This is a genomic window from Streptomyces sp. NPDC004732, assembly GCF_040609235.1.
Classification (GTDB): Bacteria; Actinomycetota; Actinomycetes; order Streptomycetales; family Streptomycetaceae; genus Streptomyces.
Map to the genome: position 1 here is coordinate 339,404 of NZ_JBEXJR010000003.1, position 112,949 is coordinate 452,352.

The 112,949-nt window shown below is 71.4% G+C and carries 102 protein-coding genes (1 of these 102 cut by a window edge); 38 read left to right on the forward strand and 64 right to left on the reverse strand.

Annotated elements, in window-relative coordinates; all coding sequences use genetic code 11:
• Window positions 1–272: 272 nt before the first annotated feature.
• Both ABZV77_RS10605 and ABZV77_RS10610 read right to left on the reverse strand, forming a co-directional pair.
• Window positions 273–1,097, reverse strand: coding sequence for a heparin lyase I family protein (locus tag ABZV77_RS10605; protein ID WP_356253253.1), 825 nt, complete (start codon window positions 1,095–1,097; stop codon window positions 273–275).
• A 110-nt stretch (window positions 1,098–1,207) separates the two neighbouring features.
• The gene (locus tag ABZV77_RS10610; protein ID WP_356253256.1) at window positions 1,208–1,777 is read right to left on the reverse strand and encodes a DoxX family protein; all 570 of its coding nucleotides are present in this window, start codon (window positions 1,775–1,777) and stop codon (window positions 1,208–1,210) included.
• A 122-nt stretch (window positions 1,778–1,899) separates the two neighbouring features.
• Between ABZV77_RS10610 and ABZV77_RS10615 the strand changes: the two genes are divergently transcribed.
• The 3 genes from ABZV77_RS10615 to ABZV77_RS10625 all read left to right on the forward strand — a co-directional run bounded on the left by ABZV77_RS10615 (window position 1,900) and on the right by ABZV77_RS10625 (window position 3,786).
• A complete protein-coding gene (locus ABZV77_RS10615; protein WP_356253259.1) occupies window positions 1,900–2,049 on the forward strand; it encodes a hypothetical protein in 150 nt (49 codons plus the stop codon).
• Between the two features lie 131 nt (window positions 2,050–2,180).
• On the forward strand, window positions 2,181–2,753 hold the full coding sequence (locus ABZV77_RS10620) for a dihydrofolate reductase family protein (protein WP_356253261.1): 573 nt from the start codon (window positions 2,181–2,183) through the stop codon (window positions 2,751–2,753).
• Between the two features lie 28 nt (window positions 2,754–2,781).
• On the forward strand, window positions 2,782–3,786 hold the full coding sequence (locus ABZV77_RS10625) for a YdcF family protein (protein ID WP_356253263.1): 1,005 nt from the start codon (window positions 2,782–2,784) through the stop codon (window positions 3,784–3,786).
• A 197-nt stretch (window positions 3,787–3,983) separates the two neighbouring features.
• On the opposite strand, the gene ABZV77_RS10630 is transcribed toward ABZV77_RS10625, so the two are convergent.
• The 3 genes from ABZV77_RS10630 to ABZV77_RS10640 all read right to left on the reverse strand — a co-directional run bounded on the left by ABZV77_RS10630 (window position 3,984) and on the right by ABZV77_RS10640 (window position 8,107).
• A complete protein-coding gene (locus ABZV77_RS10630; protein ID WP_356253265.1) occupies window positions 3,984–5,069 on the reverse strand; it encodes a LacI family DNA-binding transcriptional regulator in 1,086 nt (361 codons plus the stop codon).
• Window positions 5,070–5,151: 82 nt separating this feature from the next.
• A complete protein-coding gene (locus tag ABZV77_RS10635; RefSeq protein ID WP_356253267.1) occupies window positions 5,152–6,912 on the reverse strand; it encodes a discoidin domain-containing protein in 1,761 nt (586 codons plus the stop codon).
• Window positions 6,913–7,012: 100 nt separating this feature from the next.
• Window positions 7,013–8,107: a DUF1996 domain-containing protein gene (locus ABZV77_RS10640; RefSeq protein WP_356253269.1), complete on the reverse strand. Its 1,095-nt coding sequence runs from the start codon at window positions 8,105–8,107 to the stop codon at window positions 7,013–7,015.
• A gap of 363 nt (window positions 8,108–8,470) precedes the next feature.
• On the opposite strand from ABZV77_RS10640, the gene ABZV77_RS10645 reads away from it, so the two are divergent.
• Window positions 8,471–10,237: a coagulation factor 5/8 type domain-containing protein gene (locus ABZV77_RS10645; protein WP_356253271.1), complete on the forward strand. Its 1,767-nt coding sequence runs from the start codon at window positions 8,471–8,473 to the stop codon at window positions 10,235–10,237.
• Window positions 10,238–10,303: 66 nt separating this feature from the next.
• Here the strand turns inward: ABZV77_RS10645 and ABZV77_RS10650 are convergent, their stop codons facing one another.
• Both ABZV77_RS10650 and ABZV77_RS10655 read right to left on the reverse strand, forming a co-directional pair.
• Window positions 10,304–11,491, reverse strand: coding sequence for a 4-hydroxybenzoate 3-monooxygenase (locus ABZV77_RS10650; protein WP_356253272.1), 1,188 nt, complete (start codon window positions 11,489–11,491; stop codon window positions 10,304–10,306).
• 43 nt (window positions 11,492–11,534) lie between these two features.
• Window positions 11,535–12,086, reverse strand: a complete 552-nt coding sequence (locus tag ABZV77_RS10655; protein ID WP_356253274.1) for an AAA family ATPase — start codon at window positions 12,084–12,086, stop codon at window positions 11,535–11,537.
• A gap of 436 nt (window positions 12,087–12,522) precedes the next feature.
• Between ABZV77_RS10655 and ABZV77_RS10660 the strand changes: the two genes are divergently transcribed.
• The 6 genes from ABZV77_RS10660 (at window position 12,523) to ABZV77_RS10685 (ending at window position 18,390) form a co-directional block, all read left to right on the forward strand.
• Window positions 12,523–13,119: a carbonic anhydrase gene (locus ABZV77_RS10660; protein WP_356254269.1), complete on the forward strand. Its 597-nt coding sequence runs from the start codon at window positions 12,523–12,525 to the stop codon at window positions 13,117–13,119.
• 51 nt (window positions 13,120–13,170) lie between these two features.
• A complete protein-coding gene (locus ABZV77_RS10665) occupies window positions 13,171–14,688 on the forward strand; it encodes a SulP family inorganic anion transporter (protein WP_356253276.1) in 1,518 nt (505 codons plus the stop codon).
• Window positions 14,689–14,815: 127 nt separating this feature from the next.
• Window positions 14,816–14,977 carry a hypothetical protein gene (locus ABZV77_RS10670; protein ID WP_356253278.1) on the forward strand — a complete coding sequence of 54 codons (162 nt, stop codon included), beginning with the start codon at window positions 14,816–14,818 and terminating at the stop codon, window positions 14,975–14,977.
• Window positions 14,978–15,072: 95 nt separating this feature from the next.
• On the forward strand, window positions 15,073–16,290 hold the full coding sequence (locus tag ABZV77_RS10675) for a hypothetical protein (RefSeq protein ID WP_356253280.1): 1,218 nt from the start codon (window positions 15,073–15,075) through the stop codon (window positions 16,288–16,290).
• A 52-nt stretch (window positions 16,291–16,342) separates the two neighbouring features.
• Complete coding sequence (locus ABZV77_RS10680; protein ID WP_356253281.1) at window positions 16,343–16,876, forward strand: hypothetical protein; 534 nt, start codon at window positions 16,343–16,345, stop codon at window positions 16,874–16,876.
• Between the two features lie 137 nt (window positions 16,877–17,013).
• A complete protein-coding gene (locus ABZV77_RS10685) occupies window positions 17,014–18,390 on the forward strand; it encodes an aminopeptidase P family protein (RefSeq protein ID WP_356254272.1) in 1,377 nt (458 codons plus the stop codon).
• Here ABZV77_RS10685 and ABZV77_RS10690 read toward each other — a convergent pair.
• The 6 genes from ABZV77_RS10690 to ABZV77_RS10715 all read right to left on the reverse strand — a co-directional run bounded on the left by ABZV77_RS10690 (window position 18,378) and on the right by ABZV77_RS10715 (window position 25,048).
• Window positions 18,378–19,094, reverse strand: a complete 717-nt coding sequence (locus ABZV77_RS10690) for a C39 family peptidase (RefSeq protein WP_356253283.1) — start codon at window positions 19,092–19,094, stop codon at window positions 18,378–18,380. The genes ABZV77_RS10685 and ABZV77_RS10690 overlap by 13 nt on opposite strands.
• Before the next feature lie 86 nt (window positions 19,095–19,180).
• Complete coding sequence (locus ABZV77_RS10695; protein WP_356253285.1) at window positions 19,181–20,170, reverse strand: helix-turn-helix domain-containing protein; 990 nt, start codon at window positions 20,168–20,170, stop codon at window positions 19,181–19,183.
• Window positions 20,171–20,418: 248 nt separating this feature from the next.
• On the reverse strand, window positions 20,419–21,282 hold the full coding sequence (locus ABZV77_RS10700; RefSeq protein ID WP_356253287.1) for a calcium-binding protein: 864 nt from the start codon (window positions 21,280–21,282) through the stop codon (window positions 20,419–20,421).
• Between the two features lie 376 nt (window positions 21,283–21,658).
• Window positions 21,659–23,320: an FAD-dependent oxidoreductase gene (locus ABZV77_RS10705; protein ID WP_356253289.1), complete on the reverse strand. Its 1,662-nt coding sequence runs from the start codon at window positions 23,318–23,320 to the stop codon at window positions 21,659–21,661.
• A gap of 46 nt (window positions 23,321–23,366) precedes the next feature.
• Window positions 23,367–24,281 carry a diiron oxygenase gene (locus ABZV77_RS10710; protein ID WP_356253291.1) on the reverse strand — a complete coding sequence of 305 codons (915 nt, stop codon included), beginning with the start codon at window positions 24,279–24,281 and terminating at the stop codon, window positions 23,367–23,369.
• Window positions 24,282–24,478: 197 nt separating this feature from the next.
• Window positions 24,479–25,048: a hypothetical protein gene (locus tag ABZV77_RS10715; RefSeq protein ID WP_356253293.1), complete on the reverse strand. Its 570-nt coding sequence runs from the start codon at window positions 25,046–25,048 to the stop codon at window positions 24,479–24,481.
• A gap of 357 nt (window positions 25,049–25,405) precedes the next feature.
• On the opposite strand from ABZV77_RS10715, the gene ABZV77_RS10720 reads away from it, so the two are divergent.
• The gene (locus ABZV77_RS10720) at window positions 25,406–26,167 is read left to right on the forward strand and encodes a hypothetical protein (protein ID WP_356253295.1); all 762 of its coding nucleotides are present in this window, start codon (window positions 25,406–25,408) and stop codon (window positions 26,165–26,167) included.
• A 212-nt stretch (window positions 26,168–26,379) separates the two neighbouring features.
• Here ABZV77_RS10720 and ABZV77_RS10725 read toward each other — a convergent pair whose 3' ends face one another.
• The 11 genes from ABZV77_RS10725 to ABZV77_RS10775 form a co-directional block, all read right to left on the reverse strand.
• Complete coding sequence (locus ABZV77_RS10725) at window positions 26,380–27,576, reverse strand: MFS transporter (protein ID WP_356253298.1); 1,197 nt, start codon at window positions 27,574–27,576, stop codon at window positions 26,380–26,382.
• Window positions 27,554–28,159, reverse strand: coding sequence for a GNAT family N-acetyltransferase (locus ABZV77_RS10730; RefSeq protein WP_356253301.1), 606 nt, complete (start codon window positions 28,157–28,159; stop codon window positions 27,554–27,556). The genes ABZV77_RS10725 and ABZV77_RS10730 overlap by 23 nt, the downstream gene beginning before the upstream one ends.
• On the reverse strand, window positions 28,156–29,352 hold the full coding sequence (locus ABZV77_RS10735; protein WP_356253304.1) for a type III PLP-dependent enzyme: 1,197 nt from the start codon (window positions 29,350–29,352) through the stop codon (window positions 28,156–28,158). Before ABZV77_RS10735 ends, ABZV77_RS10730 begins: the two co-directional genes overlap by 4 nt.
• Window positions 29,349–30,668, reverse strand: a complete 1,320-nt coding sequence (locus tag ABZV77_RS10740; RefSeq protein ID WP_356253306.1) for a DUF6271 family protein — start codon at window positions 30,666–30,668, stop codon at window positions 29,349–29,351. The genes ABZV77_RS10735 and ABZV77_RS10740 overlap by 4 nt, the downstream gene beginning before the upstream one ends.
• Complete coding sequence (locus tag ABZV77_RS10745) at window positions 30,650–31,690, reverse strand: phytanoyl-CoA dioxygenase family protein (RefSeq protein ID WP_356253309.1); 1,041 nt, start codon at window positions 31,688–31,690, stop codon at window positions 30,650–30,652. Before ABZV77_RS10745 ends, ABZV77_RS10740 begins: the two co-directional genes overlap by 19 nt.
• A 414-nt stretch (window positions 31,691–32,104) precedes the next feature.
• Window positions 32,105–33,583 carry an esterase gene (locus tag ABZV77_RS10750; protein WP_356253312.1) on the reverse strand — a complete coding sequence of 493 codons (1,479 nt, stop codon included), beginning with the start codon at window positions 33,581–33,583 and terminating at the stop codon, window positions 32,105–32,107.
• A 263-nt stretch (window positions 33,584–33,846) separates the two neighbouring features.
• Entirely contained in the window at window positions 33,847–34,758 is a 912-nt protein-coding gene (locus ABZV77_RS10755; protein ID WP_356253315.1) for a glycoside hydrolase family 16 protein, read from the reverse strand.
• Window positions 34,759–34,824: 66 nt separating this feature from the next.
• Entirely contained in the window at window positions 34,825–36,483 is a 1,659-nt protein-coding gene (locus tag ABZV77_RS10760; RefSeq protein ID WP_356253318.1) for an ABC transporter ATP-binding protein, read from the reverse strand.
• Window positions 36,480–37,472, reverse strand: a complete 993-nt coding sequence (locus ABZV77_RS10765) for an ABC transporter permease (protein WP_356253321.1) — start codon at window positions 37,470–37,472, stop codon at window positions 36,480–36,482. Before ABZV77_RS10765 ends, ABZV77_RS10760 begins: the two co-directional genes overlap by 4 nt.
• Window positions 37,473–37,475: 3 nt before the next feature.
• Window positions 37,476–39,254, reverse strand: coding sequence for an ABC transporter substrate-binding protein (locus ABZV77_RS10770; protein ID WP_356253323.1), 1,779 nt, complete (start codon window positions 39,252–39,254; stop codon window positions 37,476–37,478).
• A gap of 54 nt (window positions 39,255–39,308) precedes the next feature.
• Entirely contained in the window at window positions 39,309–40,268 is a 960-nt protein-coding gene (locus ABZV77_RS10775; RefSeq protein ID WP_356253326.1) for an ABC transporter permease, read from the reverse strand.
• A gap of 397 nt (window positions 40,269–40,665) precedes the next feature.
• Between ABZV77_RS10775 and ABZV77_RS10780 the strand changes: the two genes are divergently transcribed.
• On the forward strand, window positions 40,666–42,777 hold the full coding sequence (locus tag ABZV77_RS10780; RefSeq protein WP_356253329.1) for a choice-of-anchor A family protein: 2,112 nt from the start codon (window positions 40,666–40,668) through the stop codon (window positions 42,775–42,777).
• 33 nt (window positions 42,778–42,810) lie between these two features.
• Here ABZV77_RS10780 and ABZV77_RS10785 read toward each other — a convergent pair whose 3' ends face one another.
• Complete coding sequence (locus ABZV77_RS10785) at window positions 42,811–43,491, reverse strand: L,D-transpeptidase (protein ID WP_356253332.1); 681 nt, start codon at window positions 43,489–43,491, stop codon at window positions 42,811–42,813.
• Window positions 43,492–43,630: 139 nt separating this feature from the next.
• On the opposite strand from ABZV77_RS10785, the gene ABZV77_RS10790 reads away from it, so the two are divergent.
• Both ABZV77_RS10790 and ABZV77_RS10795 read left to right on the forward strand, forming a co-directional pair.
• Window positions 43,631–44,035 (forward strand): DUF779 domain-containing protein, encoded by a 405-nt coding sequence (locus tag ABZV77_RS10790; RefSeq protein ID WP_356253335.1) that lies wholly within the window; start codon window positions 43,631–43,633, stop codon window positions 44,033–44,035.
• A 73-nt stretch (window positions 44,036–44,108) separates the two neighbouring features.
• The gene (locus ABZV77_RS10795; RefSeq protein ID WP_356253338.1) at window positions 44,109–45,383 is read left to right on the forward strand and encodes a phosphodiester glycosidase family protein; all 1,275 of its coding nucleotides are present in this window, start codon (window positions 44,109–44,111) and stop codon (window positions 45,381–45,383) included.
• A 10-nt stretch (window positions 45,384–45,393) separates the two neighbouring features.
• On the opposite strand, the gene ABZV77_RS10800 is transcribed toward ABZV77_RS10795, so the two are convergent.
• The 8 genes from ABZV77_RS10800 to ABZV77_RS10835 all read right to left on the reverse strand — a co-directional run bounded on the left by ABZV77_RS10800 (window position 45,394) and on the right by ABZV77_RS10835 (window position 54,479).
• On the reverse strand, window positions 45,394–46,962 hold the full coding sequence (locus tag ABZV77_RS10800; RefSeq protein WP_356253341.1) for a hypothetical protein: 1,569 nt from the start codon (window positions 46,960–46,962) through the stop codon (window positions 45,394–45,396).
• A gap of 88 nt (window positions 46,963–47,050) precedes the next feature.
• On the reverse strand, window positions 47,051–47,245 hold the full coding sequence (locus ABZV77_RS10805) for a hypothetical protein (RefSeq protein WP_356253344.1): 195 nt from the start codon (window positions 47,243–47,245) through the stop codon (window positions 47,051–47,053).
• 129 nt (window positions 47,246–47,374) lie between these two features.
• On the reverse strand, window positions 47,375–48,235 hold the full coding sequence (locus ABZV77_RS10810; RefSeq protein WP_356253347.1) for a phosphatidylinositol-specific phospholipase C/glycerophosphodiester phosphodiesterase family protein: 861 nt from the start codon (window positions 48,233–48,235) through the stop codon (window positions 47,375–47,377).
• Between the two features lie 131 nt (window positions 48,236–48,366).
• Window positions 48,367–49,419 carry a 2-hydroxyacid dehydrogenase gene (locus ABZV77_RS10815; RefSeq protein ID WP_356253350.1) on the reverse strand — a complete coding sequence of 351 codons (1,053 nt, stop codon included), beginning with the start codon at window positions 49,417–49,419 and terminating at the stop codon, window positions 48,367–48,369.
• Window positions 49,416–50,051: a histidine phosphatase family protein gene (locus ABZV77_RS10820; RefSeq protein ID WP_356253353.1), complete on the reverse strand. Its 636-nt coding sequence runs from the start codon at window positions 50,049–50,051 to the stop codon at window positions 49,416–49,418. The genes ABZV77_RS10815 and ABZV77_RS10820 overlap by 4 nt, the downstream gene beginning before the upstream one ends.
• Entirely contained in the window at window positions 50,048–51,604 is a 1,557-nt protein-coding gene (locus ABZV77_RS10825) for an FGGY family carbohydrate kinase (protein ID WP_356253356.1), read from the reverse strand. The genes ABZV77_RS10820 and ABZV77_RS10825 overlap by 4 nt, the downstream gene beginning before the upstream one ends.
• A complete protein-coding gene (locus ABZV77_RS10830; RefSeq protein ID WP_356253359.1) occupies window positions 51,597–53,138 on the reverse strand; it encodes an FGGY-family carbohydrate kinase in 1,542 nt (513 codons plus the stop codon). The genes ABZV77_RS10825 and ABZV77_RS10830 overlap by 8 nt, the downstream gene beginning before the upstream one ends.
• A gap of 3 nt (window positions 53,139–53,141) precedes the next feature.
• Window positions 53,142–54,479, reverse strand: a complete 1,338-nt coding sequence (locus tag ABZV77_RS10835; protein WP_356253362.1) for an MFS transporter — start codon at window positions 54,477–54,479, stop codon at window positions 53,142–53,144.
• 232 nt (window positions 54,480–54,711) lie between these two features.
• On the opposite strand from ABZV77_RS10835, the gene ABZV77_RS10840 reads away from it, so the two are divergent.
• Complete coding sequence (locus ABZV77_RS10840) at window positions 54,712–55,500, forward strand: DeoR/GlpR family DNA-binding transcription regulator (RefSeq protein WP_356253364.1); 789 nt, start codon at window positions 54,712–54,714, stop codon at window positions 55,498–55,500.
• Between the two features lie 4 nt (window positions 55,501–55,504).
• Here the strand turns inward: ABZV77_RS10840 and ABZV77_RS10845 are convergent, their stop codons facing one another.
• The 9 genes from ABZV77_RS10845 to ABZV77_RS10885 form a co-directional block, all read right to left on the reverse strand.
• On the reverse strand, window positions 55,505–56,182 hold the full coding sequence (locus ABZV77_RS10845; RefSeq protein WP_356253367.1) for an ATP-binding cassette domain-containing protein: 678 nt from the start codon (window positions 56,180–56,182) through the stop codon (window positions 55,505–55,507).
• Window positions 56,175–57,104, reverse strand: coding sequence for an ABC transporter ATP-binding protein (locus tag ABZV77_RS10850; protein WP_356254275.1), 930 nt, complete (start codon window positions 57,102–57,104; stop codon window positions 56,175–56,177). Before ABZV77_RS10850 ends, ABZV77_RS10845 begins: the two co-directional genes overlap by 8 nt.
• Before the next feature lie 44 nt (window positions 57,105–57,148).
• On the reverse strand, window positions 57,149–58,015 hold the full coding sequence (locus ABZV77_RS10855; RefSeq protein WP_356254278.1) for an ABC transporter permease: 867 nt from the start codon (window positions 58,013–58,015) through the stop codon (window positions 57,149–57,151).
• A gap of 19 nt (window positions 58,016–58,034) precedes the next feature.
• Entirely contained in the window at window positions 58,035–59,000 is a 966-nt protein-coding gene (locus ABZV77_RS10860) for an ABC transporter permease (protein WP_356254281.1), read from the reverse strand.
• A gap of 59 nt (window positions 59,001–59,059) precedes the next feature.
• Entirely contained in the window at window positions 59,060–60,649 is a 1,590-nt protein-coding gene (locus ABZV77_RS10865) for an ABC transporter substrate-binding protein (protein WP_356253370.1), read from the reverse strand.
• Window positions 60,650–60,790: 141 nt separating this feature from the next.
• Window positions 60,791–61,891, reverse strand: a complete 1,101-nt coding sequence (locus ABZV77_RS10870; RefSeq protein ID WP_356253373.1) for an acyl-CoA dehydrogenase family protein — start codon at window positions 61,889–61,891, stop codon at window positions 60,791–60,793.
• Window positions 61,888–63,075 (reverse strand): acyl-CoA dehydrogenase family protein, encoded by a 1,188-nt coding sequence (locus ABZV77_RS10875; RefSeq protein ID WP_356253375.1) that lies wholly within the window; start codon window positions 63,073–63,075, stop codon window positions 61,888–61,890. Before ABZV77_RS10875 ends, ABZV77_RS10870 begins: the two co-directional genes overlap by 4 nt.
• Complete coding sequence (locus tag ABZV77_RS10880; protein ID WP_356253376.1) at window positions 63,072–64,040, reverse strand: NADPH:quinone oxidoreductase family protein; 969 nt, start codon at window positions 64,038–64,040, stop codon at window positions 63,072–63,074. The genes ABZV77_RS10875 and ABZV77_RS10880 overlap by 4 nt, the downstream gene beginning before the upstream one ends.
• Before the next feature lie 97 nt (window positions 64,041–64,137).
• Window positions 64,138–64,770 carry an XRE family transcriptional regulator gene (locus ABZV77_RS10885; protein ID WP_356253379.1) on the reverse strand — a complete coding sequence of 211 codons (633 nt, stop codon included), beginning with the start codon at window positions 64,768–64,770 and terminating at the stop codon, window positions 64,138–64,140.
• A gap of 123 nt (window positions 64,771–64,893) precedes the next feature.
• Here ABZV77_RS10885 and ABZV77_RS10890 point away from each other — a divergent pair, with 123 nt between their 5' ends.
• The gene (locus ABZV77_RS10890; RefSeq protein WP_356253382.1) at window positions 64,894–65,928 is read left to right on the forward strand and encodes an NAD(P)/FAD-dependent oxidoreductase; all 1,035 of its coding nucleotides are present in this window, start codon (window positions 64,894–64,896) and stop codon (window positions 65,926–65,928) included.
• On the opposite strand, the gene ABZV77_RS10895 is transcribed toward ABZV77_RS10890, so the two are convergent.
• Both ABZV77_RS10895 and ABZV77_RS10900 read right to left on the reverse strand, forming a co-directional pair.
• On the reverse strand, window positions 65,925–66,449 hold the full coding sequence (locus ABZV77_RS10895; protein WP_356253385.1) for a GNAT family N-acetyltransferase: 525 nt from the start codon (window positions 66,447–66,449) through the stop codon (window positions 65,925–65,927). The two genes, ABZV77_RS10890 and ABZV77_RS10895, sit on opposite strands and share 4 nt — an antisense overlap.
• Before the next feature lie 37 nt (window positions 66,450–66,486).
• Entirely contained in the window at window positions 66,487–67,452 is a 966-nt protein-coding gene (locus ABZV77_RS10900; RefSeq protein ID WP_356253388.1) for a helix-turn-helix domain-containing protein, read from the reverse strand.
• A 103-nt stretch (window positions 67,453–67,555) separates the two neighbouring features.
• Between ABZV77_RS10900 and ABZV77_RS10905 the strand changes: the two genes are divergently transcribed.
• The 4 genes from ABZV77_RS10905 (at window position 67,556) to ABZV77_RS10920 (ending at window position 72,891) form a co-directional block, all read left to right on the forward strand.
• Window positions 67,556–68,149 carry an MBL fold metallo-hydrolase gene (locus tag ABZV77_RS10905; RefSeq protein WP_356253391.1) on the forward strand — a complete coding sequence of 198 codons (594 nt, stop codon included), beginning with the start codon at window positions 67,556–67,558 and terminating at the stop codon, window positions 68,147–68,149.
• 186 nt (window positions 68,150–68,335) lie between these two features.
• The gene (locus ABZV77_RS10910; RefSeq protein ID WP_356253393.1) at window positions 68,336–69,802 is read left to right on the forward strand and encodes an aldehyde dehydrogenase family protein; all 1,467 of its coding nucleotides are present in this window, start codon (window positions 68,336–68,338) and stop codon (window positions 69,800–69,802) included.
• 48 nt (window positions 69,803–69,850) lie between these two features.
• Window positions 69,851–71,419, forward strand: a complete 1,569-nt coding sequence (locus tag ABZV77_RS10915) for a GMC oxidoreductase (protein WP_356253396.1) — start codon at window positions 69,851–69,853, stop codon at window positions 71,417–71,419.
• On the forward strand, window positions 71,416–72,891 hold the full coding sequence (locus ABZV77_RS10920; RefSeq protein WP_356253399.1) for an APC family permease: 1,476 nt from the start codon (window positions 71,416–71,418) through the stop codon (window positions 72,889–72,891). Before ABZV77_RS10915 ends, ABZV77_RS10920 begins: the two co-directional genes overlap by 4 nt.
• Window positions 72,892–72,915: 24 nt before the next feature.
• Here ABZV77_RS10920 and ABZV77_RS10925 read toward each other — a convergent pair whose 3' ends face one another.
• Window positions 72,916–73,680 (reverse strand): NAD(P)-binding domain-containing protein, encoded by a 765-nt coding sequence (locus tag ABZV77_RS10925; protein ID WP_356253402.1) that lies wholly within the window; start codon window positions 73,678–73,680, stop codon window positions 72,916–72,918.
• 111 nt (window positions 73,681–73,791) lie between these two features.
• Between ABZV77_RS10925 and ABZV77_RS10930 the strand changes: the two genes are divergently transcribed.
• The gene (locus ABZV77_RS10930; RefSeq protein WP_356253405.1) at window positions 73,792–74,823 is read left to right on the forward strand and encodes an SDR family oxidoreductase; all 1,032 of its coding nucleotides are present in this window, start codon (window positions 73,792–73,794) and stop codon (window positions 74,821–74,823) included.
• On the opposite strand, the gene ABZV77_RS10935 is transcribed toward ABZV77_RS10930, so the two are convergent.
• The 8 genes from ABZV77_RS10935 to ABZV77_RS10970 form a co-directional block, all read right to left on the reverse strand.
• Window positions 74,750–75,583, reverse strand: a complete 834-nt coding sequence (locus ABZV77_RS10935) for an enoyl-CoA hydratase/isomerase family protein (protein ID WP_356253407.1) — start codon at window positions 75,581–75,583, stop codon at window positions 74,750–74,752. The two genes, ABZV77_RS10930 and ABZV77_RS10935, sit on opposite strands and share 74 nt — an antisense overlap.
• Before the next feature lie 55 nt (window positions 75,584–75,638).
• Window positions 75,639–76,400, reverse strand: coding sequence for a PIG-L deacetylase family protein (locus ABZV77_RS10940; protein ID WP_356253410.1), 762 nt, complete (start codon window positions 76,398–76,400; stop codon window positions 75,639–75,641).
• A gap of 75 nt (window positions 76,401–76,475) precedes the next feature.
• The gene (locus tag ABZV77_RS10945) at window positions 76,476–77,777 is read right to left on the reverse strand and encodes an alpha/beta fold hydrolase (RefSeq protein ID WP_356253413.1); all 1,302 of its coding nucleotides are present in this window, start codon (window positions 77,775–77,777) and stop codon (window positions 76,476–76,478) included.
• A 90-nt stretch (window positions 77,778–77,867) separates the two neighbouring features.
• Window positions 77,868–78,890 (reverse strand): LacI family DNA-binding transcriptional regulator, encoded by a 1,023-nt coding sequence (locus ABZV77_RS10950; RefSeq protein ID WP_356254284.1) that lies wholly within the window; start codon window positions 78,888–78,890, stop codon window positions 77,868–77,870.
• A 56-nt stretch (window positions 78,891–78,946) separates the two neighbouring features.
• A complete protein-coding gene (rhaS, locus tag ABZV77_RS10955; RefSeq protein ID WP_356253416.1) occupies window positions 78,947–80,053 on the reverse strand; it encodes a rhamnose ABC transporter substrate-binding protein in 1,107 nt (368 codons plus the stop codon).
• A gap of 66 nt (window positions 80,054–80,119) precedes the next feature.
• Window positions 80,120–81,109, reverse strand: a complete 990-nt coding sequence (locus ABZV77_RS10960) for an ABC transporter permease (RefSeq protein ID WP_356253418.1) — start codon at window positions 81,107–81,109, stop codon at window positions 80,120–80,122.
• Window positions 81,102–82,187: an ABC transporter permease gene (locus tag ABZV77_RS10965; RefSeq protein ID WP_356253421.1), complete on the reverse strand. Its 1,086-nt coding sequence runs from the start codon at window positions 82,185–82,187 to the stop codon at window positions 81,102–81,104. Before ABZV77_RS10965 ends, ABZV77_RS10960 begins: the two co-directional genes overlap by 8 nt.
• Window positions 82,184–83,680 carry a sugar ABC transporter ATP-binding protein gene (locus tag ABZV77_RS10970; RefSeq protein WP_356253424.1) on the reverse strand — a complete coding sequence of 499 codons (1,497 nt, stop codon included), beginning with the start codon at window positions 83,678–83,680 and terminating at the stop codon, window positions 82,184–82,186. The genes ABZV77_RS10965 and ABZV77_RS10970 overlap by 4 nt, the downstream gene beginning before the upstream one ends.
• 240 nt (window positions 83,681–83,920) lie before the next feature.
• On the opposite strand from ABZV77_RS10970, the gene ABZV77_RS10975 reads away from it, so the two are divergent.
• The 8 genes from ABZV77_RS10975 to ABZV77_RS11010 all read left to right on the forward strand — a co-directional run bounded on the left by ABZV77_RS10975 (window position 83,921) and on the right by ABZV77_RS11010 (window position 96,094).
• Entirely contained in the window at window positions 83,921–87,127 is a 3,207-nt protein-coding gene (locus ABZV77_RS10975) for an alpha-L-rhamnosidase (RefSeq protein ID WP_356253427.1), read from the forward strand.
• A gap of 33 nt (window positions 87,128–87,160) precedes the next feature.
• On the forward strand, window positions 87,161–88,357 hold the full coding sequence (gene rhaI, locus ABZV77_RS10980; protein WP_356253430.1) for an L-rhamnose isomerase: 1,197 nt from the start codon (window positions 87,161–87,163) through the stop codon (window positions 88,355–88,357).
• Between the two features lie 5 nt (window positions 88,358–88,362).
• Window positions 88,363–90,402, forward strand: a complete 2,040-nt coding sequence (locus tag ABZV77_RS10985) for a bifunctional aldolase/short-chain dehydrogenase (RefSeq protein ID WP_356254286.1) — start codon at window positions 88,363–88,365, stop codon at window positions 90,400–90,402.
• A gap of 76 nt (window positions 90,403–90,478) precedes the next feature.
• On the forward strand, window positions 90,479–91,939 hold the full coding sequence (locus ABZV77_RS10990; protein WP_356253433.1) for a rhamnulokinase family protein: 1,461 nt from the start codon (window positions 90,479–90,481) through the stop codon (window positions 91,937–91,939).
• 67 nt (window positions 91,940–92,006) lie between these two features.
• Entirely contained in the window at window positions 92,007–92,768 is a 762-nt protein-coding gene (locus ABZV77_RS10995) for a (Fe-S)-binding protein (protein ID WP_356253436.1), read from the forward strand.
• Window positions 92,765–94,264, forward strand: coding sequence for a LutB/LldF family L-lactate oxidation iron-sulfur protein (locus ABZV77_RS11000; protein ID WP_356253439.1), 1,500 nt, complete (start codon window positions 92,765–92,767; stop codon window positions 94,262–94,264). The genes ABZV77_RS10995 and ABZV77_RS11000 overlap by 4 nt, the downstream gene beginning before the upstream one ends.
• Window positions 94,261–94,908 (forward strand): LUD domain-containing protein, encoded by a 648-nt coding sequence (locus tag ABZV77_RS11005; RefSeq protein WP_356253441.1) that lies wholly within the window; start codon window positions 94,261–94,263, stop codon window positions 94,906–94,908. The genes ABZV77_RS11000 and ABZV77_RS11005 overlap by 4 nt, the downstream gene beginning before the upstream one ends.
• 22 nt (window positions 94,909–94,930) lie before the next feature.
• A complete protein-coding gene (locus ABZV77_RS11010; protein WP_356253444.1) occupies window positions 94,931–96,094 on the forward strand; it encodes a betaine/proline/choline family ABC transporter ATP-binding protein in 1,164 nt (387 codons plus the stop codon).
• A gap of 79 nt (window positions 96,095–96,173) precedes the next feature.
• Here the strand turns inward: ABZV77_RS11010 and ABZV77_RS11015 are convergent, their stop codons facing one another.
• Genes ABZV77_RS11015 through ABZV77_RS11025 form a run of 3 tightly spaced genes read right to left on the reverse strand, consistent with a single transcriptional unit; the run spans window position 96,174 to window position 98,475 of the window.
• Window positions 96,174–97,112, reverse strand: coding sequence for an ABC transporter substrate-binding protein (locus tag ABZV77_RS11015; RefSeq protein ID WP_356253447.1), 939 nt, complete (start codon window positions 97,110–97,112; stop codon window positions 96,174–96,176).
• Window positions 97,109–97,789: an ABC transporter permease gene (locus ABZV77_RS11020; protein WP_356253450.1), complete on the reverse strand. Its 681-nt coding sequence runs from the start codon at window positions 97,787–97,789 to the stop codon at window positions 97,109–97,111. The genes ABZV77_RS11015 and ABZV77_RS11020 overlap by 4 nt, the downstream gene beginning before the upstream one ends.
• Window positions 97,786–98,475 (reverse strand): ABC transporter permease, encoded by a 690-nt coding sequence (locus ABZV77_RS11025; RefSeq protein WP_356253453.1) that lies wholly within the window; start codon window positions 98,473–98,475, stop codon window positions 97,786–97,788. Before ABZV77_RS11025 ends, ABZV77_RS11020 begins: the two co-directional genes overlap by 4 nt.
• A gap of 164 nt (window positions 98,476–98,639) precedes the next feature.
• Here ABZV77_RS11025 and ABZV77_RS11030 point away from each other — a divergent pair, with 164 nt between their 5' ends.
• Both ABZV77_RS11030 and ABZV77_RS11035 read left to right on the forward strand, forming a co-directional pair.
• Window positions 98,640–99,017, forward strand: a complete 378-nt coding sequence (locus ABZV77_RS11030) for a winged helix-turn-helix domain-containing protein (RefSeq protein ID WP_356253456.1) — start codon at window positions 98,640–98,642, stop codon at window positions 99,015–99,017.
• Window positions 99,014–99,325, forward strand: a complete 312-nt coding sequence (locus ABZV77_RS11035) for a hypothetical protein (RefSeq protein WP_356253459.1) — start codon at window positions 99,014–99,016, stop codon at window positions 99,323–99,325. The genes ABZV77_RS11030 and ABZV77_RS11035 overlap by 4 nt, the downstream gene beginning before the upstream one ends.
• Window positions 99,326–99,370: 45 nt before the next feature.
• Here the strand turns inward: ABZV77_RS11035 and ABZV77_RS11040 are convergent, their stop codons facing one another.
• Window positions 99,371–100,252, reverse strand: coding sequence for a serine hydrolase (locus ABZV77_RS11040; protein WP_356253461.1), 882 nt, complete (start codon window positions 100,250–100,252; stop codon window positions 99,371–99,373).
• Window positions 100,249–101,217: a LysR substrate-binding domain-containing protein gene (locus ABZV77_RS11045; RefSeq protein ID WP_356253464.1), complete on the reverse strand. Its 969-nt coding sequence runs from the start codon at window positions 101,215–101,217 to the stop codon at window positions 100,249–100,251. The genes ABZV77_RS11040 and ABZV77_RS11045 overlap by 4 nt, the downstream gene beginning before the upstream one ends.
• Before the next feature lie 85 nt (window positions 101,218–101,302).
• On the opposite strand from ABZV77_RS11045, the gene ABZV77_RS11050 reads away from it, so the two are divergent.
• From ABZV77_RS11050 to ABZV77_RS11060, 3 genes are all read left to right on the forward strand, one after another.
• Window positions 101,303–102,775 carry a penicillin-binding protein 2 gene (locus tag ABZV77_RS11050; RefSeq protein WP_356253466.1) on the forward strand — a complete coding sequence of 491 codons (1,473 nt, stop codon included), beginning with the start codon at window positions 101,303–101,305 and terminating at the stop codon, window positions 102,773–102,775.
• A 174-nt stretch (window positions 102,776–102,949) separates the two neighbouring features.
• Complete coding sequence (locus tag ABZV77_RS11055) at window positions 102,950–103,561, forward strand: hypothetical protein (protein WP_356253469.1); 612 nt, start codon at window positions 102,950–102,952, stop codon at window positions 103,559–103,561.
• Between the two features lie 153 nt (window positions 103,562–103,714).
• Window positions 103,715–104,911: an NAD(P)-binding domain-containing protein gene (locus tag ABZV77_RS11060; protein WP_356253471.1), complete on the forward strand. Its 1,197-nt coding sequence runs from the start codon at window positions 103,715–103,717 to the stop codon at window positions 104,909–104,911.
• Between the two features lie 28 nt (window positions 104,912–104,939).
• Here the strand turns inward: ABZV77_RS11060 and ABZV77_RS11065 are convergent, their stop codons facing one another.
• Window positions 104,940–105,527 carry a TetR/AcrR family transcriptional regulator gene (locus tag ABZV77_RS11065; RefSeq protein ID WP_356253473.1) on the reverse strand — a complete coding sequence of 196 codons (588 nt, stop codon included), beginning with the start codon at window positions 105,525–105,527 and terminating at the stop codon, window positions 104,940–104,942.
• A gap of 137 nt (window positions 105,528–105,664) precedes the next feature.
• On the opposite strand from ABZV77_RS11065, the gene ABZV77_RS11070 reads away from it, so the two are divergent.
• From ABZV77_RS11070 to ABZV77_RS11080, 3 genes are all read left to right on the forward strand, one after another.
• Complete coding sequence (locus ABZV77_RS11070; RefSeq protein WP_356253476.1) at window positions 105,665–106,516, forward strand: class I SAM-dependent methyltransferase; 852 nt, start codon at window positions 105,665–105,667, stop codon at window positions 106,514–106,516.
• Window positions 106,517–106,582: 66 nt separating this feature from the next.
• Entirely contained in the window at window positions 106,583–106,987 is a 405-nt protein-coding gene (locus tag ABZV77_RS11075) for a hypothetical protein (protein WP_356253479.1), read from the forward strand.
• Window positions 106,988–107,101: 114 nt separating this feature from the next.
• Window positions 107,102–107,782: a DUF3105 domain-containing protein gene (locus ABZV77_RS11080; protein WP_356253481.1), complete on the forward strand. Its 681-nt coding sequence runs from the start codon at window positions 107,102–107,104 to the stop codon at window positions 107,780–107,782.
• Window positions 107,783–107,845: 63 nt separating this feature from the next.
• Here ABZV77_RS11080 and ABZV77_RS11085 read toward each other — a convergent pair whose 3' ends face one another.
• The 5 genes from ABZV77_RS11085 to ABZV77_RS11105 form a co-directional block, all read right to left on the reverse strand.
• Window positions 107,846–109,147 carry an MFS transporter gene (locus ABZV77_RS11085; protein ID WP_356253484.1) on the reverse strand — a complete coding sequence of 434 codons (1,302 nt, stop codon included), beginning with the start codon at window positions 109,145–109,147 and terminating at the stop codon, window positions 107,846–107,848.
• Window positions 109,144–110,301, reverse strand: coding sequence for a PLP-dependent cysteine synthase family protein (locus ABZV77_RS11090; RefSeq protein WP_356253486.1), 1,158 nt, complete (start codon window positions 110,299–110,301; stop codon window positions 109,144–109,146). Before ABZV77_RS11090 ends, ABZV77_RS11085 begins: the two co-directional genes overlap by 4 nt.
• A gap of 59 nt (window positions 110,302–110,360) precedes the next feature.
• Window positions 110,361–110,714, reverse strand: a complete 354-nt coding sequence (locus ABZV77_RS11095) for a hypothetical protein (protein ID WP_356253489.1) — start codon at window positions 110,712–110,714, stop codon at window positions 110,361–110,363.
• Between the two features lie 115 nt (window positions 110,715–110,829).
• Complete coding sequence (locus ABZV77_RS11100) at window positions 110,830–111,108, reverse strand: hypothetical protein (RefSeq protein ID WP_356253492.1); 279 nt, start codon at window positions 111,106–111,108, stop codon at window positions 110,830–110,832.
• Between the two features lie 283 nt (window positions 111,109–111,391).
• Window positions 111,392–112,015, reverse strand: a complete 624-nt coding sequence (locus tag ABZV77_RS11105) for a TetR/AcrR family transcriptional regulator C-terminal domain-containing protein (RefSeq protein ID WP_356253495.1) — start codon at window positions 112,013–112,015, stop codon at window positions 111,392–111,394.
• A gap of 145 nt (window positions 112,016–112,160) precedes the next feature.
• On the opposite strand from ABZV77_RS11105, the gene ABZV77_RS11110 reads away from it, so the two are divergent.
• On the forward strand, window positions 112,161–112,949 hold the 5' portion of the coding sequence (locus tag ABZV77_RS11110) for an alpha/beta hydrolase (protein ID WP_356253498.1). It continues 195 nt past the right edge of the window; 789 of the gene's 984 nt are visible here — the first part of the coding sequence; it begins with the start codon at window positions 112,161–112,163; the stop codon falls past the right edge of the window.

Sequence of the window (112,949 nt, forward strand, 5' to 3'; positions counted from 1 at the left end):
GCGAATCCGATGTTCACGGGCAGCAGTTGGAGGCGGGCCAGGGCGGTCGGCCCGTGGGGCACGGCGGCGTCGCCGACCGCCCCGGTAGCCCGGAAGGCCAGGGCGGTGGGGCCCACGGCTTCCCGTTCCCAGGCAGCATGGACTCTCCTCCCCCCAGCGTTACTCAGGAAAGGCTAACCTAACTTAATCATGGTCATCGCGTGAAAACGGGAGGCCTCCTCGAAGGCCTCCCGTAGATTTCCGCGCCGCGCACCGGCGCCGCCGCCGCAGGGTCAGTCGACGTCGGCCCGGGACTCCCCCATGGCCAGGCGGTCGATCCAGTTGATGGATGCCGTGCTCGCGTCGGTGCCCCAATACGTGCCCCACCGCGGCTTGTTGCCGAGGTCGTCCCAGGTGCGGGCGCCCGAGCGGGAGGCGATCTCCTGACCGTCCATGTAGACCGAGAGCTTCCCGGAGCTGCCGGAACTCGTGGTGATGCCGAGCTGGACCGAGTGCCAGGCGCCGGACGACCACGCGGCCGAGCCGATGGGTATCCACTCCTCGCCGGGAGCGACGTACCAGACCTTCAGCTTGCCGTCCTCCACCTTCATGATCACGGGGTAGTTCTGGCTGTGCTGGTCGTTGGTGCCGTTCGACTTCCACTGGAAGACGGTCTGCGCGTCGCCCGTCTTGGTCATCGAGTCCCAGCCGAACCAGTACGTGCTGCCGTTGCGGAAGGCGTACTCACCGCTCCCGGTCCGCACGTTGTGCGCCTCGCAGCGCGGCACGCCGATGGGCTTGTTGAACTTGAAGAAGTCGCCGCGGGCCGTGCCCCAGTTGTCGACGGTGACGCTTCCCGGCGCGTCGCACAGCGTGGTCCCGAAGACGTCGAGGCCGTTCGACGCGTCTCCGTCCCACAGCACGCTCTTGGCGCTGTGGGCACCTTTGCCGCTCTCGGCACTCTTTGCGCTCTCGGCACTCTTTGCGCCCTTGGCGTCCGTCCGACCGGCCGGGGCCACCGAGACGCCGATGGATTCAGGGGCGGCGACGGCCCAGGCCGCAAGGACGGCCACGATGATGCCGCCTGCTGAGGTCAGGGTCTTCCCGGTCCGGTTCACGGCTTACTCCTGCGAGATGGGGGGCGGCTGGGGGGAGCCGCCACGAGGGTGCCACCGGCCCGCGACTACAGCAAGCGCTTGCACAACAGAGGTCTGAACCTTTCACGACCTCAACGCGTTCGCCGCCCCACGGCGTGCTGCGCACTGTCGGACATCGAGCGGACCGCCCCCGCCGCGTCCTGAGCCACTCCGTTCACAGCACGCGTGGCGTCGCGCCGGGTGCGCCGGGCCGCCCGTCGGCCGGACGCGGCCGCGGTACGGGTGCGGTAGGCGACGGACGGCTTGCCGTGCGTGTCGGCCGCCGCGATCAGGAGCCCGCCGAGCAGCGACAGGTTCTTGGTGAACTGCGTGCGCTGCGCCGCCCGCCGCTCCGGGTCCTTCTCCTTCCACCAGGCGTGCCCGGCAAGGGTCGTCGGCACCAGCGTCCCGGCGAGCGCGAGGGCGGCGACGCGCGGCACACGTCCGGTCGCCAGCATCAGACCCGCGCCGAGCTGCACCGCGCCGTTGATGCGCACCAGCCGCTCGGGGTCCTCCGTGAGCCAGGGGATCCGGGAGGCCACGGGAGCGACCAGGGACTCGGCGGCGGGCGCCACGCGCTGCGGGTCCCGAAGGGTCCCGAGCCCGCCGGTGACGAAAACGGAGGCGAGCATGGGGCGAGCACATTTCCTGAGAACAGCCATGCCCTTCGGCTGCCCGTAAAGTACGAGGTCAGTCAAGCCGCATCACGGGGGCCGCGCCGGGTACGGGAACAGCAACGGACAGCTCACCCGCCGCGACGGCGGTGCGACCTCAGGAGGAACCCATGGCCGGACTGCTCTCACGCATCAGGGCCTACAGCCGCACACCACAGGGCCGAAGGACCGTCGAGTCGGTGCGCCGGGCCGCGGCCGACCCGCGCAAGCGCGCGCAGGCCCGCTCGCTCCTCTCCCGGCTGCGCGGCGGCCGCCGCTGAATCCGACAGCCGTACGACCGATGAGTTCTGCCGCATCGTCCGGTCTTCAGTGGTGCGGGCTGCGGTGACGCAGTCTTCAGCGATAGTTGCCGCAGTCACGCACGCCCAGGAAGACCTTCGGGAGAACTCAGATGCGCACCCTGATCAGCACCGCCTTCGTGTCGCTCGACGGAGTCGTGGAAGCCCCGGGCGGTGAACCCGGCTACCGGAACTCCGGGTGGACCTTCAAGGACATCGAGTTCCTTCCGGAGGCGTTCGAGATCAAGGGCCGGGAGCAGCAGGAGGCCGCCGCGCTGATGATGGGCCGCATCAGTTACGAGGCGTTCAGCCCCGTCTGGCCGGACATGGAGGACTTCGCGGAGTACAAGGTGATGCCGAAGTACGTCGTCTCCACCACCCTCGGCGAGGGCGACCTCGTCGACAACTGGGGCGAGACCACGATCCTGCGCTCGCTCGACGACGTCGCCGCGCTGAAGGAGACCGAGGGCGGCCCGATCATCGTCCACGGCAGCGCCTCCCTCAACCGGAGCCTCTCGGACGCCGGGCTGATCGACCGCTACCACCTGCTCGTCTTCCCCCTCCTTCTCGGCGCGGGCAAGCGTCTGTTCAGCGACACCGACAAGGACATGCAGAAGCTGCGGCTCGTCGAACACGAGGCCTACGCCAACGGCCTGCAGAAGAACGTGTTCGACGTCGTCCGCTGAGTCCTGAGCCGCCCCCTAATCTGGGCGGATGTTGCTCTACGCCCCGGCGGCCCTCCTCTTCCTCGTCTTCTGTTGGCGGATGGTGCGCGAGCGCCGCCGGTTCGGCAACGCGGTCATCCTCGGCCTCGCCGCGCTCTGCGGCCTCGCGGCCTGGATGTACCAACTGATCTCGTCCGGCTCCACGACCGGGCTCGTCATCGCCGCCACGCTGCTCGCGCTGGGAGCCGTGGGCATCCTCGTCCTCGTGGGGCTGCTCTTCCTCAACGGACTGCAGATGGTGCGCAAGGAGGGCAGAAGCCCCTCCAACCTGCTGTCCCTGATGGGCGCGTTGTGCATCATCGGCGTCGTGGCCCTGGCCGTCACGGCGGCCGTGCTGCGGACGCCGGTGCTGATCGGAGTGGGCACGGCGGCGCTCGGCCTCGCCTGTTACCTCTCGTTCCTGTTCCTGAGCTTCGTCGTGTACGCGTTCCTCTACGGCCGTATGCGCATTCGCCGCAAGGCCGACTACGTGGTCGTACTGGGCTCCGGTCTCCTCGGCGGTTCCACGGTGCCGCCGCTGCTTGCCAGCCGCCTCGAACGGGCCCGGGAGGTGCACGCGCAGCTCAGCAGGAACGGCGGCTCTCCGCTGCTCATCGCCTCCGGTGGCCAGGGGCCGGACGAGGACGTGCCGGAATCCCACGCGATGGCCGACTACCTGGTGGAGCGGGGCTTCCCCGCGGATCTGATCGAGCGGGAGGACCGGTCGACGACGACCGACGAGAACCTGCGGTTCAGCAAGGCGATCATGGAGAAGACCGGCTCCGGCTACCGGTGCGTCGTCGTCACGAACAACTACCACGCCTTCCGCGCGGCGCTCATGGCCCGCCGGGCCGGGGTCAAGGGGCAGGTGGTCGGCTCGACCACGGCGGCGTACTTCTGGCCCAACGCGACGATCCGCGAGTTCGTGGCCGTCCTCGTCGCCTACAAGCGGACCAACATCGCCATGTGTCTGCTGTTCGTCCTGGGCGGCGTCCTGGCGTGGGCGACTCGTTGAGTCCCGACCGGCCCGCTCACGCGTTCCGCCCGCACCGCGAGCGGAACGCGTGAGCGGCCGCGCATCCCTGTCCCACGAAGGTGCGCGGCCGCTCAGCTCGGAGGTGGAGCCGCCCACTGACCGGTCAGCGACTCCCGCAGGATGTCACCCCTGCACTGATCGCCTGCCCACCTCCAAGAGGGATACACACCCGGGATTCATGTCGAATCCCGCACCACCAGCTCCGGCTCGAAGATCAGCGACGTCGGCTCCGTCCGGACGCCCTGGACGTGTTCCTGGAGCAGCCTCGCCATGGCCGCCGCCATCTCCTCCACCGGCTGGCGGACGGTGGTGAGCGGCGGACGACAGGTGAGCGCCACGCTGGAGTCGTCGAAGCCGACCACCGCCACCTGCTGCGGGACCTGTCCGCCCCGCTCGCGCAGCAGCTCGCACACGCCCTGCGCCATGAGGTCGTTGGCCACGAACACTCCGTCCAGTCCGGGGTGCTCGGCCAGCAGCCCGGCCATCGCAGCGGCGCCGCTCTCCCGGGTGAAGGAACCCTCCGCCATCGGCACGTACGCCGTCCCGGCACGCTCCAGCGCCTCCCGGAAACCGGCGAGCCGCTCCTGTCCGGCGGGCAGGTCCAGTGGTCCCGTGACGGTCGCAAGGCGCCGTCGGCCGCGCGCGAGGAGATGCTCCGCGGCCAGCCGTCCGCCCTCGCGGTGGGCCAGGTCGACGTAACTGACCGGGACGGGCAGCGCGGGCCGTGCGAAGCACACGGCGGGCAGCCCCTCGGCGACGAGCTGCGACGGCAGCGGATCCTCCGCGTGCGTGGAGACCACGAGGGCCCCGTCGGCGCTGCCCTGCCGGAGGAACTCCGTCACCTGTTTCCTGGCCGCGGCGCTCTCGGCGACCATCAGGACCGGGTGCATCGACCGCGGCCGCAGGAATCCGACCACGCCGCTGATCACCCGGCCGAAGAACGGATCGGCGAACACCCGGGCCGCGAAGGCGTTCTGCACGCCGTCGCCGGGACGGCCGTCGTCATCGCGGCCACCGGTTCGGCCGTCGTCGTTCTCCTCGCCCGCGCCCGAGATGACCAAGGCGATGGTTTCCGTGCGCCGGGTGACCAGGGAGCGTGCCGCCCGGTTGGGCGCGTATCCGGTGCGCTCGATCGCCTCACGCACCACGTCCCGGATGGCCGGGTCGACGTTGCGCACTCCGTTGATCACCCGGGACACCGTGGCACGGGAGACTCCCGCCTCCCGTGCCACGTCCTCGAGCGTCAGCGACTGTCTCTCCATGCGTGCACTCTAACTTCCCTGCACAGCAAGGTGATAGAGCGCTCTCCCAGCGTGCGGCCGCCGTCGGCGGTGGACACCGGATTCACCGGTAGACGCCGAACTCGTAGAGCGAGTAGCCCCATCCGGTGCCGCGGGCGGTCCCGTGCACGCGGACGTAGCGGCCGGTGCCGTTGACGTCGAAGTCGTCGATGCCGCCGTTGCCGTCCTTCACCTCGTGGACGGTCCGCCAGTTCTGTCCGTCGTCGGAGGTCTGGATCGTGTAGGCCTTCGCGTACGACGTCTCCCAGTTGAGCTGGACGTGCTTGAACGACTGGCCGGAGCCGAGGTCGACCTGCAGCCACTGGGGGTCGCTCCAGTCACTGGCCCAGCGGGTGGTGGCCTTTCCGTCGACGGCGCCCGCGGCGGTGCAGGGGCAGTCGCCGCCCCCGGCCTGCTGCGAGGAGGCCTTCGCCGTCTTGCCGAGGGCGATGTTCGTGCCGTCGACCGGCGGGGCCACCACACGCACCGAGCGCGTCTCGACGCCCACGTTGCCCTTGCCGTCGGTGACCTTGACGTAGATCTTCCACACGCCCGTCCGGTCCGGCGCGGTGACCTTCAGACGGCCGTTGCCCTCGTCGGTGTGGCGCAGGGGCGTCAGGTTCTTGTCCTTGTCGATGTACGTGCTGTTGGCGAGGACTTCATAGCTCAGGGCGTCCCCGTCGGGGTCGGTCGCCTTCGTGGTCAGGGTGAGCGCGCCGCCCGCCGGAACCTTGGACGCGTCGCCCTCGACGGTCATCCCGGAGATGACGGGCGGGGTGTTGTCCCGGGAGGTGTCCGCACCGTACGCCTTCTTCACCGCGTGGTACGCGAGCCGCTTCTGGCCCGCGGGCAGGAGGTTGAACCAGATGCCGCCGAAGTCGTACTCGGTCCCGTAGTGGAACATCGTGGCGCCCAGCGCGACGCCCTTGTGGCCGGTGACGCAGTTCCAGGCCTTGGTGTAACCCTCGGCCTTGGCCCGGTCGGTGGGCTCTTCCGGTACTCCGTTGGCGTCGTCCGGCACCTCCCACTCGCCCGCGGGGCCGGTCTCGGTGACGATGTACGGCTTGGTGTAACCGCCCTGCTCCCAGGTGGACTTGATGTCGCACACCGCGTTGTAGGAGTTCACGGCGTACAGGTCGAGGTCGGGGGCGTTCTTCTTGTAGTAGGGCCAGGCGCCGGTCCATGCGTCGGTGGAGGTGACGGGGTGGTCGGGGTCGACGGCGTGGATCTTCTTGGTGATGTCGTTGACGAAGGTGGTGTAGGCGTCGCGCTGGCGCTCGAGCTCCGCGCCGGTGTAGCAGTTCTGCAGCCCGAGCACCGACTCGTTGCCGACGTTCCACATCAGGACGCCGGGGTGGTCCTTGTAGGTCTGCACCCACTTGGGGAACTCGTTGAGCATCTGGTTCTTGTACGTGCTGTCGGTCAGGTAGTTCACGCAGCCGCCGCTGCCGGGGCCGCCGCCCGGCTGCAGCCAGAAGCCCGCGACGACCTTGACTCCGTGGGCGGCGGCCGAGTCGAAAAGGGGCTTGCTGGAGGCGTCGGTGCCCCAGGTCCGGATGGTGTTGACGCCCATGGACTTGACGTCGGGCATGTACTTCTCGGCGTCGGCGACGCTCGGCCCCCAGGTCAGGCCCTTGATCTGGTAGGGGGAACCGTTCACCGACAGCTGCCAGTTCCCCTGCGAGCCGGTCACCTTCACCACGTTCCCGGCGGCGCCGGCCTGCTGGGCGGGCAGGGCGAGGGCGCCGGAGGCGAGCAGGGCGACCGTGAGCGGTACGGCCAGGCGCCGTCTTGTCGGCGGACGGGGTGTGCGGACTGTGGGCATGCGGGATCTCCTGGGGGGTCTGGGGGGGGTGGGGTCGTGCTGGAGGGGGATGGCCCGACGCTCACCGCGCCGGGCCGGATGCCTCGGAGGAGCGGGGCGGTCAGGGCAGTTCGTAGTTCTCGTCGAGCGCGGCGCCCGCTTCGGGGTGGGTCTCGTCGTATCCGCGGGCGTTGCACTGCAGCCCGCCGACGACACAGTGGTCGACCAGGGCCTTGAGGGTCGCGGGGTCCCAGGCGTTGAAGAAGTCGTAGTGGAACGAGTGGCCCTCGCCGCTCGCCAGTTTCACCTTCGACAGGTCACCGTTGACGGGGAACGCCATCTTGAACTCGATCATCGGCAGCGCCACCGGGTGGGACGTCGGGCAGACGTTGTCGTTCGTCCCCGCCTTCACCGTCGGGTACGACATGTGGCTCTGGTGGTCCGGCGTGTCGAGGTTCTTGCCGTCCCAGCAACTGGGCGCCTGGAAGCGGATGTTGAGCTGGGTGTCCGCCGAGGTCGGGCAGTTCTTGGGGATGTCGACGTTGAAGTAGCTCTCGCCGCACTCCCAGCCCTCGACGAAGCCCGGGTGGCGCCGGAACTCGTCGGCGCTCTGCATCGGGCTGCCGACGACGTAGCGCAGCCCCTCCGGGAACGGGCGGACGCTGGTGTAGTCGGTGACGCCCGACTTGTAGTAGATGACCTGCGGGCCCACCGGAAGGACCGGCTCACCGTTCTTCAGGAGAGTGGGCATCCAGTACGCCGACTTGTCACCGGGAGCCTTGCACGCGGTGTTCCCCCGCTTCAGGGAGTCCGTGGTGCTGTGCGCGTCCGTCGTCCTGTTGCCCATGAACGTGTGGTCGTGGGACTTGCCCGGCTGGCCCGGATAGACGATCGGGTCGTCCGGCCTGGTGTGCGTCACCGAGCAGTTGGCCTGGAACTCGTGGAAGTAGCGGTGGGGCGGCGCCTTCACCGACGGCCGCGACCCGGTGACCGGCGACGTCGCCGGGATGGTGCCGTCACCGTCGCGGTCCTCCGCCGCGGCGACCGTGGACGGCGCCATCGTGTGCCCCTGGTGGTGCGCGGAGACGGGGGCCGGGGCGGAGACGGAGGCTGAGGCGGAGTCCGCGCCCGCCGCCATGCCGCCAACCCCCAGCGAGGTCACCAGGAGCGCGCCGGATATCAGTAACCCTGAAACGATCTTCGATCTCCGTGCCATGGAGACCTCCTGCCGAGTCGGTCGGGAATGGATCGGGAGAGATTGAGAGAGAGCGGGAGCGAGAGCGGGAGAGCGCTCTCCCGATTCGGAGTGTTGCGGTCCTGGCGCGAGCGTGTCAATAGAAAGTGAACGCTTCCGAGCCACCCCCGCACCACGGCGCCACCCACCCCTCGGGGGCGCCGCACCCCGTGGAACCCCTGCGACAACTGGGTCTGTACAGCAGTTTTTTGATGTGCCATCAGGGACAACACCGGCAACTACAGAGCTACCTCTTGACGCGCCCCTCACTCGGATGAACTATTCCCGGTCAAGAGAGCGCTCCCTCGGCCCCTGATCGTTCACTTCCTGAAACAGGAGAGCCCCATGCCAACCACCCCCACACGCCGCACCGTTCTGGGCGCCATCGCCGCGTCGGCCGCCGGCGCAGGCCTCGCCGCCACCGCCACCCCGGCAACGGCAACGGCACGGACTCCCGCCGCCGCCCTGCCCGGCGGCGGCGACCTCGGGCCCAACGTGATCGTCTTCTCGCCCTCCACATCCGGCATCCAGGCCAGACTCGACGAGATCTTCAAGCAGCAGGAGAGCGCCCAGTTCGGCACCGGGCGCTACGCGCTGCTGTTCAAGCCGGGCACGTACAACGGGCTCAACGCCCAACTCGGCTTCTACACCTCGATCGCGGGCCTCGGCCTCTCCCCAGACGACACGTCGATCAACGGTGACGTGACCGTCGACGCGGGCTGGTTCAACGGCAACGCCACGCAGAACTTCTGGCGTTCGGCGGAGAACCTCGCCCTCACCCCGGTCAACGGCACCAACCGGTGGGCCGTGGCGCAGGCGGCCCCCTTCCGCCGGATGCACATCAGGGGCGGGCTCAACCTGGCGCCCAACGGCTACGGCTGGGCCAGCGGCGGCTACATCGCGGACAGCAGGATCGACGGCAGCGTCGGCCCGTACTCGCAGCAGCAGTGGTACACCCGTGACAGCTCCGTGGGCGGCTGGCTCAACGCCGTCTGGAACATGGTGTTCTCCGGAGTCCAGGGCGCGCCGGGGCAGAGCTTCCCGAACCCCCCGTACACCACACTGGAGACCACACCGATCTCACGCGAGAAGCCCTTCCTGTACCTCGACGGCGCGGACTACCGGGTGTTCCTGCCGGAGAAGCGGACCAACGCGCGCGGCACGACCTGGGGCAACGGCACTCCCCGCGGTACGTCGCTGCCGCTCACCCAGTTCTACGTCGCCAAGCCCGGCACCAGTGCCGCCACGATGAACGAGGCCCTCGCCCAGGGCCTCCACCTCCTGCTGACGCCCGGCATCTACCACGTCGACCGCGCCATCGAGGTGAACCGCGCCAACACCGTCGTGCTCGGGCTCGGCTACGCGACGATCGTGCCCGACGGCGGCGCGTCCGCCATGAAGGTCGCCGACGTGGACGGGGTGCGGCTCGCCGGTTTCCTCATCGACGCCGGGCCGGTCAACTCCCCCGTGCTGCTCCAGGTCGGGCCGCAGGGGTCCAACAGGGACCACTCCGCCAACCCGATCACCGTCCAGGACGTCTTCATCAGGATCGGCGGCGCGGGACCCGGCAAGGCCACGCTCAGCATGGAGGTCAACAGCCGCCACACGATCATCGACCACACCTGGGTGTGGCGCGCCGACCACGGTGCCGGAGTGGGCTGGGAGACCAACCGCGCGGACATCGGCGTGCATGTCCGCGGTGACGACGTCCTGGCGACCGGCCTCTTCGTGGAGCACTTCAACAAGTACGACGTGCGGTGGTCCGGCCAGCGGGGGCGCACGATCTTCTACCAGAACGAGAAGGCGTACGACGCGCCCAACCAGGCGGCGATCCAGGACGGGAACGTCAAGGGCTTCGCCGCCTACAAGGTCGACAGCTCCGTGACGTCCCACGAGGGCTGGGGCATGGGCAGCTACTGCAACTACACCTCGGACCCCTCGATCCGCCAGGACCACGGCTTCGCCGCCCCGAAGACGTCCGGCGTCAAGTTCCACAACCTCCTGGTCGTGTCACTCGGGGGCAAGGGGCAGTACGAGCACGTCATCAACGACACCGGCGCCGCCACGTCGGGCAGCTCGACCGTGCCCTCGACGGTGGTCTCCTACCCCTGATCCGCATCGCAGCAGGGCCGGGCATGGGCCGGGAAGGACGGAACCGCTAGTTCCCGATTTCCCGGGTCACCCGGGCCATCCCGTGTAGGCCTCGGCGAGGTACGTCGATCCGGCGGCGGAGTCCACCACGGCGTTCAGCTCGCCGAGCTGGCGGCGCACGTCGAAGTCGGTGGTGTCGGGCAGCCGGTGCAGCATCGACGTCATCCAGTACGAGAAGTGCTGGGCCCGCCATATGCGGCGCAGCGCCCGGGGACCGTACGTGTCGAGGGCGGTGCGGTCACGCCCGCGGACGGCGCTCTCCACCGCTTCGGCGAGCACCCGCACGTCGGCCAGTGCGAGGTTGAGCCCTTTCGCCCCGGTGGGCGGGACGGTGTGGGCGGCGTCCCCGGCCAGCAGCATGCTGCCGTACCGCATCGGCTCGCACACCAGGCTGCGGAACCGCAGCACCGAGCGGTCCGTGACAGGCCCCTCCTTGAGGGAGAAGCCGTCCGGGCCGTCCACCCTGGCCTGGAGTTCCGCCCAGATCCGGTCGTCGGACCAGTCCGCCGGATCCTCGTCCGGGTCGCACTGGAAGTACATGCGCTGCACGGACTCGGTGCGTTGGCTGATGAGCGCGAAGCCCCGCGGGGAGTGGGTGTAGACGAGTTCGGCGGCGCTGGGCGGCGCCTGGACGAGGACGCCGAACCAGGCGAACGGGTACGCGCGGAAGTAGTGCGTACGGGATGCCTCGGGCACCGCGGACCGGCACACTCCGTGCGCCCCGTCGGCGCCGACCAGGATGTCGCACCGCACCTCGTGGGGCCGCCCGTCGGCGTCGTCGAACAGGATGCCGGGGTGCTCCGTCGTCAGGTCGACGACCCGGGTTCCCGTGATGCCGAAGCGGACGTCCGCACCGTCGCGCTCGCGGGCGTCGGCGAGGTCGGTGAACACGTCGGTCTGCGGATAGAGCCAGACGCTCTCGCCGACCAGCCCCTGGAAGTCGATCCGGTGACTGGCGCCCTCGAAGCGCAGCTCGATCCCCTCGTGCCGTTGCCCGTCGTGCAGCACGCGGTCGGAGACTCCGGTGTCGGTCAGCAGCCGGACGCTGTCGGCCTCCAGGATTCCCGCCCGGCCGGTGCCCTCGATCCGCGCCCGGGTGCGGTGGTCGACCACGACCGATTCGATGCCGCCGCGCGCCAGCAGGTGGGAGAGCATGAGGCCCGCCGGGCCCGCGCCGACGATGCCGACCGTGGTGCGCGTGAGCTCTGGGGCCATGGCTCATCCCTTCGGGGATCGCGTCCGCCGCCGGACGGATGCGTCAGCCGTTCGCCAGGATGGCGTCGACCGTCTCGTCCAGGGACAGCCCGGAGCTGTCGAACCACTCGCCCTCTCCCTTGAGTTCGCCGCGCATCGCCTCGTCGAGGAACGACCAGTCGTCGGCGAGGACCTTGTCCCGTGCGGTGAGCCGCCGCGCGACGACGTCCATCGACGGGGCAAGGACGATCAGGCGCAGCGGCAGGTCCTTCAGCTGCTCCCGGTAGAACTCCAGGTGTGCGCGCCGGACGACCACGTCGTCGATGACCGGGACGACCCCGGCGGCGTGGAAGCTGCGGGCGAGGACGGCTCCGTTGCGCGCGCGCAGGAGGAGTTGGCGGTCCGCCTCGACGTCTTCCTCGGGCTTGGGCAGGTGGTTTCCCGAGACGATCAGGTCCTGGAGGTGGTCGCCTTCGATGTGCGCGCCGAGGGGGAACCTGCGGGCGAGGCCGTCCGACACGGAACTCTTCCCTGAGCCCGGAATGCCGACGACGAGGAACACGTGCGGCGCCGGTTCCGTGTCGACGACCTGACCCTGGAACGAAGTGTCCGGCATGCTTCCCCACTCTCCGACCGCTCACGACTCGTCTGCGTCGCCAGCCTAGGTGGGGCGGTGGACCGCCCGCTGCCGGATAGATGCAATTGCAACGCATCATGATCAAAACTGCTTCACATCACGCACACAATCTGCACCGCGATCTTTACCCAACGGTTGATCGCTGGACCAATTCCCAGCTCAGGGGCTGTAATTACTCATTCTTTGGCAAGATTTTGCTCTGTCATCAATCAGTAATGCGATGGCAAAGTGATGGTCACGACGGCCCTCCAGGCTGTCACCGGGGCGACAGGCGCCCACCGTCACGGCGGGCCAGTGCCGTCCCGCTGTCACCATCGACCCGACCACACCGCGTCCCGGCCCGCCGGAGCGACGCAGGAGGCAGGCCACCTTGAAATCACTGATCGACAACGCCCGTTCGTTCGCCACGACACACGTGGCGGACCCCCGGAACGCAGCGGCCTTCCAGGCCCTTGAAGCCGGGCAGTCACCCGAAGCCCTGTTCGTCACGTGTTCCGACTCGCGCGTCGTCCCGGCCCTGATCACCGGAGCACGCCCCGGCGAGCTCTTCGAACTCCGCACGGCGGGCAATGTCGTCCCGCCCTACCCCGCGGCCGGACTCGGCGGCCGCGTGGACGGCCCCATGAGCGAGGCGGCCACCATCGAGTACGCCGTGTGCGTGCTGGGAGTCCGCGACATCGTCGTCTGCGGACACTCGCACTGCGGCGCGGTGGGCGCGCTGGTCCGGCGCGAAGACCTGTCGGCGGTCCCGGCCGTGCGCGACTGGCTCGAGCACTCCGTCGCCCCGGACGACGCCCTGCGCTCACTGGCTGCGACCTCGCCCGACGTGTCGGAGGCCGTGCAGACACACGTGCTTGCGCAGGTCGAGAGGTTGCGGGCGTACCCCTGTGTGCGCGAGCGGGTCGCCGACGGCTCCCTCACCCTGCACGCCTGGTACTACGAAGTACACACGGGCACCGTCTCCGCCCACCGGCCGCAGGACACCGGCCGCCCCTCGTTCAGTCCCCTGTGAACGCCGCCGCGCTCCTCTGACCGGCCCGTTCCCACGACAGGACCCCCCCTCATGTCCATTCCCTCCCCTCTCTCCCCCCTCCGCGAGCCCTTCCGCGCCCTGCGCGAACCGGGCGTGCTGCGCCGGGACATCCTCGCCTCGCTCGTCGTCTTCCTCGTCGCCCTGCCGCTCTGCGTCGGTGTGGCCGTCGCCTCCGGCGTACCGGCCGAACTGGGCCTGGTCACCGGCATCGTCGGCGGCCTGGTCGTCGGCTGTCTGCCGGGCAGCGCCCTGCAGGTGAGCGGTCCCGCCGCCGGGCTGACCGTGCTCGTCTTCGAGGCCGTGCGCGAGTTCGGGCTCAGCATGCTCGGCGCGATCGTGCTGCTCACCGGCGCGCTCCAGATCGCCCTCGGCCTCCTCCGCTGCGGCCGTTGGTTCCGTGCGATATCGGTCTCCGTCGTCCAGGGCATGCTGGCGGGCATCGGCCTCGTGCTGATCTTCGGCCAGCTCTACACCATGGCAGGGGCGAAGCAGCCGCTCTCCGGCGTCGACAAGATCACCGGCCTGCCAGGGCTGCTCGCCGACACCGTCGGGGACACCACGTCGCTGACCGCCGCGGCCGTCGGACTCGGCACGATCGCCGTCCTCGTGCTGTGGCCGAAGCTGCCGTCCGCGGCTCGTGTCGTGCCCGCCCCGCTGGCCGCCGTGGCCCTCGCGACGGCCGTGACCGCCGGTTTCGGCCTCGACGTGGCGAACGTCTCGGTGCGCGGCATGGTGGACGCCATCCAGCCGCCGGGACTGGGCGATCTCGCGGACCTCGGCAGCGTGGCCGTGCTCGGCACCGTGCTGGCCTTCACGCTGATCGCGTCGGCCGAGTCGCTGTTCAGCGCGGCAGCCGTGGACCGCATGCACGACGGGCCCCGCACGCACTACGACAAGGAGCTCGTCGCCCAGGGCGTCGGCAACACGGTGTGCGGTGTGCTCGGTGCCCTGCCGATGACCGCGGTCATCGTCCGCAGCTCCGCCAACGTCCAGGCCGGTGCGCGCACCCCGCTCTCCCGGATCCTGCACGGCGTGTGGCTGCTGCTGTTCGCGGTGCTCCTGCCCGCCGCGCTCGGCATCATCCCGCTCGCGGCGCTCGCCGGTGTCCTGGTGCACGCGGGCTGCAAACTGATCCCCTTCAAGGAGATCGTCCCGCTGGCCCGCGCCCACCGCGGCGAGGCGATCGTCCTCGCCGTCACGGCGATCGCCATCGTGGTGACCAACATGTTCGAGGGCGTGGTCCTCGGCCTGGTGCTCGCGGTGGCCAAGTCCGCCTGGGACACCTCCCATGTCCAGCTGGACGTACGGGAGTTGACCGACGGCAGGATGGTGGTGACCCTCACCGGGAACGCCACGTTCCTGCGGCTCCCCCGCATCCTGGAGACGCTGGAAGCCATGCCTCAGAACCGGCCCATCGAGCTGGACCTGACGGAGGTCCGCCACCTGGACCACGCCTGCCGCACGACGCTGGAGAACTGGGCGCTGCGGCACAACGACAGCGGCACGGAAGCCGTACGGATGAAAACGCTTCCGGTGGCCAAGGCCTGACGGCCCTCTCACGCCACCAGCCGCTTACCGTTTCCCCCCCTGCTCCGGGGGCCGGGCATCGACGCCCGGCCCCCGGTGTCCCCACCCCCCTCGGCACAGCGTGCCGACCAACCATGGAGGTTTCACCGTGGAGAAGCTCATCAAGCGCATGACGCAGGAGTCCGTGTGGCAGAAGTGGGTCGCCGTCAACTCGGCCCAGGGCGGCGCGGGCGCGAAGGACGGCTGCATCAGCGCCACGCCGAAGAGCGGCTGCATCAGCGCCACCGGCAAGACCGGCTGTATCTCCTGACCCGTTGACCCGGCGGGCGGTGGCGGCGGCAGCAGCCGCGGCCACCGCCCGCCCGGCCCCCGCCCCGTCCCGCCCAGCCCAGCCCCGGAGCCCCCTTGAACCGCCTGCCGAGCGCCGACGTCCTGGACCAGGTCCGGGACATCCCCCTCTACCGCGCCTCCGTCGAACGCGGCGACTTCCCGATCCTGGAGAAGCCCGAGATCGCCGAGGGCTTCCCCGCCAACTGGATGACGCCCGGCCTGGAAAAGGCCCTGGAGACGGGCGATGCCGAGTTCGTCCTGTCCACCGGGACCAACCACGCCCGTATGCAGATCATCCGGCCGCCGTACTTCCTGCTCCGCTCCTACTACCGCCTGTGGAGCGAACACCCCGAGCTCGGCGCGCTCTGGCACGCGGGAGCACGGCGGGTCTCACTGACCACCGTCCTCGCCACCGAGCACGTCGCCCGCGTCAACGCCCGCAAGCCGGACGCCACGCCCGGTGAGCGCTGGCTGGACGACCGGACCCTGTACCTCAACCGTCGGCTGGACCCGGACGACTGGGACCGTGCCGAGGTCGGGCGGATGCTCGCCGAGATCCGTGAGGTGAGCGCCGCGCACCCCACGGGCTCGTACCTCCTGGACTGCTCCGGATACCACCTGGCGCACCTGGCCAGGAAGGTCACCGAGTGGGACCTGTGGGACCGCTTCCCGCGCCCGGCAGGGATCATCCACGCCTACGAGTACACGCCGCTGAACGTCCGCGCGTATCTGCGCACCCACTTCGACTGCCCCATCGTCGACCTCTTCGGCAGCACGGAACTGGGCTATCTCTTCTACAGCGAAGAGGACGGCCGCTACCGCCCCTATCTGCACGACATGAGCGTGGAACTGATTCCGGTGGAACCGGGCAGCGGCATCCACAGCCTCATCGTCACCAGCATCCGCAACCCGTACATGCCGCTGGTCCGCTACCGGTCCGGCGACTGCGTCCGCACCGCCGACGGCAGCCCCGACCCGGAGCGGATCGTCTCCTTCTGCGGTCGTGAGAAGGAGCTGCTCGCCACGCCCGGGGGGCCCGTCGCCCAGGCCGACCTCGACGCCCGGGTCACCGCCGCCGCGCCCCGTGTCTTCCTGCACCAGCTGCGCCTCACCGGCGAGGGCCGGTGCGCGCTGTGGTGCACGACCTTCGACGGGCAGCCGCTCACGACCGCGGAGACGTCCGAACTGGCCGCGGCGGTGGGGACGTTGACCGGGCGCACCTGCCTCGTGGAGCACCGCACCCACGTACCGATCGGGCGCTCCGGCAAGTACGCCTGGCTGACCACGCCCTGACGACAGCAACGACAGCAACGCCAGCGACGACCACCACCCGACAGGAACCGCCATGCAGACCTCCGCAGCGCACCCGCCCGCCACGACAGGACCGGCCCCCACCGCCGAGGAGCTGCTCGGCACCGACCTGCACGCCGAGGTGGTACGGCACTTCGCGGCGAAGCCCGGCGCCCCGGACCTCCCGTACATCACCCACCAGGTCCGCGAGTGTCTCCGCTACCTCTACCTGGTCTCCCGCCACCCGGACCGCCTCGCCGGGCTCTTCCTCCCCGTCGAGCAGGACATCGACGAGGTCTGGCACTACCTCATCCTGCAGACCCGGGAGTACCGGGAACTGTGCGAACAGCGTCTGCCCGGCGGCCACTTCATCCACCACAGGAGTGTTTCGTACGACGCGTACCAGCAGGAGCCGGGGCGCGAGACGGCCGCGGAGGAGGCGCTGCGGTGGATCCCCCTGTACACCGCCGCGTTCGGCCCGTACGACGAGGACGCCCTGCCGCACTGGACGGTCGTGCGGTTCCTCCACGAGGTGCTCGAGCTGTCCCTGACGGAGATCGCTTCGCTGGCCGACGGTTCGGAGGACTGAAGGCTCCGTCCAACTCGCCTCATGTGAGCGGCATTTGCCGCCGGTCGACCGACCCCGAACAGGCTGCGCCATAGTAATGTGACATTTTACTGTCCCGTTCGCGTCGCCTCCAGGGAGTCCTCGTGACCGCATCCGGCATGCACCCCGCCACTCCGCTCCACACCGGCAGCCACGACCTGGCCGCCTCCGCGGAACTGTCCCGCTTCATGGCGGAGTCCTGGGCCCCTTCCGCCCTCCCCGACTCCGTCCGCGTCCCCGCGCACGCCGTCACCCCGGCGCGCCGGGCCCGGCTGTCCGCCCGCTTCCCCGGGGAGCGGCTGATCGTCCCCGCGGGCGAGCTCACCGTCCGCTCGAACGACTGCGACCACCGCTTCCGTCCGCACAGCGCATACGCCTGGCTGACCGGACTGACCGGCGAGGACCAGGCAGGCGGCGCGCTGGTCATGGAGCCCTCGGGAGCGCACGGGCACGAGGCGGTGCTTCATCTGCGGCCGCGTTCCCCGCGGGTCGACGGGGACGAGGAGTTCTACCGGGACCGGCGCTACGGCGAGTTCTGGGTCGGCCGCCGCCCCGACCTCGCCGAGGCGGAACGGCTCACCGGCCTGCGCTGCGCCCACCTGGACTCCCTCGGGTCCCCGCCGGGGCGCAATGCCGCCACCGACCCCGAACTGGCCGCCGCCCTGTCGGAGTTGCGCCTCGTCAAGGACGCCTGGGAGGTCGAGCAGCTGCAGCTCGCCGTCGACCACACCACCGCGGGGTTCGAGGACGTGGTCCGCGCCCTGCCGCGCGCGCTCGCGCACCCGCGCGGCGAGCGCTGGATCGAGGGGGTGTTCGGCCTGCGCGCCCGCGCCGAGGGCAACGGCACCGGCTACGAGACCATCGCGGCCTCCGGAGCCCACGCCTGCGTCCTCCACTGGATCCGCAACGACGGGCGCCTGAACCGCGACGACCTCCTGCTCCTGGACGCGGGCGTGGAGACGGACAGCCTCTACACCGCCGACATCACCCGCACCCTGCCGCTCTCCGGCCGCTTCTCCCCCGTCCAGCGCCAGGTGTACGAGCTGGTGCTCGCCGCCCAGGACGCGGGCATCGCGGCCCTGCGCCCCGGGGCCCGCTTCCGGGACTTCCACCGGGCCGCCATGCGGGTCATCGCGGAGGGTCTTGCCGAATGGGGCGTGCTCAAGGACCCGCAGGGCGACCTGCACCGCCGCTACACCCTCTGCGGCAGCGGCCACATGCTCGGGCTCGACGTGCACGACTGCGCCAAGGCGCGGGCCGGGACGTACCTGGACGGCGTGCTGGAGGAGGGGCAGGTCCTCACCGTGGAGCCCGGTCTCTACCTCCAGCCCGACGACGAGACGCTCCCCGCCGAACTGCGCGGCATCGGCGTCCGGATCGAGGACGACCTGGTCGTCACGGCGGAGGGCGCCCGCCTGATGTCGGGCGCCCTGCCGCGCACGGCCGAGGGCATCGAGGAGTGGATGGGCACGCTGCTGGACGGTCAGGCGGCGTAGCCCTTCGGCGGGATCAGGCTGGCGAGTTGATCGAAGGAGAGCCAGTAGATCTGGTTCCCGCCGAAGGAGGCGGGGTCGGCGATGAGGACCGTGCCGTTCGCGTCGTCGTACCCGATGACCGTGAAGTAGTGGTAGATCGTCTGGTCCGACGGGTAGCCGGGCGGCTGGTTGCCGGGCGGGGCGACGATGTTGGCCACCAGCGGGTAGTTGTTGTCGATGTCCAGCACGATGTCGCGCCACAGCAGGTCCTTCTGGGCCTGGGTGGGCGGGTCGTTCGGCATCTCCTTGGTCTCGTACCAGCCGGTGCCGAGGTTGGCGTTGAGCACGCGCGTCACCTGGCCGATGTGGTCGGTGCCCGCCTCGGTGGTGCCGAGCTGTCCGGCCAGGTCGCCCTGGCTGGGCGGTGCGACGCGGGCGGACAGGGCGATGCGTGTCGCGGCGGGGCCGCACCAGTAGCCGGTCTCCTGGACCTGGTAGTCGACCGGGAGCGTGTGCGCGCTCGCGGTCCGCGCGCCTGCGACGCTCAGTCGCGTGCCCGGCTCGTTCCGGCCGCTGACGACGGCGGTCCCGGCCTCCGAGCCGTGCGCGAGGACGGAGATGCCCGGGGCGGGCGCCGGTTCCGGCGAGGCGGCGGCCGAGGCCGGTGCGACGAGGGCACCGACGGCGGCCACGGCGATCGCTGTGGCGACAAGTCTCTTGCGCATGCGGGCTCCTGGGTGGGTGTGGGGGACGCCGGCCCGGCCAGCTTGCGGGCATGCCCATGACATCCGCAACGAATGAAAGCCCAGACTTACGGCATCCCGCGCTCGGCGCCGCGCAGCAGCGCACGCCCCTCCGCGGTCGCCACGTGGAAGGAGCGTCCTGCCCTGCGGACCGTGGTCACCAGCCCCGCCGCGCGCAGCACCTTCACGTGCTGGCTGACGGCCGGGTGGGTGACCGCGAGGAGACGGGCGAGCTCTACGGTGGACGCTCCGGTGCGGGCCGCCCGCAGGACCGCGGCGCGCGTGTGCCCCAACAGCGGTCCCAGGGCGCCGCCTTCCGTACGGGCGGGCGGCGTGGCGCCGGTCCAGTCGGGCGCGTGGTCGATGGGATACACCAGGACGGGAGGCAGCGTGCTGTCGGCGAGTGTGATGGGCGTGGGCCAGCAGAAGAACGAGGGCTGCAGGATCAGTCCGCGGCCGTCGAGCCGCAGCGTGTGGTCCACCGGATAGTCGGCCTCAAGGACCGGCGCCCGCCAGCGGAACCGGGGCCCGAGCCCGCCGAGCAGCCCCTCGGTGCCGCCCTCGAGGAGGCTGTGCAGCCGCACGATCCGGTCGGCGTCGACGTGCGCGCGGATGCGCTGCCAGAAGGGGGCGAGCACCTCCACGTGGTACGCGTGGAGGGCTCGCCCCAGCTCCCGGAGGGCGGTGCCGTCACCGACCGCCAACGACCGCGTCCAGGACGGAAGTTGCCGTACCGCGGCGACCCTTGTCAGGTCGGTGTGCAGACGCGGCCGGGGCGTGCGGACGAGGGTGTCGACCGCCGCCTGCAGCGTGTCGCAGTCACCGTGGGTGGGCGTGAGGAAGTCCGGGGAGTCCCCCCGGGGCGGCAGCAGAGGCGGCAGGATCCGGCAGCTGTCAGGCAGCCGCGGTCCCGCCCAACGCCGCCAGGCGCCGAACTCCCGCTCACCGTCACGGCGTTGCAGGGTCTGGACACTGTTGCTGATCTCCCACAGATAGTCCGGCCCCGGCGCGACACGCACCCGCGCCAGGTCCTCCGGTGTGAAATGCACCCGCAACATGGCCTGCCCCTCCCCCGCGTCCAGGACCCGCCGGCTGGGGCCCTAGGGCCTGTGTCGGAAGTCCCGCCTGCCCCGCGACGCCCGGCACGCCCTCCCCCACGCCTGAAGGGCGCGGGGGGACCCCCAGCCGCGTTGTCGGGACACCCCGATACAACCAGTATCGGGGCGACCCTCCGCCTTGCGATCGCACGCACCGGACGCCGCGGGGCCCGCCCTCCGGGCGAACGACGGGACTTCCGACACAGGCCCTAGTCCTGGTACACCCGGTCGGTCCCGGGACCACCGGACAAGGTGTCGTTGCCCGCGCCGCCGTGCAGCAAATCGTCGCCGCTGTTGCCGTAGATGGCGTCGTTGCCCGCGTTGCCGTACAGCTTGTCGTTGCCGCGGCCGCCCAGGATCTTGTCCCCGTCCCCGGAGCCGTACACGGTGTCGTTGCCGTCGCCGCCGGTCAAGGTGTAGTCGCCGCTGCCGCGGACCCCGCGCACGGTGTCGTTGCCGGTGCCGCCGTCGCAGTCGGAATTGCAGTCGGTCAGCGTGTCGTTGCCCGCACCACCGAAGAGGCCCTCGCCGTACACGCCGCCGCCGTGCTGCATGCGGTCGTCGCCGTCCTCGCCGTACAGGGCCGTCGAGTCGTCGCCCTTGAGGGTGTCGTTGCCCGCGCCGCCGTGGAACTGCAGGTAGGCGTTGTTCCCGGGGGCCACCGTGATGCTGTCGTCCTTGTCCCCGAGGTACGCGCCAAGGGTGAACAAGTCGGACGCCCTGTCGCCGGGCGTGGAGATCGAGCACAGCACGACCGTGCGGTCGGCGGCGTCCGGGTGGCTGCAGCCCGAGTCGCGGGCGGCGGTGATGGCGACGCGGTCGTCGATGGTCACGTCGTAGATTCCGTCGTTCTCGCCGTCGGGGCGGTAACGGACCGACACGGTCACGTCGTTGGCCTGGCCCGCGGCGGCCTCGTACTGCAGCCGCGACCCGGAGACGGCCTCCACGGTCGCGGCGGGGGCGGCGGCCGAGGACGGCGTGCCGGTGAGGCCGACGACCGCGGCGGAGCAGGCCAGCGCGGCGGCGACGCCGATCGGACGGAGGCGACGGGACCCTAACGGTTGAGCGAACATGCGTGTGTCTCCATGGAGTTCAGTGGTGCGGTCGGCACGTCGTGTGCCGTCGGTGGCGTTCCCACCTCACCCGGGTCAGACGGTCCGTCGGCGCCGCCGTTGTGCGCGGGCACCACTTGTTCACCGGGGGTTCATTGCCGTACGAAAGCGCGCCATACGGCGGCAACCGCGCATTTCACTCCCGGCGGGTCCATGGGGTACTGTCGATCATGTGCTCGACGCCGGAACGACGGTACAGGGCCCGGCGTTGGTGGTCCAAGGAAAGGCGCCCCACTTCCTGTGGGGAGATGCAGGTGCAAGGCCTGCCCAGCGCTCGTGAGTGAAGGCCCCGGTCTCCGTGATGGAGACCGGGGCCTTCTGCTGTGCCCGGAGCCGGTCAGCGCAGCAGGCCACCCCGGCCCGCCCGCGCCGTGGAGACGAGTTCGGCGACGGTGGCGAGTTTGACGCGCGGACGGCCCGCGCTCGCGCCCCGGTTCACCTCGGCCCGCTCGATGGCGGCAAGACCGCGCGCGTCGACCACCTGGCGGTTCCGGCGGCGCACCAGCCGGTGGAAGGCCTTCGTGGCGTGCCGCGGGGCGGGCAGCGCACCCGCGACCGCGTCGGCCAGGAGGGTGGAGACCGTCTCGGCGGCGCAGGTGCGGTTGGCGCCGATGCCACCGCTGGGGCCGCGCTTGATCCAGCCCACGACGTAGGTGCCCGGCCGTCCTTCGACCCGGCCGCCCGCGTGGGGCACGGTGCCGCCGGTCTCGTCGAAGGGCAGTCCGGCGACGGGCACACCGCGGTAGCCGATGGCGCGCAGGAGCAGGCCCGCCGGTACCGTCCGCTCCCCCGCGTCCGCCGCCACGCGCACCGCGTCGACCCGCTCCGCGCCGAGGACTTCGACGGGTTCGCAGTGGAAGCGCAGCACGATCCTGCGGCCGGGCTCCGGCGTCCCGTCCCAGTCCTGCCGGGCGCGCGTGACGCCTTGCAGGACCGCGGCCTTGTCCTGCGCACCGGCTGCGTCCACGGCGGCAGCGATCCGCGGGTCGTGGTCGTCGACGACCAGGTCGACCCCTGGCAGGTGCTTGAGAGCCAGGAGTTCGGACTTCGTGTACGCGGCGTGCTCGGGGCCGCGCCGGGCGAGCAGGACCACTTCGCGGACCTTGCTGTCGCGCAGGGCGCGCAGCGCGTGGTCGGCGATGTCGGTGCGGGCGAGGGTGTCGGGGTCGGCGAGCAGGATCCGGGCGACGTCCAGGGCCACGTTGCCGTTGCCGACGACGATCGCGCGCTCCGCCGACAGGTCGACGCCGTCGGGCGCCGCGTCCGGGTGGGCGTTGTACCAGGCGACGAACGCGGTCGCGGAGATACTGCCGGGCAGCTCCTCCCCCGGGATCGACAAGCGCCGGTCGGCCGAGGCGCCCACGGCGTAGATGACCGCGTCGTGATGGGCCGCGATCTCCTCCGGGGTGACGTCGGTGCCCACGTCGAGGCCGAGGTGCATCCGCACCCGCGGGTGCGCGTGGAAGCGGGCGAAGGTCTCGCCGACCTTCTTGGTCGCGGGGTGGTCGGGGGCGACACCGTAGCGCACGAGTCCGCCCGCCACCGGGAGCCGGTCGATCAGTGTGACCTCGGCGCTGGTGTGCAGGAGCAGGTCCTGCACGGCGTACATCCCGGCGGGTCCGGTGCCGACGACGGCGACCTTCAGCGGTGCGAAGTCCGCGGGCAGGACACGGGGGAAGGTCGGCTCGCCCCAGGCGTGGAAATTGGGCCCTTCCGGGTCCGGATCCGCCGCCTCGTCCGCCGCCGCGCCCTCGAAGTATGCGGCGTTGATCGCGGCGTACTCCTGCTGCGCGACGGGGAGGCTGTCCGCCGGGAAGATCGCGTCGACGGGGCATGCGTCGGCGCAGGCGCCGCAGGCGATGCACGTCCTGGGGTCGATGTGCAGCATCTCCGTGCTGCCGAACGCCCGTTCCTCCGGCGTGGGGTGGATGCAGTTGACCGGGCACACGGCGACACAGGTGGCGTCGTTGCAGCAGGTCTGGGTGATGGCGTAGGTCATGTTCGTCGGCTCAGCTCGCGTCGGATCGGCTCGGGTCGGCTCAGGCTCAGATGAGGTGGGCGCGCTTGTAGAAGACCAGGGCGGGCTTGGTGAGCAGGCCGCACGAGGCGAGGAACTCCATGAGGCCCGAACAGCTGGACCGCATCATGGACTTGTGGTGCTCGTTCGCCTTCGCCTCGGCGAGCGCGCGCTCCTCGTCGAGTCCGGCGTTCGCGTACACCTTGCGGTTCACCATGCTGGTGACGATGACGTACGACGCGATGGCGATGACCAGGGAGTTGAGCTCGCGGCGCATCCGGCCCGCGCCCGCGAGCTGCTTGCGCGTCTGGTCGCGGGCGAACTTCATGTGCCGCGACTCCTCGACGACATGAATGTTGTTGATGGTGCGGACGAAGGGCACGACGCGCTCGTCGCGCATCCAGTCGCGCTGCATCACGTCGAGGACTTCCTCGGCCACCAGGATCGCGGCGTACGCGGCCTCGCCGAAGGCGACGGACTTGAAGACCCTGCCCAGTTCGGTCGCCCAGCGGCGCGGCCGGTAGGCGGGAGCGCCGAGCTTCTCGGCGCCGCGGGCGAACATGATGGAGTGGCGGCACTCCTCGGCGATCTCGGTGAGCGCCCACTGGACCTCGGTGCTCGTCGGGTCCTTGGCGTAGACGTCGCGCAGCACCATCTGCTGCAGGATCATCTCGAACCAGATGCCCGTACTGGCCACCGAGGCGGCCTCCTGCCGGGTCAGCGCCTTGCGCTGCGCCTCGGTCATCTCGCGCCAGTAGGCGGTGCCATAGAGCGTGCTCCACTCCGGGCTTGCGCCGTGACAGTCCAGGTCGAGCGGCGTCTCCCAGTCGACCTCGGTCGCCGGGTCGTACGCCAGGACGGCGGCGGAGTCCAGCAGCCGCCGCGCGACATCGCCCTCCGGGGAACTGCCCTGTGTGCTCGGCCGAACAGTGCTGCTTGCCATGGTGCGGCTCCTTGGCTCAATGACTCGTCGACTCGGACGATGTCCAGGCAGCGGGCGCGGCGTCTCGTCACACGGCAGGCCGCGACCTCCTTGTTAGACAGAACGTATAACAAGGAGGTCGGGTGCGCCTACCCTCGAGTAAGTAAGAGATGGGGCGGAGCCGGTACGGCGGGAAACCCGCGCGACCCCGGGCTGGCTCAGAGCCCACCCCCTCCTGGGTCGTTCGAGGGGCGCCACGGTGGAGGCCATGGGACGTCGTGGGTGATCCGCGTCCCCCGGACGCCGAGATCACGGCGCACGGCAATCAGAAAGTCCTCGCGCGCCTTCCGGAACTCGAGGTACGCCTCAGGCCATGTGGTGATGCCGGTGGTCGGTATGCCGCGGGCCAGCCATTCGATATGCCAGAGCGCGTGGTTCAGTTTGACGGCGGCAGTATTGCTGTCCACATCGCCGAGGATCCAGAGGGCCTCTGCCAGCGCCGATCGGCGGGCCTCGGCTGCCGCGAGTTCCTTGAGCACCTCATCGGTCGGCTCCAGCGGTGTCGACCCGGTAATGAGGCCTCGAGCGATGGCCAGTCCTGTGTACCGGCTGCTGAGTTCCTTGACGGAGTGGGCGTAGTCCGCATAGGCGTTGAGACGCCGCTCGTCCCATCGGACGGATTGCTGACGCCGCCACCGAGCGCGCTCGTTCACGGCGGAGACAGCCAGGGACACCACCGCGCCGATGGCGACACCGACAAGAGGCAGTGCCTGACTAGCGAAACTCATCCTTCTCCCCCGTGGGCGGAAACGACCTGCTTCCCGAGTTCATGTCCCCCGGTCAGGGCAGCCACACGTGGGGCAGAGGTCATAGATGCTCCCGCCCCTGCCGTACTGCGCTCAAGATGAAACGGAGGGGATCAGCGTGGCCAACCGACGCACTCAAGGTCTGAGCCCTCTCCCACATCCGACGAAGACCGGTCTGAATCTCCGCTTGTGGAAGACACGGGCAGAGGAAAATAATTCGGCTTCACCACACGAGGGGGGCCAGTGGATCTCACTGACATCGCACAGCGTTCCGTAGCGATCACCGGAGAGGTGATCCTGGCGTCCGCCACGGGGGCGGGCGCACACGCGGGAGCGGCCGTGAGCAGCATGGTGCTCGACCGGCTCCGCCGGAACGGGGAGGGCGCTCCCGCCCTGGCGGCGCTGCAGGAGGACCCCCAAGACCCGGCCAGGCAGGCGGACACGGCCGCCGCACTGCGCCAAGTACTGCAGCACGAACGGGAGTTCGCGGCGAGGTTAGAGGCAGCCCTGCAGGAAGCGCAGAGGCAGGCGCAGCCGATCCATCAAGGGGCCGGAAGCACAGCGATGGCGGGCAATCAGGTCAGCATGACGGGGAAGGGACATACTCTCGCGGGCCGAGACATTACGACAAACCGCAACAAAACCATCAAGAGGGGTGGAGCCTTCTGGGGGGTGGTGGCAGCAGTGATCGTGGCACTCGGCGGCGGATCCACGATTCTCCTGACTCAGGACGACTCAGACCCCAGCCTGCAAGAACAGGCAGAGAAAACGGCAGTGGATTTCACCAATGCGTCATGGCGCGGCGACATCGACACGATGTGCGGACTTGTCAGCAAGGACACCCGCAGGGCCCAATTCAGCATGTGTGAGAGCGAAGCGACAAAGAAGGAAGCCCAGGAAGCGGCCGACAAGGACAGGCCGGAGATCGAGAAAGGGGGACGCGGCAAGGACTGGCGAGTCCGCTCCTCGAAACTGCCCAGCGATAACAATGCACTCGTCACTATGGTCCACGCCACCATGCCCGCCCCCGTGACCCTGCACATGACCCACGAGACCGGCGCCTGGCGCGTCTACAAGACGACCGACGCGGGTCAGCGATAGCGCCCAATCGGAGTGCCTGACAGCCGGACCGGCTGGGTCCATTTTCACACGCCTCGGTTGGATGAAGGCCCGCACGAGCGCGGCGGCCTCGGACCTCCGCACTGCATGTCTAAGACGGCAGGCCGGACACCACGGTGCCCGGCCTGCCGCTTCCGGGCGCCGACTATCAGGTCAGGTGTCCCCGCCAGGGCGGGATCCGGGTCTCGACGGGGTCAGCCGGTCGTTGCGGGCCAGCTGATGCGCGTACTGCACGCGGAGACGACCAGCGCCGAGGCGGCGACGGCGGCCAGGCCCCACACCAGACTGCTGGCGTTCGCGATGAAGCCGATGAGCGGCGGCCCGGCGAGCAGACCCGTCGTCCCCATGGCCGCCACCAGGGTCAGCGAGTCCGAGCCCTGCCCGGCCGCGGCCACATAGACGCAGGGGGTGACGGCCGCGATGCCGAGGCCGACACAGGCGAAGCCGAGCAGCGCGGGCACCAGACCCCCGCTGAGCAGGGCGAGCGCCAGACCGGCACCGGCCAGCACACTGCCGGTCAGCACGATGCGGCCGTCGCCCCAGCGGCTGCGCCAGCCGTCGGCGAAGAGGCGGGCGACGAGCATCATGCCGGAGACGACGGCGATGCCGAGCGGCGCGAGTTCGGCGGAGGCGTCGGCCACGTCCTCCAGATAGAGCGCCGACCAGTCGTTCATGGCACCTTCGGTGACGGTGCCGAACGCCATGGCGACGCACATCCACAGCGTGACGCGGGACGGCCGGGTCCACTTGGCGCTCTTCTTCTCAGCCTTCTCCGCCGCCTCCTCGTCAGCCGCTTCCGGCTTCTCCGCTGTCGCCGACTGCTCCGTCAGCAGACCCGTGCGCGCGAGCGCCACCAGCAGGAGCAGGAACAGCGCGGCCGCCGCGAAGTGCGCGGCGACCGTCGAGGTCACCGTGTGCATCCCGGAGGCGAGCAGCGCGGCGAGCAGCGAACCGCCGCTGAACGTCGCGTGCAGCCTGGCCATGGCATTGCGCTCGTACCGGCTCTCCAACTCGGCACCCTGCGCGTTCATGGCGACGTTCAGACAGCCCACGAGGACGCCGTCGACGCACATGACGAGCAGGGCCACGGGATAGTTGGGCGCCGCGGCCAGGGCCAGGAGCAGCAGGGCGAGACAGAGCGCCGACAGGAGCGCGAGGCGCTGCGAGCCCAGGCGCCGCATCAGCACGGCCACGAGCGGGAACGACACGGCCGCGCCGATGCCCGCGGCCATCAGGAGCACACCGACCTCGGCCGCGGTCAGGTCGAGGTCCGACTTGATGGCCGGGATGCGCGATGCCCAGGTCGCGTACTGGAAGCCGAGCGAGCAGAAGAGCGCCGCGATCGCCAACTGGCTCCGATGGAAAGGATCACGTACGCGGAGCACCCGCATCAGCCCACTTCTCTGTAGCGCTCGATAGTTCTGTTCCGCTGTGCGACGACACGAGTTCCGTCTCGATGTGCGGCAGCGGGCCGCCGGGCACCGCCCGGGACATGTAGACCGCGGTCGGGCCGTAGCCGACCGGCGGCGGGCCTCCTCGGCGGGCGGCGAATCCGCGGCCCGCCCAGAACGTGTCGCTCCCGCCGACGGCGACCAGGGAGATCTGCTCGTACCCGTGCGCGCGGGCCGTCGTCATGAGGTGGCGCAGCAGGTGCCGGCCAAGACCCCGGTGCCGCAGTTGCTCCGCGACGACGATGTCGTGCAGGTGGAGATTGCGCGAAGGGAGCGCCGCGCCCGGCTCGGTCCCGCTCAGCTCGGGGTACTGGGACTCCGGGTACGGCAGGGCCAGCAGGTAGCCCGCGAGCTGCTCTCCCAGGTCCAGCGCGAAGCAGGTCTCCGGCGCCGCACGCATCCGGGACTCCAGCGCGGCCCGCCCCTCGGAGAGGCCGAGGGGCGTGTAGGCGCGGGCCTCCAGCTCCACGATGCCGTCCCAGTCGCCGTCGGCGATGCGGCGTATGCGTATGGCCTCGGTCATGCCGCCTCGCCGTCGATCCAGGTGTACGGAAGCGGGCTGAAGCCGTTGAAGCCCTGCGTCATGTAGCTGGTCGCGTACGCGCCGCTGGACATCACCCAGACCGGGTCGCCCGAGGCGAGCCCCTTGGGCACCGGCACGAGACCGTCCTCGTGCGAGAAGGCGTCGTCGCTGTCGCAGGTGGGGCCCGCGACCACGGCGGGGACGGACTCGGCGCCGCGGTGCGAGGGGAAGACGAGCCGGTACTGCAGCTGGTCCATCTCGTACAGGCCGTTGAACTTGCCGCAGCTCAGGTACAGCCAGTACTGGCGCTCGCCGTCCGGCCGACGGCGCGCCGAAAGGCGCGAGACGTGTGCGCGGATCGCGCCGTGGTCCGCGATGAGGTAGCGCCCCGGCTCCACGATGAAGCCCAGGTCGTGCCCGGGCAGCGCGCTCAGGCGGGCCATGCCCTCCCGGATGACGGTGAAGATCTTCTCCATCGGCGGGTCGAGGGTCCTGCCGTGCTTGTCGCGGTAGCCGAGCGCGGGCAGGCCCCCGCCGAGGTTGACGTGGTCGAGGAAGATGCCCCGGCCACCGAGCGCGGTCAGCACGTCGGCGATCCGGTCGAAGGCGCCGTTCCAGGCGTCGGACGTCATCTGCTGCGAGCCGACGTGCACGGAGAGGCCCGCGGGCGTGAGCCCCAGGTCGCGTGCCGTCTCCATGATCAGGAGGGCGTCGTCGGGCGAACAGCCGTACTTGTTGCTCAGTCCCCAGAGCGCGCCCTCGCCGGTGGTGGCGAGCCTGCAGAACACGCGGCTGCCCGGGGCGTTCGCCGCGACCGCCCGCACGTCCTCCAGGCTGTCGGTGGCGAAGTCCCTGATGCCGAGCCGGAACGCGTCGGCGATGTTCCGGTCGGACTTGACGGTGTTGCCGTAGTGCACCCGGCCGAGCGGCACGCCCGCCCGCAGCGCCTGCTCCACCTCTATGGGGCTCGCCGCGTCCACGCCGGAGCCGCGCCGCGCGAGGAGGGCGAGGACCTCGTCGACCGGGCAGGCCTTCATGGCGAAGCGGACGGCCACACCGGGGAGCTCGCGCATGAGCGTGTCGTAGCCCTCCTCGATGCCGGGGAGGTCGAAGACGATCTGGTCCTCGGCCGCGGCCTCCAGCGCGTCCAGGAGCGAGGCGCTGTCGGGGCCGTGTGTCGTCGTGGTGCTCACGCGGGAGTCTCCGTTGCCAGGAGCGGTCCGATGGCCTTGCCCGCGCGCATCAGCGGCTGCCATGCCTCGGTCAGCAGGGCGAACTCCTCGATGTCGCTGCGCGCCTCGTCGAGCAGGCGTTCGCGGTGCGTGGCCAGGTGGTCGGCGCAGTCCGCGTACCGGCCGCCGAGCGTGCGGTAGGCGGCGTCCAGGCGGTCGAGCCGCCGGACGTTCTCCGCCTGGTCGAGCCCGGTGCTCTGGCGGGCGAACTCGGCGACGACGGACGCGCGCACGTGCCCCTGCTCGTCGAGGAGCTCTTCGCCCGCCTCTGCCATGCGGTCGTAGATGTGGTTGAAGTAGAGCATCGACAGGAAGAACTTGGCGAAGCGCGTCTGGTACGCCAGGAAACCGGCGTCGGTCCTGCGCTCCCCGGTGTAGTAGTTGACGATGTTGCGGTTGTGCAGGACGCCGGGCAGGGCGGCGTCGTGGACCAGGTGGATGAGGAAGTAGTCGCTGCCGATGGTGTCGGTCGCGGGCGGCAGCGGCACGCGCTCGTGCACGTCGTGGAAGCTGATGTTGCACATGTCGACGCGCATCGGGTCGACCAGGGCGAGCAGCGCGTGGTCGCGCTCGAAGGTGTCGGAGCCCGCTCCCCGGAAGGAGTCGTCGACGAGCGCCCGCTTCTCGGCGTCGGACCAGTGGTCGGGCGCCCAGAGGCTGACCACGTCGTAGTACACGTCCGGGTCGATGTGCTGGATCTCGCCGATGTCCACGGAGAGCTCCCCGACGAAGGAACTGCCCACCATCGCCACGCGCTTGTCGTCGTGGCGCGGGTCGAGAGCGCTCTCGGTGACGCCGTGCGCCGCCTCCCGCGCGGTCCTGCCGAGCGACATGAGCTCGTGGTGGACCGGGAAGACGGGCTCGCCCTCGGCGCTCTGGTAGCGGCTGTCGGAGTCCCTGCGGTGCACGGACTCGCAGCCCAGGGCCCCGGCGATGAGGAAGGCGCGGTTGGTGCAGGCGCCGTAGGAGAGGCGGTCGGGGAGCATCAGGTCGAGCATCAGCTCGGGCTTGGCGACCTCGGCCTCGGCGATCACCCGGCGCAGGAATTCGCGCTGGGCCTGCTCGTCGAGGTGGTGCACGACGACACGCGGCACGTCGGGCAGCGCGGCCACGGCCCGGGTGTGCTCGGCGAACGTGGCGGCGTCGGAGGAGTCGAGGATCAGCAGGTGCGCCTCGACGTCGAAGTGCGCGGTGGCGTACGCCGCCTCCTGCCCGATCGCGGCGATGGTCTCCGGGCAGGACCGGTTGGTGGGAAGCGTCAGGCAGATGCGTCGCATGCGGCTTCCCCGTTCCAGGACTTGAGGCCGAGGAGCTTGGCTCCCAGGTCGTTGAGCGCGGCGGTGCCGTAGCGCAGGGACTCGTGCTTGTCGGCGTCCCCGAGCAGCGTGGCGTTCCAGTCCGGCGTGCTGAGGTTGCTCCAGGAGTCGACGCGGGAGCGGCGGAGCTCGTCGTGGGACTCGAGGGCGGGCATCATCGAGAGGTACTGGACCGCCCGGACGCCGTCCTTCGAGGTGTTGGGAGCGACGCCGTGCGCCAGCAGGCCGTTCCAGATCAGCAGGTCACCGGCTTCCAGCTCGGGCCGGACGACGGGCATCTCGTCGCGGTCGATCGCCGGGCGTATGGGGTCGCGGCCGTCCGGCTGGAGGGCCTTCCACCGGTCGAACTGGCGGAACAGCTCGGGGCAGCACTGGAAGCCGCCGTGGTCCTCGCGGGTGTCGTCCAGGGCGATGATGCCCTGCACGCGCTGGGGCAGCACGCCGAGGGTGGTGTCGACGTCCCAGTGGAGGTTGATGTCGAAGCCGCGGTCCGTGGGCGCGATCAGGGAGCGGGAGCGGTTCTTGACGTTGGGCGGGTTGAGGTTGAGGCGGTCCAGGGTCACCCAGAGCTCTTCGCAGTCCCATACGTCGACGAACGCGTCGTAGACCCGCTGCGTCTGACGGCTGTCCCAGATCAGCTGGTGGTGGTAGGCCTCGACGAAGCCGTAGACGTGCAGCTCACGGTCCAGGTCGGAGCGGAACTCGCGGTCCTCGTACCAGGTCTCGGGGCGGCCGCGGTCCAGGCCCTGGAACTCCCAGGCGAAGTCGAGGAGGTCCTTGGCGGACTCCCTGGGGATCGCCTGCTTCACGACGATGTAGCCGTACGTCTGCCAGTGGGCGAAGTCCTCCTCGGAGAGGACGCGCAGGGGCCGGGTCTTCTCGAGGTCGCGCAGCTGGGTCTGGACCAGGTACGTGTCGGCGTCCGAGCTGAAGTACGGGACGTCGGAGGGGGCTCGATGGAGGTAGCGGTCATTCGCTGACATGTGGTGCTCCAAGGATCGGTATTTCGTCCGGCGGCAGGTCTCCACGCCGGATGGGCCGGGTCGTCCCGGCCCGCCGGGGCAGCACGTTCACACCCGCCCCCTGTCGAACTTGCGTCCCACCTAAAATGGACTAGACCAACTCCATGTGTCAACAATTGAATTGGGTGCCTTGAGACCCAAAAAGGCGACATTTACCCCCAGTTCACCTGCCCGCCATATGTGGATTCGGCAAAGATCCCGCAGCTCAACTCGGGTCTACTCGGGGGTAGTTGGTCCATACCAAAAACAAGAGGCGCCACCGCGTACGGTGGCGCCTCTTGGTACCCCCGCCGAGGGCGGGTTCAGAGCGTCGGAGCGCTGCGGCGGCCACTCCGGGGCCGGACCCCGGTGCCGCTGCCGCCGCAGGTGGTCATGCTACTCGTCGATCGCCGCGCCGAACGCCGCTCCCGTGGCGGGCGCCCCCAGCGAGCCCGCGCCGTACGTCCAGGACCCGGTGCCGGTGACACCGCCCGAGCCCGCGGACAGCACCCACACGACGCCGTCCCCGGCGTTCTCACCGGGCGCGGCCGCAAGGAGCCCGAAGCGGCCGTCCCGATTCGGGTCCGTGAGCCGGACCTGCGCGCCCCACTTGTCGCCCTTCTCCGCCTCGCCCGGAATGTTCGCGGAGTTCTGGTCGAAGGACTTCGCGCCGCTCGCCGTCATCCCGTTCTCGGAGCCGCGCAGCACCCAGACGGCGCCCGCGTCGGCGACCGTCCCGATGTCCTCGCCCGGAGCGCCGATCGCGACGTCGGCATAGCCGTCGCCGTTGGTGTCCGCGACCGACAGGTCGGCGCCCCAGCCGTCACCGCGCTCGGCGACGCCGGGCACGCCCTCGGCATCCTGCGTCCACCACTTCGCCTCGCTCACGAGGCCGTCCTCGGTTCCGTAGCGCACGCCGACCAGACCGCCGGTCATGGTCTCGCCGCCGTCGTCCGGAGAGGCGGGCTCGCCGGTCACCAGGTCGTCGTAGCCGTCGTTGTTGATGTCGCCGGAGGCCGCCGCCGGGCCGCCCCGCAGGTCGTTCTTGTACGTGAGGCCGTCGGCGCCGCCCGCGAACTGCACGGACCAGCCGTGACCGGGTTCGTCGCCCTCGGTCGTGCCGGAGGCGACGAGGTCGGCGTAACCGTTCTTGTCGTAGTCACCGGTGGTCAGCGACTTGGACACGATCGTGCTCGCGGCGGCCGACCTGCCGAGCCGCTCGGTGGCCTGGCGGCGCAGCGGCGCCTCGCCCCGGGCCTGCGGCGCGGGGTCGTACACGAACAGGTCCACGTTGTCCCGGTCGAGCACGGCGAGGAGGTCGCCGGGGGTGTCCGCGGTGAAGTGCGCCGCGGCGAGACCGAGGCCGAACTGCTGACCCGCGGCGGCCTGCTGGCTCTGCAGCCAGCTGCTCGCGGATCCGGTGAGTCCCGACTTCGAGCCCCAGAGGACGGCGACGCCACCGGCGTCCGCCCCTGCGTCGAGGTCCTCGCCGGGGATGCCGATGACCGCGTCGTCGTAGCCGTCGCCGTCCAGGTCGCCGGTGGCGACGGCCTTGCCGAAGCCGTCGCCCGCCTCCGCGGCGCCGGACACACCGGCCGTCGACTGGCTGAATCTGGCGACGTCGGACGTGCCGATGCCTCTGGTGGAGCCGTACTGGACTGTGACGAGGCCTGCTCCCTTGGCCCCGCTCACCGTGGCGCCGGGGGCGCCGACCAGGACGTCCTCGTATCCGTCGCCGTTGAAGTCACTGTTGCGGTCGTCGGCGCGGGTACCCCCAGGGGTGCCGGCGAAGGCGGAAGGGGCAGCGGCGATACCGGCCCCGGTGAGCAGAAGGAACGATGCCGCGGCGAGGGCGGCCGAACGGTTCTTGCGCACGAGCGGCTCCTGTGAAGGAAGGTGGCCGGGCAGGCGCGGGGGGTGTCCGGAAAGGGCCCGTTCCTTGTCCGGCGCCCTGTTCGACACGGGATGGGGCGCAAGGGTTGTACGAGGTTCTCACTCCGCTTCCCCGGCCCGAAGTCGCAGGTCCCGAGGGCCACTTCGGCCCGACCCCGGAAATCGCCCCCGACACGTGCCCGCGCGTGCCGCCCGAAGCCGCTACGCGCAGGCCCCGTGGCGTCACTTACCGCAGACCCCGTGCGTCACTTCCAGCCGTACGCGTACGCGGCCACCCAGGTGATCTCCAGCTGGGCGCTGCTGCCGGGCTCGGCACCCGGTCCTTCCAGGGCGCTCTCGTTCTGCAGGACCCAGGACAGCGGCCGGTCGGGCACTCCCCGCGTGTCGTGTCCCGTCTCGCGTCCGTCGACGAAGAACCGCACATGGCCGGGGGTCCACTCGGTGGAGACGGTGTGCCACTCGGTCCAGTCGTCCGCGCCGGGGTAGGAGCCCTGCTCGCCTCCGCCGCAGGGGTGGTGGAAGGCGGTCAGGGAGCCGGTCCACTCGCCTTCGGGGTGGTCCATCTCGCAGCCGCCGCCGTAGTGCAGCCACGCCGACTTGTAGCCGGGGGCCTGCTTAGTCACCTTGATGCGGGCGCTGTACTTGCCGTACTTCATCTGCATGACGGCGCGTGGTACGACCGCCGACGCGTGGACGGGCCCTCCGTCGGCGGGCCGCCACATGCGGATGCGCATGCGGCCGTCGCCGTCGGCCGCAGGTCCCACGCTCACGGTGTCCTCCGGGTGGTAGACGCCGACGACGTCGCGGTCCCTGTCGTTGGCCGTGTCGCGCCAACCGGTGGGGTACGCCCACCAGTTGTCGCGATAGGCGCCGTCGAGTCCCGCGCAGTACGCGGCGGACGTGTCGGCGTGGTGGTCGCAGTCGGCGAACGCGCCCAGCGGCACCCGGTCGCCGTTGAAGTCCTCGGCCAGGACCTGCCAGAACGGCCCGCAGTCCCCGAGCGGCAGCGTGCTGCCCGCGGTCCGGCAGGCGTCCGCCGAAAGCGGCGCTCCCCCGGCGCTGGGGATGCACAGCAGGGCCGCCGCCAGCGTCACCCCGAGCGCACCGGCCACGACCGGCCGCCCGCGCCGCCGTCCCGCCGCCGCATGTGATCCCATCGTGCCGCCTCCGCTCCACGGACGCCCCACAGGAAGGGCCATCCTCGTGGAACGCGCACCGCCCCGCTACAGCCGCGCCGCCAGCAGTTCCTTGGTGTACGGCTCCTGCGGCCCGTCGAAGATGTCCTCCCGCGTGCCGGTCTCGACGATCGCGCCGTGGTGCATCACCGCGATGCGGTCGCACAGGTGGCGGACGACGGCGAGATCGTGCGAGACGAACAGGAGGGAGAGGCCGAGCTCTGCCCTCAGGTCCATCAGCAGGTTCAGGACCTGGGCCTGCACCGAGACGTCCAGCGCGGAGACCGGTTCGTCGGCGATGATCAGGCGCGGCCGCGGTGCGAGGGCCCTGGCGATGCCGATGCGCTGGCGCTGGCCGCCCGAGAACTCGTGCGGGTACCGCGGGAGGTGGGCGGCATCGAGGCCGACCTGCGCCAGGAGTTCGGCGGCGCGGTCGCGGCGCTCCTGGCGGGTCATGCGGGTGTGGACCCGCAGCGGCGTGGTGACGATCTCCTCGACGGTGCGGCGCGGGTTGAGGGAGGCGTACGGGTCCTGGAAGACCAGTTGCACCTCGCTGCTGAGCGAGCGGCGCAGGGCGGTGTCCTCGGCGGCGCGCGCGATGTCGCGGCCGTCGAAGCGGACCGTGCCGCCGGACGGTCTCTGCAGCCCGGCCAGGACGCGGGCGGTCGTGGACTTGCCGGATCCGGACTCGCCGACCAGTCCGAGCGTCTCACCCTCGGCGAGGCTCAGGCTGATACCCCGCACGGCGTGCGTGGGCTCGCGACGCCTGCCGAGGAGCGTGCGCCCGCCGCCGAACTCCACCCGCAGATCGGTGACTTCAGCAAGGGTGGCGCCGCCTTGCGGCCGCGCCCGCGGGCCCGTTCGGACGGGTGGCTCCGGGACGTCCACGGTCGGCAGCCTGCTCCCCGGAACGGTGTCCAGGGAGGGCGCCGCGCCCACGAGCGCGCGGGTGTAGGGGTGGGACGGCGCACTGAGCACGCGGCGCGTCGGGCCCGTCTCCACCGTACGCCCGCCCCGCATGACGAGCATGCGGTCGGTCACCGCGGCGACCATGTCGACGTCGTGCGTCACCAGCAGGACGGCCGTGCCGAATTCATGCTGCAACTCGCCGAGCAGATCGAGTACTTGGCGCTGGACGCGCGCGTCGAGCGCAGTGGTCGGCTCGTCGGCGATCAGCACGTCGGGGCGGTTGATCAGCGCCATGGCGATCATCACGCGCTGGCGCATCCCGCCGGAGAACTGGTGCGGGTAGTCGCGGGCCCGGGAGGCCGCGATGCCGACCCGCTCCAGCATCTCCACGGCCCTGGACCGCGCCTGCTCCCGGCCCGCGTCCTTGTGGTGCAGCCGGTAGGCCTCGGCGAGCTGGGCGCCCACGCCGTGGAAGGGCGAGAGCGAGGCGAGTGCGTCCTGGAACACCATGGCGATGTGTCCGCCGCGCAGCGCCTTCAGCCGGTCCTCGCCCGCGGTCACCACGTCGGTGCCGCCGACCTCGACGGTGCCCCGCACGGTCGTCCGCGCGGGATCGTGCAGCCCCATCGCGGCGAGCCCGACCGTGGACTTCCCCGACCCCGACTCCCCCACCAGACCGAGGACTTCACCGCGTGCCAAGTCGAAGGAGACGTCCTCGGCCGCGGTGACGGTGCCGCGCGGTCCGGTGAACTCCACCGTCAGATCGCGTACGCGCAACACCGCTTCGCGTTCCGTCATGCCACCCTCACCCTCGGATCGAGCCAGGCCACGACCAGGTCGGCGACGGCCACGAACACCACCACGAAGAACGCGGCGATCAGTACGGTGCCGACGACGGTCGGCAGGTCGTTCTGGGTGACGGCGTCGACGGCGAGCTTGCCGACGCCGCTGAGCCCGAAGACCGTCTCGGTGATGAACGCGCCGCCGAGCAGCGCCCCCACCTCCAGGCCGAGGAGCTGCACGATCGGTGCGGCGGCCCCTCGCGCGGTGTACTTGAGATGGGTGCGCAGGGTGCCGAGCCCCTTGCCGCGCGCCGTGCGCACGTACCCCTCGTGCATCACCTCCAGGAGCTGGGCGCGGGACAGCCGGGCGAAGACCGCGGCGTTGACGAAGCCGAGTACCAGGCAGGGCAGCAGCAGCCCGGACACCCAGGCTGCGGGGTCCTCGCCCGGCGGCGTGTAGCCGGGCAGCGGCAGCCAGCCGGTGGAGTACACGAGCAGGTACTGCAGCGCGTAGCCGAGGAAATAGATCTGCACGCTGGCGCCGAGCAGGGTGAAGCCGGACAGCAGCCGGTCGCCGACGGAGCCGCGGCGCAGCGCGGAGACGAAGCCCGCGCCGATGCCCAGCACCACGATCACGGCGAGCGCCCCGCCCGCCAGCGAGAGGGTGACGGGGAAGCGGCCGGTGATCGCGGAGAGCACCGGTTCGTGCAGGGTGTACGAGTAGCCGAGGCAGGGCGCGGGGCAGGCGATGGCGGTGCCGTCGACGTCGCTGATGGTGCGGCCCGCGACCAGCCCGCGCAGGTAGTCGGCGTACTGGGTGAGGATCGGCTGGTCCAGGCCCATGCTGTGGCGGACGGCCGTGACCTGCGCGGCGTCGCACTTGGGGCCACAGGCGATGGTCGCGGGGTCGGAGGGTGCGGCGTAGAAGAGAGCGAAGGCGGTGGCGGAGATGGCGAGGAGCACCACCACCGCCTGCAGCCCCCGTCTGGTCAGATAGGTGAGCATGGGTCAGGACTTCTTCAGGTACAGCCAGGCGGGGCTGATGGTGCCGTAGATGGGGTGGATGAAGGCGCCGCCGACGTTCGCGCCGCGGGGCTGCTGGACGCGCTGGTGCAGGAACGGCACGAGCGGCACGTCCTTCATGATCGTGTTCTTCTCCAGGGCGACGAGCGCCTTCGCCTTCTCGGTCGCGTCGCCGAGCTTCGCGATGCGGTCGAGCTCCTTGTCGACGGCCGGGTTCTTGTAGCGCGGGTCGTTGTCGAGGCTGTCGCGGCGGCTGTCGAAGCGGTAGGGCACTCCGGTGGCGGGCGTCGGCCAGTCCACGGAGCTGCCGGACATCCACAGGTCGTACTTCGGATCGGCGCTGCGCAGGACTTCGTTGGTGTACGCGGGCAGCGGCATCGGCTTGGTGACCAAGGTGATGCCCGCCTTGCCGAAGGCCTCGACGAGGACCTGCGCGACCCGGTCGTTGGCGGCGTTGGACTCGTAGGCGTAGGTCAGGCTCTTGACCGGCTTCCCGGCCTTGGCGAGGTGCTCCTTGGCCTTCTTGATGTCGCCGGTCGGGGCGACCGGGTACGTGTCGTACTTCTGGTAGCCGACGATCGCGGGCGAGGAGTACGTGGTGGCGATGTCGCCGACGCGCGGGCCGCCGAGCGCCTGCCGTGCCTGCTGGCGCGGGAAGAGGTAGTGGACGGCCTTGCGGACCTCGGGGTCGGGGACCCGGTCGTTCCTGACCACCAGGTGGTACGTGAACGCGCCGCGCCGCCCGTCGACGACGAGCTGCTTCTTCGCCGGGTCGCGGGTGGCCTCGCCGTACAGCTCGGGCGGCAGTTCGTTCTTGGTGGTGACGGTGTCCGCGCCGTCGCCCCGCCCGTTGAGGATCTCCTGGGCGGTGTTGAGCTCCTTCTTCTCGAAGGTGAACTCGAACGTGTCGGCGTACTGGTGGCGTATCGGGTCGGTCGCCGCCTTCCAGTGCGGGTTCCGCTCCAGGGTCATGCTGCGGTTCTGCTGGTGCTCGACGATGCGGTACGGGCCGGTGGCGAAGGGCTTGACGTCGTACTTGGTGCCGGTGTCCTTGTCCGGGCGCACGGGCGAGGAGGACGACTGTGCTGCCATGAACGGCACGTCGGACTGCGGCTTGGCGAAGTGGAAGACGATGGTCTTGTCGTCCGGCGTCTCGATGCCCTTGAAGTCGCCGTCCTTCTTCGGGCCGCCGTAGATCTTCCGGGCCTCTGCGAGGTCCTGCTTGCCGGTGAGCCACTGCGGCCAGTAGGGCGGGCCGAGTTCGAAGCCGGGCGCGAAGGTGCGCTCGATGCCGTACTTGACGTGCTGCGCGGTGATCGGCTTCCCGTCCTCCCAGGCGATGCCGTCCTTCAGCCGGTACGTCCAGGTGCGGCTGCCGTCGGAGGGCTTGCCGGTGTCGGTGGCGAGGTCCCCGACGAGCTTCGCCTTGCCGTCGACGACCTGGTACTGCGTGAGCTGGCGGCCCCAGAGCAGCGAGGTGTTGTAGGCCTCGCCCGCGTAGATCTTCTGCGGGTCGAGGTGCGAGGCGTCACGGAGGTTGGCGACGCGGAGGGTGCCGCCGCGCCGCGCGCCCTCGACGGCGGGCGCCGGTCCCGCGCTGTCCTCGGCGGTCCCGATGCCCGCGACGAGCCGCGGCTCGTTCCCCACCGACGGCGCGCCGTCGCCCTTCGCCCCCGCGCCCGAGGAGCACGAGCAGAGCACGAGCATGGCGGAGACGGCGGCGACGGCAGGCACGGCGGTGCCGCGCGGGCTGATTCTGGGCATGACGAACTCCCTTGAGAGCGTGGAGGGTTGAGGCGAGATGGAAGAGCGGGTCGCTCAGCGGCGCGTACGGGGATCGAGCGCGTCCCGCACCGAGTCGCCGAGCAGGTTGAAGGCGACGACGAAGACGAGGATCGTGACGCCGGGGAAGAACATGTACGTCGGGTCGTCGTAGAAGACCTCGGCGCCGCGGGCGATCATCCGGCCCCAGTCGGGGATGGGTTCGCTGATGCCCACGCCGAGGAAGGAGAGCGCGGCCTCGGCGGTGACGATGCCCGGCAGCGCGATGGTGATGTGCACCAGGACGGGCGCCCACACGTTCGGCAGCAGCTCGCGGAACACGATGTGCCGTCGGCTCGCCCCCACTGCCCGTGCCGCGTCGATGAACTCCCTCTCGCGCAGGGACCGCACGGTGGTCCGCAGCATCATGGCGAGCGGCACCCAGCCGAAGGCGGCGAAGACGAGGACGAGGACGGTGAACTGCATCCACGCGGGCTCGTTCTCGCCGGGCGGGACGAAGCGCGTCTGGATGATCGGGCTGAGGGCGAGGAGGAGGAGCAGGGTCGGGAAGGCGAGGAGCACGTTGCAGACGAAGGTGAAGACGCGGTCGGCGAGTCCGCTCAGATAGCCGACGGTCACCCCGAGGACCACGCCGACGACGGCGATGAGGGCGATCGACGGGACGGCGACGAGCAGCGAGGTGCGGATCCCGTACAGCAGCTGGGTGAGGACGTCGCGGCCGAGTCCGGGCTCGACGCCGAACCAGAAGTCGCCTGACATCCCGCCGTTGGGCAGGACCGGCAGCCCTTCCTCGCTGAGCAGTCCCGGCTCGTTCTGGCCGTAGTGCTCGGTCGGGTTCTTGCCGTAGAGGACGGCGAGCAGCGGGGCGGCGAGCGCGAGCGCGGCGAACAGGAGGACGACGCCCAACGAGGCGAGGCCGAGCCGGTCCCTGCGGAAGGCCCCGACGGCCACGGCGAACGGTCCGTGCGGGGGTGAATACGTCTGTGCGTCGGCCATGCGGAGAATTACAACACCGCGGGAACTGGCCCCGTCACACACACGGATGGCCCTCACGGTGTTCGTGATCGGCACGTTTCAGGAGCTTTTCGGGACGTCGTGAATTGTTCATGCCGCCGCAACAGGAGCGGGAATTGTTCGTGACAGATCGGGACATTCTCATTCGAGCGATCGAACCACACGTTACCTTGTGAGCTCCCCCACAAACCTTCATTAGAAAGGTTAGTTAGAAAAACAATCATGGTTACGAAGGTCATGAGGCTCTGCAACACGGATGGCCCAACACTCATCCTTTGCAGTGCTCTTCTTATGAAGCGCGGATAGGTTCAATGGTCCGGGACGTCAATCGTGCGAGCCTCCTCCACGTCTCTTGACCCTGTGAGGAGCTGATGTGCGCGTGACCTTTCCTTCCCTCATCCAGACCGGAATGAGGTACCTCTGTCTCCTCGGCATCGTGGCGGGCACCAGCCTGTCGGCCCTGCCCGCCGAAGCCGCCGTCGCGAAGCCCCTGCCGGGCGGCCTCGGCCCGTGCGTGCCGGGCAACTGCCCGAGCGGTGGCTACCCGCCCATCAACAACGACGGGATCAAGTACCGCGACAACGGCATCAACGTCTACGTGGGCGGGGACTTCCTCGTCCGCGAGAAGGCCGCGGAGGCCGAAGGGCGGGTCGTCGTCCTCGGCGACTTCGACCAGGACAAGGCGGATGGCGTCAGCGGCATCTACAACGTCGGCGAGGCGGGCGTCGGCTCCCGGGTGGCTCCTCCCGTCGGTTCGGACTGGCTCACCACCGGCGGCGACGTCACGGTCGCCACCGGAGAGCGGCTCCTCGCCGAGGAGGGCGTGGTGCGGCACGCCGGGGACGCCACCGGCACGATCATCGGCACCAAGCGCAAGGACCCCGACGCCGCCAAGCCCTACATCCCGCTGCGCGACGAGCTGACCACCGCCAGCCAGTGCTACGCGCACCCCGAGGGCGGCACGAGCACGCGCCCGCCCACGGGAACGGCCACGCACGCGGGCGGCGAGACGCTGTTCCGCGGCGACAACACCTCCAAGCTGCAGGTCTTCAACGTCGACTTCGACCTGATGGGCGGCAGCGGCGGCCAGGAGGGTATCCGCTTCGAGGGCATCCCGGACGACGCCACGGTCCTGGTCAACATCCTCGGCACCAACCGCACCATCAACACGTACAGCGGCACCATCGACGACAGCAGCCAGCTCAACAAGATGCGCAGCCGCCTGCTGTGGAACTTCCCCGACGCCACCTCGGTGGAGGTCAAGGGCACCGGGCAGTTCCAGGGCAGCGTCCTGGTCGGCGACCAGGGCTCGATGACCACGGTCAGCGTGCCGGGCATGAACGGCCGCTTCTTCACCACGGGCTCGCTCACCCACACCAGCGCGGCCACGGGCGGCGGCGGCCAGGAGTTCCACAACTACCCCTTCGACGGCGATCTGCCGGACTGCGCCACCGCGCCCACCTCCGGCGAGGTCAAGGTCGTCAAGACCGACGAGGACGGCGGCAAGCCGCTCGCGGGCGCCGAGTTCGAGCTGTGGCAGGAGTCCAACGGCGTCGACGGACTGCAGACCTCGGGCGCGGACCCGGACACGAAGATCGGCAGCCCCTGCGTCACCGAGGCGCCGGGCGAGTGCGCGCAGACCGTGCCGCTCGGCACGTACTACTGGCGCGAGACCAAGGCGCCGAACGGCTACGACCTCCCGTCGCCGAACGTCTTCGGACCGCTGGAGCTGACCGCGGCCAACGCCGACGCGGGCGTGTCGGTCCCGGCGACCAACAAGAAGAAGGATGAGCCGACCGTCAAGGAGGGCCCTGTCACCGTCGTCAAGAAGGACGAGGACACGGGGAAGCCGCTGCCGGGCGCCGTCTTCCAGCTCTGGCACGAGACCAACGGCAGGCCCGGTCTGCAGCAGGACGGGGCGGACCCGGACACCGCCACGGGAACTCCCTGCACGACGAACAACTCCGGCGCCTGCCGCAGGACGGTGGCCTTCGGCACGTACTACTGGGTCGAGACGCAGGCTCCGCTCGGATACCAGCTCCCGGACCCGGCGGTCTTCGGGCCCCTGGTCCTCACCGAGTCCGACGTTCCGCAGGGTGTCTCCGTCGAGGCGCTCAACCGCGTGCACCGGCATCCCGGTGTCCTCGGCTCCCTCACGCTCGTCAAGAAGGACAAGAAGACGGGCAGGCCACTGGCCGGTGCCGTCTTCCAGCTGTGGCGCGAGAGCAACGGCAGGCCCGGCCTCCAGGCGGCGGGCACGGACCGGGACACCCTCGCCGACGGGGGCTGCGCGACGGACGTCCGCGGCCGGTGCGAGTTCCAGGACCTCCCGCTCGGGTCGTACTACCTCAGGGAGACCGCCGTGCCCGACGGTTACGTCCTGCCCGCGAAGAAGGTCAGCGGCCCGCACAAGGTGACCGGTCACAACCCCGGCAAGGACATCACGGTGACGCTCACCAACCAGCGCGGCGGAGGCAAGAAGGGGAAGTGACCCCGGTTGCTCCCGCTCCGGGCACGGGTGGCGTCAGCCGCCCGTGCCCGGCTTCGTGCCCCAGAGGTAGAGCCGGTCGCCCTTCTGCAGCAGGTCGTAGAGCCGTCTGGCGTCGTCCACGGCCAGGTTGACGCAGCCGCCCGAGCCGGACGAGAAGAGATCCGTGCGGGTGCCGTGCAGGGCCTGCCCGCCGTTGAAGAACTGCGCGTACGGCATGGGGACGTGGTAGATCGTCGAGTAGTGGTCGCGGTTCCTCAAGTAGATCCGCTGCCAGCCGCGGCGGGTCTCCAGACCGTCCCTGCCACTGCGGACCGGCACCGGGTCGAAGACCAGCCTGCCTCCGCTCTGCGCCCACAGGATCTGCCGGGTCAGGTCCACGCAGGTGACCCGGTACGGCTTCACAGGGCAGGCCCGTCGTTCCGCGGGGTTGCGCCGGATCTTGTCCGCGACGAGGAAGCGGTACGTCCGCAGGGTGGCGCTGCCGTCCGCGGGGCGGATGCCGAGCCGCTCCTGGAGCCGCCGGACGGCCGCGCAGTCGGCGGCGGACTGACGCCCGTCGACGGGCAGCCGCAGCTCACGCTCCAGTTCACGCTGGTAGGGAGCGGTACCCGCACGGCACGCCGGATCGGCGGCAGCGGGTCCGGGGGCCGCCGACGCGTGCGACACGGGAACGGCCAACGACAGTGCGGCGATCGCCGAGGGGAGCCAACGCATCGCACCAGCTTCACCCGCGCGCCGCCGCTCCCGGGGCGACACGACCCGACAATCCCACAATTGGTCCGAACGGGGGCCGTGCGGATTGAGGGCCTCCCTCGCAACCCTGTTGCAACGTGCCGAGGGGCAGAGTCCTGCCATGGACCGTCATGAGACGAAGGACGCCGATCCCGAGGTCACCGTCACCGGGAGCGAGGCCCCCCGGGTGGAGCTCACCCCCGCCGCGGCCCGGCTCCTGCGCCAGCTCAGCGAGACGCACGGGCCGCTGATGTTCCACCAGTCGGGCGGCTGCTGCGACGGCAGTGCCCCCATGTGCTACCCGGACGGCGAGTTCCGTACCGGCCAATCCGACGTCCACCTCGCGTCGCTGACGGTCGATGGGGTGGCCGAGCCCGTAGCGTTCTGGATGTCGAAGAGCCAGTACGAGCTGTGGAGCCACACCCGGCTGATCGTGGACGTCGTGCCGGGACGGGGCAGCGGCTTCTCGCTGGAGGCCCCGGAGGGCGTACGTTTCCTCATCCGTTCCCGCCTGGTCGGAACGTAGCCACCGGGATCTGGTGAACTCCTCTGGCTGCTGCGACAGTTTCTTCGCCGACCGGTCGACTCCTGGGGGATCTGTGACTCGCCAGAAACAACGCGGTGGACGGTTCAGAACGGCCCTGACCCTCGTCACGACGCTCGGCATGCTGGCCGGGGCGGCTCTCACCGGAGCGGCCCCGGCCAGTGCCGCTGCCGGGGGTGGTGCACGGGCCTCCGGCCCGGTGGCGCCGGGCGTGGAGTATCGGTACTTCGATGTGCAGGGCTCGCACGGCGCGGCCCGTGTGCACGTGCTCGACGTGGATCTGCGCGACCCGCGCACCAGCGTCGGCCTGCTGTATCCGGGCAAGGTCGCCGCGCGCTCGCCCGTCTCCGCGCTCGCGGACGGGGCCGGTGCCGTCGGCGGCATCAACGGCGACTTCTTCAACATCACCGAGACGCAGCACCCCGGCGTCGAGGCGACGGGCGCGCCCGTCGGACCGGCGATCGCGAGCGGCCGCGTGCTCAAGGGCGCCGTGCCGGACGGGCAGCGCTTCGGGCCCGCGATGCCGCCGGGCGTGACCACCGAGGCCGTCCTCGGCGTGGGGTACGACCGCAGGGCCCGCCTGGACAGCCTCGCCCTGGACGGAGAGATCCGCACGCAGGGCACCCGCCTCCCGCTGGGCGGCCTGAACCAGTACGCGCTGCCGGTGGGTTCCGTCGGCGCGTTCACCAGCGACTGGGGCTCCGTGTCGCGGCTGCGGTCGACCTGCGGCACCGACACGAGCCGCGGCGCGCCCTGCAGCACGGACACCCACGAGGTGACGGTCCGCGGCGGTCGCGTCGTGGCCTCGTCCGACACGCCGGGCGCGGGCCCGATCGCCCCGGGCAGCACGGTCCTGGTCGGACGTGAGGCGGGCGCGCAGGAGCTGCGGAAGCTGTCGGCGGGTGACTGGGTGTACGTCAAGCACCGCCTGGTGGCCGCCGAGTCGCGCATGCCGCTCCGCTTCGCCCTCGGCGGCTATCCGGTGCTCCGCCGCGGTGTGCCGCTGCCCGGCCTGGACGGCGTCACGTCGGCGGTGCGGACCGCCGCGGGGATCTCCGACGACGGGCGACGCCTGCTCCTGCTGTCGCTGGACGGGTCGCCGGAGTTCCGTGCGGGCCTGACGATCGCCGAAGTGGCGCGGACGCTGCAGGAGCTGGGCGCGCGGGACGGCTTCAGCCTGGACGGCGGCGGCTCCTCCACGCTGGTCTCGGCCACGTCCACGCTGGTCGCGCGGCCTCCGGGCGCCGATGCCGTGACCGTCCGCAACAACCCCAGCGGGGGGATCGAGCGGCCGGTGCCGAACGGCATCGGCGTGTTCTCCCGGTCCTGAGCCGGACCCCTCACTCCGTGTCGCGCACCGCCACGAGCCCGTTGAAGGCGCCCACGTAGGCCGTCCCGTCGGGTCCCAGCGTCACGGGCGCCCAGTTGTTGTCGTAGGCGATGCCCGTACCGGCGAGCCGCTTCCAGCGGGTGTCGCCGGTACGGAAGTCGACGGCGGTCAGGTACCACGCATCGATGCCGAGGCGGTTGGGCTCCTTCGTGTAGAAGTACAGCAGGCCGTTGGCGGTGGACAGTTTGGGCACGGTCGACGGGGAGCGCACCCCGCTCTCCCAGGCCGTGTCGCAGCCGGTGCCGTCCTTGCGCACGTCGATCCGGCTGACGCCGCCGACGACGCTGCGGCCGAGGGTCAGCGAGGTGATGTTCTCGTAGCCGTAGTTGTTCTCGACGACGAGGCTGTTGCCCCAGGTGATCAGGGAGTTGTCGGTGGTGGAGGCGCCGGAGCCGAAGACGGGGACCTTGCAGACGAGCCGCTCGTCGTCGGGCACGTCGGCGCCGCGCCGGTAGACGAGGACGTTCATGCGGTCGTCGGCGTTGTCGGTGATCGCCACATAGTCGTCGTGCTCGCCGAAGAGGTCCGGGGTGGTACCGGAACCCTGGTTCACCGAGCCGGGCTTGGTGCCGGTGCCGCGGTCGTACGTCTGGCGCCAGAGGGCCTTCGGGGTGCCGTCGGCGGTGGCCCGGAAGGTGTAGAGGGCGTGGTCGGAGACGATCGAGACGCCGTCGTCGGCGACGGAGAACGAGTTCTGGATCTCTTTGCCGTCGAGGCGGACGGAGCGGATGTCGCCGGACTTGGGGTCGACGGTGCCGATGCGGCCCTGCCGGGTCACCCACCAGATGCGCCCGTCCCAGTCCGGCATCACCGACGTGACCGGGTCGCACTCGCCGCTCGGGTAGAGGTTGGTCCAGCTCACGCAGTCGTGCGGGACGTGGTCCGTCAGGTCCCACTCCTTGTCGACGACGAAGCGCCAGCCGCCGTCCGCCGTCCGCTCGTGCGCGAGCCGCACGATGTGCTGGCGCGAGTCGGCGAGGACGAGCCGGTCCTCGTTGTCGAGGTACGAATAGGCCCCGCCCGACGTGTCCTTGAAGATCTTCGAGAAGTCGAGGCGCGTGATGGCCTCGACGGTCGAGGGCCGCTGCGGCAGCTTGTACTCGGCGAGCGTGTCCAGCGTCCCGGGATCCAGCAGCTTGACCAGGAACCCGGTGAACGTGCCGCACACGGTGACGATGCGCCCGTCGCGGTCGAAGGTGACGGTCGCGCACTCGCCGCCCAGCGCCGCCATCTTCTCGCTGTCGGCGGCGGGCCGTTTCCCGAGCGGTCCGCTCCAGGGGTAGGTCCCGCTGCCCGCCGCGTCGGCGTGCATGCCGCTGCGGCCGTTGGCGGCGAGGTAGGGGTGCTGGGGCGGTGGGGTGCCGGGCAGGGGGCGGGCCTCGGCGGGCGCGCCCTCGTACTGCTCGACGAGCCGGTGCCCGGGGGCGTTGGGTATCTCGTCGGCGTACGCGGGCACCGCCAGGGAGACGGTCAGGGCCACGACACCGGCGGGAACGATGCGGCGCAGTCTGCAAAACATGCGCCGAAGCTAGAGCGCACCTGTCCAACTGTCCATGACACAGCGTCAGTTGTTCATGAACTCGAAAGGATCAACCGGCGGGAAACAGTCACGGCCGGATGGAACTGACGATCTCCGCGGTGGCCGTGAGTCCGTCATGGATGGTCGGCGCCATGCTCGTGCTCGCCAGATAGAACCCGAGGAGCCCGCAGACGACGGCGTGCGACACCTTCAGCGCTCCGTTGCGCAGAAAGACCACCGCAAGGACCACGAGCAGCAGCACGACAGAGATCGAAACGGCCATGGGAAGTACCTCCTCCGCCACGTGGAACCGCGGCTTCCGGCCGTCAGTCTGGCGTAACGGAGGGGGCATCCGGGCGTCTGACCTGTGCTCCGAACGGGTGCTACTTCCGAGCGGGTTGATCGTCGAAGATCATCCGCGGTGCGCGTCGAGGAAGGCCTCGAGACCCGCGAGGTCATCGGTGTTGAGATGGTCGACACCGGCGGCGAGCAGCTCGCCCCAGACCGCGTCGCGCTGCGGTCCCGGCAGGTCGGGCGTGGCCCAGAACCGCACGCGCTGCCCCCGTGCATGGGCCGCGGACACGATGCCGCGCAGCTTCTCGCGCTCCGCCGCGGGGATCGGCCCCGTGCCCTGCCAGCTGAAGTTGAGGGACCAGTTGTCGCTGATCAGCGGGATCAGCGAGGCGGGCGCGGCGGTCCCCAGATCGGCCAGGCGCCCGTCATAGAAGGCGTACCGCACCCGCTGCGCCTCCATCGGCGCACGCGCCGCACGGTCACCGGAGACGACGGCCGTGACCGCGCCACGGCGCACCTTCCCGTAGGTGTACGACGTGAAGAGGCGCCGATAGGGCCGCAGATGCCGGTGCAGCTCGGCGTACGTGGACGCACCCTCGGTCTTGATGTCGATGAGCAGCTGGAAGGGGATGCGGTGGTAACCCCGGTACACGGAACCGTGGTTGGCGCGCACACGGTCGGCCAGGGGCTCCAGGTAGAGCGACTCCAGGGTGCGGGTGGGGTCGAGGTCCACCGGGTCGTGGGCGACGAGGAGCTGCCCGTCGACGAGATAGATGTCGGCCTCGACGCTGCCGAAGCGGTGGTCGAGCGCGTCGAAGAGGGGCCGGGGGTGTTCGTAGTCGTTGTGGGCGTGGGCGCGGACCAGGGGCCGGGGGTGGTGGCCGCCGCCGCTCGCATGCGCGTAGGCAGGTATCGCGACGCTGCCCGCGACGGCGGCTCCGAAGGTGGTGAGGGCTCTGCGACGGGTGGTGAGGGCCATGTCTGCCTCCCGGGGACGAGTGGAATCAGGGGGTGGGGTACTGCGACGGGCTGAGCCGAAATGAGTATGAGGCTCCGCCCGCGCCAGGAAACCTGCCCTGTCCGGGAGTTGGCGCTATCGCCGCCGCGCGTTCACGCCCGGTCCGCGAACACCTCCGGGTTGGCGCAGTGGGCGAGCGGCTCGCCGTGGAGGAAGCGGGCCACCTCCTTCGCCACGATGCGGGCCGCCTTGTGGGCGACCTGTTGGCTGCCGCCCGCGATGTGCGGGGTCATGACGATGCCGGGGGTCCTCAGGAGGCGTGAGTCGGCCGGGACGGGCTCCTTCGGGTAGACGTCGAAGGCGGCGCCGGAGAGTTGGCCCGCGTCCAGGGCGTCGCAGACCGCTTCGTAGTCGAGGAGCGCGCCGCGGGCGCAGTTGACGAGGACGGAGCCCCGGGGCATCCGCGCGATCTGCTCGGCGCCGATCATGCCCTTGGTCTCGTCGGTCACGCGTGCGTGCAGGGAAACGATGCGGGAGCGGGTGAGCAGGTCGTCGAGGGACACCTGCTCGGCGACTCCGACGAGCAGTTCCGGCTGTACGTAGGGGTCGTGGACCAGGACGTGTGCGCCCATCGCCACCAGGACCTTGGCGACGCGGCTGCCGATGGCGCCGTAGCCGATCAGGCCGACGGTTGCGCCGTCGATCTCGATGCCGCAGTTGTCGTAGTCGTAGTAGTCGCCGCGCCAGACGCCGCCGCGCAGGTCGGTGTGGGTGTCGCCGACGCCGCGGGCGGCGGCGAGGAGCAGGGTGAGGGTGTGTTCGGCGGTGGCGACGGCGTTGCGTCCGGGGGCGTAGCAGACGGCGACGCCGTGGCGGGTGGCCGCTTCCAGGTTGGCGTTGACCGGTCCGCCGCGGCTGATGCACATCAGCTTCAGGTCGGGGCAGTTGGCCAGGATGCGCTCGGTGAGGGGCGCCATCTGCGTGACGCAGACCTCGACTCCCTGGAGCGCCTCGATGAGCTCGTCCTCGGTGCCGGACGCCTCGACGACCTCGGCGACGGGGCCGAAGGGAGTGTGCGGCCAGGGCAGCGTGAGCTCCCGAACGGCGACGGCGTCCGCGTCGGAGGAGGTGGCCGCGCGGACCTCTTCGGTCAGCAGGCGCGGCAGGACGAAGTGGTCGCCTGCGGCGAGGACGGTGGTGCTCATGAGGGGGTTCCTTCGTATGTGGGGGCGACCGCGGTCGGTGCGTTGAGGCGCAGCAGTGACATCCGGCCGTCGCGCAGCCGCAGTTCGGTGAGGGCGCCGTTGTGGAGGGCGGGGAAGACGCGGCGGTAGTCGGCGAGTGGTATGCCCAGCTGGTGGCAGAGGAGGAGGCGTACGAGGGTGGAGTGGGCGACCACGAGGACGCGGCCTTCGGGGTGGGTGTCGGCTAGGTCGAAGAGGGCCGCGCTCGCCCGTTCGGCCGCCGCGCGCGGGTCCTCGCCGCCGGGCAGGTGGTGGGCGACCGGGTCGCGGAGGAACGCGGCGAGCTCCTCGGGGAACCGCTCGCGCATCTCGTCCCGGGTCAGCCCCTCGCCGCGCCCGAAGTCCACTTCCAGGAGCCGCTCTTCGACGTGCGGCGTCAGGCCGAGCGCCTCGGCCGCGGGCCGCGCGGTCAGCCGGGCGCGGCTCAGCGGGGAGCTGACCACGGCGTCGATCCGCTCCCCCGCGGCCCACGCGCCGAGTTCCGCGGCCTGGCGCAGGCCGCGCGCGGTGAGCTCGACGTCGGTGCGGCCCGCGTAGCGGTTGCCGTCGTGCCAGACGGTCTCCCCATGGCGTACGAGGATGAAGTCGGTCACTGGTCTTCCCTTTCACGTTCCTGGGTGCCGGGGGTCCGGCGGGCGCGTTCCCGCGCGTGTGCGGCGACGGCTCCGTCCAGCCAGCCCCGTGCGGCCAGCTCGTCGACGAAGGCGAGGTAGACGGGCGTCCAGCGGGCGGTGCGCGCCGGGTCGGGGAAGATCTCCTCGCCGGTGCCGACCATCGCCGCCGCGGCGTCCCGCACGCCGACGCCGCCCGAGGTCGCGGCGAGGACCGCCATGCCGACGGCGCCCTCCGCCTGTTCGGGGACCCACACCGGCCTGCCGAGGACGTCGGCGCGCAGCCCGCTCCAGTACCGGTTGCGGGCGCCGCCGCCGGTGAGGGTGAGCGGGCCGTCGACGGGGGCGCCGATCAGGTCGAGGTAGTCGAAGCAGAGCCGTTCGACGCAGGCCACGCCGAGGAGGTACGCGTGGAAGCGCTCGGCGTCGTCGGCGTCGTCGGCGAGATCACCGAGGACGAACGGCCGGGCGTCCGGGGCGCGGAAGGGGAAGCGTTCGCCGCCGGCGGAGACCAGGGGGTAGGCCACCGCGTCGGTGGCCGCCTCGCGTGCCAGGTCGGTCAGCCGGTCCAGGTCTGCTCCCGGGAACTCGCGGGCGAGGGCGCCCGCGCCGCTGCTCGACGCACCGCCGGGCAGCCAGGTGTCGCCGGGGCCCCGGTGGCAGTAGACGACGCCGCCCGGGTCGCGTACCAGGTGGGGGCTGGTGCCCTTGAAGACGAGGGTGGTGCCGAGCACGGAGTTCCAGGCGCCCGGGGTGAGGGCGCCCGCGCCGATCTGGGCGGCGCAGCCGTCGGTCATGCCCGCGACGATCGCGGTGCCCTCGGGGATGCCGGTCACGGCGGCGGCCGCCGCGCAGACCGTGCCGAGGAGGCTCCCGGGACGTACGACATCGGGCAACAGGGTCTGTGGGACGGCCAGTTCGGCGAGCTCCGGCTCCGGCCAGCGTTCTTCGGTGAGGTGGTAGCCGGTCTTCAGGGCATGGCTGGCGTCGCTCGCCACCTGGTGGCCCGCGAGCCGCCAGGTGATCAGGTCGGGCTGGTGCAGCAGCCGGACCCCCGTACCGGCCGCCGCGGGTTCGTGCTCCAGGAGCCAGAGCAGTTTGGGCAGCGCCCAGGACGGCTGCATGGAGCGGTAGCCGAGCTCGTGCCAGACGGCGGCGCCCGCCTCGTTGGCGCGCGCGGCCTGTCCTGCGGCGCGCCCGTCGTCGTACATGAGGCCCGGCGTGAGCGGTGCGCCCGCAGCGTCGGCCAGCAGGATCGTCCCTGAGGTGCCGTCGATGGCGAGGCCGCGGACCCGGTCGGCGTCGATGCCGGACAGGGCCTCACGGCAGGCGTCGGCGAGCGCGTCCCACCACTGTTCGGGGTCCTGTTCGTGACGGGCTCCCTCGCGGTGGCTGGTGAGCGGCCGGGACGCGGCGGCGAGCATCTGTCCGGTGGAGTCGACGGCGACGCAGCGGGCGCTCTGGGTGCCGAGGTCCAGGCCGAGCCAGACGGCGTCCGGGGGCAGCGCGGCGCCCTGGGGTGGTTGGTCAGGCACGGGGTGCTCCTTGCTGAGGTGCCGTTCGGGGGGCCGGTCGTGGTGGGGGGACGGGGGTGGCGGCCGGGGTCCAGCCCGCGTCGCGGGCCAGGGTGCGCCAGTTCAGGAACGACTCGTACAGGCCCGCGTAGTACGCGGACCGCTCCGGGTCGGGCTCCCAACTGGTGCGCATCCGTACGTACTTGGCGGCCGCGCTGTGCATGCTGGACTCGGCGCCGCTGAGCACGAGGCCGGTGAGGAAGGCGCCCTTGGCGCCGAGTTCGGTGTCCCCGGAGCGGGCCGTCGGCACGCCGGTGGCGTCCGCGATGAGCGCACACCACTCGGCACTGTTGGCGCCGCCGCCGCACAGCCGCAGCTCCGTGACCGAGGTGCGCGAGGCGACGAGGGAGTCGCGCAGGACGAGGGAGAGCCCGTCGAAGACGGCGCGGGCCAGGTCGGCGCGGGTGTGCTCGAGGGAGAGACCCCAGAACGAGCCGCGGGCGCGGGGGTCGAGGAAAGGCGCCCGCTCCCCCGCCGGGGAGAGGTAGGGCAGGAACATCAGCCCGCGGGCGCCGGGTTCCGACTCGGTGAAGGCCAGCGTGGCCAGCTCGGGCGGGCCTTCGAGGTGGAGGGTGCGGGCGGCCCAATTGAGGACCTCGGCGCCGTTGAGGGTGGGGAAGGCCCGCAGGATCCGCTCGCGGCCGCGGTAGGCGATGTTGATGCCGGACGGTTCGCCGCTCGTGTCGACGTCCTTGCGGACGATCTCGGTGCACAGCGTGGTGCCGAGGATGCTGCACGCCTGGCCCGGGTTGACGACGCCCGCGCCGCGGGCGGTGGAGGCGATGTCGTACGGCGCCATGACGACGGGCAGCCCGGCGGGCAGTCCGAGCTGGGCGGCCGCCTCGGAGGTGATCTCGCTGATGCGCTCCTGCTCGCCGAGGACCTTGGGCAGCAGGCGGGCGTAGGAGGTCAGGCCGAACAGGGCGACGATCTCGGGGTCGTAGTCGCCGGTGGCGTGGTCGAGGAAGGGCGCGGAGGCATCGGACTCGTCCGTGGCGGCGACCCCGGTCAGGCGCAGGAACAGCCAGCCCGCGGCGGTCAGTGAGGCGGCCGAGCGGGCCAGGCGCTGCGGGTCGCGGGAGCCCAGCCAGCTGAAGATGGCGTTGGGCATGCCGCTGCAGGTGAGGGAGCCGTTGCGGCGGAAGGCCTCGTCGAGGACGCCTTCGTGCTCCCAGCGGGTGAGGATGTCACCGGCGCGGCCGTCGGACCAGAGGATGGCGGGTCCGGTGGGGCGGCCCGCGGCATCCACGAGCCAGGCGCCGTCGCCCTGCGCGGTGAACGTCACGAGCCAGACGGGGTCGGTGATCTCCGACAGGGCGTTGCGGACGGTGTAGACGACGGCGTTCCACACCGTGTCCATGTCCTGCTCGGCCCAGCCGGGGTGGCGGCGCTGCACCTCGGTGGCGAGCCGGGAGACGGCGAGTTCGTTGCCCTGGTCGTCGAAGACCACGGACTTGATCATCGTGGTGCCGACGTCGATGGCGAGTACCGACATGCGTCACAGTCCCTTCGTGGCGGGTGCGCCGACGGGCCCAAGGGCGTCGGCGGGAAGCTGCTGTGGCAGGCGTACCGCGGAGTCGGTCGTGGGGGTAGGTGCCGCGTCCGGGGCCGTCGTCCGCAGCATGAGCGTCAGCAGCGCGCTGACCGCGTGGAACCCGGCGAAGATCCACACGACGCCGCCGACCCCGAGCGGTCCGAGGAAGAGGCCGACGACGAGGGGGCCGACAAAGGTGGAGGCACCCGCTCCGAGGTTCAGCGCCGCCATGGCCTGGCCCTTGTGGGTGGGGGCGATGGCGGTCATGAGCGCGGAGAGCGGGACGTACCCGGAGAGCGTGGCGCCGTACAGGACGGCGACCAGGACGCAGAGGGCGTACTGCGAGCCGACCGCGGACGGGACGTAGTACAGGACGAGCGTGGACAGGGTGCAGCCCACGCCGCCGAACCAGGCGACGGTGGTGCGCCAGCCGACCTTGTCGCCGACCATCCCGAAGACGAGGTTGGTGACGATGTTGGTGGCGAACATGAGGGCGAGCAGCCGCAGCCACTGGGCGTCGGAGAGCCCGATCTCCTTGACGAACCAGGTGGGGAGCATCACCAGGAAGCCGAACTGCGAGGCGGTGTTGAGCATGCGCACCGCCGCGCCCGCGCCCACCCGTGGGTTGCGGTAGAGGATCGTGAGGCTGCCGACGAGTCCGGCCACGGGGCTCTCACCGGCCGGTGAGAGGCGTGCGGAGCCGGTGGGTTCGCGGATCAGGAGGAGCGGGACGAGGCCGCCGACGACGACCACGCCGAGTGCGGCCCACAGGGTGCCGAGCTCCCCGATGTGCGGGATGAGCAGGCTGGCGGTGAGCGAGCCGAGTGTGGGGAGCCCGGCGGAGAACGCCGACCAGAACCACCCCATGGCGCTGCCCATCTGCCGCTGCGGGGCGACGGCCGCGATCCACACGAGGAAGGCGTAGGCGAAGAGCGGGAAGGCGAGGCCGCGCAGCCCGTAGCCGAGGAGCAGCAGCGGGTACGCCTTGCTGGGGATCGCGACCGTCAGGAAGAAGACGTGGGTGACGGCGAAGGCGGTCAGTCCGAGCCACATGACGCGGCGCGGGCCCCACAGGTCGGAGAGCGCTCCGGCGAACCAGGCGGCGACGGCGCCCGTGACGCCGTACACGGTGAAGACCATCGCGACCGAGGAGGCCGGGATGCCGAGGTCCTCCAGATACGGCGAGAGGTAACCGGCCTCGACGCCGACACCGGTCATGAAGATGAGGAGCCCCAGATACCCCCAGGAGAGGGCGGGCGGGATGCCGAGTCGTGTGAAGACGGAACTCGGGGTGTTCGTCATTGAAGCTCCCCTGCGGCAAGGACGGCGGCGAGTGCTGGCAGGTCCGAGCTAACAGTTGGCCGAAATCCGCCGTCAATCGCTCGTCGGCATCTCCCGCGACGAGGGTCTTTCGCCGTGTGAGGAGGACTTGAGTCCCCCGCCCCGGAGCTGCGCGGGGCCCGGTCGACCACCCTCACGGCCTGTGAAATCCATGAGATCATCACACTGGCATTTCACATGGCGGGAGAGCGGCATGGCGAAGGCGGACCGGGCGGACGAGCGCGAGGCGCGGCGCGGCCGCATCCGCGAGGCGGTGGTCGCGAACGGCTTCGTGCGCGCGGCCGACCTCGCCGACGAGTTCGGCGTCAGCCTGATGACGATCCACCGCGACCTGGATTTCCTGCAGTCGCAGGGGTGGCTGCGCAAGGTGCGCGGCGGGGCGACGGGGCTGCCGTCCGCGCAGTTCCACGGCAGTGTCGCCGAGCGCATGTCGACCATGGCGCAGACGAAGCAGCAGCTGGCGCGCGCGGCCGCGCGGGAGCTGGTGCCGGGGCAGACGGTGCTGCTCGACGACAGCACGACCTGTCTGCACCTGACGCGGCTGCTCACCGAGCGCACGCCGCTGACGGTCATCACCAACTCGCTGCCCGCGATCACTGCGCTCGCCAAGGAGCCCGGTGTCTCGCTGATCGCGCTCGGCGGCAGCTATTTCCCGGCGTACGACGCCTTCATGGGCCTGCACACCGCGGACAGCGTGGAGGCGTTCCGCGCGGACGTCCTCTTCATGTCGACGACGGCCGTGACGCGCGGCCGCTGCTATCACACATCACCAGAGACGGTGCAGGTCAAGCGGGCGATGATGGCGGCGGCCACGCGCCGGGTGCTGCTCGCCGACCACACCAAGTTCACCCGCGACGGCCTCTACGCGCTGGCGCCGCTCGCGGACTTCGACCTGCTGGTGGTGGACGACGGTCTCGCGCAGGACGAGGTGCGCGAGATCCGTCGGGGCGGCACTGACGTGCGGGTGGTGCCGCGGGGCTGAGGCCTCAGCGGGGAACCTCAGGAGCCAGGCCCGCCAGTTCGTCCCAGTGCACCGTCCGGTCGCACCACCGCTCCAGGAGTACGCGGTCGTGGCCGACGGCGAGGAGTCCTGCGCCGCGCTCGGCCCGGTACTCCTCTACGACCTGCACGAGCGCCGCCGTCGTCGAGGCGTCGAGCATCGCCGTCATCTCGTCGCAGATCAGCCAGCGGGGGCGGAGCACCAGGGCGCGGGCCAGGCAGGCCCGTTGCAGCTGGCCGTCGCTGACCTCGTGCGGGCGGCGGCCCAGGAGGTCCGCGCCGAGGCCGACCCGGGCGGCCAGCTCAGGGACCGTGGCGGCCGCTTCGGCGCCGCGCCCGACGGCCCGCAGCGGTTCCGCGATCAGCGCGGTGAGGGTCAGGCGGGGGTCCGCGGAGAGCCGTGGCTGCTGGAAGACGACGCCGAAGGCGGTGCGCAGTTCGCGGGGCGCCCGGTGCCGCCAGCCGCGTGCGGTCTCGCCGTCGATGACGACGTGCCCCGCGTCGGGCCGGTGCAGGAGCGCGGCGACCCGCGCCAGGGTGGACTTGCCGCAGCCGCTGGGGCCGAGCAGCCCCACGGACTCGCCGGGCGCGAGGGTGAGGCCGACGTCCTTGACGACGGGGGCGCGGCGGTCGTACCCGGCGGTGATGGAGCGCAGTTCAAGCACGGGGCGCCTCCAGCACGTCCGCGTGGGGGTGGTGGCAGGCCGTGCCGTCGGTGAGCGCGGGCAGCGCGCCGCACGCCTCGTCCGCACGGTCGCAGCGTGCTGCGAACGCACACCCCGCGGGAAGCGCGGACAGTTCGGGCGGCATGCCGGGGACCGGTGTGAAGGCGCGCTCCGGAAGGGCGTTCAGGAGCCCGCGGGCATAGGGGTGCCGGGGTCCCGGCGTGCCGAAGAAGGCGTCCGCGTCGGTGAGTTCGACGATGCGGCTCGCGTACATCACGGCGACCCGGTCGGCGATGCGTTCGGCGGCGGCGAGGTCGTGGGTGATCAGGAGCAGCGCGCGGTCCTCGCCGACGTGCCTGCGCAGCTCGTCGACGGTGCGGTCCACCAGGTCCCGGTCGAGGCCGGTGGTGGGCTCGTCGGCGAGGAGCAGCGGCGCGTCGCCGATCAGGGCGAGCGCGGTGGCGGCGCGCTGGGCGAGGCCGCCGGACAGCTCGTGGGGGTAGCGGTCGAGGTGTCCCATGGGGAACGCGGCACGCTCGGCGGCCGCTTCGGCCGCGGCCCTGAGCTGCGGCTTCCGTACGCCCGCCAGCTCGCGCAGGGTCTCCTCCAGCTGGGAGCGGACGGTGCGGACCGGCGTCAGATGGGCGGCGGGGCTCTGCGGTACGAGGCCGACGCGGCGCCCTCGTACGGTGCGGGCCAGCGTGCGCTCGTCGGCGGTGAGCAGGTCGACGCGGCCCGTGCCTCCGGCGTCGCCGATCAGCGCGGATCCGGCGGTCTCCGCGTTCTGCGGGAGCAGCCCGAGCAGCGCGGAGGCGAGCACGGACTTGCCGCAGCCGCTCTCGCCGACCAGGGCGAGGCACTCCCCCGCCGCGAGGTCGAAGGTGGCGTCGGTGACGGCGGACACGTGGGTGCCGCCGCGCATGCGGAACCGTACGGAGAGTCCGTTGACGGAGAGGACGGGGACCGTCACAGCATGAGCTCCGATCGGCGCCGGGGATTGATCCGTTCCCGCCAGGCGCCCGCGAGGCCCGCGATCGCCAGAGTGGGCACGATGATGAACAGGCCGGGGAACAGCGTGGGCCACCAGTCGCCCGCGAGGAGGGAGCCGCGCGCGCTCTGCACGAGCGTGCCGAGGCTGGCCTGGTGGGAGGGGAGTCCGAGGCCGAGGAAGGACAGCGCGGACTCGTGCCAGATGGCGTGCGGCACCATCAGGACGGCGGCGAGTCCGGCCTGCGGCAGGACGCCGGGCAGCAGGTGCCGCACCGCGACGCGCGTCCGCGAGGCACCGCAGGAGATCGCCGCGTCGACGTAGGGCCGTGAGCGCAGCGAGAGGACCTCGGCGCGCACGATGCGGGCGGTGGACAGCCAGTGCGTGAGCGCCACGGAGACGACGACCGGCCAGACACCGGGCCGGAACATCGCGACGATGAAGATGCCGAGCAGCAGGTGCGGCACGGAGGCGAAGACGTCCACGAGGCGCATCACGAGCCGGTCCACCCAGCCGCCCGACGCGGCGGCGAGAGCGCCCACCGCCGTGCCGATGACGGTGGCGACGACGGCCGCGACGACACCCACCAACAACGAGACCCGCAGCCCGTACACACAGCGCAGCAGCAGGTCGCGGCCGACGTCGTCGGTGCCGAAGGGGTGGGCGAGCGACGGCGGCTGGAGCTTCGCCGCCAGGTCGACGGCCTGCTCGTCGAGGTGGACGAGGGGCGGTACGAGGAGGACGGCGAGGACGACCGCGGCGACGAGCACCGCGGAGGTGCGCACCCGCCACGCGCGCGTGGAGCGGCGCAGGCCGCCCCGCCCGCGCCACACGATGTCAGCCATCTCAGCCATCTCGGCCTTCTCAGCCATCGAATCCCACCCTCGGGTCGGCGAGGCCGTACAGGAGGTCGGCCACGAGGTTGCCGAGCAGCACCGCGACCGTGGCGAGCGCGGTCAGCGCGGCGAGCAGCGGGAAGTCCACGGAGGTGGCGGCCTGCACGGTGGCCGCGGCGATGCCCGGCCAGCTGAAGACGGTCTCCACCAGGAGCGCTCCGGTGATCAGTTCGGGCACGCGCGAGCCGATGAGCGTCAGGACGGGCAGCATGCCGGAGCGCAGCGCGTGGCCGAGGAGCACGGTCCGCTCGGCGAGGCCACGCGCGCGTGCCCCGCGCACGGGGTCGTCGCCCAGGGCGTCGCCGACCCCCTGACGCACGTACAGCACGAACCAGGGCAGCTGGGAGACGGCGAGCACACCGGCGGGCAGCACCAGGTGGCTCGCGACCTGTCCGGCCGTCACGGTCGAGCTGGCCGTGTCGGTGAGTCCGCCGGAGGGCAGCACGCCGAGCTTCAGCGCGAAGAACCAGACGGCGAGGAGGCCGAGCCAGAACGGCGGCGCGGCTTCGAGGGTGTACGCGAGGGACGTGACGGCACGGTCGAGCCAGCCGCCGGGCCTGCGGGCGGCGAGCACGCCGAGCGCGGTGCCGAGGAGGATGGCGACGACGAACGCGGTCGCGGCGAGCAGCACGGACCAGCCGATGCGTTCGCCGATGGCGTCCGCGACAGGCTGCCTGAGCGTGCTGGAGTCCCCGAAGTCGCCGGAGAGCGCCGAGGTCAGCCAGTCCCACCAGCGGGCGGTCAGCGGCCGGTCGACGCCGAGGTTGGCGCGCAGCTGGTCGAGGTTCTCCTGCGAGGCGGTGAGTCCGGCCGTGCCCGCGTACGCCTTGACGGGGTCGAAGGGCGACGCGGCGGCGATGGCGAAGACCCCGAAGGTGACGAGCAGCAGCACGGGTACGGCGAACAGCGCCCGCCGGGCCACGAGCCGGGCCATCGGCCCCCAGGGGAGGCGACGGCGCGTCGCCTCCCCCGGGGCCTTGGATATCGCAGACGTCACTTCTTCGGCTGCCAGTCCTCGACGTTCCACCAGGGACCGGAGGCCAGGCCGTGGTCGTGCGGCTCGACCTGGGTGCTCAGGTCGCCGAACTTCTTGTCGACCACGTAGAGGTGGTCGATGTGCGTGAGGAACGTGTAGCCCGGGTTCTTCACGAGCTCGCGCTGGATCGTGTCGTAGGCGGCCTGGCGCTCGGCGTGGTCGCCGCTCTTGCGTGCGTCCTCCAGGGCCTTGTCGACCTTGGAGTTGTCGTAGTGCGCCATGTTGTTGAAGCCGTCACCGGCGAGGGAGGACTTCAGGAGCGTGTACTGGTCGAAGTCCGGGTCGGCCGGGGAGCCGCCGCCCGCGAGGACCGCGTCCTTGGGCATGCGGGGCTCGATGACCTCCCACGTGCCGGACTGCACCTCCACCTTGACGCCGATCTTCTTGGCGTCGGAGGCGTAGGCGAGGGCGTGGTCCTGGCGGAGCTTGTCGCCGGAGAGGTACCAGAGCGGGAACTTCGCCTGGACGCCGTCCTTCTCGCGGATGCCGTCCTTGCCCTGCTTCCACCCGGCGTCGTCGAGGATCTTCTTCGCCTTGGCGGCGTCGAACTTGCGCTCGGTGCCCTTGGTGAACCACGGGCTGTCGGTCGGGACGGGCCCGTAGGCCTCCTTGCCCTCGCCGTACAGGATCGAGTCGACCATGGCCTTGCGGTTCACGCCGACGTCGAGGGCGCGCCGGATGTCGGTGTCACCGGCGACCTTGTTGCCGGTGGGCAGGGTCACGACGCGGTAGTCGAAGGTCTTGGCGGCATAGGTGTTCTTGCCGCTGTCGCTCTTGTACTTCTTGGCGAGGTTGGGCGGCAGGATCGCGCCGTCGAGCTCACCGGCGTCGAGCCGGGTGGCGCGGATGTCGTCGTCCTTGATGATCGCCATGGTGAAGTTCTTGACCTTCGGCGCGCCGCCCCAGTAGCCGGGGTTGGCCTTGAAGGTCAGCTTCTCGCCCTTGGACCACTTGACCAGCTCGTACGGTCCCGTGCCGACCGGCTTGGTGGTGAAGGTGCCGGTGTTCACGTCCTGCTTGCCCGCGACGTGCTCGGGCGCGATGGGCAGGACGGTGCGCTCGGCGAACGGCGCGTAGGGGTACTTGAGGTGGAAGACGACGGTGTCCTCACCCTTCGCCTCGACGCTCTTGACGGCGTCCAGCTCGGTCTTGGACGCGTTGTTGGTCTTCTTGTCGAGGATCGTCTCGTACGTGAAGACGACGTCCTTGGCCGAGAAGGGCTTGCCGTCGCTGAACTTGACGCCCTTGCGGAGCTTGTACGTGTAGGTCTTGCCGTCGTCGGCGACCTTGGGCAGCTCGGCCGCGAGCGCGGGCTTGAGCTTCATGTCGGCGTCGTGCGTGAGCAGCCCGTCGAATATCTTCGAGTTGCCGTCCTTGCCGTAGCCGAGGAGCGGGCTGAGGGTCTCGGGCTCGTACGCGATGCCGACGACCGCGGAGTCCTTCGCGCCGCTGTCGCCGTCGCCCGGCGCCGAGCAGGCGGAGGCGGCGACAGCTGTCGCGGCCGCCATCGCCACCGCGCCTGCGCCCCGTATCGATCGGGCCCTCATACTCCACACCCCTATTGAAGATCAGTTGTTATTGCGAACAGGTCGCAATTATGCCGTACGTAATGGTGGCGTAAAACGCGCAGCCCACACCTGGTAGGTGTGGGCTGCAGGAAAATACCGGGGTGGGGTGTCGGGCCGGGGTCAGGGGGCCTGGAGGTCGACCAGCCCTGCCAGCGCCTCGCGGTGCCGGCCCGCCGTGCCGTAGGCGATCGAGTCCGCCTTGGCGCGCTTCAGATAGAGGTGGACGGGGTGCTCCCAGGTCATGCCGATGCCGCCGTGCAGCTGCAGTGCCTCCTCGGCGGCGTGCACCGTCACGGAGGCGGCGTAGGCCTGGGCGAGGGCTGCTGCCACGTCCACGTCGGCGCTGTCCGTCGCGAGGGCGTCGGCCGCGTTGCGCGCCGCGGCGCGGGTGTTCACGACCTCCAGCCACAGCTGCGCGAGCCGGTGCTTGAGCGCCTGGAAGGACCCCACGGGCCGGTTGAACTGGTGCCGCTCCTTGGTGTACCGGACGGTCTCCGTCAGGCACCACTCGGCGACACCGAGCTGCTCCGACGCCAGCAGTGCGGCACCGGCCCGCAGGCCCCGCCGTACCGCCGCGTCGGCGTCCCGCGTGAGCTCGCGCGCGGCGGCCGCGTCGAAGGTCACCGTGGCGAGCGGCCGGGTGAGGTCGAGAGAGGTCTGCGGGGTGACGGTGACGCCGTCCTGCGCCGTGTGGACCGCGAACAGCCCGCCGTCGGCGGGGACGAGCAGCACATCGGCGCCTGCCGCGTCCGCGATGCCGGTCAACTCGCCGTGCAGCGCGCCCGCTTCATGGCGTACGCCCTGGAAGGGAGCTCCGGGGGCAACGGCGAGACCCACCGCGAGCGCCCCCACCGTGCGCCCGGCGGCGAGCGCGCTCAGCAACTCGGACGCCTCGCCTCCCCCACAGCCCAGCAGCGTCTCCGTGGCGACGACGGCGCTGGTGAGATAGGGCACGGGCGCGACCGAGCGGCCCAACTCCTCCAGGACGACGGCCGCTTCACGGTGCGTGGCACCCTGCCCGCCCAGGTCCTCGGGCACGAGGAGCCCGGCGAGACCCATGCCTTCGGTGAGCGCCTTCCACAGTTCGCGGTCGTGCGGCCCGTCGGTCCCGGGGGATTCGGCGCGGGCGAGGACGGTGGCGGCATCGCACCGGTCGGCGAGCAGGCCCCGCACGGCCGAGCGCAGCGCCTCTTCCTCTTCGAAGTAGAGCAGGTCACTCATCGCGCGAGGTCCTTCCAGGCGACGTCCTTGTCGGTGCGCGGCTCGGCGGGCAGGCCGAGGACGCGCTCGGCGACGATGTTCAGCAGGACCTCACTGGTCCCGCCCTCGATGCTGTTGCCCTTGGACCGCAGATAGCGGTAGCCCGCGTCACGGCCCACGAAGTCGACAAGCTCGGGCCTGCGCATCGTCCAGTCGTCGTACAACAGGCCCTCCTCGCCGAGGAGTTCCACCTCCAGGCCACTGATCTCCTGGTTGAGGCGGGCGAAGCCGAGCTTCATGCCGGAGCCCTCGGGGCCCGGTTGTCCCGCGACGAGCTGCTGGCGCAGCCGCTCCCCGGTGAGCCGGGCCACCTCCGCCTCGACCCAGAGCTTCAGCAGGCGCTGGTGGAGGTCGTGGGTGCGCAGGCCGGGGCGGTCGCGCCAGGCCGCGGCGACCGGGCCGATCATGCCGCCCTCGCGCGGGATGCGCATGCCGCCGATGGAGACGCGCTCGTTCATGAGCGTGGTCTGGGCGACCTTCCAGCCGTCGCCGACCTCGCCGAGACGGTGCGCGTCGGGGATGCGCACATCGGTCAGGAACACCTCGTTGAACTCGGCCTCGCCGGTGATCTGGCGCAGCGGCCGCACCTCGACGCCGGGGTCGGTCATGTCGCACACGAAGTACGTGATGCCCCGGTGCTTGGGCGCGTCCGGGTCGGTGCGGGCGATGAGGATGGCCCAGCGCGCGTTGTGGGCGCTGGACGTCCACACCTTCTGGCCGTTCACCACCCAGTCGCCGCTCTCGCCGTCGCGGACGGCGCGCGTGCCGAGCGCCGCGAGGTCGGAGCCCGCGCCCGGCTCGCTGAAGAGCTGGCACCACACCTCGTCGCCGGTCCACAGCGGGCGCAGGAAGCGGCGCTTCTGCTCCTCGGTGCCGAAGCCGAGGACGGTGGGCGCCGCCATGCCGAGGCCGATGCCGATGCGGCGCGGGTCGTTGTCCGGCGCGCCCGCGGCCTCGAGCTCGGCGTCCACGACGGCCTGCAGGGAGCGCGGCGCGCCCAGGCCGCCGAGGCCCTCGGGGTAGTGCACCCAGGCGAGACCGGCGTCGAAGCGGGCCTGGAGGAAGGCTCCGCGGTCCGCCGTGGCGGGCGGGTGCTCGGCGAGCAACGCGCGGGTGCGGGTGCGCAGTTCGTCGGCGTCGGTCATGCGGCACCTCCGTGCGGCAGGACGACCACGCGGCCGGTCGTGACACCGTCGGCGACGCGCTGCACGGCGGAAGCGGCACCGGCCAGCGGCACGCGCTCGCTCACCAGCGGCTTGATGGCGCCCTTGGCGGCGAGCTCGGTCAGCTCCTCGTGGCAGCGCAGGATGGAGCGCGGGTCCTTGGTCTTGTAGAGACCCCAGTGCAGACCCATGATCGTGTAGTTCTTCACGAGCGCGTGGTTGAGCGCGGGGGTGGGGATGACGCCACTGGCGAAGCCGATGACGATGATCCGGCCCTCGAAGGCCACGCACTTCGCGGACTTGGCGTACGCGTCACCGCCCACGGAGTCGTAGATCACGTCGGCACCGCGTCCGCCGGTCGCCTCCTTGACGGCGCCGATCACGTCGTCCGAGCGCCGGTCGAGGACCAGGTCGCAGCCGAGCTCGCGCGCGACCCGCACCTTGTCCTCGCCACCGACGACGCCGATGACCTTGGCGCCCGCCGCCTTGCCGAGCTGCACCGCGGCGCTGCCCACCCCACCGGCGGCCGCGTGCACCAGGAGCGTCTCGCCCGCCTGGAGGTGCGCGCGGCGGTGCAGGGCGAACCAGCCGGTCTGATAGCCGATGTGGAGCGCGGCGGCCTCCGCGTCGTCGAGCGCTTCGGGCGCGGGCAGCAGCCCGGCGGTGTCCGCGACGGCGTACTCGGCGAGACCTCCGTGCGGCAGCACGGAGTTGGCGATCACGCGCCGCCCGTCCGCCGTCTCGCCGCAGATCTCCACGCCAGGCGTGAACGGCAGCGGGGGCCTCACCTGGTACTGCCCGCGGCAGAGCAGCGCGTCCGGGAAGTTGATGTTCGCGGCACGGACCTTCAGCAGCACCTGCCCCTCGTCGAGCTCGGGGCGCGCCACCTCCGCGAGGCGCATCACCTCGCCCGGCTCGCCGTTCTCGTGCACTTGCCATGCCTGCATGCGGGGCCTCCACGGGGCTGTCGTAGACCGTGCTCACCCGCATACTAAGCGGTCGCTTGCCCCTAAGGGAACAGTCCCGGGAGCTTCCCGGGAGCCGTCAGCCCCCATCACCCCTGCGGGTGGGCCGCGCCCGCACATGCATGCGCTCCCCCTGCGGCCCGAAGAGGCTGATGAACTCCGCGCCGCCCTCACTCGTGGTCCCGAACCAGTGCGGAACCCGGGTGTCGAACTCCGCGGCCTCCCCCGGGCCGAGCACCACGTCGTGGTCGCCGAGGATCAGGCGCAGCCTGCCGGAGAGCACGTACAGCCACTCGTACCCCTCGTGCGTCTGCGGGTCGGGGGCGGGCGACGTGCGGGCGGGCTCGACGACCTTGTACGCCTGGAGGCCGCCGGGCTGGCGGGTGAGCGGCAGCATGGTGCGCCCGTGCCGGACGATGGGCTTGGCCCGGACCCGCGGATCGCCCACCGGTGGAGCGCCGACCAGCTCGTCCAGGGGGACCTGGTGGGCGCGGGCGATCGGCAGGAGCAGCTCCAGGCTGGGCTTGCGGTGCCCGGACTCCAGGCGGGACAGGGTGCTGACCGAGATGCCGGTCGCCGCGGAGAGGCCCGCCAGGGTGGCGCCGCGCTCCTTGCGGATGCGGCGCAGCCGGGGCCCGACCTCGGTGAGGACCTGATCCATCTCCTCCGGCTCCGCGCCGCCGCCTTCTCTTCCGGCCGTCTCTTCGCTCATTCCTCCATCATGCCAGTTGTTGCGGTATCGGCAAAGGAGCTTGTCGATACCGCATCGTCGGGGGCATGGTGCGAGTGGAGGTGATCCCCCATGAGCGGGAGCGCGAACGAGAGGCGGAACGTGATGAGCAACGGGACGGGCAACGAGATGGCGTACGACGTGGTGGTCGTCGGCGGAGGCACGGCGGGGCTGAGCGCGGCGCTCGTGCTCGGCCGCTCACGCCGACGGGTCCTCGTCGTCGACGCGGGCGAGCCGCGCAACGCGCCCGCCGCACACATGCAGGGCTATCTGTCGCGGGACGGCATGCCGCCCGCCGAGTTCCTCGCCGAGGGACGGCGGGAGCTGGAGCGGTACGGGGTGGAGGTCGTACGCGACCGCGTGTCGGCCGTGACGCCGGACGGTGCCGGGGAGTTCGGGGTCACGCTGGCGGACGGCGGGGAGGTGCACGCGCGCCGGATCGTCATGGCGACGGGCCTCGTGGACGAGCTCCCCGCCGTGCCGGGCCTCGCCGAGCGCTGGGGCCATGACGTGCTGCACTGCCCGTACTGCCACGGCTGGGAGGTGCGGGACGAGCCCTTCGGTGTGCTCGCGAGTGAGCCCTTCAACAGTCACCAGGCGCTGCTCGTCACCCAGTGGTCGAAGGACGTGACCCTGTTCCTGCACACCGTGCGGGACCTGCCGGACGCGGAGTGGGAGCGCCTGGCGGCCGCCGGGGTCCAGGTCGTGGAGGGCGAGGTCGCGGGTCTGTCGGTCGAGGACGACCGGCTGGCGGGCGTACGGCTCGCCGACGGCCGGATCTTCCCCCGCTCGGTGCTGTTCGTCGCCGCGAAGATGGTGCCCCGCGACGGTCTCCTGACCGGGCTCGGCGCCGAGTTCAGGGACACCCCGGTCGGGGCGTACCCGAAGGTGGACGAGACGGGCCGCACCAGCGTCCCGGGCGTCTGGGCCGTGGGCAACGCGGCGAGCCCCATGGAGCAGGTGATCAACGCGGCGAGCATGGGCTACCGGGCCGGTTCGATGATCAACGCCGAGCTCGTCATGGCGGACATCGAGGCGGAGGTGGCCCGGCGCCGGGCCGGGGTGTTCACGCCCTTGGCAGAGGCCGAGGTGGCACGCGTGGCGGCGGGCCCCCGCACCCACGAACTCGTTGCGGACTAGGGCCTGTCCGTATTCAGCAGGATCCACTGGTCGTCCGGCGCGTCCACGGGGGCCTGAGCGGGGACCGGGCGCGACTCCTCGCGCCAGTCGGAGCCCACGGCCGCCGTGGCGACCCCGCGCCAGAACCGGGCGGCCCCCGCGTTGGCGGGCTGGAACGCGATCCCCCAGGCGCCGGGCCGGGAGCGCAGCAACTGCAGGGCGGCCTGGTGGCCGACGCCGCGTCTGCGCAGCGCCCGTACGACGAAGAAGGCGGAGATCGAGGTCGCACCCTCGGGCATCGGGCGGGTCAGCACGAAGCCGACGGGCGCCGAACCGTGCTGGATCAGCAGGGCCGTCCGCCCCGGCTCGTCGAAGAACAGCGGCAGCTTGCTGAACGCGTACGTCCCGTCGGCCGCCGGAAGGTGACCGAGGAACTCCGACATGTCGTGGCGGTACAGCTGCGCCAACCGCTCCACCACGGGACGCTGTTCGGGGCCGACGGGGAGCAGGGCGGTCCGTGCGGGTTCTGCTGTGCGTACCATCCGGGGATTCTCGCACCGCCCGTCAACCATCCGCCGGTCAGGGCGCGTTCGTGAAGGAGCGGCGGTACGAGCGCGGCGGCACCCCACGGCGGCGCACGAACTGTTCGCGCAGGACGGCCGCGCTCCCGTAGCCGACGCGGCGGGCGATCTCCTCGACCGGCAGGTCCGTGGTCTCCAGGAGTTCCTCCGCGCCGCTCAGCCGCAGGCTCCGCAGCCAGGCGTGCGGCGTGGTGCCGGTCGCGGCGGCGAAGCGGCGGGCGAAGGAGCGTTTGCTCATCATGGCGCGCCGGGCCAGTTCCGCGACGGGCAGCCGCTCGTGGAGGTTCTCGCGGGCCCAGGCGAGCACGTCGGAAAGACGGTCGTCGTGGCAGTCCTCGGGCACGGGGGCGGCCAGGTACTGCGCCTGCCCGCCGTCGCGGTGCGAGGGCAGCACGACGTCCCGGGCGACGGCGTTGGCCAGCGCGGCACCGTGTTCTCGCCGCAGCAGATGCAGACAGAGGTCGAAGCCCGCCGCGGCGCCCGCGCCCGTGATGACGCGCCCTTCGTCGATGTAGAGGGCGTCGGGTTCGACGGTGACGTCCGGGTGGCGGTCGGCGAGCAGTTCGGCGAACCGCCAGTGGGTGGTGGCCCGCCTGCCGTCGAGCAGTCCGGCGGCGGCGAGCGCGAAGGCGCCCACGCAGTGGGCCGCGACGAGGGCGCCGCGCTCGTGCGCCGCCGACAGCGCGTCGAGCACGGCGGGGGCGGGCGGCGTGCGGAAGTCGGCCCAGGGCAGGGCGATCACCAGATCGGCGCGGGCCAGCCGGTCCAGGCCGTGGGTGATGGTGATCGGCACTCCGACGTCGGTGGGGACCGGCCCCGGCCGGTCGGTGCACAGGGCGAAGTCGAAGCCGGGCACCGCGTCGCCGTGCGGCCCGAAGACCTCGGTGACGATGCCGACGGCGAGCATGCCGACCCCCGGCGGGGTGTAGGCGGCGACTGTCGAGAAGGGAGGCACGCGTGTCATGGAGGGAGGCACGCGCGCAGTGTGGCACGGGTGGCAGCAATCCTGCGATCAGCGGCAGTCGTGCCACTCGTGGGCGGTCCGCCCGCCCGGAAGGATTACGGCCATGACGAACGCACCGCTCGGCCGCAGCGCCGCATACACGATTCTGACCACCGGTTACGTCGGCTCCACCGGCCCCGGAGTCGCCGCCACCGTCTCCTACGTCGCCGACGGCGACCGGCACGTGATCTTCGACCCGGGCATGGTGGCGAGCCGCGACCGCATCCTCGCGCCGCTCGCGGAGTTGGGGCTCGGCCCCGACGACATCACCGATGTGGTGCTCAGCCACCACCACCCGGACAACACCATGAACGTGGGCCTGTTCGGGCAGGCCACGGTGCACGACCACAAGGTGGAGTACCGCGGCAACCAGTGGCGGAACCGGGATGCGGAAGGGCACGAACTGACCCCGTCGCTGCGGCTGATCCGGACCCCGGGCCACAGCACGGAGGACATCACCCTGCTCGCGGGCACGGACTCGGGCGTCGTCGCCTTCGCCGGTGACCTGTGGTGGCACGCGAACGGCCCCGCGGACGACCCGGTGGCCCCCGACCGCGCGGTGCTGCGCGACTCCCGGCTCCGGGTGATAGCAGCAGCAGACCTGATCGTCCCTGGCCACGGCGCCCCCTTCAGGCCGGACGCGACCACTCCGCGCTGAAGCCCCGGCGGCCCGGCCCGGCACCCCTGCCGCTCCCTAGCCCAACCAGGTCACATCTGCGCCCAACCCTCCCCCCGTCGGTGCGTCCCCATGACCGGCGCGCGCCGCTCGGACGATGTTGGTGCCGGTGTGCGTGCCGGTGGCGGTTCCGGCACCTGACAGGGAGTCGGAGCGAGGGAGCCCACGATGCCGGAACTGTTCGTCGACGGGCAGTGGACAGGGGCCGTCGAAGGCGCGCGGCGGGATGTGGTCAATCCGTTCGACGCGTCCGTCGTGCAACAGGTCGACGATGCCTCAGCGGCGGACGTCGACCTCGCCGTGCGGGCCGCCCGGCGCGCCTTCGACCGCGGCGACTGGTCGGCGGCGCCCACCCGGGAGCGGGCCGACGTGCTGCTGAGGGTGGCACGGTTCCTGCTGCGGGACCAGGAGGACATCGCCCACGTCGAATCGCTCGACACGGGCAAGACGCTCGCCGAGGCGCGGATCGACGTCGAGGACGTCTCGAACGCGTTCCGCTACTTCGCCGAGATCGCCGACAAGGACGGCGGCCGGGTCGTGGACGTCGGCCCCGACGTGCTCAGCCGGGTCACCTACCACCCCATCGGGGTCTGCGCGCTCATCGCCCCCTGGAACTACCCGCTCCTGCAAGCTTCCTGGAAGGTCGCCCCCGCCCTGGCCGCGGGCAACACCTTCGTGCTCAAGCCCAGTGAGGTCACTCCGCTCTCCACCCTCCACATGATCCGGCTGATCGCCGAGGCGGGCGCTCCTGCCGGGGTCGCGAACCTGGTGCTCGGCCCCGGCAGCACCGTGGGCGCGGCGATGTCCTCGCACCCCGACGTGGACCTGGTCTCCTTCACCGGCGGTCTGGCCACCGGGCGGCGGATCATGGAGGCGTGCGCGCCGGGCGTGAAGAACCTCGCCCTGGAGCTCGGCGGCAAGAACCCCAACGTGGTGTTCGCCGACTGCGACTTCGACGCGGCCGTCGACCATGCCCTGGAAGCATCGTTCCTGCACTCGGGGCAGGTCTGCTCGGCGGGTTCCCGGCTCCTCGTGGAGGACTCCCTGCACGACCGGTTTGTGGAGCGGCTCGCCGCCCGCGCCGGAGCCATCCGCCTCGGCAACGGTCTCGACCCGGAGACCGAGAGCGGACCGCTGAGCTCGGCGGAGCACCGGGAGAAGGTCGAGGGCTATCTGGAGGTCGCCCGGCAGGAGGGCGCCCGCCTGGTGTGCGGCGGCCGCCGGCCGGACGATCCCGAGCTGTCGCGCGGCTTCTTCCTGCTGCCGACGGTCTACGCGGACTGCGACCGCTCCATGCGAATCGTGCAGGAGGAGGTCTTCGGCCCGGTCGTCACGGTGGAGCGCTTCCGCTCCGAGGACGAGGCCGTGGAGCTGGCCAACGACACGCACTACGGCCTGGCGGGCGGCATCTGGACGAACGACGCGAGCCGCGCCCAGCGGGTCGCCGCACGGCTGCGGCACGGCACGGTCTGGATCAACGACTTCCACCCCTATGTGCCGCAGGCGGAGTGGGGCGGCTTCGGCCTCTCCGGTTTCGGCAGGGAACTCGGGCCGACCGGGCTGCGCGAGTACCAGGAGGCCAAGCACATCTACCAGAACCTCAGGCCGGGACCCTCCGGCTGGTTCAAGGGCTGAACGGACAGAACTCGGCAGGCGAGGCAGGGCGCGACGGAAGGCGGCGGCATGGCCGACGAGACGACGACTTACGACTACCTGATCATCGGCGGCGGTACGGCGGGGTCCGTACTGGCCGCCCGGCTGAGCGAGGACCCGGCGTGCCGGGTCTGTGTGGTGGAGGGCGGGCCCAGCGACGTCGGCGACGACCGGATCCTGAAGCTCCGCAACTGGATCAATCTGCTCGGCTCCGAGTTCGACTACGGCTACACCACCGAGGAACAGCCGCGCGGCAACTCCCACATCCTGCACTCCCGGGCCCGCGTGCTCGGCGGCTGCTCCTCGCACAACACGCTGATCAGCTTCCTGCCGTTCCCGCAGGACCTCGACGAGTGGGTGGCGAGCGGCTGCGAGGGCTGGGGTCCCGAGACGATCCTGCCGTACCGGTCACGGCTGCAGAACACGATCGTTCCCGTCGGCGCCGCCGACCGAAACGCCATCGCCGAGGACTTCGTCACGGCGGCGACCACCCGGCTCGGCGTCCCGGTCGTCGAGGACTTCAACGCCCGCCCCTTCACCGACGGCGCCGGATTCTTCTCCCTCGCCTACGACCCGGCGACCAACAACCGCTCCTCCGCGTCGGTCGCGTATCTGCACCCCGTCATGGACCGCCCCAACCTGACGCTCCGTCTGGAGACCTGGGCGTACCGGCTGCTGCCCGACGACGAGGGCCGCTTCACCCGCGTACAGGTCCGCAACCCCGACGGCTCGGTGTCGACGCTGGAGGCCGAGGCGGAGGTCCTGCTGTGCGCCGGGGCCATCGACACGCCCCGGCTCCTCATGCTCTCCGGGATCGGGCCCGCCGACCAGCTGCGCGACCTGGGCATCGAGGTCCGGGCGGATCTGCCGGGGATCGGGGAGAACCTCCTCGACCACCCGGAGTCGGTGATGGTGTGGGAGACGAGCGGGCCGCTGCCGCCCAACTCTGCGATGGACTCCGACGCCGGTCTCTTCCTGCGCCGCGACGCGGCGGGCGGCCCGCGCCCCGACCTGATGTTCCACTTCTACCAAGTGCCGTTCACCGTCAACACGGAACGCCTCGGCTATCCCGTCCCCGAGCACGGGGTCTGCATGACCCCGAACGTGCCGCGGGCGCGGTCCGTCGGCCGCATGTGGCTGCGCAGCGCCGACCCGTCCGTCAAACCGGCCCTGGACTTCCGCTACTTCACCGATCCGGAAGGCCACGACGAGCGCACCATCGTCGACGGCCTGCGCATCGCCCGTGAGGTCGCCGCCACCGCCCCGCTCAGCGACTGGCTGCTGCGCGAGGTCGCCCCGGGTCCTGACGTGCAGTCGGACGCGGATCTCTCGGAGTACGGGCGCCGCGCCGCCCACACCGTCTACCACCCGGCGGGAACCTGCCGGATGGGCGCCGAGGACGATCCGATGGCCGTGGTCGATCCGCAGCTGCGGCTGCGCGGGCACGACGGTCTGCGCATCGTGGACGCGTCCATCTTCCCGACCATGCCGACCATCAACCCGATGGTCACGGTGCTGCTCGCCGCCGAACGCGCGGCCGACCTCATCATGGCCAGGCCCGCCCCCGGGGCCGCGGATGCGCAAGGGGTAGACCAGTGACCACTCCCGGCACACCGGACAGCACCGCCGACGCGGTCCCCGGGGAAGAGAAGTCGGAGTTCCGCAAGGAGATGGGACCGTGGGCGAACTTCGCCCTCGGGTTCACCTATCTCTCCCCCGTGGTGAGCACGTACACCCTCTTCGGCACCGCCCTCGCCGACGGCGGGCCCCCGATGATCTGGGCGTTCGTCATGGCGGGGTGCGGGCAGTTCCTCGTCGCGCTGGTCTTCGGCGAGGTCGTCGCGCAGTACCCGGTCGCGGGCGGCGTCTATCCGTGGGCGCGGCGCCTGTGGGGCAAGCGCTGGGCGTGGATGACCGGCTGGATCTACATGTGGGCGCTGCTCGTCACCATCACCAGCGTCGCGTACGGCGCGGGGCCCTACATCGCGATCCTGCTCGGTTTCCGCCCCACCGTGCACACCACCGTGCTGTGCACGATCGCGCTGATCATCATCTCCGTGCTCATCAACTACGCGGGCACGAAGGCACTTTCGATGGCGGCGCTGATCGGCTTCAGCGCGGAGCTGCTCGGCGCGCTGGTCGTCGGCATCATCCTGCTGACCACGCACCGCTTCCACGGCCTCGGCGTCCTCTTCGACGACTTCGGCGCGTCCGGTGACGGCTCCTATCTGCCCGTCTTCCTCGGCGCCGCGATCATCGGCTTCTACCAGTACTACGGGTTCGAGGCCTGTGGGGACGTCGCCGAAGAGGTCAAGCACCCCGGCAAGGTCATCCCCAAGGCGATGCGCCGCACCATCTACGTCGGCGGGGCGGCGGCGACGTTCACCTGTCTGACGCTGCTCCTCGCGGTCGTCGACTACCGGGACGTGATTTCAGGGAAGGACAGCGACCCGGTGGTCAGGGTCCTCTTCGACGCCCTCGGCGAGGCGGGCGCACGGACGGTGATGGCCGTCGTGCTCATCTCCTTCCTGTCCTGCACGATCAGTCTGCAGGCCGCAGCCGGGCGGCTGATCTACTCCTACGCCCGCGACGAGATGATCATCGGGCACCGGCTGCTGCGGCAGTTCTCGTCGGCGCGCGCCGTCCCGCCGTACGCGCTGCTCGTCTCGGCGGTCCTGCCCGCGCTGATCGCCGTCGGTTCGCTCATCTCCGAGGACGCCCTGACGAAGATCGTGTCCTTCGCGATCCTCGGCATCTACGCCTCGTTCCAGATGGTCGTCCTGGCCGCGCTGCGGGCCCGCCTCAAGGGGTGGAAGCCGAGCGGCGAGTACAAGCTCGGCCGTTGGGGGCTGCTGGTCAACCTCGGGGCGCTCGCGTACGGGATCTTCGCCATCGTCAACATCGCCTGGCCCCGCACTCCCGAAGTCCCCTGGTACGACAACTGGATCGTGCTGCTGAGCGGCGGCGTCGTGGTGGGCGTGGGCCTGGTGTACATGTTCACGACGCACCACTACGGACGCGGCGACGCACCCTCGGGGAACGCGGTGCCCGAGGAGGCGGACACCGCGTGACTCCGTGGGCGGGCGGGCGCGCGGCTAGGTGAGGTCGGCGAGGAGCGCGTCGAGCGCCTTGGTGAGGGATGCGGCGTTGGGCGCGTCGAACCACGTGGTGCGGATGCGTTCGTTGCTCCCGCCGGGTGTCTCGTGGTCGCCCGCGAGCTGTGCGGGCGACCGTGTCCCGTCGCCGAGCGCCCGCCCGACGGCCTGGAAGAGGCTGCGTACATAACGGTCCGCTTCCTCGGCGGGGATGCCCTGCCGGGCGGCCCAGTCGGTGAGCGTCGCCAGGTACGCGTAGTGGGCGCTCAGCGTCCCCGTCAGGGTGGAGAAGACGCCGAAGGACGCCTCGTCCGCGACGGGGAGCGAGCCGCCGAGTCCGTCGAAGAAGGCGTCGACCACCGGGTGGGCCGGGTACGTCACGGTGACGCACCGGCGCTCCCGCACGGCGGGCAGCGGGATGGCACGCACCACAGGGGCAGTGGTGCCGAGCATGTCGCGCAGCTCGCCGATGCCGACCCCGGCCATGACGCTGAGCACGACCTTGTCGCCGCCGACCCGCAGCCCGTCGAGGGCCTCGGCGCGGTCCTGCGGGCGGACGGCGAGGATCACCAGCTCGGAGCGGTCCGCGACCTCCTGGTTGTCCGCGCACACCCGCACGTTCGGATGGTGCTCGGACAGCTCGGCGGCCGTGCGGGCTCCTCGTGGCGAGAGGTGGATCTCCGGTGGCTCCTGCGTTCCGTCGCACAAGCCGTCCACCATGGCCCGGCCGATCTCGCCCACGCCTATGATCCCGATGCGGTTCACCACTGTTCGCCCCTGTCGTGTCGGCAGCTGTGCCCGAAGCATCTCGTGTCGTCCCGTGCCGACGCGCACGGGGCATGGAGGTTTCGTCCCGCACGGGGTATCGATGCGCGCATGACGAACCACGACACGGAGAACGGGGCACTCCCCGGGCTGCCCGCGCCGCCCCCGCTGGGCGCCACCGCACTGCCACCGGGCACGTACGACGGCACGGTCGTCCTCGTCACGGGTGGCGGCACGGGTCTCGGCAAGGCCGTCGCCGCCGAGTTCGCGCGGCTCGGCGCCGACCTGGTGATCGCGAGCCGCAAGGAGGACCGTCTCGGGGCGGCGCGGGACGAACTGGCAGCGTTGGGCGGGCGTGTGACCGCGGCGGTCTGCGACATCCGGGACGCCGAGCGCGTCGCCGAGGTCTTCGACGCGGCGCAGGAGGCGTACGGACTGCCCGGGGTCCTGGTGAACAACGCGGCTGCCAACTTCCCCGTGCCCGCCGAGGACATGTCCCCCAACGCCTGGCGCTCGGTCGTGGACATCACGCTGACCGGCACGTTCCTGATGACGCGCGAGTTCGGCCGCCGCCACCTGGCCGCGGGCACCCCCGGCTCGGTCATCGACATCGGCGCCTCGTACGCCTGGACGGGCGGCCCCGGCTTCGCGCACAGCGCGGCGGCGAAGGCGGGGGTGAAAAGCCTGGTGGAGACCCTCGCGGTGGAGTGGGGGCCGTACGGCATCCAGGTCAACGGTCTGGTGCCGGGGCTGATGCCGCACGACGACATGACCGCCGACATCCGCGGCAACCTGGACCCGGCCCGGGACAAGGACTCCCGCCAGCCTGCCCTCCGCGTCGGCCTGCCCCGCGAACTGGGCTGGGCCGCCACGTTCCTGGCCTCCCCGTACGCCCGCTTCATCACGGGGCACACGCTGGTCGTCGACGGCGCGAACTGGCAGCGCAGGGGGCTGGTGAGCCCGCCGGTGGTGACGGTGCGGGAGCAGATGGGGAGAGCGGCGTTCGACGGCCGCTCCACCGCGGACCAGCACCCCGCCTCCGACCGGCGTCCCGGCTCCGAGGAGCGCCCTACTTCCCCTCGAACACCGCCGCCCGGCCCGCCGCCTTCGCCCCGTACCCCTCCCGGGAGTCCTCCGAGGTGAGCGTGATCGCCGCGTTCATGGCGACGCGGTCGAGCGCCTCCGCCATCCCCGAGTCCGCGTACGCGTCGATGCCGCGCTTGATGCCCTGCACCGCGAGCGGCCCGTTCGCCGCGATCTCGGCCGCCAGGGCCCGGGAAACCTTGCCCAGCTCCGCCACCGGCACCACCTGTTGGAGGAGGCGGAGGCGCTCCGCCGTGGGCGCGTCGATCCGGCGGCCGGTGAGCGCGAGCAGCTTGGCCCAGCCCGCACCGGCCTCGCGCGCGATGCGCAGATCACCGCCCGCGTCCACGGCGACGCCGAGCTGCGCCTCGGGCAGCGCGAAGACCGCGTCGTCCGCCGCGATCCGTACGTCCGCCATGAGCGCCAGTTCGAAGCCGAAGCCCAGGCAGTACCCCTGCACGGCCGCGACGACCGGCTGCGGGAGCCGCGCGAAGGCGCCGAAGCGCTCATGGGCCCAGCGCAACCCCTCGTAGTAGCCCCTGGTGCGCTCGGCGCCGGAGCGGCCCGTGATCGCGCCACCCGGCGCCGTGATGTCGATGCCCGCGCAGAAGGCCCGGCCCTCGGCGCGCAGCAGCACCGCCCTGATGGAGTCGTCGAAGCGGATCCGGTCGGCGAACAGGCCCAGCTGCCGGGTGGCTTCCCAGCTCCATGCGTTGAGCTTGCGCGGGCGGCAGAGGGTGAGGATGCCGAGGCCGTCCTCGACATCGAGGCGCAGCCGCTCCTCACCCTCCGGGATGTCCGTGCCGATGGTGTCGATCATCCTCGGGCCAGCCTTCCTGATGGACCGTCAGGTCCAGCAGGTTACGGGCATTGGCTCACCGGCTGAAGACCTCGAACGCCACCGCCGGCTTGCCGCCGAAGCGCGACGCCAGCGATTGCGCGTTGCCCGTCAGGAACGTACGGCAGTACTTCTCGGGGTCCTCGTCCGTCAACGCCTCGATGTACGTGCGGTGTTCGAGGAGCGAGGCCACCGAGCGCTCCAGGCCCGCCGAGGCGTCCGCGGCATGGGTGGGCGTCGACGAACCGGCGACGGCGACCCACCGCACGCCGTTCCAGGGCTCCAGGCCCTGCTCCTCGATCAGCTCCGGGAAGATCCAGCGATTGCCCGCGTCCGCCGCGGCGTCCAGCGTGGCACGGCCGACGGCCACGTGGTCGGGCGTGTTCCAGGCGACGCCGCCCCATGTGTCGCGGTGGTTGAGCGTGATGACCAGCTCGGGGCGGTGTCTGCGGATCGCGGCGGCGATGTCGCGGCGCAGCGCCGTGCCGTACTCGACGACGCCGTCCTTGTGGTCGAGGAACTCCACGGCCTCGACGCCGACGACGGCCGCGCTCGCGCGCTGCTCCTGCTCGCGCAGCGGCCCGCAGGTGGCGGGGTCGATCGTGTCTATGCCTGCCTCGCCCCGGGTGGCCAGGAGGTACGTGACCTCACGGCCGCCGTCCGTCCAGCCCGCGATGGCCGCCGCGCATCCGTACTCCAGGTCGTCCGGGTGGGCGACGACGGCGAGTGCGCGCCGCCAGTCCTCGGGCATGGGTGTGAGCTGGTCGGCGGGGGCGGCTGAACTCTGCTGCTCGGTCATGATTCTCAGCCTATCGCCGGGGTCCGACAATGAGTTGGCCCCGGCGGCGGGCTGCCGAAGTGGGGCGCGGAGCCCTCAGGCCTCGCCGCGTGTCAGCGCGAGCAGCCGGTCGAGCACCCGCGGTCCGCCCACGCGCAGCCCGTCGTGCTCGAACTCGTCGGTGACCCAGGTGCGCAGGCCCCGGATGGCGCGGGCGGTGCGCAGGGAGTGCTCCGTGTCGACGTACATGTCGTCGTGGTAGACCGCCGCGGCCACCGGCACCTCGTTCGCGGCGAGGCGCTCGGTGTCGTACAGGCGCGGCCAGTCGGTGCGCTCGGCGAGGAGGTCGGCAGTGTCGCGCAGGGGGCGCAGCGCGGGATCGCTGTCGAACATCCAGCGCTGCACGGCCTCCCCAGTGAACAGCAGCGGCGCGTCGCCCGCCAGGGTCTTCTCCGCGTCGAACTGCGGGAACTCGGTGCGCATCCGCTCTGCCGACCAGGCGATGGGCCGCTCGCCCTGGCCGTAGATCGCCTCGTGCAGGACGGCGAAGAGCGGGTTGCCCGCGTAGGAGAGGGCGGCCTGCACGTTCTCCTGGAAGGCGTCGGAGAGCGCGGGCCCTGCCGGGGTCCGCACGAAGGCGTCCTCAAGGAGGTAGTGCAGGCGGTGACTGCCGTCGCCCGTGCCGAGGAGCATCCCGAGGGACTGGAAGGCCTGGGCGGTCAGCTTGTAGCCGCCGTTCAGGACGGGCTCGTGCTCGGCGAGGTGGGCGGCGATGCGGCGGGCCCGCTCGACGTCCTGCGGGTAGCGGGCGTAGTGCGCGGCGGTCTTGCGCTCCATGCGCGGGTAGGCCGCGCGGTACACGTCGTCGGCGTGGCCGTCGAGCGTGGGCAGGCCGCCGGTGATCAGCGCGGTGGCGAGCCCCTCGGGCGCCGCGGACAGGTAGTGCGTGGCGCAGAAGCCGCCGAAGCTCTGGCCGAGGACGGTCCAGGGGGCGCCGCCGGTCACCTCGGGGCGGATCGCCTCGCAGTCGCGGATGATGGAGTCGGCGCGGAAGTGGGCGAGGTAGTCGGCCTGTTCGCGGGGGCCGCCGCGCAGCGGGAGCGTCTGGCGGTTGGCGGGCGTGGAGCTTCCGGTGCCGCGCTGGTCGACGAGGAGGACCCGGAAGTCCTGGAGGGCGCGGTCGAGCCAGGACTCGGAGCCGTTGAAGCGGGTCGCCCCGAAGCCCGGGCCGCCCTGCAGATAGACCAGCCAGGGCCGGTCCGCGCCCCCTCGGGAGGCCGAGACCGCTTCCCGCGCGAAGACCTCGATCCGTTCCCCCGCCGGGTCGTCGTGGTCGAGCGGCACGCTGAAGCGGCGGTCGGCGAGGACGACTCCGGGCTGGCGGTACGAGAGGGTCACAGCGGCTCCTGGCGAGGTGGCGGGCGGGTGTCTTCGTGGGCCCAGTCCAGCACACGCGCCGCGTCGGGGGTCTGTGGGGGCTGTCGCCGCTCAGCGCGGGGGCAGGCTGGAGCGGCGCACCACGAGTTCGGGCACGAGCACCACGCGCCGGTGCTCGTGCGCCCCTGCGGGCCGCTCGTCCGTCTCCTCCAGGAGGAGCTCCGCCGCCATCGCGCCCATGGTGACAGCGGGCTGGCGCACGGAGGTGAGCGGTACGACGGCGGCGGCCGCGAACTCGATGTCGTCGTAGCCGACGATCGCGATGTCCTCGGGGACGCGCACCCCCGCCGCGTACATCGCCTGCAGCACGCCGAGTGCGAGCAGGTCGTTGGCGCAGAAGACGGCGGTGGGCCGCTCGGCGAGGCCCAGGATGCGGGCTCCCGCGTCGCGTCCCGCGGCCACGTCGAGGCGTTCGGTGGGCAGCTCCCGCAGCGCCGACGTGCCGAGGCCCGCCTCGGCCAGCGCCTGGCGGGCGCCCTCGCGGCGGTCCCTGACCTGGTTGAGCTCGGGCGGGCCGCTGACGTACGCGATGCTGCGGTGCCCCGCGTCCGCCAGATGGCGGGCGGCGAGGGCCCCGCCCATCACGTCGTCCACCGAGACGGAGCACTCGGTGGCGCCCTCGGCGACCCGGTCGACGAGGACGAAGGGGATGCCGTGCCTGCGGAACGTCTCGATGTTCCGGCCGGTCGCGTCCGCGGGGGTCAGCAGGACGCCCTGCACCCGCTGCTCGGCGAAGAGAGCGAGGTATTCGGCCTCTTCGGAGGGGCTCTGTCCGCTGTTGCACACCATGACGCGGAGCCCGGCCTCGCGCGCGGCCCTCTCCGCGCCGCGCGCGACGTCCACGAAGAAGGGGTTTCCCATGTCGAGGACGAGCAGCGCCATGATGCGGCTGCGCCCCGCCCGCAGCTGCCGGGCCGATTCGCTGCGTACGTAGCCGAGCCGGTCGATGACCGAGAGCACCCGGTGGCGGGTCTCTTCGGAGACCATGTCCGGGCGGTTGATCACGTTCGACACGGTGCCCACCGAAACCCCGGCGTGCTTCGCCACGTCCTTGATGCCGACCATGCGTTCCAGGTGCTCCATCCTGCTGTTCGGCCGCTCCCGGCCGTACGGACCAGCGTACTGAGACTTCAGAACCGGTACTGGCCGATGTTCTTCTTGTCGAAGACGGTGGGCTTCCCGAGGTCGACGACGCCGTCGGCGCCGATCGTGAAGGTGCCGAGATCGCCCGCCTCGAACTTCTCGCCCTCCCTGCCGGTGATCTGTCCGGAGGACAGGGCGACGGCGGTGTGCGCCGCGAGCGCGCCGAGCTTGGCGGGGTCCCAGAGTTCGAACCCCTCGACCGTGCCGTTCTTCACGTACTGGCGCATGTCGTTGGGTGTGCCCAGACCGGTGAGCGTGACCTTGCCCTTGTACTTGGAGCCCGACAGGTACTGGGCGGCCGCCTTGATGCCGACGGTGGTCGGCGAGATGATCCCGGCGAGCTCGGGGTGCTCCTGGAGGAGGCCTTGCGTCTGCTGGAAGGACTGCTGCGCGTCGTCGTTCCCGTAGGCGGTCTTCACCAGCTTCATGTTCTTGTACTTGGGCTTCTTGAGCTCGTCCTTCATGTACCCGATCCAGGTGTTCTGGTTCGCCGCCGTCTGCGCGGCGGACAGGATCGCGATGTCGCCCTTGTAGCCGATCTGTTCGCCGAGCAGCTGCACCTGGCTGCGGCCGAGGGCCTCCGCGCTCGCCTGGGAGACGAAGACGTGGCGGCAGGCGGGCTTGGTGTCGGAGTCGTACGTCACGACCTTGGCGCCGTTCTTCATGGCCTGCTTGAGGGCGGTGCACAGGGCGCCCGGGTCCTGCGCGGAGACGGCCATGGCGTCGACCTGCTGCTGGGTGAGCGTGTTGACGTAGCCGACCTGCCCGCTGGTGTCCGTGGCGCTGTTGGGGCCGGTCTCCTTGTAGGTCGACCCGAGCTCCTTGAGCGCCTTCTCGCCGCCCTTGTCGGCGACGGTGAAGTACGGGTTGTTGACCTGCTTGGGCAGGAAGGCGACGGTGAGGCCCTTCTTGGTCGCGGCGTTCGGGTCGGCCTTCGCGCCCGAGGTCCTGGCGCTGTCGTCCTCCTTGGCCTCCTTGGCCGAGTTCTTGGTGGTGCCCCCGCACGCCCCGGCGGTGAGGGCGAGCGCGGCGGCGGCGAGGGCGGCGCAGACGCGGCGGGCGGCAGGGGTGCGGAGCGCGGGGGACGACGACATGGTGGATCCCTTTCGGAAGGGGGCGTTCGAGGGCTTGGGGCGGGGCGGGCGGGGGCGCGACGCGCGTCAGCCGGCGGGCGCCGCGGACCGGCGGCCCGCGCGGGCGGTGGCCACCTGGCGTGCCACGCGCGGCCCGAGCACGGACACCACAAGGAGCACGCCCGTGACGACGATCTGGGACTGCGCGGAGACGTTGAGCAGGCTCATCGCGTTCTGCAGCGCACCGAGCAGGAAGACTCCGGCGATCGCGCCGCCGAGGGTGCCCCTGCCGCCGTCGAAGTCGATGCCGCCGAGCAGCACGGCCGCGACGACGGAGAGTTCGAGTCCGGTGGCGTTGTCGTAGCGGGCGCTCGCGTAGTGCAGGGCCCAGAAGACTCCGGTGAGGGAGGCCAGCAGGCCGGTGGCGACGAACAGCCACAGCTTGTGCCGCTTCACGCGCACCCCGGCGAACCGCGCGGCTTCCTCGTTGGCGCCGATCGCGAAGAGCGAGCGCCCGAAGGGTGTGGCGTGCAGGGCGACGACGGCGAGGGCGAGCAGCACGAGGAAGGGCAGGAACGCGTACGGGACGAACGTGCCGTCGATGCGCCCCGCGGCGAAGTCGAGGTACTGGGTGGGGAAGTCGGTGACGGCGTCCGACCCGAGGATGATCTGGGCGATGCCCCGGTAGGCGGCCATGGTGCCGATGGTGACGGCGAGAGAGGGCAGCCCGAGGCGGGTCACCAGGAGACCGTTGACCAGCCCGCAGACGACGCCGAGGAGCAGACAGAGCGGGATGATCGTCTCGATGGCCATGCCCGCGTTCCAGAGGGCGCCCATCACGGCTCCGGAGAGCCCGGCCGTGGAGGCCACGGACAGATCGATCTCTCCGGAGACCACGAGCAGTGTCATGGGGAGGGCGATCAGCGCGATCGGCAGGGTGTTGCCGATGAGGAACGACAGGTTGAGGGCGTTGCCGAAGCCGTCGACGAAGCCGAAGGAGAGCAGCAGCAGGACCACGAGGAGGGCGCCGACGACGGTGTCCCAGCGGACGGCACGCGTGAGCGGGGAGTCAGTCAAGGCGGCCACTCCTTCTGTTCGATGCGGCCCTCTTCTGCAGGGCCCTGGCGACCCGTAGGGCGACGACCCGGTCGACGGCGATGGCGAGGACGAGCAGCACTCCGTTGATGGCGAGCACCCATACGGAGCTCACGCCGAGGGCGGGCAGCACGCTGTTGATGGAGGTCAGCAGGAGCGCTCCGAGTGCCGCTCCGTAGACGCTGCCCGAGCCGCCGGTGAAGGCCACGCCGCCGACCACGACGGCGCTGACGACGGTGAGTTCGTAGCCGTTGCCGGTCGCCGAGTCGACGTTGCCGAAGCGGGCGAGGTACAGGGCACCGGCGAGTCCGGCGAGGGCGCCGCACACGGTGTAGGCGATCAGGATCCGCCTGCGGACCGGGATGCCTGCCAGCCGCGCGGCCTCCGGGTTGGAGCCGAGCGCGTACAGCTCGCGGCCGCCTCCGTAGTGCCGCAGGTAGTACGCGACGGCGACGAGGACGAAGAAGGCGATCACCGCGAGCCAGGGCACCGCGGAGATCCCTCCGGAGCCGAAGTCGACGTAGCCGCCGGGCAGGTCGGACGCGGTGATCTGCCGTGCGCCGACCCAGATCGAGTCGATGCCGCGGATGACGTACAGCGTGCCGAGGGTCACGACGAGCGCGGGCACCTGGCCGAGGCTGACCAGGGCGCCGTTCAGGAGCCCGCAGCCGATGCCGAGGGCGACGGCGAGGACGATCGCGGTGCCGGTCGTGCCGCCGCCCTGGAGGTGGTTTCCCGCGGCGAACGCGCTGATGCCGAGGGTGGATCCGACGGACAGGTCGACGTTGCGGGTGATGACGACCAGGGCCTGGCCGGTGGCGACGAGGACGAGGATGGTCGCGTTCAGGAGCAGGTCCCTGATGCCCTGCTCGGACAGGAACTCGCTGTTGCCCGCCTGGGTGAGCGCGATCATCACCAGGAAGACCAGGAGGATGGCGAGTTCGCGCATCTTGAAGACGCGGTCGACGAGGCGGGTGGCCCCGGCCTTCTGCGGGTCGACGGCGGGTGCGGTGCTCTGTGCGGTCACGGTGGTGCCGGTCTGCGGGGGTGTCCCGGTCATTCCGGCCTCCCGGTGGCGGCCGCCATCACGGACTCCTCCGTCGCGGTGGCGCGCGGGATCTCGGCGGTGAGCCGTCCTTCGTGCATGACGAGGACCCGGTCGGCCATGCCGAGGATCTCGGGCAGGTCGGAGGAGATCATCAGCACCGCGACGCCGTCCGCGGCGAGTTCGGAGAGCAGCCGGTGCACCTCGGCCTTGGTGCCGACGTCGATGCCTCGGGTCGGCTCGTCGACGATCAGGACGCGGGGGCCGGTGGCCAGCCACTTGGCGAGGACGACCTTCTGCTGGTTGCCGCCGGAGAGCGTGCCGACGGCGTCGGCGATCCGCGCGTACTTCACCTGGAGCCGCAGCGCCCAGTCCAGGGCGCGGCTGCGTTCGGCCCCGCGGTCCATCAGTCCGACGCGGACCGTGGTGCGCAGCCCGGTCAGTCCGATGTTGCGCTCGATGGACATGTCCATCACCAGGCCCTGGGCGCGCCGGTCCTCGGGGACGAGGGCGAGCCCGGCCGCCATGGCGGCGCTCGGCGCGCCGTTGGTCAGGGCCTTGCCCTGGACCTCGACGGTGCCCGCGTCCCATCGGTCGACGCCGAACACGGCTCTGGCCACCTCGCTGCGGCCCGCCCCGACGAGGCCCGCGAGCCCGACGATCTCGCCGCGCCGGACGTCGAACGACACGTCGGTGAAGACGCCTTCGCGTGTCAGCCGCCGCACGCTCAGCGCGATGTCGCCGGTCTGCGTGTCCTGTTTCGGGTAGAGCTCGTCGAGGTCGCGGCCCACCATGCGGCGCACCAGGTCGTCCTCGGTGAGGCCGTCGAGGGGCTCGCTCGCGATCAGTGCGCCGTCGCGCAGGGTCGTGACGCGCTGGCAGAGGGCGAAGATCTCCTCCAGGCGGTGGGAGATGAAGAGCACCGCTGCGCCCTGCTCGCGCAGGGTGCGTACGACTCCGAAGAGGCGGGCCACCTCGCTGCCGGTGAGCGCGGCGGTCGGCTCGTCCATGATGAGCACGCGGGCATCAAAGGACAGTGCCTTGGCGATCTCGACGATCTGCTGGTCGGCGATGGACAGACCGCGTGCGGGCTGCTCGGGGTCCAGGTCGACGGCGAGGCGCGCGAAGAGCGAACGGGCCGCCGCGTGCACGGCCTTGTGGTCGACGCGGCCCAGGGAGCGGCGCGGCCTGCGTCCCATGAAGATGTTCTCGGCGACGGACAGGTCGGGGAAGAGCGTCGGTTCCTGGTAGATGACGGCGACCCCGGCGTCGCGCGCGGCGGCGGGGCCCTGGAAGACGACGGGTTCGCCGTCGAGCGAGAGGCTCCCTGCGTCGGGCCGGTGCACACCGGCGAGGGTCTTGATGAGGGTGGACTTCCCGGCGCCGTTCTCGCCTGCCAGGGCGTGCGCCTCTCCGGCGTGGAGCTCTAGGGAGACGTCCCGGAGGGCGCGTACGGCGCCGAAGGACTTGCTCAGGCCGTGCGCGGCCAGGACGGGGGGCTCTCTCATGGGGCAGCACCGATCGGTGATGAGGGATCGCGGGCGTGAAAGGTTTCAACCAAGTGGCAGGGAAGCTAGACCCGCACCAACTGCAGCGTCAATGGGGAGGACTTGAGAAACCTGCGGAGTCGTTGATTTTGCTAGGTACAGCGGAGAGATCCCGACGCACACCCTTGACAGGCGGAATCCGCATCCCTAACTTCGCCGTCCGTGAAACGATTCATCCCCGAGTCGTGACGGAGCTCCGTTGTGATCAGCAGAAGACGACTGCTCGGCACCACCGGCACCATCGCCCTGGGCACGGCCGTCGCGGGCACCTCCCCCGCCGCCGCGGCCCCGCCCGGCGGCGAGAGCGCCGCGAAGTCCCTCCGCGTCACCCGGCCCACCGTCGAGTACGCGCGACAGCCACTGGGCATCGACACGCCCCGCCCCAGGCTGAGTTGGCCGCTGGCGTCCGACGCGCCCGGCAGCGCACAGAGCGCCTACCGGATCCGGGTCGCCACCGCCCCTGACCGCCTCGACGATCCCGATGTGTGGGACAGCGGCAAGGTCGACTCCCCCGCCTCGGTCCTCGTCCCGTACGGCGGGCCCGAACTGAAGGCGCGTACCCGCTACTTCTGGTCGGTCCGTGTCTGGGACTCCCATGGGCGGCAGTCCTCCTGGAGCGAGCCTTCCTGGTGGGAGACCGGCCTCACCTCGGCGTCCGACTGGACGGCGCGCTGGATCGGCGCGCCCGCCTCCCTCGTCGACGCCCCCGCGCTGGACGACGCCTCCTGGATCTGGTTCCCCGAAGGGGAACCTGCCAGCAGCGCCCCGGCCGCCACCCGGTGGTTCCGCGGACGCTTCGACGTCCCCGAAGGGGTCAGCCTGGCCCGCCTCGTCCTCACCGCCGACGACGGGTTCACCGCCTACGTGAACGGCACGAGCGTGGCGCACACCGAAGCCGACAGCGCCGCCGACAACTGGCGCCGCCCCGTGGTCGTGGACGTCACCGAGCACCTGCGCACCGGCTCCGCGGTCGTCGCCGTCTCCGCGACCAACGCCGTGGCCGGGCCCGCCGGACTGCTCGGCCTCCTGGAGCTGACCACCGCCGACGGTGTGCGCACCGTCGTCACCGACGCCGCGTGGAAGACCGCCGACAAGGAGCCCTCGGGCGACTGGCAGTCCCCTGGGTACGACGACGGCTCCTGGGCCGCCGCCAAGGTCCTCGCCGCGTGGGGCGGGGGCCCGTGGGGCAAGGTCGTCCCCGCCCACTCCCCCGCCGCACAGCTGCGCCACGAGTTCCGCCTGCCCGGCCGCAAGGTCGCGCGGGCCCGCCTGTACGCGACCGCGCTCGGCCTCTACGAAGCGCATCTCAACGGCAGACGCGTCGGCGAGGACCGCCTCGCGCCCGGCTGGACGGACTACCGCAAACGCGTTCAGTACCAGACGTACGACGTGACGGAACTGGTCGCCTCCGGAGCCAACGCGCTCGGCGTGACGCTCGCGGCCGGCTGGTACGCGGGGAACATCGGCTGGTTCGGCCCGCACCAGTACGGCGAACGCCCCGCCTTCCTAGCCCAGTTGGAGGTCACGTACACCGACGGGTCGACCGAGCGTGTGCTCTCCGGGCCTGAGTGGCGTGCCGCCCTCGGGCCGGTGACCGGCGCGGATCTGATGTCCGGCGAGGAGTACGACGCACGCAGGGAGACCGCGGGCTGGACGCGCGCCGGATTCGACGACTCCGACTGGGTCGCCGCCGACGCCGTGGACAAGGTGTCCGCCGCACTCGTCGCCGCCGTCGACGCCCCCACGCGCGTGGAGAGGGAGATTTCCGCGCGCAAGGTGACCGAACCGAAGCCGGGGGTCTTCGTCTACGACCTCGGCCAGAACATGGTCGGCGTCGCCCGGCTCACCGTCTCCGGGGGCAAGGCGGGCACCAGGATCCGGCTGCGGCACGCAGAGGTCCTCAACCCCGACGGCACGCTCTACACCGCCAACCTCCGCACGGCGCGCGCCACCGACACGTACACCCTCAAGGGCGGCGGCAAGGAGACGTACGAACCGCGTTTCACCTTCCACGGGTTCCGCTACGTACAGGTCACCGGCCATCCCGGCAAGCCGCCCCTGGATGCGGTCGTCGGGCGGGTGCTCCACACGTCGGCCCCGTTCACCATGGACTTCAAGACGAACGTCCCGATGCTCGACCAGCTGCACAGCAACATCACCTGGGGCCAGCGCGGCAACTTCGTGTCCGTGCCCACCGACACGCCCGCGCGCGACGAACGGCTCGGCTGGACGGGCGACATCAACGTCTTCGCGCCGACCGCCGCCTACACCATGGAGTCCGCGCGGTTCCTCACCAAATGGCTCGACGACCTGCGCGACGGGCAGGCGGACGACGGCGCCTTCACGGATGTCGCGCCGTTCATCGGCCCGGTCGGCAAGGGCGTCGCGGGCTGGGGCGACGCGGGGGTGACCGTCCCCTGGGCGCTGTACGAGGCCTACGGAGACACCCGCGTACTGGAGCAGGCCTGGGACTCGATACTGAAGTGGCTCGAGTACCTGGAGAAGCACAGCAACGGCTATCTGCGCCCCGCCGAGGGCTACGGAGACTGGCTGAACGTCCAGGACGAGACCCCCAAGGACGTCATCGGCACGGCGTACTTCGCACACAGCGCGGACCTCGTCGCGCGGACCGCGGAGGCGCTCGGCAAGGACCCCGCTCCGTACACCGCGCTGTTCCGGAGCGTGCGGGACGCCTTCCGCGCGGCGTACGTTTCGGGCGGCGGCCGGGTGAAGGGCGACACCCAGACCGCCTACGTCCTGGCCCTGTCCATGGACCTGCTGGCCGCCGACGACCGGGGACCTGCCGGGGACCGCCTGGTCGAGCTGGTCAAGTCCAAGCAGTGGCACCTGTCCACGGGCTTCCTCGGCACGCCGCGCCTGCTGCACGTGCTCACCGAGACCGGTCACACCGACGTCGCCTACCGGCTGCTCGTCCAGCGGTCCTTCCCCAGCTGGGGCTATCAGATCGACCGCGGCGCCACCACGATGTGGGAGCGCTGGGACTCCATCAGGCCGGACGGCAGCTTCCAGGACGCGGGCATGAACTCCTTCAACCACTATGCGTACGGCTCCGTCGGCGCGTGGATGTACGCGAACATCGCGGGCATCGCCCCGGCCGAGCCGGGCTTCCGCAAGGTCCTCGTCCGGCCCCGCCCGGGCGGCGGAGTCACGGAGGCCGAAGGCCGCTTCGACTCGGTCCGCGGGCCCGTCACCACGCGCTGGAAGACGGGCTCCGACGGCTTCCGCCTCACGCTCACGCTGCCCGCCCACACCACGGCCGAGGTGTGGATCCCCGCCGACGAGGCCGCGCAAGTGGCCCACGGAGCGGCGAAGTTCCTGCGGATGGACGACGGCTGCGCCGTCTACTCCACGGCCTCCGGCACGCACCACTTCTCCACCGACCACTGACCCACTCGAACCACCTTTCGGAAGGGCTGCGCGATGACCGCCGGATCCAGCAAGGACGCCGTGAAAGCGGCACTCACCACCCAGGCCCTGGAGACACCGTCCTGGGCGTACGGCAACTCCGGCACGCGCTTCAAGGTCTTCGCGCAGCCAGGTGTCCCCCGCACCCCGCACGAGAAACTGGACGACGCGGCCCGCGTGCACGCCCACACGGGCGTCGCGCCGACCGTCGCCCTGCACATCCCGTGGGACCGCGTCGACGACTACGGCGCACTCGCGGACCACGCCAAGGAGTGCGGGCTGCGCCTCGGCGCGATCAACGCCAACGTCTTCCAGGACGACGACTACCGGCTCGGCTCGGTCACCAACCCCGACCCCGCCGTCAGGCGCAAGGCGGTCGCGCACCTCCTGGAGTGCGTCGACATTATGGACGCCACCGGCTCCAAGGACCTCAAGCTCTGGTTCTCGGACGGCACCAACTACCCCGGCCAGGACGATCTGCGCGACCGGCAGGACCGCCTCTCCGAGGCGCTGCGCACGGTCTACGACCGGCTCGGCGACGACCAGCGGATGCTCCTCGAATACAAGCTGTTCGAGCCCGCCTTCTACGCCACCGACGTGCCGGACTGGGGCACCGCGTACGCGCACTGCCTCAAGCTGGGCCCCAAGGCGCAGGTCGTCGTGGACACCGGCCACCACGCACCGGGCACGAACATCGAGTTCATCGTGGCGACGCTGCTGCGCGAGGGCAGGCTCGGCGGCTTCGACTTCAACTCGCGGTTCTACGCGGACGACGACCTGATGGTCGGCGCGGCGGACCCCTTCCAGCTGTTCCGGATCATGTACGAGGTGGTGCGCGGCGGCGGCCTCGCCGCACTCGCCGCGGACACCCCCGGCGCATCCGGAGTCGCCTTCATGCTCGACCAGTGCCACAACATCGAGGCGAAGATCCCCGCGATCATCCGCTCCGTCATGAACGTGCAGGAGGCGACCGCGAAGGCGCTGCTCGTGGACGCCGAGGTGCTGGCCGACGCCCAGCGCCGGGGCGATGTGCTGGCGGCGAACGGGGCGCTGATGGACGCGTACAACACCGACGTGCGGCCCCTACTGGCAGAAGTCAGGGAGGAGTCGGGGCTGGCCCCTGATCCGCTGGGGGCCTATGAGCGGTCAGGCTGGCAGGAGCAGATCGTCAGGGACCGGGTCGGCGGCGTGCAGGCCGGATGGGGGGCATGAGCGGGATGGAGCGGCACAAGAGCGTCAGGGAACTGCTGGACCGCGCCCACGCGTTGGGCGCCGACCCGCGCAACACGAACTATGCGGGTGGGAACGCCTCGGCGAAGGGCACCGCACCGGACCCGGTGACGGGCGATGCCGTAGACCTCATGTGGGTCAAGGGGTCCGGCGGCGACCTCGGCACGCTGCGGGAGCCGGGCCTCGCGGTGCTGCGCCTGGACCGGCTGCGTGCGCTGACGGGGGTGTACGCAGGAGTGGAGCACGAGGACGAGATGGTCGCGGCGTTCGACTACTGCCTGCACGGCAAGGGCGGCGCGGCGCCGTCCATCGACACGGCGATGCACGGCCTGGTCGAGGCCGCGCACGTCGACCACCTGCACCCGGACAGCGGCATCGCGCTCGCCTGCGCGGCCGACGGCGAGAAGCTGACCGCCGAGTGCTTCGGCGACACCGTGGCCTGGGTGCCGTGGCGCCGACCGGGGTTCCAACTGGGCCTGGACATCGCGGCGGTGCGGCGGGCGCGTCCGGAGGCGATCGGCTGCGTCCTGGGCGGGCACGGCATCACGGCGTGGGGAGAGACGTCGGAGGAGTGCGCGCGCAACTCCCTGCACATGATCCGGAGGGCGGAGCGGTTCCTCGCCGAGCGCGGCAAGGAAGATCCCCTCGGCCCGGAGCTTGCCGGGTTCGGGCCGCTGCCCTCCACCGAGCGCCTGGCTCGGGCGGCCGCGCTGGCCCCCGTGATCCGGGGCCTCGCCTCCCAGGACCACCCACAGGTCGGCCACTTCACCGACTCGGCGCCGGTCCTGGACTTCCTCTCCCGCACCGAGCACCCGAGGCTCGCCGCCCTCGGCACGTCCTGCCCCGACCATTTCCTGCGGACGAAGGTCAGGCCGCTGGTCCTGGACCTGCCGCCGACGGCGTCCCTGGAGGAGACGATCGGCCGCCTCCGGGACCTGCACGCCGAGTACCGCACGGAGTACGAGGCGTATTACGCACGGCACGCCGAGCCCGGCTCGCCCGCGATGCGCGGCGCCGACCCCGCGATCGTCCTGGTGCCCGGCGTCGGCATGTTCAGCTTCGGCAGGGACAAGCAGACCGCGCGCGTGGCCGGCGAGTTCTACGTCAACGCGATCAATGTCATGCACGGCGCGGAGGCCGTCTCCTCGTACGCCCCGATCGAGGAGTCCGAGAAGTTCCGCATCGAGTACTGGGAGCTGGAGGAGGCGAAGCTGCGCCGGATGCCCGCGCCGAAGCCGCTGGCGACCCGGGTGGCCCTCGTGACGGGCGCGGGCAGCGGCATCGGCAGGGCCATCGCGCGCCGTCTCGCCGCCGAGGGCGCCTGCGTGGTCGTCGCGGACCTGAACGCGCAGGGTGCGGCCGCCGTCGCCGAGGAGCTGGGCGGGCCCGACCGGGCGGTCGCCGTCACCGTGGACGTGACCAGCGAGGCACAGATCGCCGCGGCGTTCGAAGCGGCGGCGCTCGCCTTCGGCGGAGTGGACCTGATCGTCAACAACGCGGGAATCTCCCTGTCCAAGCCGCTCCTTGAGACCACGGCCCGCGACTGGGACGTCCAGCACGCCGTGATGGCGCGCGGCTCCTTCCTCGTCTCCCGCGAGGCTGCCCGCGTGATGCGGGAGCAGGGCATGGGCGGCGACGTCGTGTACATCGCCTCCAAGAACGCAGTGTTCGCGGGCCCGAACAACATCGCCTACTCCGCGACCAAGGCCGACCAGGCCCATCAAGTGCGGCTCCTGGCGGCCGAGTTGGGTGAGGACGGCATTCGTGTCAACGGAGTGAACCCGGATGGTGTGGTGCGTGGTTCGGGCATCTTCGCCGGGGGCTGGGGGGCGCGGCGCGCGGCGGTGTACGGGGTGCCGGAGGAGAAGCTCGGCGAGTTCTACGCCCAGCGGACCCTCCTCAAGCGCGAGGTCCTCCCGGAGCACGTGGCGGACGCGGTGTTCGCCCTGACGGGCGGGGACCTCTCGCAGACGACGGGCCTGCACATACCGGTGGACGCGGGGGTGGCGGCGGCGTTCCTGCGCTGACCGGCCGCATCCCCTCCCCCTCTTGCCCGTGTCGCACCCGCCCCTCGGGCCCCACCCGCCGACCTTGAGAGCCCTCATGCACCACACGTCATCCCCCCGCTTCGCCGCGGTAGATCTGGGCGCGTCCAGCGGGCGCGTCATGGTCGGCCGGGTCGGTCCCGGCAGCCTCGCCCTGGAGGAGGTCCACCGCTTCCCCAACACCCCCGTGCGCACCGGCCCCACGCTGCACTGGGACGTCCTCGCGCTGTACGCGGGCGTGCTCGACGGATTGCGCGCCGCCGGAGAGGTGGCGTCCGTCGGCATCGACAGCTGGGCGGTCGACTACGGCCTCCTGGACGCCGACGGCGCCCTCCTCGGCAACCCCGTGCACTACCGCGACCGCCGCACGGAGGGCATCGCCGAGCAGGTGTGGTCGCGCATCCCGGCGCCCGAGCTCTACGACGCGACGGGGCTGCAGCACGCTCCGTTCAACACCCTGTTCCAGTTGGTCGCCGCCCGGGAGACCGCTCAGCTCGCCGCGGCGCGGCATGCCGTCCTCATCCCGGATCTGATCGCCTACTGGCTCACCGGTGACCTCGGGACCGAGCTGACCAACGCCTCCACGACACAACTCCTCGACCTCCGTACCGGGGAGTGGGCGCGCGAGGTCGCGGGGCGCGTCGGGATCGACCTCGGCCTGTTCCCGGCCCTGCGGCGGCCGGGCGATCCGGCGGGCCTGCTGCTGCCTCACGTCCTGGCGGAGACGGGGCTGCGGGGGCCGGTGCCGGTGACGGCCGTCGCCTCGCACGACACCGCGTCCGCCGTCGCGGCCGTTCCCGCGGCGGACGGCGCCGACTTCGCGTACCTCTGCACCGGCACCTGGTCCCTCGCCGGACTCGAACTGGACGCCCCCGTCCTGACGGAGGAGAGCAGGCAGGCCAACTTCACCAATGAGCTGGGCATCGACGGCACCGTCCGGTACCTGCGCAACATCATGGGCCTGTGGCTGCTGCAGGAGTGCCTGCGCGCCTGGCGCCACCCCGACCCGGCCGACCTGCTCGCCGCGGCCGCCGACGCCGAACCGCTGCGCTCCGTCGTGGACGCGGGCGCGCCCGAGTTCCTGGCGCCCGGCCGGATGCCGGACCGGATAGCCGAGGCCTGCCGCGCCTCGGGCCAGCCCGTGCCGAGCACGCCCGCCGAGACGACGCGCTGCGTCCTGGACTCCCTGGCGCTCGCGCACCGCCGCGCCGTCGAGGACGCCCAACGCCTTGCCGGACGCACGGTCGACGCGGTGCACCTGGTCGGCGGCGGTGCCCGCAACGCACTGCTGTGCCAACTGACCGCGGACGCCTGCGGGCTGCCGCTCCTGGCGGGCCCGGCGGAGGCCTCCGCCCTCGGCAACGTCCTGGTGCAGGCCCGCGCCCACGGCCTCCTCGCCGACCGCGCGGAGGCACGTGCGCTGGTGGCCCGCACCCAGCCGCCCAGGCGGTACGAGCCGCGTGGTGGCGCCGCCCGGTGGCAGGCCGCCGAGGAGCGCCTCATACGACGTGACCGCTGATGATTCCCCCGCGGTCCGTGCCCGCGTACGCTGCATCCATCCGATGACCGAGTAGGAGGAACCCGCGATGCGTGTCGCCCTGTTCCTGACGTGTGTCAACGACACGCTGTATCCGGAGACGGGTCGGGCAGTGGTGAAACTGCTGACCAGGCTGGGAGTTGACGTCGACTTCCCGATGGCGCAGACCTGTTGCGGGCAGGCGCACTACAACACCGGTTACCGCCATCAGGCCGAGCCACTGGCACGGCATTTCTCCGATGTCTTCGGGTCGGACGCGTACGACGCGGTCGTGACGCCGTCGGGGTCGTGCGGGGCGATGGTGCGGGAGCTGTACCCGCGCATGGGCGACCGGGCCCGTGCCGAGGGCCGCGGCGACGGCCTCGCGCGCACGCTCGCCCCGGTGGTCCCGAAGACGTACGAACTCACGGAGTTCCTGGTGGACGTCCTCGGTGTCACCGATGTGGGCGCGTACTACCCGCACAAGGTGACGTACCACCCGACCTGCCACGGTCTGCGTGCCCTGGGGCTCGCCGACCGGCCCGCCCGGCTCCTCCGGGCGGTCAAGGGGCTGGAGCTGGTCGAGCTGCCGGGCGCCGAGGAGTGCTGCGGTTTCGGCGGCACCTTCGCCGTGAAGAACTCCGATGTCTCGGCGGCGATGGGCGCCGACAAGGTGCGCCACGCCGAGTCGACGGGGGCCGACGTGCTGTGCGCGGCGGACAACTCCTGCCTGATGCACATCGGCGGCACGATGACGCGGTTGCGCACGGCGGTGCGTCCCGTCCACATCGCGGAGATCCTGGCCAGTACGGAAGAGGAGCCCCTTTCATGAGCGGCGGGACCTTCGTCGGCATGCCCGCGTTCCCCACGGCGGCTCGGGAAGCGGTCGGCGACACGACCCTGCGGGCCAACCTGCGGCATGCCACCCACACCATCCGCGACAAGCGTGCGCGGGCCGTCGCCGAGCTGTCCGACTGGGACGGGCTGCGCGAGGCGGGCAAGCGCATCAAGGACCACACCCTGCGCCACCTCGACCGCTACCTCGTGCAGTTGGAGGAGTCCGTCGAGCGGGCGGGCGGCACCGTGCACTGGGCGGCCGACGCCGACGAGGCGAACCGCATCGTCGCGGAGCTGGTCAAGGCCACCGGCGAGTCGGAGGTCGTCAAGGTCAAGTCGATGGCCACACAGGAGATCGGCCTCAACGAAGCCCTTGAGGCGGAAGGCATCCGTGCCTACGAGACCGACCTCGCCGAGCTCATCGTGCAGCTCGGCCGGGACCGTCCCTCGCACATCCTGGTGCCCGCCATCCATCGCAACCGCGGCGAGATCCGTGACATCTTCCGCAAGGAGATGGCCGGTTGGGGCCGCCCGGCGCCGGAGGGGCTGACCGACACTCCGGCCGAGCTCGCCGAGGCGGCGCGGCTGCACCTGCGGGAGAAGTTCCTGCGCGCCAAGGTCGGCATCTCCGGGGCGAACTTCATGGTGGCCGACACCGGCACGCTGGTCGTCGTGGAGTCGGAGGGCAACGGCCGGATGTGCCTCACCCTTCCGGAGACGCTGATCTCCGTCGTCGGCATCGAGAAGATCGTCCCGAGCTGGCGCGACCTGGAGGTCTTCCTGCAGACGCTCCCCCGCTCCTCGACGGCCGAGCGCATGAACCCGTACACGTCGATGTGGACCGGCACGACCGACCAGGACGGCCCGAGCGACTTCCACCTCGTCCTGCTCGACAACGGCCGCACCGACACCCTCGCCGACGAGGTGGGCCGCCAGGCCCTGCGCTGCATCCGCTGCTCCGCGTGTCTCAATGTCTGCCCGGTGTACGAGCGGGCGGGCGGGCATGCGTACGGCTCGGTGTATCCGGGGCCGATCGGCGCGATCCTCAGCCCCCAGCTCCGCGGCACCGGCAGCGAGATCGACGCCTCCCTGCCGTACGCGTCCTCGCTCTGCGGGGCCTGCTACGAGGTGTGCCCGGTCGCCATCGACATCCCCGAGGTCCTGGTGCACCTGCGGGAGCGGGTCGTGCAGGGCGGCGAGGCGGTGCGGGACGGCAACAGGGTGACGCTCAAGCCCGCGAAGGGGCATGCGGCGGAGCGGGCGGCGATGCGCGCGGCGGGCCTGGCGTTCGCCCGTCCGGGCGCGCTCCGCGCGGGCCAGCGCCTGGCGTCGCGGACCCGGCGGCTCCATCCGCGCACGCTCCCCGGGCCCGGCAGGGCGTGGAGTGCGACCCGGGATCTGCCGAAGGTGCCCGCGGAGTCGTTCCGCGACTGGTGGCAGCGCACGCGGGGCGACGGCAGCGGCGGTACGACGGAGGGGAGCGGCCAGTGAGCGGCAGGGACCGGATCCTGGGCCGGGTGCGGCGGGCGCTCGCCGACGTGCCCGCCGACGACCCCGCGTACGAGGCGGCGGTGGAGCGCGGATACGCACGCGAGCACGGCGGGCGCACCGTGGAGGAGACCGTCGACCTGCTCGCGGAGAACCTCGCGGACTACCGCGCGATCGTGCACCGCTGCACGGAGGACGAGGTGTCGGACCTGCTGATGCGCCTGCACGCGGAGCGCGGTGCCGAGACCGTGCTCGTGCCGCCGGGGCTCCCGCCGCACTGGCTGGCGGCCGCCGACCCCGTGCGGATCCACGACCGGGCGGTGAGCACCGCGCACGAGCTCGACCGGGTCGACAGCGTCATCACGGGCTGCGCCCTCGCCGTCGCCGAGACCGGCACGATCGTGCTCGACGGCTCCCCGGACCAGGGCCGCCGTCGCATCACCCTGGTGCCGGACCACCACATCTGTGTCGTACGGGTGCCCGACCAAGTGGTCGCTTCGGTGCCGTTGGCCCTCGAACGGCTCGACCCGGTGCGGCCGCTGACCTGGATCTCGGGACCGTCCGCGACCAGCGACATCGAGCTGGACCGGGTCGAGGGAGTGCATGGCCCGCGCACCCTGGAGGTGGTGCTGATGAGCGGTGAGTGACGGGCGCGGCTAGCGTGAGGGCATGATCCGGTTCGAGCAGGTGACCAAGCGCTATCCGGACGGCACGACGGCCGTGGACGACCTCTCCTTCGAGGTCGGCGAGGGCGAACTGGTCACGCTCGTCGGCCCCTCCGGCTGCGGCAAGACCACCACGATGATGATGGTGAACCGGCTCATCGAGCCGACGTCGGGGCGCATCTTCGTGAACGGGGAGAACATCGCCGACGTCGACCCGGTGCGCCTGCGCCGCCGGATCGGCTACGTCATCCAGCAGGTCGGCCTCTTCCCGCACCGCACGATCCTCGACAACACGGCGACCGTCCCTGCCCTGATCGGCTGGAAGAAGGCCAAGGCGCGGGCGCGGGCGGCGGAGCTGCTTGAGCTGGTGGGCCTGGACCCGAAGACGTACGGCTCGCGCTACCCCGAGCAGCTCTCGGGCGGTCAGCGCCAGCGCGTGGGCGTGGCCAGGGCGCTGGCCGCCGACCCGCCGGTGCTCCTGATGGACGAGCCGTTCGGCGCCGTGGACCCGGTGGTGCGCGAGCAGTTGCAGGACGAGTTCCTGCGGATGCAGGCCGCCGTCCGCAAGACGGTGCTCCTGGTCACGCACGACATCGAGGAGGCGGTCCGGCTCGGTGACCGCATCGCGGTGTACGGGCAGGGGCGCATCGAGCAGTTCGACACTCCGGGGGCGGTGCTCGGGGCGCCCGAGACGCCGTACGTCGCCGAGTTCGTGGGCGCCGACCGCGGGCTGAAGCGGCTCTCCGTCACCGAGATCCAGACCGACGACCTGGAGGAGCCGCCGATCGCCCGGCTCGACGAGCCCGCCGCGCAGGCCGCGGCCCGGCTGCGCGAGGAGGAGGCGCGGTGGGCCGTCGTGCTGGACACGGACGGCGATCTGCACGGCTGGGTGGGCCTCGACGAGCTGTCGCTGGCGGGTTCCGGCGGCGCGGTCGGCGACCTGGCGCACCGGATGAAGTCCTGGGTGCCGATCGGCGCCCCGCTCAAGCAGGCCTTCGGCGTGATGCTGCAGCACGACGCGGGATGGGTCGCGGTGCTCGACGGGGCGCGTTTCCTCGGCGTCCTGACCCCGGCGAAGCTGCACGAGGCGCTGCGCCGCTCGGTGGACGCGGACGCGCAGGGCGTGGCGCGGGATCAGGTGGAGTTCGACTCGGTGGCTGACGCGTAAGCGCTCCGCTGGTCGGGCGGTTTTCGGCTGCGGGCTCGTCGTGGCTTGTCGCGCAGTTCCCCGCGCCCCTGACGGGGCTCTACAGCAGGTTCTTCTTCTCCAGGTACGCCCGTGCCACGTCCTGCGGGAGGCGGCGCCAGCTGTCCACCTGTTCGTTCAGGGACGCCAGGTCCGCCGTCGTCAGGACGGGGTTGAGGCGGCCCAGTGCGGCGGCGACGCCCTTGCTGCCCGCGCGGGAGCGGTTGACCACGGGCACGAGGTAGTCGGCGTTCTGCAGCTTCTTGTCGTCCTTGAGGAGCACCAGGCCGAAGTCGTCGAGGGTCGCGTCCGTCGACGTGGTGAGCACCATCTGGTCCTGGCCGCCCTGGACGGCCTTCTTGGCCTGGGTCGTGCCGACGCCCTTGGGGTCGACTCCGGTGATGTCGATGCCGTACACCTTCTTCAGCCCCGGGGCGCAGTAGGGGCGTTGCACGCATTCGTCGCCCGCGGCGAGCCGCACCTTCAGGCCCGATCTGCCGAGGTCGCTGAGGGTCTTGAGCTTGTGCTGCTCGGCGTACGAGGCGGCGACGGCGAAGGCGTTCTGGTCGACGGCCTTGCCCGGGTCGAGGACGGTGAGGCCGTGCGGGGTGGCGAGGCGGCGCAGGGCCTTCATGGTCGCGTCGAGGTCGGGCGAGCCGACGGGCCGCGCGTCGGCGCCGTTCTTCTTGGCGTTGAGCCAGTCCGCGAAGGTCGCCGCGTATTCGGGGACGACGTCGATCTGGCCGGACTCCAGGGCGGGCTCGTACAGCTCGCGGTTGGCGACGGACAGGATGCGCGTGCGGTAGCCCGCCTTGTGCAGGAGCAGCGTGTACATCTGGGCGAGCAGGTCAGACTCGGTGAAGCCCGCGGAGCCGACGACGAGGCTCTTGCTGTCGCCCGGGGGCGCGGTGACCTCGTCCTGGGTCTCCAGTGAGGGGCCGGTCGCGCAGCCGCTGACCAGGACGAGGGCGGCGGCCGCGAGCCCTGTGCGCCGCTTCATCCGGCACTCCCCCGCCCCCGCGCCCAGCCGGGCGCGCACCGTTCGGCCACCTCGAAGACGCCCTCGACGAGCAGCGCGAACAGGGCGACCAGGACGGCACCGGCCACGACCTGCGGGGTGCTCGCCAGGTTGAAGCCCGCGGTGATGATCCGGCCGAGTCCGCCGCCGCCCGCGAGCGCGGCGATGGTGGCGGTGGCGACGAGCTGCACGGCGGCGATGCGGATGCCGCTGAGCACCAACGGCAGCGCGAGCGGCAGTTCGACCCGCCACAGCATCTGCCGACCGGTCATCCCCATGCCGCGCGCCGCCTGGACGATGCTGCGGTCGACGCCGCGCATGCCCACGTACGCGTTGGTGAGCAGCGGCGGTACGGCGAACAGCACGAGCGCGACGACGGTCGGGCCCTCGCCCCAGGTGCCGAGGGGGGTGAGGAGCAGCAGGACGAGGACCGCGAAGGTCGGCACGGCGCGTCCGACGTTGGAGATGTTCACGGCGAGCGCGCCGCCCTTGCCGAGGTGGCCGAGGACGAGGGCGATCGGCAGGGCGATGAGGCAGCTGAGCAGCAGACAGACGACGGTGAGGACGAGGTGCTGGGTGAGCCGGTGCCAGATGCCGTCGTCACCGGCCCAGTGCGCCGAGTCGGTGAGCCACGCCCAGGCGTCGCCGAGTGTGTTCATGGGCGTACCGCCCTCGCCGCTCGTTCCCAGGGGGTGAGGATGCGTTGTACGCCGAGCAGCAGCAGGTCCGCCGCGATGGCGATGACGACGCACAGCACGGACGCGGTGAGCACCTGCGCCTTGAAGTAGGTGTTCATGCCCGTGTAGATGAGGTTGCCGAGCCCGCCGAAGCCGACGATCGCGCCGATGGTGACGAGGGAGACGGCGGAGACCGTGGCGATGCGCAGCCCGGCCATGGCCGCGGGCAGCGCGAGCGGCAGCTCTACCGTGAGCAGGAGGCGGATGGGGCCGTAGCCCATGCCGCGGGCGGCCTGCCGGGTGTCCTCGGGGACGGCGCGCAGCCCGGCGAGGATGTTCCGCACGAGCAGGGTGAGGGAGTAGAGGACGAGGCCCGCGACGACGAGCGAGGCGGAGAGTCCGTACACCGGGAGCAGCAGCGAGAACATCGCGAGCGAGGGGATGGTGTACAGGACGGTGGTGAGCGCGAGGACCGGCCCCGCGGCCCATCCCCAGCGGCGGGCGAGCACGGCGAGCGGCACCGCGACGACGAGCGCGATCACGACGGAGAGCGACGTCAGCTGCAGGTGCTGGACGACCGCGTCGAGCAGGATCTGGCGGCGGGTGCTCAGATACTCACCGCAGATCCACTCGTTGCGCGCGAGGCAGTCGTCGGGGGGCGCGGTCACCCGTTCATTCAAGGCGGGAAGGCGGGGGGACGGCGCGTTCTGGTGACCCGTACGGGTCCGCCCCTGAGATGTCCCCCATCTGTCCCTGATATGTGTCAGGAATCTTTGACACGTACTCGACGCACGTGTCAGCGTTTCTTGACAGGCACCAAGGAGAGACCCCGATGACCGAGGAACCGGTTCCGGAGCCGACGGGCGACGAGCTCCTGAAGGCGCTCACCGCCCTGGGCAATCCGCACCGCATGCGGATCGTCGCGGCGCTCACCGAGCGCCGCAACTACGTCAGCGCGCTGGCCCGCGAGATCGGCATGGGCCGACCGCTGCTGCACATGCATCTGAAACTGCTCGAGGGGGCCGGGCTGGTCGTCGGCTCGCTCGAAGTGAGCGAGGACGGAAAGCACATGAAGTACTTCGAAGTGGCGCCGTTCTTCTACGAGTTGACGCCACAGCTCGTCCATCGGGCGGTCCGGAGCCTCACGGACACCCGGGAGAAGTCCGGGGCGGGCACGACACCGGAGACCGCGAAAGAGGAAGTGAAGTGAACGGACAACTGGTGACGCTCGCCGACGGCGGGGACGTGGGCGAATGGGTCGGAGCGGTCGGCGCAGCCGGGTTCTTCATGCTGATGACCGTCCTCGTCTGGCAGGTCGCCGCCACCTGGCGGGCCAGGATGCTGGCCGCGCGCGAGGAGCAGTACAAGGCGCTCGCCGCGCGGTACGCCCAGCTGCTCGAGGACAACGTCGAGCTGCACCGGCGCTCCCTGGACGAGCTGCGGCAGACCCGCGAGGAGCTGGCGCAGACCCGGCACTCGGTCGGCTCGATGGAGAAGATGATGCGCGAGATCGAATAGTCCGGGCCCGCCCGACACGGTGCGGCCGGGAGTGTCGGCACTCCACTAACTCGACGCCCGCGCCCGCAGCGCGTCGACGGCGATGCGGGCGGCCGTGCCGATCACGGCGTCGGCCGCGGGCAGGATCGCCGCGGTGCCTGCGGCGCGGGTGAAGACGGCCACGGCGTAGCGGCCGCCGTCGGGGTATTCGACGACGCCCACCTCGTTGCGCAGCGTCGGCAGGCTGCCGGTCTTGCCCGCGACGTGGACGTCGTCGAAGGGGAAGCCCGACGCCATCCGGTGCGGCCAGACCTGCAGGCCGAGGAGGCGGCGGAGCGCGGCACCGTGCTCGGGGGGGCAGGCCTCGTCACGCCAGACGGCGGCGAGCAGCCGGGTCATGTCGCGCGGGGTGCTGCGGTTGCTGCGGGCGGGGTCGAGCGCCCGCAGCCGTGCGATGACGTGGGGATCGGTCAGCGCCTGCGCGCCGCCGGGGCCCGCGTCCTCCTTCATCGTGGCGAGGAGTTCGCTGAAGGTGTGCCTGGCGTGCGTGCGGTCCAGGCCGAGCGCGGCGGTGGTGGCGTTGACGGCGTCCAGGCCGACGCGTGCCAGGAGGAGGTCGGCGGCGGTGTTGTCGCTGACGGCCATCATCAGGAAGGCGATGTCGCGCAGGGACATCCGGACGGGGTCGAGCATCGCGGAGAGCCCGGTGGGACCCGGCGTGCGCAGGTCGGCCGGGCACTCGACCTGTTCGGTGAGGTCCAACTCCCCGGCCGCGGCCCGCTGGTGGAGGGTGACGAGCAGGCACAGCTTGTGCACGCTGGCGGTGACGACCGGCTGGTCGGCACCGGCATCGACCTCCGCCCCCGAGTCGATGTCGACGGCGTGCAGACGGCCCGTGACACCGGCTTCGGCGAAGGCTCCGCGCAGGAGGCCGAGAGGGTTGCTCACAGGTAGTACTCCGCTGCCGGGCGCAGATGGACGGGGCGCGAGGGCAGGTCGGTGGTCACCGCGGCAGTTTTCCACATGGCATGGGTGGTGGCGTCGGCGAAGGCGGTGACGGCGGCGTCGCTGTGCCCCTGCGGCCAGGCCACCGAGTGGCGCAGGGCCAGGGGCGCTCCCGCCAGCGGGCGCCAGACGATCTCCGGGTCGTCGGCGGCCGCGTCGGCGGAGCGTGCCTCGCGCGGCCGGAAGGCCACGGAGTTGGCGGAGCGGATGAGGCCGCGGATGAAGCTGGGGCCCTGGCCGTGCCGGATGGCGGCGGGCGTGTAGCCGTTGCGGGCGCAGGTGGTGAGCAGGTCGTCGTGCAGGGCAGGGGCGTTGGCGCGCGGGAAGAGGATCAGGTCGTGGTCGCCGAGGGAGCCGAGCGGCACCTCGTCGAAGGCGGCGGCGGGCGCGTCGCGCGGCAGCAGCACGCCCAGCTCGCGCCGGAGGACCGGACCGAGGCCCAGGCCCGTGACGTCGCAGGGGTGGTGGATGAGCCCGACGTCGAGGTCGTGCGAGGCGAACCGGGCGAGCTGCTCCGAGGTGGACAGTTCGTGCAGCTCCAGCTCCACGTCCGCGTGGCGCCGCTGGAAGTCGGCCAGGATCTCGGCGACGGTCTCGCCCGCGATGTCGGGCGGCAGCGCGGCGCGCAGCAGTCCGGCGTCGCCGTCCCGGATGCGGCGGCTGGTGGCCATCAGGGCCTCGGAGCGGGCCAGGAGCTCACGGGCCTCGTCGAGGAGGAGCAGCCCGCCCTTGGTGATCGTCACCTGGCGGCTGTTGCGCTCGAAGAGCCGGACCCCGAGCTCGCGCTCAAGCCGCTGGATGCGCTGCGACAGCGGTGGCTGGGCCGTGCCGAGACGGGCGGCGGCACGGCCGAAATGTGACTCTTCTGCAACAGCCACAAAGCACCGGAGATGCAGTATCAGGTCCACGAGCAGCAACGATATCCCAGATGCATCATTACGCACTCCATATCCATCTTGGACATATGCAGCACGGAGCTGCTCTCCTCTGGCAATGAACAGGACATTGCGGCACATAGCCGTCTTCTGCGGGGTCCTCGTGCTGTCCTTGCTGGTACGGGCCACGTGGGTGCAGTTCGCCCGGGGTGACAGCCTCGCCGACCACGCGAAGAACCGGCGGGTGCAGATCGACACGTTCAGCAGTCCGCGCGGCGACATCGTCGTCGGCGGGAAGGCGATCACCGGGTCCGTGGCGACGCCGGGTTCGGACCTCAAGTACAAACGCACGTTCAAGGAAGGACCGATGTACGCGCCGGTCACCGGGTACTTCTCCCAGGCCCAGGGCGCGACGTTCCTCGAAGGCGTCGAGAACGACGTGCTGAGCGGCAAGGACAGCAGACTGCTCGGCAATCCCCTGTCCGTGCTGACCAGGGAGAAGCCGCGCCCCGGCGACGTCGTCACCACCATCGACCCCAAGGCGCAGAAGGCCGCCTACAAGGGGCTGACGGATCTCGACGCCAAGGGCGCGGTGGTCGCCCTCGATCCGCGCACCGGCAAGATCCTCGCGATGGCGAGCACCCCCTCGTACGACCCCTCCGTCTTCGCCGGTATCTCCGGGAAGGAGAGCAAGGCGTTCAAGGAGCTCGACGAGCGCAAGGACAAGCCGCTGAACAACCGGGCGACGCGCGAGACCTATCCGCCCGGCTCGACGTTCAAGGTCCTCACCGCGGCCGCCGCCCTGGAGCACGGCACCGTGACCGACATCGACGCCCCGTCCGGCGCCCCGGCCCCCTACCGGCTGCCGCTCAGCAGCACGGAGATCGGCAACGTCGTGCCCGACGCGCAGTGCGACAAGGTGTCGATGAAGACCGGCATGCAGTGGTCGTGCAACAACGTCTTCCTCGACGCGGCGCTGAAGACGGGCAAGGACAAGATGCGGGAGACGGCGGAGAAGTTCGGGTTCAACAAGGAGCAGTTCACACCCGTGCGTTCGGCGGCGAGCGCCTATCCCGAGCGGCTGGACAAGCCGCAGACCGCGCTGACCGGCATGGGCCAGGGCAGCGTGACCAGCACACCCCTGCAGATGGCCATGACCGTCGCCGGGCTCGCCAACGACGGCAAGGTGATGAAGCCGTACATGGTGGACGAGCTCCGCGGCCCCGACCTGGCGCTGATCGAGAAGGCCGAGCCCGAGGTGCTCGACCGGGCCGTCTCCGTGGACACCGCCAAGAAGGTGCAGGCCATGATGGAGCACACGGTGACCGAAGGCACGGCGGACAAGGTGCGGATGGAGGGCGTCACCGTGGGCGGCAAGCCGGGCACCGCGCAGCACGGCGCGAACGTCCGGGACGAGCGCCCGTACGCCTGGTTCGTCTCGTACGCCAAGCAGCAGGACGGCACTTCACCGGTGGCGGTCGCGGTGCTCGTCGACCCCGAGGACATGGACATCTCGCGCTCCGAGATCGCGGGCGGCCGCCTGGGGGCGCCGATCGCGAAGGCGGTCATGGAGGCGGTGCTCAAGCGCTGACAGCGGGCCGACAGCTCCGGTCCGGTCCGCGCCGGTCCGCGCCGGTCCGGTCCGCGCCGGTCCCGTCAGGACCTCAACTCCCCCTCGGGCGAGCCCTGTTCTCGACCACGGACGGGCCGTGGCCGGGACGCCGCGGGTGACAGTCGCGGTCTGACGCACCATGATGGGTGCGTCATGAAGACTTCGGGACCGGTGCTTCGCTCCCGGCCGCGCGGCCCGCACATGGCCGCCGCGCGGCCGGGAGCGTCGGCATGGCCGACGACGGCGATGCGGCCGGGCGCGACGGCGCGTCAGGCGGCACGGCCCGTCGTCCTCTCCCTGGCGAGCACCCTCTTCGCCGTCGCCACGTACCACTTCGTGTTCGGCCCCATGCTCGGCCCGACACCTTCGTGGGACGCCAGGACGGCCGCTGCCGCGGTCCTGTTCCACGCCTCGCTGTCGCTCCGCCTCGCCCTGCCGCAGGACGGCGGCCGCACCCGGTGGACCGCAACGCAGTGGGCCGCCACCCGGTGGGACTCCCTCCGCGGCGGCCGGAGCCCCGTCCCGGCTCCCGCCTCACGTCCGCCGAACCCGCTCGGCGGCTCCCTGGCACGGCTGCTGCGCCTCCTCCAGGCGTTCCTCACCCGGCTGCTGCGCCCGTTCCGCGCGCCGCTGCCCCTCGCACCGCCCGGCCCGGCTTCAGCACGCCGCCCCGGACGTCCGGCCCACGCGCCTTCGCTCCCCCTCCTCCTCGCGGACGCGGTGGTACGGCGGGGTCCCCCGGCCCACCCGCAGCTCACCGTCTGACCCGGACCGCGGCGTGTCCACCGCGCGGGCCGAGACGGACGGGAGCAGCTCCGGCCTGCCGACTCCGCACGTTCCGCTGCTGATTTTCGGTGCCGCCCCGAGCCGTGTCCGCACCACTGACACCGCGCGCGTACGGCGCCAGGAGGGACCTCCATGTCCAAGACCGTCGTCGTCATCGGCGCGGGCCCGTACGGCCTGTCCGCCGCCGCACACCTGCGGGCGCGCGGCATCCCCGTGCGCGTCTTCGGTGCCCCCGTGGCGAGCTGGGCCCGGCGCATGCCCGCCGGGATGCTCCTGCGGACGCCGCCCGCCGCCACCGAGCTTGCGACCCCGCGCGAGGGCTTCACGCTGCACGACTACTGCCGCGACGCCGGGGAGCGCAGGCTCGACACCCACGACCAGGTGCCCGTCGGGCTGTTCCTCCGGTACGGAAGGTGGTTCCGGGACCGGCTGGTGCCCCGCGTCGAGGACGAGCGGGTGGCCGCGGTCGACCGGGGCCCGGACGGCTTCCGCGTCAAGCTGTCGTCGGGCGAGGTGCTCAGGGCCGGGGCCGTCGTCGTGGCCACCGGGCTCACCGGCTTCGCGCATCTGCCCGCGCCCCTCGCGGCGGCGGCGTCCGGCGGACCGTCGGCGCTCGGCCTGATCTCGCACAGCTCGCAGCAGACCGATCCGAGCAGCTTCGCCGGGCGCACCGTGACCGTCGTCGGAGCCGGTCAGTCCGCGCTGGAGAGCGCCGCTCTGCTGCATGAGGCGGGCGCCGACGTGCAGGTGGTGACGCGCGGTTCACGGGTCCGGTTCGACGCGCCGCCGTCGTCGGGGCCGCACTGGCGGCCCGAGACCCCGGCGGGCCGCTCCTGGGCCATGTACGGCCTCACCCGCCAGCCCGCCGCGTTCCGGAAGCTGCCCTCGGCGGCCAGGCTCCGTCTTGCCGAGCGGGCGTTGCGCCCCGCCGGGGCGTGGTGGCTGAAGGAACGGTTCGAGGGCAGAGTGCCCGTCCTCGCACAGCAGCAGATCACGGCGGCGGAGACGTACGGCGGCGGGATCACCCTGCGGACGACGACGCCGGACGGACGTACCCACACCGTCGAGTCCGAGCACGTCCTGGCCGCCACGGGCTACCGCATCCAGCTCGAGGCCCTGGACTTCCTCTCCCCCGAGCTCCGCGCGGACCTGATACGCATCGGCGGATTCCCCGTCCTGGACAAGGGGTTCTCCTCCAGCGTGCCGGGGCTGTACTTCACCGGCCCTTCGGCGGTCGCGACCTACGGCCCCGCCATGCGCCTGGTCAGCGGCACCCGGTTCGCGGGGCCCCGGCTGACGAAGTCCGTGGCCGCGTGGTGCGACGAGTGAACGCGCCGCGGCACCGCGCGGTCCGCTCTCACCTCGGTACGAGCAGGGCGACGAGCCGCTCGGTCTGTGCACGGGGGTCGGGCGCACCGGCCCAGCCCCCGGTCATCAGGAGGTGGTGGACGGTGCCGACCAGGGCGAGCGCCGTCGTGGCGGTGTCGGTGCCGGCCGGCACCCGGCCGAGCCGCAGTTCGGCGTCGAGGTAGTCGGTGAGCGCGTCCTGGATCGCGCCGAAGCCGGGGGATCCCTCCGCCATCGCGTCGCGGATCTGCTGGGAGGTGGCGTTGCTGGTCATGGCGAGGCCGACGACCCTGGGGTCGAGGGAGTCCAGGAGCCCGAGCGCGACGCCGGTCAGGTTCGCCGCCACGGTGTCCTGACCCGCCCGCCCGGGGAGCCCCTGGGCGTGGGCCGCGGTGCGCGCGAGCCTGTCGAGCACGAGCTCGGCGACGAATGCGTCCACGCCCCCGAAATGCGTGTGCAGCACCCCCTTGGCGCAGCCCGCCTCACTGGTGACGGCCCGGCTGGTGAGGGCCGCGGCGCCCGCACGGGCGACGATCCGCTCTGCAGCGTCGAACAGCCGCTCGCGAAGATCGGGGATCGCTACTCCGCGCGGTGACATGACGTTCTCCTCGACATCGACAACAAGGCATCCGGGGTTGACCCGTTGCAAGTATGGGCGCTCGCCCATACTGTTTGGGCGAGCGCCCATACTAACTGCGACGGGCGCTCCATTCGCCATGCATCAGGGGGCACGAAGTGCAGAACGTCATCAACACCGAACAGGCGCAGGCATGGAACGGTTACGAGGGAGAGCACTGGGCCCGCAACCAGGACCGCTGGGACGCGGTGAACGCCGGATTCAACTCCCCGCTCCTGGACGCCGCTTCGGTCGGGCAGAACGACCGCGTCCTGGACATCGGCTGCGGCGCGGGGCAGACGACCAGGCTGGCCGCGCGCCGGGCGAGCAACGGCCATGCGCTGGGCCTCGACCTGTCGGCGCCCATGCTGGCCGAGGCGCGCCACGCCGCCCGCAGGGAAGGCCCGGACAACGTCGACTTCACGCAGGGCGACGCCCAGGTCCACCCCTTCGACCCGGGCGCGTACGACGTCGCGATCAGCCGCTACGGCGTGCTGTTCTTCGCGGATCCGGTGGCCGGGTTCGGCAACATCGCGCGTGCGCTGCGCCCCGGCGGGCGCGCGGCGTTCGTCTGCGGCGCGTACCCCGAGGGCAATGAGTGGCTGCAGGCCTTCGCCGCGCTGCGCGACCTGCTCCCCATCGGCGGCTTCGGCGCGCCCGGCGGATCGGGCATGTTCTCCCTCGCGGACGTCGACAGGACCTGCGAGGTGCTGTCCGCCGCCGGGTTCGAGGACATCGGGGCCACGCGCGTGGAGACGTACGGGACATGGGGCCGGGACGCGGCCGACGCCGCCGGGTTCCTCCTCGACTCCGGTCCCGGGCGCCATCTGACGAGCCAGGTCACCCCCGAGGTACGGGGCCGGGCACGCGAACGGCTGACGGAGATCCTGCGCCCCCACGAGGCCGACGGCGCCCTGCGGCTGCGCAGCACGGCGCTGTTGGTGACGGCGAGCGGCGCGCCGACGGGGTGAGCGCGGCAGGCGGCCGACCGGGGTACCCGAACACCCCGCCGCCGACGATCGCTACGATGCGCTGCGATGAGACAGTCGCAGTGGACCCGCGCCTCCCGGCACGCCTTGTGCCGCGCCGCGTCGGCCGCTGCGCTCGTCGCCCTCGTCACCACGTTGTTCATGTGTCTCGGTCCCGTCGCTCCCGACGGCGGCCACGAAGGCACCGGGCACGCGGCGGCGGTCGCCCTGACACTGTCATCGGACGACCACGCGTCTCCCGTGGAAGGCTCCGACTGCCCGCCCGACGAGGAGTGTTGCGCACCCTCCGCCCACGGCGTACGAGCGGTGCCCGGCCCGGCCGGACCGTCCCTGTCGGCCTTCCACCACCAAGCGCCCTACCCCCAGGCGCTGTCGGCGCCCGGCCCCGCGGTCGAGCAGCCCTCGACCCGCGGCTCTCCCGACCTCCACATGCTCCAGGTGCAGCGGACCTAGGCGGACCCCGGCAGGGCGGGCCCGCGGATGCGGCCTGCCCCGCGCACACGGCGTCCACCGACACAGACACCGCCACCACCGCCGCGCCCCCGTGCGGCGGGGACAGGAACACCCATGGCCAAGGCCAAGTCCGGCAATCCGAACAAGCCGAGCAAGAAGGCGGTCGCCGCCGCGCGCAAAGCCCGAGTCGAGGCGATGCAGCGCGCGGAGCAGGCCCGCGAGCGGCGCAACCGCATCATCACCGTCTCGGTGAGCACGGTGATCGTGGCCTCGCTCATCGGCTTCGGCGCGTACGCCATCAACCGGGCCAACGACAAGGAGGAGCAGAACACCGCGGCCGCGAAGAAGCCCGTGCGGGGCGAGAAGACGTGGGACGCCAAGAAGCTGGGCCGCAATCACGTCGAGAAGGCCGTCGACTACCCGATGACGCCGCCGGTCGGCGGCGACCACAGCCAGGCCTGGATGACGTGCGAGGCCAAGGTCTACAAGAAGGCCATACCGAACGAGAACGCCGTGCACTCCCTCGAACACGGCGCGGTCTGGGTCACGTACAACAAGAAGGCCCCCGCCGCCGACGTCAAGAAGCTGAGTGACAAGGTCTCGAAGACCTCGTACAGCCTGATGAGCCCGGTCGAACAGCAGCGGAGCCCGATCATGCTGTCGGCCTGGGGACACCAGCTGACCGTCGACAGCGCCGCCGACCCGCGGGTCGCGGAGTTCTTCAGCAAGTACGTGCAGGGCCCGCAGACTCCGGAGCCGGGCGCCGCGTGCGCCGGAGGGATCGAGTCCGCGTGATCCGGGCCCGGTCGGCGCGCGGGCCGAATGCCGCGCGCCGGCCGGACCCGGGACGCCGTCAGGTCAGGCCGCTGCCGGTTGGACCTCCGGCGACGCGGGAGTCAGCCGTCCCGCGCGGTGCAGCCCGTACAGGGCCCCCGAGCAGCCGAGGCCGAGGAGGAGCAGCGCCAGCCATGGCAGCGCCGACATCCCGGCCTCGCGCGCCGCGTCCAGGGCGACTCCCGTCAGCAGGTTGCCGAGGGTGATGCCGACACCGCAGATGGTGTTGTAGAGGCCGTAATGGGTGGCGACCAGCCGGTCCTCCGCCAGCCGGACGATGGTGTCCATCTCGAAGGGGTACGCGATCATCGTGCCCAGCGCGAGCAGCAGCGCGGCCAGCATCGGCGGGACGGCGGCGAGCAGCCACCGCCCGGCTCCCCCGCCCGGCACCGGCAGGGCCGTCGCCGCGATGAGCGGCACGAAGGCCAGCCCCATGCTCAACAGGCCCCAGGCCAGGGCCCGTCCCGGCGCCAGCCGCTCCTTGCACCAGGCCGTCACGCGGGTCTGCCCGAGGATGGTCGTGAGGCCGGACACCGCGAAGAGCAGCGCGACGGCGAAGGTGCCGAAGTCGCCGTCGCCGCCCAGGCGTCGCACCTCCAGGGGCAGTGCCAGATAGACCTGGAAGGTCAGGACGTACGAGCCGATCATGGCGGTCGAGAAGAGCAGGAAGGCACGGTTGCGGATGATGCTCCGCCACTGGGCGAGCACGCCTTCACCGGAACCGTCGTGCTTGCCGCCCTCCGCGTCCGCTCCCCTTCGCGCGGGCAGCGAGCGGATCTGTACGACGCTCAGGAGCGCGAAGATCACCGCCGAGACGAGACAGGTGATCCGGAAGTCGACGCCGGTCAGCAGCATGCCCACGAGCGGGCCCAGCAGGATGCCTGCCTGGTAGAAGACGTTGAACAACGCGAAGGCCTCGACCCGGCGCTCCCCGGCGTCGGCGGCGAGGTAGGCCCGCACCGCGGGGTTGAACAGCGCGCCCGCGAATCCGGTGGCCGCGGAGGCGACGAGCAGCGCCGGTACCGAGTCGACGAGGCCGAGGGTGGCGAATCCGATGGTGCGCAGGACGCACCCCGCGACGATCAGCGGCTTGTAGCCGAACCGGTCGGCGAGAGTGCCGCCGACGAGGAACATGCCCTGCTGGCTGAAGTTGCGTACGCCGAGGACGAGTCCGACGAGCCAGCCCGCGAGGCCGAGCGTGCCGGACAGATGCTGGGCGAGGTACGGCATCAGCATGTAGAAGCCGAGGTTGATGGTGAACTGGTTGGCCAAGAGCAGCTGGACGCTGCGGTCGTAGGAACGGAACTGCGTCAGGGTCGTCTTCACCGCGCCTCACCTTCGGGCCGGGCTGAACGGTTTTCGTCGGGGGCGGAGTTGCCCAGGGGATCGTGGACGGTGGTGCAGCGGGTCCAGCGGGTGACCTCCTTCTCGTCGGGGCGGTCGACCACGTCGGGTTCGGAGGCCGGGGACCCGCCGAGGAGTCCGTGCCGGGCGCAGTACGCGTCGTCGTAGACGGTCTCCAGATAGCGCTGCGGGCCGTCGGGGAAGACGGCGACGATGCGGGTGTCGCGCGGGAGCGTCCGGGCGAGCCAGCCCGCCACCAGTGCGACCGAGCCGACGCTCCAGCCGCCGGTCGCGTAGTGCGAGGTCGCCAACTGCCTGCAGGCCCAGACCGATTCGGCCGGTGACACCCAGTGGACCTCGCTGAAGTTCTCGTACGCGACGTTGCGCGGGTAGATGCTCGATCCCAGGCCGCGCATGAGCCTGGGCCGGGCGGGCTGGCCGAAGATGGTCGAGCCGACGGTGTCCACGCCGACGAGGCGCAGCCCGGGGTAGAGCTGACGCAGGACGCGGGAGATGCCCGCCGAGTGACCGCCGGTGCCGACGCTGCACACCAGGACGTCGATGTGGCCCAGCTGCCTGGCGAGTTCGAGGGCCAGCGGGGTGTAGGCGGCGACGTTGTCGGGGTTGCCGTACTGGTCGGGGCACCACGAGCCGGGGTGCGCCGCGAGGAGTTCGGCGACGCGGTCGCGGCGGGCCTGCTGCCAGCCTCCGGCCGGGTCGGGTTCGGGCACCATGTCGACGGTCGCCCCGTGGGCGGCGAGCAGCCGGGTCATGGACGGCTCCAGGCCAGGGTCGGTGACCAGGGTGACCGGGTGCCCGTGGACCGTACCGGCCAGCGCGAGGCCGAGGCCGAGCGTGCCGCTGGTCGACTCGACGATGCGGCACCTCGGCCGCAACTCGCCGCGCGCACGGGCGCGTTCGACCATGTGCAGCCCCGGGCGGTCCTTGATGCCACCGGGATTGAAGCCCTCCAGCTTGGCCCAGAAGCCCCGGCCGGGCGGGGCGAGGGGGTGGGAGACATGGAGGACGGGGGTGTTGCCGACGAGGCCGGAAAGGGTGGATCCGCCGGGGAGGGTGGATCCGGCAGGGGCGGTATGCGTGAAGTGGGCGGAGTCGTGCGCGATCGGAGAATGCATCTCTTCGCTTCTTCGCTCTCGTTCGGGGGGTGGACGCGTACGGGGATCGCGACGGGCCCCTATATGCGCCATGTGCAGAGCGAGTTGAGGGCGGCCCTGCCACCGCACGGGTCTCTTCCTCGCGCGACGCCCAGGGGTCGCGCCGCCGAGGCACGCACCGCATGCACGGCCGGTGCGGTGGTGGGCACGGGCGCGAGGAGACGTACGGACGACTGCGCGACGGAGCCGGACCCGGAACCGGGTCCTGAACCGAGCTCGTGGCAGTGCTCGGGAGAAGCGGGCGCGTCGGCCATCTGAAGTGCCGACGGCGCGTGCGGCCCTTCCTGGCCGTGGTGATGGCCGCCGAAGCACATGAGCACCGCGGCGAGCAGCAGGACGTACAACAGATTGCGGACAAAGAGCCGAGGCAGCACAGATCCTCCGCGCGACAACTGCCCGGCGGTGGCATGCGGACGGCACGCGTACGGGACGCGCGGCGCTGACACCTATGGCCGGGACGAGGACAGACCGGTCAGGGAACCGGTCGGTCTACACGCGCAGGATCGTGGTGTCGGCCGCGTGCGCTATCGGCACGACGAAGTCGCGGCCCGCGACGCGCTGGGCGCCCGCAGGCACGGGCACACCGTCCAGCCACGCCGAACCCAGCGGCGAGAGGCAGGGCAGGTCGACGTCGGGCCCCTGCGGGGGCTGCCCCAGGGCGCACTCCTCGACGGTGTGCGACTGGGGGTGATCGTGCGAATGGCCACCCGGCGCTTCAGCCGCATGGGCCACGCCGACCGCTGGATCCGCCGCCACGACACCGCTCACGGCCCCGATGTGCCGACTCGTCGCCTCGGGGCTGGCCGCATGCGCGAACACCAGCCCGAAAAGGAAGAGACCCAGCCCCAGAACCCGCAACAGAGCCGCTGTCGAGCGGCTCCCGCGCGTACCGAAAGGAGACCAGGCCGTCATCACCCCGTGATCGTAGCCCGGCGACAAGGCGCTCGCGGCTTCCGACGTCCAACACGGCTGAAGATCGAGGGTCTTGGGTCCTGAAGTCTCCAAGGGCACCCCGTCGAGGCGGGCTCGATCGCTACGCGCGAGACGGGCCCTACGTGAGGCCCTTGATCCCGGCGATCACGGTGTCGAGCATCCGGTCGAACTCCGCCAGGGAGCCGAAGTCGGCCATGAGAGGGGCGAGCGCGGCCATGGCCGGAAACTCGGCGGTGTCGAACGCGGGCACGGCACCGACGCCTTCGCTGGTGCGCGCCAGCAGGTGACCGTTGAGGAAGCTGAACAGCACCATGGGCGCATCCGCGACCGCCCGGTCGGGCAGACCGGCCTCGCGCATCGCGGTGACCAGTTCCTCCAGGGCGGAGACGGCCACCGGCGAGGTCTGGGCGCGCGTCACCAGCAGCGGGAACACCCGGGGATGCCGATAGGCCAACACGCGGTAGGCGTGCGCCGTCCGGCGGGCGACGTCCTCCCAGCCGCGGGGCGCCTCGCCGTCCGCGACAACCACCACCTCGGCGAGCACCGCCTCGGACATCGCGTCCAGCAGCGCCGCCTTGCCCTTGATGTGGTGGTAGATCGACATCGGGTCGACCCCGAGCTCCACAGCGAGCCGTCGCACCCCGAAGCGCTCCAGGCCGTCGCGGTCGACCAGCGCGACGGCAGCGGCGGCGATGCGCTCGTGATCGAGCCCCGCCGAGGTGCCCTGAGTACGTCTGGCCACAGCCACTCCTGCCTTTCCCGGTTCGCCTGCCCTTCCTTGCCAAACCTACACCGTAGAAATTATGGTGCGGAGCCAAAACCTACGGCGTAGGTTTCAAGTCGGCTTCAAGTCGGCTTTCAAGTCACCTGCAAATCAAGGAGGAGACATGCGTGAGGTCACTGCCGTCGAGCGGCCGGCGGAGCCGGACTGGGCGACGCTGACGGCCGAGGAACTGGTCGCCTACCGCGACGCGGAGAACCGCTTCCGGGCGTCCGGCGCGGCACGGGCGCTCCTGGGGCAACCGGATCCCGGCGCCACGATCACCTGGCAGGAGGTGCCGCTGCCCGGCCGCAAGCTGCCGGTCCGGGTGTACCGGCCGGACCCGGCGCGCGACGGCGAGGACAAGGGCGACGACGAGGGCGGCGATCAGACCGAGCTGCTACCCCTCGTACTCCACGTACACGGAGGCAGTTTCGTCGGCACGGCGGTGCAGTGCGACTGGGCGAACAGTCATCTCGCCGCCCACCTGCCCGCGCTCGTCGTCTCGGTCGAGCACCGCCTCGTCGCCCCGGAGAATCCGCTGTCGGATGCCGTCGACGACGGCTGGGACGTGCTCCGGCACGTGGTCCGGCATGCCGCGGAGTGGGGCGTCGACCCGACGCGCACGGCCGTCTTCGGCGAGAGCTGCGGCGCGCTGATCAGTGCCCTGGCAGCGATCCGGGCCAGTGAGGCAGGCCTGCGGCTCAGGGCGCAGGTGCTGGTCAACCCCGCCGTCGACGTCTCCGGGACGATGTTCGACTACGCCTCGATCGACGAGTACGGGTACAGCCCGACCCCCGCCGTTCCTCAACTGCGCCTCTTCCAGCGGCTGTCCGTCCCGCCGGGAACGGACGCCCGTGCGCTCTCGCCGCTGTACGCCGACAGCCTGGGCGGACTGGCCCCCGCGCTCGTGGTG

Excerpts from the sequence above, each read along its gene's own strand:
- ABZV77_RS10610 (WP_356253256.1), bottom strand. The coding sequence starts at position 1,777 with ATGGCTGTTCTCAGGAAATGTGCTCGCCCCATGCTCGCCTCCGTTTTC.
- ABZV77_RS10615 (WP_356253259.1), top strand. The coding sequence starts at position 1,900 with ATGGCCGGACTGCTCTCACGCATCAGGGCCTACAGCCGCACACCACAG.
- ABZV77_RS10620 (WP_356253261.1), top strand. The coding sequence starts at position 2,181 with ATGCGCACCCTGATCAGCACCGCCTTCGTGTCGCTCGACGGAGTCGTG.
- ABZV77_RS10625 (WP_356253263.1), top strand. The coding sequence starts at position 2,782 with ATGTTGCTCTACGCCCCGGCGGCCCTCCTCTTCCTCGTCTTCTGTTGG.
- ABZV77_RS10630 (WP_356253265.1), bottom strand. The coding sequence starts at position 5,069 with ATGGAGAGACAGTCGCTGACGCTCGAGGACGTGGCACGGGAGGCGGGA.
- ABZV77_RS10635 (WP_356253267.1), bottom strand. The coding sequence starts at position 6,912 with ATGCCCACAGTCCGCACACCCCGTCCGCCGACAAGACGGCGCCTGGCC.
- ABZV77_RS10640 (WP_356253269.1), bottom strand. The coding sequence starts at position 8,107 with ATGGCACGGAGATCGAAGATCGTTTCAGGGTTACTGATATCCGGCGCG.
- ABZV77_RS10645 (WP_356253271.1), top strand. The coding sequence starts at position 8,471 with ATGCCAACCACCCCCACACGCCGCACCGTTCTGGGCGCCATCGCCGCG.
- ABZV77_RS10650 (WP_356253272.1), bottom strand. The coding sequence starts at position 11,491 with ATGGCCCCAGAGCTCACGCGCACCACGGTCGGCATCGTCGGCGCGGGC.
- ABZV77_RS10655 (WP_356253274.1), bottom strand. The coding sequence starts at position 12,086 with ATGCCGGACACTTCGTTCCAGGGTCAGGTCGTCGACACGGAACCGGCG.
- ABZV77_RS10665 (WP_356253276.1), top strand. The coding sequence starts at position 13,171 with ATGTCCATTCCCTCCCCTCTCTCCCCCCTCCGCGAGCCCTTCCGCGCC.
- ABZV77_RS10680 (WP_356253281.1), top strand. The coding sequence starts at position 16,343 with ATGCAGACCTCCGCAGCGCACCCGCCCGCCACGACAGGACCGGCCCCC.
- ABZV77_RS10685 (WP_356254272.1), top strand. The coding sequence starts at position 17,014 with ATGCACCCCGCCACTCCGCTCCACACCGGCAGCCACGACCTGGCCGCC.
- ABZV77_RS10690 (WP_356253283.1), bottom strand. The coding sequence starts at position 19,094 with ATGCGCAAGAGACTTGTCGCCACAGCGATCGCCGTGGCCGCCGTCGGT.
- ABZV77_RS10695 (WP_356253285.1), bottom strand. The coding sequence starts at position 20,170 with ATGTTGCGGGTGCATTTCACACCGGAGGACCTGGCGCGGGTGCGTGTC.
- ABZV77_RS10700 (WP_356253287.1), bottom strand. The coding sequence starts at position 21,282 with ATGTTCGCTCAACCGTTAGGGTCCCGTCGCCTCCGTCCGATCGGCGTC.
- ABZV77_RS10705 (WP_356253289.1), bottom strand. The coding sequence starts at position 23,320 with ATGACCTACGCCATCACCCAGACCTGCTGCAACGACGCCACCTGTGTC.
- ABZV77_RS10710 (WP_356253291.1), bottom strand. The coding sequence starts at position 24,281 with ATGGCAAGCAGCACTGTTCGGCCGAGCACACAGGGCAGTTCCCCGGAG.
- ABZV77_RS10715 (WP_356253293.1), bottom strand. The coding sequence starts at position 25,048 with ATGAGTTTCGCTAGTCAGGCACTGCCTCTTGTCGGTGTCGCCATCGGC.
- ABZV77_RS10725 (WP_356253298.1), bottom strand. The coding sequence starts at position 27,576 with ATGCGGGTGCTCCGCGTACGTGATCCTTTCCATCGGAGCCAGTTGGCG.
- ABZV77_RS10730 (WP_356253301.1), bottom strand. The coding sequence starts at position 28,159 with ATGACCGAGGCCATACGCATACGCCGCATCGCCGACGGCGACTGGGAC.
- ABZV77_RS10740 (WP_356253306.1), bottom strand. The coding sequence starts at position 30,668 with ATGCGACGCATCTGCCTGACGCTTCCCACCAACCGGTCCTGCCCGGAG.
- ABZV77_RS10745 (WP_356253309.1), bottom strand. The coding sequence starts at position 31,690 with ATGTCAGCGAATGACCGCTACCTCCATCGAGCCCCCTCCGACGTCCCG.
- ABZV77_RS10755 (WP_356253315.1), bottom strand. The coding sequence starts at position 34,758 with ATGGGATCACATGCGGCGGCGGGACGGCGGCGCGGGCGGCCGGTCGTG.
- ABZV77_RS10760 (WP_356253318.1), bottom strand. The coding sequence starts at position 36,483 with ATGACGGAACGCGAAGCGGTGTTGCGCGTACGCGATCTGACGGTGGAG.
- ABZV77_RS10765 (WP_356253321.1), bottom strand. The coding sequence starts at position 37,472 with ATGCTCACCTATCTGACCAGACGGGGGCTGCAGGCGGTGGTGGTGCTC.
- ABZV77_RS10770 (WP_356253323.1), bottom strand. The coding sequence starts at position 39,254 with ATGCCCAGAATCAGCCCGCGCGGCACCGCCGTGCCTGCCGTCGCCGCC.
- ABZV77_RS10775 (WP_356253326.1), bottom strand. The coding sequence starts at position 40,268 with ATGGCCGACGCACAGACGTATTCACCCCCGCACGGACCGTTCGCCGTG.
- ABZV77_RS10785 (WP_356253332.1), bottom strand. The coding sequence starts at position 43,491 with ATGCGTTGGCTCCCCTCGGCGATCGCCGCACTGTCGTTGGCCGTTCCC.
- ABZV77_RS10790 (WP_356253335.1), top strand. The coding sequence starts at position 43,631 with ATGGACCGTCATGAGACGAAGGACGCCGATCCCGAGGTCACCGTCACC.
- ABZV77_RS10800 (WP_356253341.1), bottom strand. The coding sequence starts at position 46,962 with ATGTTTTGCAGACTGCGCCGCATCGTTCCCGCCGGTGTCGTGGCCCTG.
- ABZV77_RS10805 (WP_356253344.1), bottom strand. The coding sequence starts at position 47,245 with ATGGCCGTTTCGATCTCTGTCGTGCTGCTGCTCGTGGTCCTTGCGGTG.
- ABZV77_RS10810 (WP_356253347.1), bottom strand. The coding sequence starts at position 48,235 with ATGGCCCTCACCACCCGTCGCAGAGCCCTCACCACCTTCGGAGCCGCC.
- ABZV77_RS10815 (WP_356253350.1), bottom strand. The coding sequence starts at position 49,419 with ATGAGCACCACCGTCCTCGCCGCAGGCGACCACTTCGTCCTGCCGCGC.
- ABZV77_RS10830 (WP_356253359.1), bottom strand. The coding sequence starts at position 53,138 with ATGTCGGTACTCGCCATCGACGTCGGCACCACGATGATCAAGTCCGTG.
- ABZV77_RS10835 (WP_356253362.1), bottom strand. The coding sequence starts at position 54,479 with ATGACGAACACCCCGAGTTCCGTCTTCACACGACTCGGCATCCCGCCC.
- ABZV77_RS10840 (WP_356253364.1), top strand. The coding sequence starts at position 54,712 with ATGGCGAAGGCGGACCGGGCGGACGAGCGCGAGGCGCGGCGCGGCCGC.
- ABZV77_RS10850 (WP_356254275.1), bottom strand. The coding sequence starts at position 57,104 with ATGCGCGGCGGCACCCACGTGTCCGCCGTCACCGACGCCACCTTCGAC.
- ABZV77_RS10855 (WP_356254278.1), bottom strand. The coding sequence starts at position 58,015 with ATGGCTGACATCGTGTGGCGCGGGCGGGGCGGCCTGCGCCGCTCCACG.
- ABZV77_RS10860 (WP_356254281.1), bottom strand. The coding sequence starts at position 59,000 with ATGGCCCGGCTCGTGGCCCGGCGGGCGCTGTTCGCCGTACCCGTGCTG.
- ABZV77_RS10865 (WP_356253370.1), bottom strand. The coding sequence starts at position 60,649 with ATGAGGGCCCGATCGATACGGGGCGCAGGCGCGGTGGCGATGGCGGCC.
- ABZV77_RS10870 (WP_356253373.1), bottom strand. The coding sequence starts at position 61,891 with ATGAGTGACCTGCTCTACTTCGAAGAGGAAGAGGCGCTGCGCTCGGCC.
- ABZV77_RS10875 (WP_356253375.1), bottom strand. The coding sequence starts at position 63,075 with ATGACCGACGCCGACGAACTGCGCACCCGCACCCGCGCGTTGCTCGCC.
- ABZV77_RS10880 (WP_356253376.1), bottom strand. The coding sequence starts at position 64,040 with ATGCAGGCATGGCAAGTGCACGAGAACGGCGAGCCGGGCGAGGTGATG.
- ABZV77_RS10885 (WP_356253379.1), bottom strand. The coding sequence starts at position 64,770 with ATGAGCGAAGAGACGGCCGGAAGAGAAGGCGGCGGCGCGGAGCCGGAG.
- ABZV77_RS10890 (WP_356253382.1), top strand. The coding sequence starts at position 64,894 with ATGAGCAACGGGACGGGCAACGAGATGGCGTACGACGTGGTGGTCGTC.
- ABZV77_RS10895 (WP_356253385.1), bottom strand. The coding sequence starts at position 66,449 with ATGGTACGCACAGCAGAACCCGCACGGACCGCCCTGCTCCCCGTCGGC.
- ABZV77_RS10900 (WP_356253388.1), bottom strand. The coding sequence starts at position 67,452 with ATGACACGCGTGCCTCCCTTCTCGACAGTCGCCGCCTACACCCCGCCG.
- ABZV77_RS10905 (WP_356253391.1), top strand. The coding sequence starts at position 67,556 with ATGACGAACGCACCGCTCGGCCGCAGCGCCGCATACACGATTCTGACC.
- ABZV77_RS10910 (WP_356253393.1), top strand. The coding sequence starts at position 68,336 with ATGCCGGAACTGTTCGTCGACGGGCAGTGGACAGGGGCCGTCGAAGGC.
- ABZV77_RS10915 (WP_356253396.1), top strand. The coding sequence starts at position 69,851 with ATGGCCGACGAGACGACGACTTACGACTACCTGATCATCGGCGGCGGT.
- ABZV77_RS10930 (WP_356253405.1), top strand. The coding sequence starts at position 73,792 with ATGACGAACCACGACACGGAGAACGGGGCACTCCCCGGGCTGCCCGCG.
- ABZV77_RS10935 (WP_356253407.1), bottom strand. The coding sequence starts at position 75,583 with ATGATCGACACCATCGGCACGGACATCCCGGAGGGTGAGGAGCGGCTG.
- ABZV77_RS10940 (WP_356253410.1), bottom strand. The coding sequence starts at position 76,400 with ATGACCGAGCAGCAGAGTTCAGCCGCCCCCGCCGACCAGCTCACACCC.
- rhaS (WP_356253416.1), bottom strand. The coding sequence starts at position 80,053 with ATGTCGTCGTCCCCCGCGCTCCGCACCCCTGCCGCCCGCCGCGTCTGC.
- ABZV77_RS10965 (WP_356253421.1), bottom strand. The coding sequence starts at position 82,187 with ATGACCGGGACACCCCCGCAGACCGGCACCACCGTGACCGCACAGAGC.
- ABZV77_RS10970 (WP_356253424.1), bottom strand. The coding sequence starts at position 83,680 with ATGAGAGAGCCCCCCGTCCTGGCCGCGCACGGCCTGAGCAAGTCCTTC.
- rhaI (WP_356253430.1), top strand. The coding sequence starts at position 87,161 with ATGACCGCCGGATCCAGCAAGGACGCCGTGAAAGCGGCACTCACCACC.
- ABZV77_RS10985 (WP_356254286.1), top strand. The coding sequence starts at position 88,363 with ATGGAGCGGCACAAGAGCGTCAGGGAACTGCTGGACCGCGCCCACGCG.
- ABZV77_RS10990 (WP_356253433.1), top strand. The coding sequence starts at position 90,479 with ATGCACCACACGTCATCCCCCCGCTTCGCCGCGGTAGATCTGGGCGCG.
- ABZV77_RS10995 (WP_356253436.1), top strand. The coding sequence starts at position 92,007 with ATGCGTGTCGCCCTGTTCCTGACGTGTGTCAACGACACGCTGTATCCG.
- ABZV77_RS11000 (WP_356253439.1), top strand. The coding sequence starts at position 92,765 with ATGAGCGGCGGGACCTTCGTCGGCATGCCCGCGTTCCCCACGGCGGCT.
- ABZV77_RS11010 (WP_356253444.1), top strand. The coding sequence starts at position 94,931 with ATGATCCGGTTCGAGCAGGTGACCAAGCGCTATCCGGACGGCACGACG.
- ABZV77_RS11015 (WP_356253447.1), bottom strand. The coding sequence starts at position 97,112 with ATGAAGCGGCGCACAGGGCTCGCGGCCGCCGCCCTCGTCCTGGTCAGC.
- ABZV77_RS11020 (WP_356253450.1), bottom strand. The coding sequence starts at position 97,789 with ATGAACACACTCGGCGACGCCTGGGCGTGGCTCACCGACTCGGCGCAC.
- ABZV77_RS11030 (WP_356253456.1), top strand. The coding sequence starts at position 98,640 with ATGACCGAGGAACCGGTTCCGGAGCCGACGGGCGACGAGCTCCTGAAG.
- ABZV77_RS11050 (WP_356253466.1), top strand. The coding sequence starts at position 101,303 with ATGAACAGGACATTGCGGCACATAGCCGTCTTCTGCGGGGTCCTCGTG.
- ABZV77_RS11055 (WP_356253469.1), top strand. The coding sequence starts at position 102,950 with ATGAAGACTTCGGGACCGGTGCTTCGCTCCCGGCCGCGCGGCCCGCAC.
- ABZV77_RS11060 (WP_356253471.1), top strand. The coding sequence starts at position 103,715 with ATGTCCAAGACCGTCGTCGTCATCGGCGCGGGCCCGTACGGCCTGTCC.
- ABZV77_RS11065 (WP_356253473.1), bottom strand. The coding sequence starts at position 105,527 with ATGTCACCGCGCGGAGTAGCGATCCCCGATCTTCGCGAGCGGCTGTTC.
- ABZV77_RS11075 (WP_356253479.1), top strand. The coding sequence starts at position 106,583 with ATGAGACAGTCGCAGTGGACCCGCGCCTCCCGGCACGCCTTGTGCCGC.
- ABZV77_RS11080 (WP_356253481.1), top strand. The coding sequence starts at position 107,102 with ATGGCCAAGGCCAAGTCCGGCAATCCGAACAAGCCGAGCAAGAAGGCG.
- ABZV77_RS11090 (WP_356253486.1), bottom strand. The coding sequence starts at position 110,301 with ATGCATTCTCCGATCGCGCACGACTCCGCCCACTTCACGCATACCGCC.